This window comes from Stenotrophomonas sp. PS02297, assembly GCF_029959705.1.
Taxonomy (GTDB): Bacteria; Pseudomonadota; Gammaproteobacteria; order Xanthomonadales; family Xanthomonadaceae; genus Stenotrophomonas; species Stenotrophomonas nitritireducens.
Window position 1 is genome coordinate 1 of record NZ_JASCOS010000005.1, and the last position, 89651, is coordinate 89651.

Below are 89651 nucleotides of genomic sequence, written 5' to 3' on the forward strand. Positions count from 1 at the left end.
TGGCTGGCCTGCTCAACCGCACCGCGCTTGAACTCGGTGCTGAACTTCCTTCGCTTCGACATGAACACTCCTCATGGCCTTGATCGGCCTTCTCGTAAGTGTCCGTGAAAACGGGGGTGAACCCAAGACAGTGATCAGGTGCAAGCGTCGGTCTACTTCATTACGGGGAAGAAGTACCTGCGCAACAAATACAGAAGCGAATTCAGGCACATCCGAGGCGATCGTATGTGACGCTGCTTACGTCGGCTGCACATTCGGGTGATGTCCAGGCTCGAACCTTGGTCCATGGGTCTATAGCAGGATCGGAACGAAAATCATGCCGATGCGGAGAACGCGACTCGATCAAGGCAATTCCAAGGAAATCAACAGCGACATCTTCGAGGACGTCCTGGCTGATTTGGGAATGGCATTAGAAGCGTTCGGCGCCGCGCTGCAGTTGGCTGGCAAGCGACTCCAAGCGAATGAGTTTCCGTTGGTAGCCACTCCGCAGATGCCAGCTGCTGCGCCGAGCACGGCCGTCATTAGCGGTTTGCCCGCGGAAGGCTTCGTACGCATCTGGGACATCATTGGCCGAAAAGCCCAAAACGGGGTGGCAGCTACCCCAGGCATGATTCCCGTGAGCAGAGCCACCTGGTACTCAGGTGTTAGATCGGGGCGCTTCCCAAAGCCCATAAAACATGGAGGGGTGTCCGCACCGGTATAGCCGCTGTCGCCACACACCGTGTCCTCATCGCCATGCAGCAGCTTATGGGTCTGGGTGATGTCAGCCACTTTGGCCGCCGTGCATCGCACGTGGTGCACCAGGCCAGAGGCATCGTCCACGCCGATGTGCGCCTTCATCCCGAAATACCACTGGTTGCCCTTCCTGGTCTGATGCATGTCCGGGTCACGCTTGCCTTGGACGTTTTTGGTCGAGCTTGGCGCGGCGATGATCGTGGCATCGACGGTCGTCCCGCCGCGCAGACTCAATCCCGCCGGCCCAGTTTGCTGCCAACCACCGAACCCAAACCCATCCCACCGCAGTACCCTTCAACCCCGGGCTCCACCAGTAATGGGTGGTACGGCTACTGGGGGCAGGTCACTTCGATTTCACAAAGGCGCGTCACGCGTTTTCCTTGGGTACTGGTCGAACCCCAGGCGATGTGCGCGCCGGGTCGGTCAAGCGCGTTGCGGCCGCCGTGGGCGAGGGCGCCGCCGTGGTCTCCCAGATCCATCAATACCCGGCATCGCGCCAGCCCGTCCTGCCCCTCCCCCCCGAGGAAAGCCATGCGCCCGCGCTGCACGCATGAAGACCAGATTGTCGATGTCACGCCAAGCGCGCTGGGCTACGAGTAATGCTCGGCCATCCGATCATCGAAGGCTACGAGCCGCCCGAAGGCTGGGGCTAGTGCTATGTCGACGAAGTGGAAGTCGAACTGCCGGACCAGACCCCGCAGCTGATCCCGCGCTACTTCTCAGCTTCGTGCCGTCCTTGACCCGGCGGGTCATCGGTTGAGCAGGCCAACGCTTCCCACCGGAAAGTCTCGGCACGCACCGCTCATGCGTGGACCGATGCGGCGAGGCCAGGGCGTGCCGAAAGCGAGCCAACCTTCTGCAACCCGAGGCCATGAAGCGAGCGGCTTCATGGCCTCATCACGCTTGCATGTCAGTATCGTAATCCCCAATACCCTGTCGTATGGCGGCGTGCCGGACAACCGCATGCCATGCCTATCGACGCAGGAGATCCATGGTCGATCAACCCGTTCTTTACAGCGAAGCACTGGAAAACGTCGACGAAGACGAGGATCGTCTGATCGAGGAGATCGTCACGCAGATGGCCGAAGGTAACCGTGCTGCCTATGAGCGCCATCGGCATGCCATTCGCGATGCGCATGCAAAATCGCACGCGGTCCTCAAAGGGGAGTTGTCCGTCCATTCGGACCTCCCGCCAGCACTTGCGCAGGGGATATTCCGCAGGCCCGCGACCTACGGCGTGGTGGCGCGCCTGTCCTCGGCGCCCGGCGATATCCACTCCGATGCGATCCCGGCGCCGCGCGGGTTCGCAATCAAGCTGATCGGTGTGGACGGCGAACGTCTGTCACCGCAGATCGGAGGCCGCAATCAGGATTTCCTGATGGTGAACTTCCCCGTGCTCGCCTTTGGCACCATCCCCAAGTACAAGACACTGCTGGGCGTGCTGGAGAAGAACGCACACGCGCCGGACATCTTCCAGCGGATCGTCGCCGGGCTCGCACGCGGTACCAAGGAAGCAGTCGAAGCGCTGGGCGGGACGCCCGGTGCGACGCTCGAAGGCCTGGGGCGCGACAACCACAACCCGCTGGGAGAGTCCTACCACACGCAGGGCGCCCTGCGTTTCGGCGACTACGTGGCCAAGCTTTCGCTGGTGCCAGCGTCCAACGATGTGCGCGCACTGACCGGGGTGGCCGTGGAGGATGTCGGCTTCTCGACGATGCGGGATGTGATCGAGCAGCATTTCGCGCGTCATGGCGCCGAGTACACGCTGCGGGCGCAGTTGTGCACCGACGTAGCGAAGATGCCTGTGGAGGATGCAGCCGTGCGCTGGGACGAGGATGCCTCGCCGCACATGCCGCTTGCGACGCTGCGCTTTGCCCCGCAGGCGCCCTATACGCCCGCACGCCGGGTCTACGGCGACGACGTGTTGTCGTTCAATCCCTGGAATGGCGTGCAGGCCCATCGTCCGTTGGGCGGGATCATGCGCATCCGCCGCGCCGCGTATGAGCGTTCCAGCAGTTTCCGCCATGCGATGAACACCCAACCGCGGGTCGAGCCGGAGCATCTGGCCGATATCCCGGATTGAGCCTTCCCACGACAAGGACCCCCGATGACCACGTCGAATGATCCACGCCTCGCCGATGAGACCAAGCCGGAGGAGATCCGGCGCCGTGCTGGCGAACTGGCGCAGGACTTGCCAAAGCTTGCCAGGATCGCGCTCGAAGCCTTGATCAAGCAACACAACGATGCCTACAAGGGCAGCTCCCAAAGCGCCGGTCGCGCCGGTCGGCAGTCGGGAAATGTCTCCGAGTTGTCGGCCATCGCCACGCTCAAGCCCGGTGGCGCGGATCGGCTCAAGCGCATCTTCGGCCTGACCGGGGGCAATTTCGACGGCGCGCAACGCGTGTCCACGCTTCATGACATGCGGTTTGTGTTGTTCGATGACGACACGCGGATCCTGTTCGCCACGGCCTACGATGGTGACTGGGATACCTACATCAACGATTTCGCCACCAAGATTCCAGGCTTGATGGACCTGTTGTTCGCCAACGTGGAGGGCTGGCCTGGCATCGACAGTCCGCAGGTCAAGGATTTCATCGCCGATCACCAGATCGACGCGGCCGGTTGGTTTGTCGCCAATCCCCAGGTCACGGTAGTGGACGTGCGCCGTTACCAACGCATGGACAAGGCGTTGCAGGCCTTCTTGGATACGATGTCCGAAAATACGCAGATGGATGCGACCACGCGTGCAGCGCTGGAGACGCTGGAGCAGGCCATCTCCGTCCCGCAGGGGGTGGATTACTGACATGGGCCTGCTCGCTGACCTTGCTGCCCGTTTCCGTCGTGACCGGGTGACCCTGAACCTCGATGACATCCAGGCGCTCATCCTGCGATCGCGTCCTGAGCCTTACGTCGGGATTCATGCTTTGCTGCACGTGGAACAGGCGGGCGGTGGGCGCGATCTGCTGCGCCGGCTCGCCCCGCATGTCCCCACTGCTTCCGGCTGGACCGAGGAGCTTGATACCTGGATCGGCGTGGCCATCAGTCACGAAGGGCTCAAGGCGCTTGGATTGCCGCCGTCCTCGCTGGAGAGCTTCCCCCTGTCGTTCCGGCAGGGAATGGCAGCACGCGCCGAACAGCTGCGTGACTTCGGGGAAAACGCTCCAGAGACTTGGGAGGAAGTGTTCACACCGGGCAATTGCCATATCGCCCTGACCATCTATGCGCGCGATGAAGTACATCTGGATGTTGCGGTGGACAAAGCCATGGGCGAGCTAAATGCCTGCAGTGGCGTGACCTTGCTGGCAACGCACCGTTTCGGCGCCGACGCCGATGCCCAGAATCCATTCGGCTTCCGCGATTCGATTTCGCAGCCAACAGTGGCTGGCGCTGGCGTGGAACCACAGCCCGGGCAGCAGCGTGCGATCGCTGCGGGAGAGTTCATCCTTGGGGAAAACAGCGAAGCCGGTTCGCCGTTGCGCATGCCCCAGCCGGACGTATTGGGGCGCAACGGCTCGTTCGTGGTGATGCGCAAGTACGAAAGCCGGGTGGGTGCGTTCAACGATTTCATGCGCATACATGCAGGCGAGGACAAGCAGGCCCAGCATGCTCTTGCCGCGAAGATGTTCGGACGCTGGCGCTCCGGCGCGCCGCTACCGCTAGCGCCGGAACGAGACGATCCCGAGCTCGGCGCCGACCCGCAACGCAACAACGATTTCGACTACCAGCATGATGCCCTTGGTCGGATGTGCCCGCATTCGGCACATATGCGCCGCCTCAATCCGCGGGGGAGCCAGCTGACGATCCTCAGCGACGAGCACATTCATCGCATCATTCGGCGTTCGTCCACGTTTGGACCAAAGTGGAGCGATGACGTGACCGGCACCGACGATGCCAAGGCGGATCGCGGGATCTTCTTCATCTTCATCAGCGCCCGGGCCTACGACACGATCGAATTCCTGCAGCAGGAATGGATCAATCGCGGCAACTTCATCGACCTGGGTTCTGAACGCGACCCGATCGTCGGCCTGCACGAGGAGCCCGGCAGCTTCACGATTCCCCAGTCGCCAGTGCGTCGACGCGTGGCCGATGTGAGTACCTTCAATCGCCTGCGCGGCGGCGAGTACATGTTCATGCCGTCATTGAGCGCGCTGCGCTGGATCGGCGAGGGGAAGTTCGATTGAGCCGGCGCGGGCGCGCTGGGCGCTATGCGTGCTCGCGGGCCCTGCACTGAGAGGCCACCGTGCCCAGGCGGCACGGTGGCCTAAGCCTTGCGCCACGTCCACGCGAGCGGACAAGCCTGCACGTTCCAGGTGCTGGTTGATCGTACTGGCCACTTTTGCGCGAACTTCCTCCACCGCCCCGGTTTTGCGATCGTCCAGTTCACGGGTTTTCGCGCCCAGCCCGGTGGGCTCCATCCGCCGGGTAGTGGCGAGGATGTGCACGTGGTGGTTGCGCTCGTCGGCGTTCTTGTCCGGGGCGTGGATGGCGAACATGGCCGCAAAGCCGAACCGCTCCACCAGGTTGGCGGTGAGGTCGCGGGCCAGCTCGGCGCGTTGCGCGTCGGTCAGTTCGTGCGGCAGCGATACGAGGAACTCCCGTGCCACCACGCTGTTCTTGCGCGTCTCGGCGGCTTCGGCCGCGTTCCAGAGTTGGGCCGGGTCTTGGGCCCACTCGGGGGAACCGGCCGGGGCCAGAATGCCCGAGGCCACCACGCCTTGCTTGCGGGTGTAATCGTGACGCTCGCCGGTGCGCAGGTCGGCAAGGTCCAGGCCCGCGCGATACGCCGCGCCGGCCACGGCGCTGGCGCCTTGGCTACGACTGACGGTTTTGATTTCGCAACGGTAAATGGCCACGGGATCCCCAGATGAAAACAGCCCGCCAGTCCCCGTTTACGGGGGCGTCCGGCGGAAGGGGCAGCGAATGCCGAAGGCGTTCGCGGGGTGTCGGGGGCGAAGCCCCTGACCGCGGGCAAACTCCGAAGGAGTTTGCATAACCGCGCTCTTGTTGTTTTCTTCGGGCGCTTCGCACCCTCTGAAAACCCTTTGAGAACCGGGCTGCTCGCTGTGCTCGCTTGCCCCTGCAATCAGGGTCCCATGCACGCAAAAACTGTCAACTTTTTAGCCAAAAGCAAAAGCCGTGCTCGCTGCTCGCTCGCGCCAGGCATTGGGGCGGTGCCCCCTTGCCTTCGGCCTGTTTTCTGGTTGCATTGGTTATCAGGGCTATTTTTGAGCGTGTCGTGGTAGATGTTGAGAAGCAAAAACTAAAACTCTCCAAACTGCTGGAGGTGGCTGCAAAGGAGCAAGCCAAACTCTTGCTGGCGGAGAAGCAACAGAAAGCACGGGAGGCCCGTCAGGTCGCCCGGGAGAAAGCCAAGGAGCGTGCCAAGCTGTTCCGCTCGGCCGATGCACACCGAAAAATCGTGCTGGGCGGGCTGACGATTGCCGCCGAAGCCGATGGCTGGGACCCGGCCGAAATCGTCGGGGGCGCTGCTCGTGATTGGCGAGCGGATGGCCACGCACCCGAACGTGCGGGGCCAGCTCCGCGAAAAGGGTATTCAGCATCTGGAGGCGCGGGCGGCAGCCCGTGAAGGGGCGCGGTCATGAATCGCCCCAAGACCCCCGACCCGTTGTTGGCCCGACAGATGGAAGCCCTGCGCGCCCAGTTCCTGGCCAATGCGCTGGGCCTGCCGCTGCCGTATTTCTACGCCACGTCGGATTTTCTGGCAGAGGTGAGTTGCTGGTGTCTAAGCTGCCCGATGAGCGCCAGCAGGAAGCGATGGCCGCGTTGAAGGCCATCGCTGGAAAGGTTTAAGCCCGTTCCTTGGTTCGGTTGCTGGGCTTGCTGTCAGGCAGCTCAGTCAACAGGGGGCGCAAGGCGTCCAAGTTGAGCGCATAGGCCAGCACCGACAGGCCGGGAGACTTGCCGGCACCGTGCAGTTTCTCGGCGGCGGTGAATTCCCGGCTGTAAGTCGCATGGTGTTCGTCGTCCAGTTCGTGGCCGACGATTTGGGCCCTCATTTCCGAGGCGACGCCAGCGGTCTGCATCTCCTGGATGACGCTCTTGCGCAGGCTGTGGAAGCCGCGTTTGGCTTTCGGCCAATCGGCAGACAGCTTGCCCATGTAGTAGCCGAACGCTTTGGAAATCCAGTTACCGGGCCCGTTCTTGGCGTTGGTGGCGGCTTGCGGGAACAAGCGGGTATCGCCACGGTCCCGCAGCCGCTGCACGTAGTTGAGGAAGCCTAGCGCCAGCAGGTCGGCGTGGATGGGCACCACCCGTTTGGAGACATCGCTTTTAAGCCGCTGGTTCTCGCCTTCGTCGGTCACGTGGAGGACGGGCACGCCGTCGGCCTCTGCCACGTCCGTCAGCAGTAGTTGCCCGACTTCGCCGGCCCGGCCGCCGGTGTAAAGGCCCAGCAGGGCGGCCCAGCGTGTGCCGGGGGAAAGCCTGGCGACCTGCTCGGGCGCGTAGAGAGTGTGGATCTGGGGCAGGGTGAAGGCCTTGAAGCCCAGCTTTTTCCGCTGGCGCTTTTCCTTGGCCGTGTAACGCACGTGACCCTTGGCCGGGTTGTCCACGGTCGGGAAGTGGCCGGATTTGGTGGCCCAATCGAAGAAGCCGCCCGCACCGCCCAGGTAGGACTGTTTGTTGTAGATGGAGGGCGTGCTGTTGCCCTTGTCGCGCAAGTGTTGATAGAAGCGCGCCATGTCAGGCCGGCCGATGGTGTGCACCTGGTGGTTGCTGCCGATGTAGTCCACCAGCATGTTGATGGCCGTGCCCTTGATGGTCAGGGTCTTGGGGCTGGTGAACGCCTCAAGGCTTTTCAGCCATGCGTCGCGCGCCTTGCCCATGGAAATGGCTTCGGCCACAGTAGCGGCCGGAGCCGTTGGCGCAGGTGCAGCAGGTGCCGGAGAGGGGGCAGGGGGCTCGTAGCCGTCCAGCATGGCCATGAGCGGGTCCTTTTCATACATCGCTGCCAGTTCGGCATTGCGACCGCGTGGGGCCGTGGCTTGGCGGTAAAGCCGGACGTCGTCGTCGTTGTCCAGTTGCCAGCGCTCGACGATGGAGCCATCGGCGCGTTGCGTGCGTTCCAGCGTGAGTTCCGGCAGACGGCTTTTGCTCAAGCGTGCAATCAACGCGTCCACGTCGTCCTTGCTCATCCCTGTGTCCTGTATGGCGGTGAAAGCCGCAGCATAGCGGGCGGACAGCTCCAACGCGGCCAACCGTGCGGCCAGCAGGTCAGCGCCCAGCGAACGCTTGAGGAAAGCGCGTCCAACCCTTTCACGCAATGCAGAGGGAACGCGGATGCGGAAGAGGTAACGGCCTGACGCGGCCTGCGTAAGGTAGTGAGGAAGTGCCATCGGAGTTGTGCCCCGATTTGTGCCCTGCCCGCGATCTTTTAGCCAACAAAAAACCCCTGTAAAAACAGGGGCTTATGTAATGCTGGCGGAGAGAAGAACTGCTCGGGCGATGCCCAACGGGGCCCAGCCGATCTCAACCTTTGAAAATTCTAGCGCGCGGTTCAGCAACTTAGCTACAGCTGCGTACCAATCGACCCCAACGACACCTAAAGGAAGCAAACATCAAATGGCATACTCGATGGCATACCGGAAACAGGGGGGCCGAGGAAGGACATGGGATTGATCACGGATGCAAAGGCTCGCAGCCTGAGCCCTGGCGGTCAGGCTGTCCCGCACGGAGGCATAACTGGCCTGACGCTGCATCCGTCGCCCTCACAGAAGGGGCAGGGTAAGTGGGTGCTGCGCTACGTCAGTCCTGCCACGGGCAAGCGACGCAACGCCGGCTTGGGTGCCTACCCCGAAGTTGGGATTGCTCTGGTGGGTAAACTGGCGCGAGAAATGCGCGAGCAGATCGCGAGTGGGCAGGATCCGTTGGAGGTTAAGGCGGCTGACCACGCTAAGCCGAAGACACCGACCTTTCAGGAAGCAGCGGAGCTACTCCACGCGGAACTAAAGCCCGGGTGGAAGAATCCCAAGCACGCACAGCAGTGGCTTAATACGCTGACTGAGTACGCGTTTCCACGGATTGGCTCCCTTTCCATCGACCAGTTGCAACCGCGGCACGTTGCGGATGTCCTCCGCCCCATCTGGCTCGACAAGGCAGAGACGGCAAGTCGCGTGAAGCAACGGCTACACGCGGTAATGGCGTGGGGTTGGGCGCACGGATTTAACCAAGCCAACCCGGTCGATGTCGTAACACATCTGCTTCCGCTGCAGCCGGGAAAGTCTGTCCGGCAGGAGCATCAGCCAGCAATGCCCTGGGCGAAGCTTCCATCGTTCGTGAAAGCAGAACTTGCAGGAGCTGGCGAGTACGAAGTCACGCGAAATGCTTTGCTGTTCCTGATCCTGAATGCCAGTCGTTCCGGCGAGGTGCGCGGGATGACGTGGGCGGAAGTGAACCTTCGCGCGAAGCTGTGGACGATTCCTGCTGCTCGCATGAAGGCCAAACAGCCTCATCGAGTGCCATTGTCGGAACAGTCCGTCAAGCTGCTCAGGCGCCAGGAAGGCCATCACGACGAACTTGTCTTTCCCTCTGTGCAGGCTCGTTCGGTCATGTCGGACATGACGCTCACAGCCTTGTTGCGGAGAGCGAACGCACCGAGCGACACGCCTGGGCGTATTGCGACCGCCCACGGGTTCCGCTCGAGCTTCCGCGACTGGTGCAGCGAGCAAGGCTATGCCCGTGACCTGGCAGAGCGGGCGTTGGCGCATACGGTCAAGGACAAGGTCGAGGCCGCCTACCACCGCACAGATCTCTTGGAGCAACGTCGTCCGATGATGCAGGCCTGGGCCGACTTTGTTCACCCACCTGCAAAGAACCCCAAGAAGGATGCCTCGCCGCATGACGCCTGAATCGCCAGCCATTCGAGTTCGGCCCTTAGCCAGCATGCTTGACGGGAACGACCCTGTTGAGTTCGTTCACAGGCTCCTTGAGGCTGGATACGACAGGTTCTACGTCAAGGTCCCGAAGGGATTTCGGGTCAGCCTTCTCTCCATTGACCCCTTTCCTCCTGGGTACCAGCTTCTGTGGCCCCAGAAGTCAACCCAAGGTCCCGTGCGGGCTGATGGCAATCAGGCCCAGATACGGTATTTGCAGCTCGATACATCGCAGTTGCGTGACGTTCTCGAATATCCCCCCGTCGCATTGCACCAATTCAGTGCGGGAGGTCTGGAATCCGCGTTGACGCACGATGGCATTCCTTCAATCGATTTCAAGTATCGAAAGGGTTTGCTGGGTTTCCTCTTGCCCACCGAGCGGGCCATCGCCGACAAGGTGCCAACCGAGTTTGATGCCAGCTCGGGTGCTCCTGTGGTCGTGAAGACGTTGAATCGCATCAGAAGCCAGTATTCGTACATTCTTCACGGGGTCAGTTTCAAGGATGTTTTCGTTGAGGCGCCCGCACTTAGTGACGCCTTGGAAAGCACGCCGACTGCTAAGGATGTGCTTGTGCCAGCCTGTGGAGATGCGCCGGATGACCCCTATGGGCTGAAAGATTCGTCGCCATTGGTATACGAGATCCTCCGCAAAGCCTATCGAAATCGAGGGAGGGCGCGCAGTGAGATCGATGCGCCATCGCTTGCGGCAGAATTTCGAGAGTTGAATGCCGGCTACAAGAAGAATCCCAAGCCTTTCAACGACGGTCGGCATGAGTTCGCGGCGACGCTCGCCAACCCCGGCTACAACTATTCGTCCGAGGGCCTTGGGGAGATTGATCTTCCCGAAGAGGCCGTAGAGGTTCCGGCGGATACATTCCTCGATCAGGATTTCATCAATCACAAGCTCAGAAAACTCCTATATGCCGCCTGCCGTTGGAGTGGTGCTAAGGAACCAGGACTCGGCGGCGATCGGGAAAAATTGGTGGATCTCTTGGTTGGTCTTGGCTTCTTTGACCGGGAAGACAGTGATCAGGTGCAGTCGTTGGTTTACTTCATCACCGGTGAAAAGTACCGGCGCAACAAGCACAAGAGCGACTTTAGGCACATCCGCAGCGATCGAGGGTGACGCCAAGCCGGGGATGGGTAACGCGCACACCCGGTCATTTTCCATTTCGCCAAGACTTTGGGAGACGCGTGTGTGCCAGCAAGGGGATGAACAATCATGAGCACGCTGGCCGACCAGCTGAAGACATTGGGCTTACAGCCGACCGAGCGAGAGGTTGTGGACACTAGGAAGACCAATTCCAAGACCGGTGGTCGGCCGCTAGGATCTGGTAAGAAGCCACAATCTGATGAGGGAATGCTCTTCTTGAAGCTGCCACGCTTCGGAACTGTGGCCAGGCTCGACGAAGAACGGGGCTTCGGCTTCATCTCTGGTGGCGCGCGCGAGGACGTGTTCTTCCACTTCAGGGGATATCCGGGCCGGCTGCCTGACGGAAAAAAGCTTCCCCCTGTGGGATCGCAGGTGCTTTTCATTACGGGCAGCGACCCACGGCGTCCACACGAGCCCAAGAAGGGTGCAGTCTTGTGGGCGCCCGTCGAAATCTCTTCAGCTTCGCTAGGGAATGCGCCCACGGATCAGACATCTGTGGACGCTTTGCGGCGCAAGCGCCTAGGTGAGTTGCCGCGGGATGCGCTGTGGGGCCTGTTTGAAACAGCGTGGTACGCGAAGCCGTGGGGTGGAAATGCGCCGGCACCCACCGACCTGGAAGACGAGGTACTGGGACAGGTCGTCTGCGAACGTCTGGCCGAGATGTCGCCGGCTGATCTGGAAGCACATCAGGTCAGTAGCCGGCTGGCGAAGTCGCACTACCAGTTTGCTGCCTGCCTGTCGCCAGGCAGCCCGGCTTGCGCGTTCACGCGGATGCTGGAAGTGTTCGAGCCAGCACAGCTGGCCGTGCTGGGGACACCAGACCCCTCGTGGATTCAACGCCAGAGGCTTTCTCCGGACGCCCGCTCCCGCCTCCTTGAATGGCACCTGCTCAGCCGGGCCTTGTCGGAACCGCGTGGCAACTGGGAGTCCTGTTTCCCAGGAGCCGAGGCATCCGAGGTCGAGCTGGCAACGCGTTTCCTGGCCTACGACATCCCGCGGGATGCGTTCATCGATGCTTGGCTGGACAGGATCGTGCGTAACGGATTGCTGTCCGAAGTACAGGCTGAAGCGTGGGCGGACCGTAATCTCGATCTATCGGTTTCGCTGTTTCATCGACTTCCAGCCGCGCGCCAGGTTTCTCTGGTGTCAGGGTGGCGGAAGAATCCGGCAGGGCTGGACAAGCAACTCCAACAGGAACCATCACGTGCAAGGACGCTGCTTACCGCTGCGTCACTGGCGTTTGACCTGGAAACCGACGGTAAGCGCATCTGGGAAATCGGCTGCGCACGCAACGGACAGGCCAGCCTTCTTCACGATGAGCGTAGCGGGACCGACCTGGATGTGGCCATGGCCGACCTGGGGCAGCGAGTCCACGCTGCGCCATTGGTGGTAGGTCACAATGCCCTGGCATGGGACTGGCCGATTGTTGCCCGCCACATCGCGCCGACTTCGGTGCCATTGATCTGGGACACGTTGCTCATCGGGTACCTTCTGGAGCCGCAGGCGGCGTCGCACGCGCTCGGTGGGCGGCATCATGCGGACCGGGATGCACTTGACACTTTGCAGCTGTTCAAGCGACAGCTAGAGGGCCTGCCTGAAGATATTGCACGCAGTGTGTTGATCGGCGAGTTCACCGATTCTGCCCGACTGCTGGATGCGGTCATTGAGGCCCAGCGGGGCGTCCGCGATTTTGCCCGCGAGTTCCCGGGCTTCATGACCGCGGAGGGAACCTCGCCTGCAAAGCTGGTCGTCGTGCCCGAGAGCAGGCTCGGGGAGATCGACTGGGTTCCGGGCGCGTCGGTGGTCTCGGCGGACCCCAGCGAAGGGCTGGCGGCCGAGTGGCGGGAAGTTGACGTTGCCTTGCTTAAGAAGGCCCTGCCGGCAGACGCCGCGTCCGACCCGGCTGCTCGGGTCCTGGTGGCTGTTGGGGAGCTGGCTGCCGCGCAGGGCATCGCGCTGCGGCGGAACATGATTCCGGTCTGGCTGCTTGAACGTGACGCCCGCCTGCGGTCGGCGGTCGACATGGCGTGCGTAGTGCCGAAGGCCGGTTCGGGCTGGCGTATCGCGTCGTTGCCCGCCAGCGTTGACTGGTGGGCCAGCAGGGATCCATCGTCCTGCGTGGTGACCGGGCTCAGCGATGATGTTCTCGTGCTCGATCGACGGAAGGTTGCGCAAAGCGATGTTGCGCAGATGCTGGGTGAAATGCCCGCAGCGCCATTCATGCGTATCGGTGAAACCGGATCTGCGTTGCGATGGTTGCTCGTCGACCGTGCCGCACACGTGCTCGACTCTCGAGGAGGTCTGGCTGCATTCACGACGCTCCCCGTCAGCGATGCGGCGATCGTTCGTGCCGAGGGCGCGCCGGTTCCGTCATGCCGTCCGAAGGTCGCAACGCGGCGCCATCACGTGTTGCATCCGCGGGCCGAGGACCAGGGCAGCTACTGGGCCGAGGTGCTTCGTACGTTCAAAGAAGTGGCGACGTTTGGAGCGGGAACCGTTCCGATTCTCCTGATTGCGAGTACCCAAAGCGAGGCGCTGCGTGATCTATTGACAGTTGGGCTGGCGGAGATCGGGCTTGGCGAGGTGAAACCGGAACACCGCAGCCAACGTGAACACATGCTTCGCGCCTCGAGTGGTGGCCTCGCGCTGGTCGACGTGGTCGACCAGTGGCCCGTCTGGCAATCGCTTGCCCAGTCGGCAGGCGTGGTGCTGCAACCTGTGGTCGAGGCACTGCCGATCGAGGAGTGGCATGCCTGTGCGGAGACGCGCATTGCCGCGCAGGCAGGTTGTGATTCTGGGCAAAAGACCGAGAAGGCGGGCGGCGCCACCGTCGTTAGTGGCGCTGCTGTACTTGAGTCTGCGCCTGCCTTGTTGCGGGCCCGGTTGCATGGATGGATGGCCGATGTGGGGCTGTCAGCGTCGCAGCTCCCCACCATCCTTATTGATCCGCGCGTGGGCGACATGGCCAAGGGGCTGTCGAACTTGGCGGACTCGTTCCAGCTTGTGGAGACGCCATTCCTGGCTGAGCAGGCGCAACGGTTGGAGCTTGTGTTGTCGCCGTTCAAGCTGGTGCGAGAGGTGGCTCCTTCCGGCATCGAGGCTATGGAACGCTTCCTGGTGGCGAACTGGCAGCCTCGAAGCGGGGGCGGTGGGAATCGCGTCACCGGCTTCAAGCCGTCGCAGAAGATTGCGATGGAAGCCATCTGCGAACGCTCCGCTAATGTTCTCGTCTCGTTGCCGACGGGCGAGGGCAAGTCGGTGCTGTTTCAAGTTCCCGCGCTCTGCCGTGGCCTACGCAATAGACGGTTGACATTGGTCATCTCGCCGTTGAAGGCCTTGATGCGGGATCAGGTGGAGCGCCTGCGGGAGCAGGGTTTCTCCGAGTCAGTCGACTATCTGAGCGGTGATCGACCGCCCAGCGAGATCGCCGAAGTGATCCAGGGCGTACTCGATCATCGCATCGTGCTGCTGTATGTCGCGCCAGAGCGGACACGCAGCAGTGTTTTCCTCGATGTGCTTCACAAACGCATGCAAGCTGACAAAGGCTTGGAGCATGTAGTAGTGGATGAAACCCATTGCGTGAATCAGTGGGGATACGAGTTCAGGCCGGACTACTTTCATGCGCTGAATCTGTTGCTGCGCATGTGTCGTGCAATGGATTTGAGTGAGCCGACGCCTTTCCTGTTGCTGTCGGCAACGATCACCGCGTCCGACAGGGTCCGTTTGCAGGCCGTCATGTCCGGAGATTCCGGAGAGACGGGATCTCCACTGCCGCTCTTGGCAAGGCCGGACTCGTTCTCCAATCCATTGCGAACGCATATTGCCGTTGAGCCGCGTCGTGTGCGTGGCATGCTCAACGACCGGCGGAACTTTGACAAGGCACTGGCGGAGCGTCTGCCTCACATCGAAGAAGCCGTATCGGCGGCACGGCGCAACCGGGCGTCGACGGGTCAACGTAGTGCCGTCGTAGTTTTTGTATCCAGCCGATACCACGCGGAGGTCGTGGCGCAGCGGCTTGCCCGGGCCACCAGCGGTCAGGTCGACTACTACCATGCGGGCTTGGATGCAGGCTCGCGGGAAGAGATCTACACGCGCTTTCTTGACGGTGACCTTGATGTCCTCGTGGCGACGAAGGCCTTCGGCATGGGCATGGATATTCCGGATATCCATTGGGTCGTGCACCTTGCACCGCCGGGATACCTCGAGGACTACCTGCAGGAGGTTGGCCGGATCGGGCGCGGGGAGCGGGAGCGTAAGAATGCGCAGCTCGAAAAGCTTTCCGCCACGCTGCTATTCTCGGATCAGGACTTCGAGTCGATCCGGGGTTTGCGGGCGCGCAGCGCCCTATCCCTTCCAATCATCAGGGATCTCCACGAAAAGGTGTGCGAGCACGCATACCAGGTGGATGGCCAGCAGCTCGCGATCGTTCCTGCCGAGGGCTACGGCACGCCACAGAACCCCGTGGGGCAAAGTCCGGCCGCCAGACGCGCGGCCGCGACGCGAGTCAGAATGGGGCTGTACTGGCTCGAACGGGCCGAACGCGTCCGCCTGTGCGGTTCCGTCCCGGATCTGATTGAGGTGACTGCCTACCCGTCCTCGCTTGAGCGGATATCCCAGGAGGATGGTTTGGCTGCTGAAGTAGCCGGTTTGATTCTTAAAATTGGTTCGGTGGACACTTCGCTTGCAGGTGCATCCCTTGGAGGCGGCTCCGTTTTTGGCGCTTCTCCAACCCCGGCAGGACTTCTCGGCGGCACGATCGACGTGCTCGGACGGCTGTTTTCCAGCTTGTCCGACACGGTGGGCATGCTGTTCGATGGCTCGGCAAGAACTCCGGCGCGGTCGCTTCCAAGCCCACGTCCCGCACACGCCGGGTTGTCGAGCGGTGAGGCCGCCACGGCAAAGACGGTGATTCTCAATCTCTCCCAGATCAAGCTGCGCAGCAGTGCGATCAAGTCGATGGGAGATGTGCTGGCAGTCCTAGGCGACCTCGAAAAGCGTGGGGCTGTATCGCTGAATCGCGAGATTGACGTTGTTCCGCGCAAGCTTGCATCTGAGCCATCCACCAAGATCAGCGAGCTCTTCCAGTACGTCGATGGCGGAGTAGCCGAACTCATACGCCGGCTCGCGAAGAACGGACGAATCGAGTTCAATCCGTTTGAGATGGTCGAGGACGTAGAGGGGCCGCGGGTCGGCGATGACAAGCGCCGGATGTATGAAAGATTGTTCATTAACGGCTTCAGAAGCCTTGCGCGTGCATCCGGAGTCAAGCTTCGCCAGCTGGTTCGGGCCGACGATAAAGTCATCTGGGAGGCAGTGCTTCCGCGGTCGTCATGGTCCAAAGCAGATTCCAGACGGCAACGTTTCCTGCAGGGGGCGAAGTCCCTGTTCGCGGCCGTCGCAAACCAGAGATCGATCCCGATTTCGAAACTTGTGGATCAGCTACGTGCCGGAAGCCATGACGGCCGTTTCCGCGAATCCGACTTGAACAAAGTGGCCGCGCTCTTGTCGGCAATGAGCCTTGTCAGCATTTCGCCGGAGTTGGTTCCGCTGTCACATGTCGTAGCAGTATCCAATGTCGATGGCAGGCTTGAGGATCAGGCGGATATCTGGGACGAGCTCAGGCAGGTCAATGAACTTGCAGAGGCACGAAATCTGGCAATGGAGGTGTTCGCAAACGTGAACACGGATGCCCACCCGGTCTTCATCGAAGGGTATTTCGATGCCGCTGATGGCCCTGCGATCAAGCAGTTCCTTGATTCGCAACTGGGTGAAATAGTCAGCGAGGATCGGGACGGCCCCTCCACCTTGCTCTTGGAGATGCAGGAGAAGCTCCGCGCCACGAAAGCGGTTGAGTTCTTCGAGAGATTCAGGGGCTCGGAAGAATCAGCGCAATGGGAGGTGGCCAAGGCGCCGTTTGATCAGCACATCATGGTCAACGCGGGTCCCGGGGCTGGCAAGACCTTTGTCCTTGTAGGAAGAATCGCGCACCTGATCCGGGAGCAGAACATCGATCCCTCGCAAATCATCGTGCTTGCGTTCAATCGCGCAGTCGTCTTTGAGATCAGGCGACGGATTCGCGAGCTGTTCAAGTCGCTGGGCTATGCAGCCTACGCGGGGCGTCTGCGGGTCTCGACCTTCCACTCGCTGGCTATGCGGAGCCTGGCGCGGGAGGGGGTTGAGATTACTAGAGACAGTGTGCAAACCCTGCTTTCTGATTTTTCCAGTCGGCTGTCGAAAGATCCTTCGTTCGCCCAGAGGGTAGCCGGCGGCGCACGTTGTGTCCTTGTGGACGAATTCCAGGACGTGACGGATGACGTGTATCAGGTCATCAAGTATCTCCACTCCGGCAGCGGGTCTAGGGCAGGGGTCATGGTGATTGGTGACGACGACCAGGACATCCTGCGCTGGCAGCGGAAGAATGATGGTAGTGCTCACCAGTTCTCCGAGAAGTACTTTGATCAGTTTACGCACGATTTCGGGGGAGGAAGTTTCCAGGAGTTCCTGCTGGGCGTGAATTTCCGATCTGGCGAGAGCATTGTCGAACGCAGCCAGTTGATGATCTCAGGGTTCTTCGAGCGCACGAGCCGCTCCCGGCGTCTGAAGTCCTCCCGGTTGAGATCACGTGCGGGAGCCAGGGAAGGGGCGTGCCAGGCGATCGAGTGGAGCGGTCGAACGTGGGGCGAGGCGGTAGAAGGCACTGCAGCTTTGCTAAAGGACCTGACCGGCCGCGAAGGCGAGTCGACCGCCGTGCTCTGTCGTTCGAATGCTGAGGTCGCTGAAGCGCACAGACTGTTGAGCCAGGCGCTGCCGAAATTGAGGGTGCAGGGGGGCGCCAATCTGCGCGTAGCCCAGCTGAGGCACGTGGCGCTCTGGTTGGACCATCTTCGGGAGGCTGCTGCCAAAGGCGACGCCGCACTTTCAGAGGATTTGCGGCGAGAGATCTTCAACCGGACGGTGCAAGCTGGAGGTGTTCCGGAATACTCCAGGCCGGCTACGTCCGACGTCACGCTGGACGATCTGTGGGAGCTGTGCTGCCGCGAGCGTTCATTCCCCCATCTTTCCTCGCTCGTTCAGTTTGTCGATGAATTGAGAACCGATGAACTCGTGCGGTTGCTGGGGACGGTCGATGAAGCGTCAACGGCAGTAGTTTCGACACTGCATAAGGTGAAGGGGCTTGAGTTCGACAACGTAGTAATTCTGCCGTCGATGATTCAGTTCGGCGTTGCAGGGTGGGATCGACTGGGACCGGATCTCCAAGGCGATGCCGCGGAAGAGGCGCGGCTGCTGTATGTGGGAATGACCCGGGCCAAGAGGAATCTGACGTACTACCGCGGTGATCGCGAGCGGAGCTGGGGAAGGAAGGATCCTGTGCCGTATGACGGCCTGCGCACAGACGGCCATGTGTTGATCGGTTCAATGGAGGATGTCTCGCTCGGTTGGGCCATGCAACGCAACGCATTCAACCCAACTCCGGATGAGTGTCAGCGCTATATCGAGACTGAAGTCGCGATAGGTGATCCAATCGTGCTTGGCGGGTGGGGGGGCGGTGCGTTCAAGTCTTTCATGCATCGAGGGAGTTCAGGACAATTGACACAGGTCGGCTTTCTTGCGAAGCAACATGTAGTCGGCGGACCGAATGCTTCGCTGAAAGTCAGCGCGGTCCTGCGGTTCCGGCCGGACTCAATCGACGAGACGCTGGCAGACTGTGTTCGTGATCGTGGCTGGGGGTACGTTGTGCTTGTTTCGGGGCGCCTCCGCTGATGTTCGCTAGATTCCTAGCAGCGTAACCACGGCTCCTGCGTGCTCCCCGGGGCGTGTCAAGAGAAAGGGCCGGCAAGCCGGCCCTTCGTCTGGAAGCAAGATTTGAGGTCACTTTTTCAGCAACTCTCGATCAATGGCTGAGGTGTCCAGGCCGCTGCTCCTGGGCGCGCCACGGCCGCTGTGACCCTTCGGCATGATTCCCTTGCGCAGGTTGCGGATCCCCTTCTTGCTCGCGGTGTCGGCGTCCTCGTCGCCTGCCAGGGACTTCGGCGGGCTGGGTTTGAGCTGCGTGGTTTCCTTGCACAGGTACTCGATCGCCAGGCGCAAGCCGCGCAGCTTGTCAGTGTCCGTCGGATGGATCAGACCCAGGCAGTTGAAACGGTACTGGTCCGTCCGGGTGTAGCAGTTGAAATAGCTCGCCTTGGCCTTCTTGCCCGTCTCGCCGACATCCACCCCATCCTCGTACTCTCCATGGCCGCAGCGGCGGACCCAGTCCTCTCCGACCATGCGGGTCAGATTGGCCGCATCACGGTGCTTGTGCCCGTCCAGGACAATGAGGACGTGAAAGTGGATGCCACGATCGATCCCGTCCTCGCGCTTGCTGATGTAACCGAGGACGTCGGGAACGATTCGATTTTCGCGCAGAGCACGCAGGAACCTCGCGTAGTGGCCATCCGCTTCGCGAGTGTAGCCCCAGCCCTTGAACGCCGGGCGGAAGTAGAGATCAACCCGTAGGATCAGCAGCTGCGAACGACGCTGGAACTGGGCTGCCAGATACTCGCAGCAGCTGGTGATGTTCTTCTCTTCGTTGCGCTTGTAATTGTCGACTTCGTCCTTGTAGGCCTGGCTCCGACATGATGCGCGGATGGAAGCAGCCGCGTTCTCGAGAATCTCACGCGTTCGTGGATCACTCAGTACCGGATCGCCGTTACGGGTGTGAGCCCAGAGCTCAGGCGAACACTGGTCGACGACCTTCAGCATAACGGTCAGGGGAGGATTAAAGCGGTGGTGCTTGTAGTACTCCGCACTGTCTTGGTTGTAGCCCTTGCATACGTTGAAGATTGCCTTGCCGATCTGGGTTAGCTGATAGCGCGGCTGCCCCCTTCGATCGTGCACAACTTCAACCGGCTGGTCATCGCTCCGGGCGATGGCGTCGACGAGTTTCTCTGCTCGGAGCAGCCAGTAGATGAAGTCGTGTTCCTGCCCGACATAGGTCTGTCCGTAGCGTTGACTGGTCTTACGTACGAAGAGGTGGTGGTCCTGCTCTGCCGGGGGCATCAGCGGAGCCTTGGACTTGGGGACAATGGGAAGGTCGGGCATCTGCTCAAGGAGCAGGTCACAGTCGAAGGCGACTGCCTGGGTGTATGAGGTGGACTGATCGATCTCATTCATGTGAATGCTTCTCTGTATGTGCTGATTGATTTAACTAATTAATAGGATAGAAACCGGAATTCGAGCGGGATCGAGGGCCCCGCTTCTCCCAGCCTTGAAAATAAAAACCCCAAGCGCGTTGGGGTTTTTGTGTGATGACTTGCTACGTCGACTTAGTGAGCTGTTACATGCGGCGGGCACCCTCCATGCGGCTTTCCAGCCACTCGTCGATGACGTATTCGATCCAGCCCTTGGCGGAACTGCGCGAGCCGCCAGCGCCCAGCGGAACGGGGCGCGGGAACGTCTCGTCGTGCCAGCGGCTCGACGGGTTCAGGCGGTTATCGATGGTGCTCTCGGAGCACGAGAGCTTCTTCGCCAGGTCCTTCTTACGCAGAACTCGCTTGGAGCGCGTCAGTGGGGGCGCGATGCCCTTGGTATCGGTGTTCGAATGGGGCGTGTGGGTTGAACAGTTGTAGTGAAGGTTCATAACGCGATCTCGGTGCAGCGACAGGCCCTTTGCCTGCCTGCGGCCACGATGCGCGTTTTCTGGGGCGATGAATAAGGAGCGGAAAACTGAGATCGGGTGGAAAAAAGGTGGGGAAAATGGATCGCCGCGCGGGCATCTCTGACCGACGTTTGTTGCCGAGCGCGGGATCAGGGGGGCCAAACCTGGGGAGGAACCAACGTGACGACCCAATCCGACCCAAGTGATTGTGGTTCCGCGCTGACGGCGCCGGACAGTCGTAGCCGAGCCAACACTAGGTTCGGGTTCTCGACCTCGCCGGTCCTGGCCGGCCGGACGGCAGAACGGCTCAATGTCGGGGTCCTGTGGGCCGTGGCTTGTCCGCACAGCCTCGCTCTGCCCGGGTGGTTTCCACTGAAGCGGCTTCTCCGTAGGAGATACCTATGGCGGGGGCCCCCGGCGAGTTTAGGGAGTTTTCGGTCGGAGGATCGATGGCCATGCCGGTCAGCAGGAGTGCTATTACATCGGCGTTCGTGCATGCAGGCCATGCGGCCCCCCTCGGTTAGGGGGGGCGGATTTCAACCGGGCACGCCGGGTCAGCGAGAGAATTGCAGAAGAGTTACGCGGCGAAGGAGCGAGGCTTTCGGTTGCGCTTGGCCTTGGGCGCGTCTCGCATTGTCGCGATTCAAAATTCTCTCAAACCCTTAATACCCACTTGAAGCGGGAGATCCTCGCTTCACGTCTGAGCGCTACGTCCCAAGCGCTTACGGCAAGGTCAGAGCCATGCGCGATGACACCAAGGAGACGATTGTTCAGCTTGTAACGCTGGCCGCTGTAATTCTGGTGAGCCTGCTGACCAAGCGCGACATTCGCTTTCCCTGAGCCAGTGTCCTGGCAGCAGAAGGCCCGCCTTTACCGGCGGGCCTTCTGCTTTTGTGCCGTCAACCGAATGGAGTTCCCATGCATCTAGTTCAATCGATGGCCTACGCCGGCGAGAAGCCGTGGCATGGCCTAGGCAACAAGCTGGCACCCCGCCAGCCGATCGACGTTTGGAGGGAGCAGGCCGGGATGGACTGGGCGGTCGAAGAGTCCGAGGTGCGCTACATCACCGGCAGCAACAACGTTGGCCTCATCAATGCCTTCCCCGAGCAGAAGGTGCTTTACCGCTCGGACACCAAAGCGCCTTTGGCGGTTGTCAGTAAGCGTTTCAAGGTGGTGCAGCCGGGAGAGGTTCTGGAGTTCTACCGTGACCTGACAGTACACAGTGGCTTCGAGCTTGAGACTGCCGGCGTGCTCCGGGAAGGCCGCAAGTTCTGGGCACTGGCTAAGACCGGGCAAAGCACCGTTCTCAAGGGGCGCGACCGCGTGGACGGGTACCTGTTGCTGGCCACGGCGTGTGACGGAACGCTAGCTACCACCGCACAGTTCACATCGGTGCGCGTGGTCTGCAACAACACGTTGCGGATTGCGCTGGGTGGCGCCAGCGGTGCGATCAAGGTGCCGCATCGCAGCCATTTCGACGCGGACACGGTGAAACGGCAGCTGGGCATCACCGTCTCGGCCTGGGATGGTTTTGTCGCCCGGATGAAGGCGCTCGCCGAATGTCCGGTGGATCCAGACTCGGTGGAGGGCCTGTTGCGTCGCGTGCTGACCTACCCGGTTGCAGAGGGCAAGGCGACCGTGGTCAACGAGCAGGCATTGGCAAACGCCCGGGCCTTGTACGAAGGCGGTGGACGCGGGGCGATGCTGGCCTCCAGCCGAGGCACCGCCTGGGGGCTGCTTAACAGCGTCACGGAGTTCGTGGACCACCACCGCCGCGCGCGCAGCGACGACCACCGTCGAGACGCGGCGTGGTTCGGACAAGGTGCGCAAATCAAGCAGAAGGCTTGGGAAAGCGTCCTGGAACTGGTGTCCTAAGGTTTCCGTCCTTTACCAGCACGTCATAACGCCCGGCCATCTGGCCGGGCGTTTTCATTTGGGAGATTGCACATGAAGAAGCAGAACGCGCTGCGACTTGTCGATACGCGCACGCTGGACCGCGGGCAGTGGCTTGAGGTGCGCCGTGGTGGCATCGGCAGCTCCGATGCGGCCACGGCCGTTGGCCTGAACCCTTACAAGAGCCAGCTGGAGCTGTGGCTTGAGAAGACCGGGCGGCAGCCGGCCAGCGACCAACAGCCCGGCATGGACGATCCGCGATATTGGGGCACTTTGCTGGAGCCGTATGTGGCCGTGGCCTACCAGCAGAAGACGGGCCGCAGGGTTCGGAAGCTCAATGCCGTCCTCCAGCATCCGACCCTGCCTTTCATGCTCGCCAACATCGACCGCGAGGTCGTGGGCGATCCGGACGTCCAGATACTCGAGTGCAAGAGCGCGGGGGAATTCGGGTCGCGCTTGTGGAAGGACGGGGTGCCCGAGTACGTCCAGCTCCAGGTCCAGCACCAGTTGGCAGTTACAGGCAAGCACGCCGCGGACGTGGCAGTTCTGCTCTGCGGCCAGGACCTGCAGATCCACCGGATCGTCCGGGACGAGGACATCATCGCCCGGCTGGTCGTGCTGGAGGCCCGCTTCTGGGAGTGCGTCGAGACCGACACACCTCCGGCCGCGGACGGCAGCGAGTCGGCCGCCCGGGCCCTGCGCCACCTGTACCCCGGCAACGACACCAGTCTGGATTTCACGGGCGATGTGGCGCTTTGCCAGGTCTTCGACGAGCTGGCCGGGCTGCGCTCAGAGCTCGACGCCCAGCAGCAACGGGCCGAAACGCTCAAGCAGGCAATCCAGCAGGCCATGGGCGATGCATCCAAGGCGATCTTCGCCAATGGCTCGGTCACCTACCGGCGGGCCAAGGACGGCACGTCGTTCGACGCCAAGCGGCTGACCGCCGAGCGCCCCGACATCGCGGCCCAGTACTCGGTTGTGCGTCCCGGCGCGCGCCGGTTCGTTCTGGCCGTCCACACCGACACCCCCAACCAACCTTAGAGGGCGACATCATGTTGAAGGGACTTGTGATTACCCCGCCCGTGGTCGGGCGGATTTCCATCGGGCGCGTGGTCGAGCGCAACGGCAAGCGCCTGCCGGAGAAGGACGACCAGTTCACCCTGACCAGCCAGATCCAGAATCGGGACGGCTGGGTTCTGCACCCGCTGGACGAGGCGCTGCGCCAGCAGGCCGAGGGCAAGCTTAGGTCGATCCCGGTCCGGCTGCTTTTCAACGATCCGGGACTGAACCTTCGGGCGGACTACTCCTTGTTCGACCGCGACACCGGCCGACCGGTCTGTGTCGGCAACGGCGAAAGCTGCCGCAGGTCCACCCAGGAGGGCATCGCAACGCTCGCATGCCCCGGTCCGACCGCATGTGCGTTCGCGGCGGGCAGCTGCAAGGCGTACGCTCGCCTCAACGTTATGGTCGGGGACGCAGAGGACGATGCGTTGGGCAGCTTCGTGCTGCGCACCACGTCCTTCAACACCATCCGGACCCTGGCGGCGCGCATGCAGTACTACAGCGCCGTCTCTGGCGGTCTGCTGGCTTGCATGCCGCTGGAACTGAAGCTGCGGGGCAAGTCGACCACGATGAGCCACCGCGCGGCGATCTACTACGTCGACTTGGTGGTGCACTCGGGGATGACGCTGGAGCACGCCATCGCCGAGGCCCGGGAGGTGGACGCCACCCGGCGGGCAGCGGGGCTGGACCAGGCCGCCTTGGACGACGCCGCTCGGCGCGGATTCGCCAATGGTGCGTTCGAGGAGCTGGAGGAAGACGTGCCGGCGGTGGTGGAGGAGTTTTATCCGGAAGCCCTCCCGGAAACGGCCGCCAGCACAACGGAGCCATATGCAACGCGGCCCCCGCTAAGGGCGCGGCTGCAGGAGAAGGCCGCGCGTGCGGGGACCAGATGACCTGGCTCTCAAGGGAAGAAACCACCACTGGACCACTACCGGAAGGGCGCACTCGCGCCCTTCCGTAATTGGAGAGCAAGGAAATGACAGACGAACCCATGCCGGGGCTGTATGTGCGCAGCAACCGGCGCCGCTACGCGCCGGCCGACCCGGACGCGGTGCTGGCGGCGGCGAGGCGCATCGTGGATGCAAGGACCCAACGCGGGATGAGCTTCACCGATCATCAGGTCGCCGCACGGTTCTTCCAAGACAAGCTCGTCGGCGCCGAGCGGGAAATCTTCGCCGCTGTGTTGCTGGACACCCGCCACCGCCTGATCCACTACGCGGAGCTGTTTTACGGCTCCATCGACGGGGCCGAAGTCCATCCCCGGGAAGTGGTGAAGCAGGTGCTGCGGTTGAACGCGGCCGCGATCATCCTGGCGCACAACCATCCTTCGGGTGACGCGGAGCCCTCAGCCGCCGATCGGGCGATCACTGCGAGACTTAAGCAAGCGTTGGCGCTAGTGGACGTTCGGCTTCTCGACCATGTTGTGGTCGGCGGACGACAGACGGTGAGCATGGCCGAAAGGGGATGGTTATAGGCCTTTTCGCAGCCCAGGGGCGACGCCGTGGCGTCCCCCTGGGTTGCGGTCGGCACCATTCTTTTTTGTCCGCGGCTATATCGCAGCGTCTTGCCCGGCACGTCAAGGGATCGAGGACTTCCTCAGGCAATCGATTCCACCGACCCGTCCGGGCACGTGGCGTGATAAGCATCAAAAAGATGCGGTGTACATGCCTTCAAGAAGACCATATACTCCAAGATGAACAGCCCGGGACTGCCGTCGAATGTCAGAAGAACCGCTTCGTGATCTGACCCAGCCGCAACGCGACCGGCTCGCGTTCGTCGAGTTGCGGCTCCGGTTCATAGGGGAGATTCGCCGCCAGGATCTGATGACGCGGTTTGCCATCCAATCCGCTGCCGCATCCAGGGATCTCGCGCTTTACAAAGAGATGGCGCCCGGGAACCTCGATTACGACCCCAAGGGCAAGTCCTACGTTCTAGGACCAGCTTTTGACCCGGTGTTCGACTTCGCGCCGGAGCGAGTGCTCTCGTGGCTGGCCCAGGGATTCGGTGACGGTGAGCCTTTGCAGCGCAAGGCGTGGGTAGCTAGTGAAAGCCCCTCCAGGCTCGCGCTGCCCGATCTCGATGTCCTCGCCACCGTGACTCGCGCGATTTACCAGGAAAGCCCATTGAGTATCGAGTACCACTCGATCTCAAATGGCCGCACGGAGCGGGAGATCGTCCCATTCGCGCTGATCGACAACGGCCTGCGCTGGCACGTCCGCGCCTTCGACCGGAAATCCCAAGAGTTCCGGGATTTCGTCATCACTCGGATCAAGCGCCCGGTCCTTATGAAGGATGCAGATGTGCAGCCCCATGAGCGCAGTGATCAGGACATCCAATGGACCCGGATTGTTGAGCTGGAGATCGTGCCGCACCCGGACCAGCCCCGCCCTGAAATTACGGAGATGGATTACGGCATGGTTCGCGGGTCACTGCGAATGAAGCTGCGTGCTGCCACCGCAGGATACATCTTGCGTCAGTGGAGTGTGGACTGCTCTCCGGACCACAGTCTGCGCGGTTATGAATTCAGGCTCTGGTTGAAAGATCACCTGGCGCTGTACGGCGTCAAGAACGCTGTGTTGGCGCCGGGTTACCGCTCGCCCGACCAAAACAAGGGAGAGCAATAACGTGGCCTACGATCCAAAACGCGCGCTGGAACTTCTTCGCATCGGCTCCGGACGCGCCGATGCCACTTTCCGCGACGGCCAAGAAGATGCCATTCGTCATATCGTCGAAGGCAAAGGCCGCTTGCTGGTCGTGCAGAAGACCGGGTGGGGTAAGAGCTTTGTCTACTTCATCGCGACCAAGTTGCTGCGGGAAGCTGGAGCCGGCCCGGCGTTATTGATCTCGCCGCTGCTGGCGCTGATGCGAAACCAGATCGCAGCGGCAGAACGGATGGGGGTTCGCGCCGCCACCATCAACTCCGATAACCAGGATGAATGGAAATCGGTTGAAGCCAAGCTGCGTCGAAACGAAGTGGACATTCTGCTGATAGCGCCAGAAAAGCTGGGTAACGACTGGTTTAACACAGAGGTTCTAGCTGGTATCGCAGGGCAGATTTCGCTGATGGTTATCGATGAGGCTCATTGCATTTCCGATTGGGGTCACGACTTCCGTCCTCACTACCGACTGCTGGAACGTATCGCCAGAACGCTTCCAGCCAATCTGCGGCTGCTGGCCACAACGGCAACAGCAAACGATCGCGTTATGGAAGACCTTGTGGCCGTGCTCGGCCCCAACATGAAGGTGCTGCGCGGTGACCTGAATCGAAGTTCTCTGACGCTGCAGACGATGCGTTTGCCCAGTCAGGCTGTCCGTCTGGCATGGATCGCGCAGCAACTCAGTTCACTTCCAGGGCACGGCATCATTTACACACTCACTATCCGAGATGCCAATCAACTGGCGGATTGGCTCAAGGCCCAGGGCTTTGCTGTAGAGGCCTATACAGGTAAGACAGGTGATCGGCGTGAGGAGCTAGAGCAGGCTCTGCAGGAGAACAAGGTTAAGGCACTTGTAGCGACCACCGCATTGGGTATGGGCTACGACAAGCCTGATCTGGCATTCGTTATCCATTTTCAGATGCCAGGCTCAGTTGTCGCCTATTACCAGCAAGTAGGGCGCGCAGGAAGAGCGCTGGAATCTGCATATGGCGTGCTCTTGAGCGGAGATGAAGAAGAAGGAATTACCGACTGGTTTATCCGTAGCGCGTTCCCAACTCGCCAAGAGGTAGACGATGTCCTGGGGGCTCTTAATGAGGCACCGGAAGGACTTTCAATCCCTGACCTCATGACCTGCGTGAACATGAGCAAAGGTCGCATCGAGAAGACTATCACGGCACTGTCTCTCGAATCTCCAGCGCCGATCGCCAAGCAAGGTACGAAGTGGCAGCTTACTGCAGCCGAGCTAGGAGACGAATTCTGGGCGCGAGCAGACCGGCTCACCAAATTGAGGCGTGCCGAGCTCCAGCAAATGCAGGAATACGTCTCTCGGCCTTTCGGGCAGCACATGGGCTTTCTGATTGATGCGCTTGACGGCGATTCAAGCACCGTCAGCCCACCGTCGTTGCCGCCGCTGTCAGAAGAAGTAGATCAGTTGCTGGTTCGGGAAGCCGAGGAATTTCTTTGTCGCACAAGTCTGCCCATCGAGCCTCGCAAAAAATGGCCCGTGGGGGGAATGCCGCAGTACGGAATTCACACCGCATCCACCATTCCCTATCAAGCGCAGCCAGGCAAAGCCCTCTGCGTCTGGGGTGATGCCGGTTGGGGCGGCTTGGTTCGACAGGGTAAGTACCACGACGGCTACTTTTCCGATGACCTCGTTGCTGCGTGCGTGAAGATGATTCAAGAGTGGAATCCGCAGCCGAGCCCGACCTGGGTGACCTGCGTTCCTTCGCTTCGGCATCCCGCATTGGTGCCGAATTTCGCGCAACGCTTGGCTGCTGCGCTGGGTCTGCCGTTTCATATGGTCATCGCAAAAACAGACGCAAGGCCCGAACAGAAAACGATGGCAAACAGTACACAACAGGCGCGCAACATTGATGGTTCGCTCGCACTCAACGGCCAGCCCATTCCTCCCGGCCCGGTCCTCCTGGTGGATGACATGGTCGACTCGCGCTGGACCCTGACGGTGGCTGCATGGCTGCTGCGCAAAAGCGGTAGTGGTGCAGTTTGGCCGATGGCCCTTTCACAGACGGGGCACGACGAATGACGCCAGTCCTCTCACCCAATACACAGGCGATCCTGCTGCTGACGGCGCCGCTCATTGCCGGACGAGGCACTGCGTCATCGGATCTGCTCTCGCCAGGTGAATACAAACGTCTCGCGCGTCATTTGCGCGAGATCCAGCGTCAGCCTGCGGATCTCCTCTCACCGGACGCAGCTGAGATCTTGCGCGCGTGCCAGCCGATGATTGACGAGAGCCGCCTGCAGAAATTGCTGGGGCGCGGATTCCTGCTGAGCCAAGTGATCGAGCGCTGGCAAGCGCGCGCCATTTGGGTGGTCAGCCGCGCCGATGCCGAGTATCCGCGTCGTCTGAAGACCCGCCTGCGCGAAGATGCGCCGGCAGTGCTCTACGGCTGTGGCGACATGGCTTTGCTCGAAACCGGTGGGCTTGCCGTCGTCGGATCGCGGCATGTGGACGACGCCCTCATCGACTACACCATGGCAGTTGGCCGGCTCGCTGCTCGGGCAGGCAGAACGCTTGTCTCCGGTGGCGCCAAGGGCATCGATCAGGCCGCCATGCGAGGTGCGCTTGAGGGAGGTGGAAAAGTTTGTGGCGTTCTGGCGGACAGTCTGGAAAAGACCACCATGAACCGCGAGCACCGCAACCTGCTGCTCGATGGGCAACTGGTCCTGATTTCGCCCTACGACCCGAGTGCCGGGTTCAATGTCGGCAACGCCATGCAGCGGAACAAGCTGATCTATGCGCTGGCAGACACCTCACTGGTGGTCAGTTCCGACCTCAACAAAGGTGGCACTTGGGCGGGCGCTGTCGAGCAGCTCGACAAACTCAAATTCGTCCCGGTCTTCATTCGATCGACGGGCGAGGCTTCAGCCGGATTAGATGGTTTGCGAAAGAAAGGCGCACTTCCCTGGTCGAACCCGCAAGACGTGGATTCGTTCGAGGACGTGTTCAACGTGGCAATGCCCATGCCGACGGCATCCCCACAGGTTGGTTTTACGCTGTTTTCAAACGAAGAGCCAACATCGGCTGACGCCAAGCCAACGGCGCCCGTGCCACCCGACACCGCGCCAGCGCCCCAGGCCGCGAGTGAGCCATCGGCACCGGTCGACGTTGTTTCCGATGCGCAGCCACCCGCTGAGGCATTGGAAGAATCGCCGCCAGTCACGCCAGAGGCCGTGGCGCCTATAGACGAGGCCAAGGAATCTCCGCAGCCGGAATCGACCCCTGCCGAAGCGATCTTCGCTGCCGTGCGCGCTGCGATTCAGCAACTCTTGAGTGCGCCGATGAAGGACGCCGAAGTAGCAGCGGCGCTGGACGTTTCCAATGCACAGGCCAAGGCGTGGTTGCAGCGCCTGGTTGACGAAGGCGTACTAGAAAAACAGAAGAAACCTGCGGGCTACATCGTCAAGCAAAAGCGGCTATTCGAGTAACCGATGAAGACCAAACAAGAAGACAAGCCGCAGTGCGACGGCATTGATATAGAAGGGCCATTCGTTTGAGCGACCAACAAATCACCCTCAGCCAACTCGAAGGCCACCTCTGGGAATCCGCCAACATCCTACGCGGCCCGGTGGATGCGGCTGACTTCAAGACCTACATCTTTCCGCTGCTGTTCTTCAAGCGCATCTGCGACGTCTGGGACGAGGAGTACCAGGAGATCGTTGATGAGACCGGCGACGAGCAACTGGCCTGGTTCCCGGAATCGCACCGTTTCCAGATCCCGGAAGACTGCCACTGGAACGACGTTCGCACCAAGGCCAGCAATGTTGGGACGGCCCTTCAGCGCGCGATGCGCGAGATTGAGAAAGCCAACCCCGACACCCTGTACGGCGTGTTCGGCGATGCCCAGTGGTCGAACAAGGATCGGCTGTCTGATGCCTTGCTCAAGGACCTGATCGAGCACTTCTCCAAGCTGCCGTTTGGCAACAAGAACGTCAACTCGGATCTGCTTGGCGACGCCTACGAATACCTGATCAAGAAGTTCGCCGACGCCACCAACAAGAAGGCCGGGGAGTTCTATACCCCGCGCAGCGTCGTGCGGCTGATGATCGACATGCTCGATCCCAAGGAAGCCGAGACCATCTACGACCCCGCCTGCGGTACCGGCGGGATGCTGCTTGCTGCCGTGCAGCACGTCAAAGAAAAGCACGGTGACGTCAAGCGCCTCTGGGGCAAGCTGTACGGTCAAGAGAAGAACCTCACCACCTCGTCTATCGCGCGGATGAACCTGTTTCTCCACGGCATCGAAGACTTCCAGGTGGTACGCGGCGACACGCTGCGCAACCCAGCCTTCTTCGAGGGCGACCGACTGGCCACCTTCGACTGCGTGATCGCCAACCCCCCGTTCTCGCTGGAAAAGTGGGGCGAGGACCTGTGGCTGAACGATCCCTTCGGCCGCAATTTTGCCGGTCTGCCACCCTCATCCAGCGGTGACTTCGCGTGGGTGCAGCACATGATCAAATCGATGGCCGACGTCAGCGGTCGGATGGCCGTGGTGCTGCCCCAGGGCGCCCTGTTCCGCAAAGGTGTGGAAGGCAACATCCGCCAGAAGCTACTGGAAATGGATCTGGTCGAGGCGGTGATCGGCTTGGCGCCCAACCTTTTCTACGGCACCGGGCTCGCCGCGTGCATCCTGGTCTTGCGCAAGCGCAAGCCGGCCAAACACAAGAACAAGGTGCTGATCGCCGATGCGTCACGCCTGTTCCGCCGGGGCCGTGCGCAGAACTATCTGGAGCCTGAGCACGCCACCGAAATCCTCGGCTGGTATCGCGGCTTTGCCGATGTGCAGGACGCGGTCCGCGTGGTCAGCCTCGACGAGATCAAAGCCGAGGACTGGACGCTGAACATCTCGCGCTATGTCCTGCCGCCATTGCAAGAAGACATCCCACCGCTGCCCGATGCGATTGCGGCATTCAAGGACGCGCTCACCCGCTGCCGTGAAGCCGAAGAGCGGCTTGCGCAGGTCATGACTGAAGGGGGATGGCTGCAATGAGTCACCCAAGCAAACGCATCAGCCAACAAGAACTCGAAAGCTACCTGTGGGGCGCCGCCGTGCTGCTTCGCGGCCTCATCGACGCGGGTGACTACAAGCAGTTCATCTTCCCGCTGCTGTTTTACAAACGGGTCTCGGATGTCTGGGACGAGGAATACCAGGCGGCGCTGGCCAACTCAGGCGGTGACCTCTCTTACGCGCAGTTCGCGGAGAACCACCGCTTCCAGATTCCCGAGGGCGCGCACTGGAACGATATACGCCAGACCCCGAAGAACGTCGGTGCCGCCATCCAGAAGACCATGCGCGCCATCGAAACCGCCAACCCGGATCTGCTCGACGGCATCTTCGGCGATGCGCCATGGACCAACCGCGAGCGTCTGCCCGACGAAACGCTGAAAAACCTGATCGAGCACTTCTCGACGCAGACACTCTCGGTGGCCAACGTGCCGGAGGACGAGCTCGGCAACGCCTACGAGTACCTGATCAAGAAGTTCGCGGACGATTCCGGCCACACGGCAGCCGAGTTCTATACCAACCGCACCGTCGTCCACCTGATGACGCAGCTTCTGGCGCCGCAGGCGGGCGAGTCGATCTACGACCCCACATGCGGCACCGGCGGCATGTTGATCTCGGCGCTGGATGAAGTGAAGCGCTCGGGCGGCGAGTACCGCACGCTCAAGCTCTACGGGCAGGAGCGAAACCTTATCACCTCGTCCATCGCGCGCATGAACCTGTTCCTGCACGGCGTGGAGGACTTCGAGATCATCCGTGGCGACACCCTGGCCGACCCCAAGCACATCGAGGGCGACCGTCTGCGCCAGTTCGACGTGATCCTGGCCAACCCGCCGTACTCCATCAAGCAGTGGAATCGCGAGGCCTGGAGCAGCGACAAGTGGGGCCGCAACTCCCTGGGCACGCCGCCGCAGGGCCGCGCCGACTATGCGTTCCAGCAGCACATCCTGACCAGCCTTACCGCCAAGGGCCGCTGCGCCGTGCTGTGGCCGCATGGCGTGCTGTTCCGCAACGAGGAACAGGCCATGCGCGCCAAGATGGTTGAGCAGGACTGGGTCGAGGCTGTCATCGGCTTGGGCCCCAACCTGTTCTACAACTCCCCAATGGAGTCGTGCATCGTCATCTGCAACCGCAAGAAGGCGGCTGCTCGCAAGGGCAAGGTGATCTTCATCGACGCGGTGAACGAGGTCACCCGGGAACGGGCGCAGAGCTTTCTGAAGCCCGCGCATCAACAGCGCATCCTGACCGCCTATAAGACCTTTGCGGACGTGCCCGGTTTCGCCAAGGTCGCCACCCTGGGCGAAATCGGCGCCAATGCGGGCAACCTCTCTATCCCGCTGTATGTGAAGCGCATTGCCGCAGCCGTCGCTACCGACAGCAATGGCGACGCGGTATCGCTGCGCTCGGCATGGGACCAATGGCAAACGGATGGCCGCGCGTTCTGGCAACAGATGGACGCGCTGGTGGAAACGCTGGATGGGCTGATTACGGAGGACATCGAGCGTGTCTGATAACAAGAATTTGAAGCCAGGCTGGAAGGTCTGGCGCTTCGATCAGATGGCGACCAACGTCAATGCGCGCATCGACAACCCGTCCGAGTCGGGCATGGAGCACTACGTTGGTCTGGAACACCTGGATGCCGATTCGCTGAAGATCCGCCGCTGGGGTACGCCAGACGACGTGGAAGCCACCAAGCTGATGTTCAAGAAGGGCGACATCATTTTCGGTCGCCGTCGCGCCTACCAGCGCAAGCTCGGTGTTGCCGATTTTGATGGCATTTGCTCGGCGCATGCCATGGTCCTGCGAGCCAAACCTGAGGTCGTCCTTCCCGAGTTCCTGCCCTTCTTCATGCAGAGCGATCTCTTTATGAATCGGGCAGTCGAGATCTCGGTTGGCTCGCTGTCGCCCACAATCAACTGGAAAACGATGGCAGTCCAAGAGTTTGCTCTGCCGCCCCTGGATGAGCAGCAGCGCATATTGCAGGGACTCAGGTCGTCCAATGCGCTTGTAGAGTCCTATCAGAATCTGATTTCTGCATCTGAGCAGTTGTGGAAGTCAAGGACGACAGATTTGTTCGCCACGGACGCTGCAGGAGAATTTGTACCCCTGGGGGCGTTGGTTGACTACTCATCTGATGGCCCGTTTGGAAGCAAACTAAAGACTGAGCATTACTCTGACCAAGGGGCCCGCGTCATTCGGTTGAATAACATTGATCTTCTAGAGTTCAACGACACGGACTCCGCGTTTGTCCCAATGGACTACTTCGATGAGCTTCGTGGTTATGAAGTAAAAGGCGGGGACGTCATCATCGCAGGCCTTGGCGATGATCGCATCCCGATGGGGCGTGCTTGCATCGTCCCATTGAAAATGGGACCAGCAATAAACAAGGCGGATTGCTACTGTCTTCGGACCAATGAACGGATATCGGCAAAGTATCTCGTCCATTTTCTGAATAGCAGCGTGGGGCTAAGCCAAGCTCGCGCGATGGCGCAAGGCACCACGAGAAAGCGACTGAACCTTTCTAACATCAGGCGTTTTGGAATTCCGTTCAGATCGTTGGCTGAGCAGATTGAAGTTGCGGAGGAGCTTGATTCATACCTGGCATCCAAAAAGGAAGCAGTAGCTCGATTGCAGTTATCACTTGTTGTTCGCGATCAGATGCGTAAATCAGCGTTTGCGGAGACGGAGCATGTTTAACGAATCCAACACCGTCGAAGCCTACGTTCGCGATCTGCTCTCCGGCCCTATCAAAGCTGTCCCGGCCAACACCGCCCAGGAACCTCAAGCCAGCTACGGTCCCAGCCCCAAAGGCATCGGCTGGCGCTACGCCGCCCCGGCTGAGGTGCCGCGCCAGATTCAGGAAGTGCTGGTTGAACCCTGGCTGCGTGAGGCGCTGATCCGCCTGAACCCGGAGATTGCCGCTCAGCCCGATCGCGCCGACGAGGTGCTCTACAAGCTGCGTGCCATCGTGCTCTCGGTGCGCTCGGATGGCCTGATCCGCGCCAACGAGGAAATGACCGCCTGGATGCGCGGTGAGCGCTCGATGCCCTTCGGCCCCAACAACGAGCATGTGCCGGTGCGGCTGATCGACCTGGATGATCTGGCGCAGAACCAGTACATCGTCACCCAGCAGTTCATCTACCGCGCAGGCCCCACCGAGCGCCGCGCCGATCTGGTGTTGTTGGTCAACGGGCTGCCGCTGGTACTGATCGAGGCCAAGACGCCAGTCAAGAAGTGCATCAGCTGGGTCGATGGCGCGGTGCAGGTGCACGACGACTACGAGAAGTTCGTGCCTGAGCTCTTCGTCTGCAACGTGTTCTCGGTGGCGACCGAAGGCAAGGCTTACCACTACGGGTGCATCGGCCTGCCGGTCAAGGATTGGGGGCCGTGGCATCTGGATGGCAATGGGGAGGATGGTCAGCACCACCCGCTGAAGTCGCTCAAGCTGTCCGCTGAGAGCATGTTGCGCCCGCATGTGGTGCTGGACATCCTCGGCAGCTTCACCCTGTTCGCCACCAACAAGAAAAAGCAGCGCATCAAGATCATTTGCCGCTACCAGCAGTTTGAAGCGGCCAACAAGATCGTCGAGCGCGTGCTGGCGGGCTACCCCAGGAAAGGGCTGATCTGGCACTTCCAGGGTTCGGGCAAGTCACTGCTGATGGTGTTTGCCGCGCAGAAGCTGCGCATGCATGCCGGCCTGAAGAATCCCACCGTGCTGATCGTGGTGGATCGGATCGACCTGGATACTCAGATCACCGGCACCTTCACCGGGGCAGACATCCCCAACCTGGAGAAGGCCGACAGCCGCGAGAAGCTGCAGCAGTTGCTGGCGCAGGACGTGCGCAAGATCATCATCACGACGATCTTCAAGTTCGGCGAAGCCAGCGGTGCGCTGAACACGCGCAACAACATTATCGCGCTGGTGGACGAGGCCCACCGCACGCAAGAAGGCGACCTGGGCCGCAAGATGCGCGAGGCCCTGCCCAACGCGTTCTTGTTTGGCCTGACGGGCACGCCGATCAACCGGTCCGACCGAAACACCTTCTACGCCTTCGGTGCCGACGAAGACGAGAAGGGCTATATGAGCCGCTACGGCTTCGAGGAGTCGATCCGCGACGGCGCCACGCTGAAGCTGCACTTCGAGCCCCGCCTGATCGACCTGCACATCGACAAGGCCGCGCTGGACGCTGCCTACAAGGACTTGACTGGCGGCCTGTCGGACCTGGACAAGGACAACCTCGCCAAGACCGCCGCCAAGATGGCCGTGCTGGTCAAGACGCCCGAACGCATCCGCAAGGTGTGCGAGGACATCGTCGAGCACTTCCAGACCAAGGTGGAGCCGAACGGCTTCAAGGGCCAGATTGTCACGTTCGACCGAGAGTCCTGCCTTCTTTTCAAGTCCGAGCTGGACAAGCTACTGCCGCCCGAGGCCACGGACATCGTGATGTCGGTGCAGGCGTCCGACAAGAAGGACCACCCTCAGTACGCGAAGTACGACCGCACCCGTGACGAAGAGGAACGGCTGCTGGATCGTTTCCGCGACCCGGCCGACCCGCTGAAGCTGATCATCGTGACGGCCAAGCTGCTGACGGGCTTCGACGCGCCCATCCTGCAGGCGATGTACCTGGACAAGCCGTTGCGGGACCACACGCTGCTGCAGGCCATCTGCCGCGTGAACCGAACCTACTCGGAGCAGAAGACCCACGGTTTGATCGTGGACTACCTCGGCATCTTCGATGACGTTGCGGCGGCGCTGGAGTTCGACGACCAGACCGTCAAGCAGGTGGTCAGCAACATCCAGGAGTTGAAGGACAAGCTGCCTGAGGCGATGCAGAAATGCCTGGCCTTCTTCCAGGGCTGCGACCGCACGCTGCAAGGCTACGAAGGCCTGATCGCGGCGCAGCAGTGCCTGCCCAACAACGAGGTGCGAGACAACTTTGCTGCCGAGTACAGCGTGCTCAGCAAGATTTGGGAGGCGCTGTCACCGGACACCGTACTGGGCCCCTTCGAGAAGGACTACAAGTGGCTGTCTCAGGTGTACCAGTCGGTGCAGCCGTCCAGTGGCCACGGCAAGCTGATCTGGCATTCGCTGGGCGCAAAGACCATCGAGCTGATCCACCAGAACGTGCATGTCGACGCGGTGCGGGATGACCTCGACACCCTGGTGCTGGACGCCGATCTACTGGAGGCAGTGCTCTCGAACCCCGATCCCAAGAAGGCCAAGGAGATCGAGATCAAGCTCAAGCGCCGGCTGCGCGGGCATGGCGGCAACCCCAAGTTCAAGAAACTGTCGGAACGACTCGATGCGCTGAAGGACCGTTTCGAATCCGGACAGATCAACAGCGTCGAGTTTCTGAAGCAGTTGCTCGAGATCGCCAAGGAAACGCTGCAAGCCGAGAAGGAGGTCCCGCCCGAAGAGGACGAGGATCGCGGAAAGGCGGCGCTGACCGAGCTGTTCAACGAGGTGAAGACCGCCGAGACGCCCATCATGGTCGAACGCGTTGTGGCGGACATCGACGAGATCGTGCGCCTCGTCCGCTTCCCGGGCTGGCAAGGCACGCAGGCCGGCGAGCGTGAAGTCAAGAAGGCACTGCGCAAGGCCCTCTTCAAATACAAGCTGCATGCGGATGAGGAGCTGTTCGAGAAGGCCTACAGCTACATCCGGCAGTATTACTAAAGGGGGCGGGGGATGACCACTCAGACGATAGATAGTGCACCGCATGCAACCTGGTTTGTCGGCGCCAGCTACGGCGGTACCGATGATCAGATGCCGCGATTTCTTGCGGAAGGAATTTGGGAGAACGGCTACGACGACAAGCTCCTCGAAGTGGTGCGTTCCATGCGCCCGGGAGAGCGGATCGCCATCAAGTCGTCTTACACGCGAAAGCACGGTCTGCCTTTCGATAGCCGAGGCCGAGCGGTTTCGGTTATGGGCATCAAGGCGGTCGGCACGATCACTGAAAACCTGAACGACGGGAAGCGGGTGAAGGTGGACTGGGCCAAGGTCGAGCCAGTACGGGAGTGGTACTTCTACACTCACCGAGCAACGATCTGGCGTGTGCTGCCCGGCGAATGGATGAACGATGCGCTGATTGCATTTGCGTTTGACGGCAAGCCGCAGGATGTAGATCGCTTTCGCAACGAGCCCTTTTGGCGGGAGCGTTACGGCACGACTTCGCCAGAAAAGCAGCGCTTCGAGTGGACGGACTTCTACGAGGCAGTGGCCGAAAAGCTGCTGGCCCACGCAGACGATCGAACGCCGCTCATCGAGGGCATCCACGAGATCGCGTCCCGGGTGCCGGGGCTGACCTATCTCCAGGATAAGTTTCCTGATGGAACCAGTGGTCCGCTGCGGGACATTTGCCCATTCACCACGATGGGCACCTTTAACCGATCCATGACCGATGCTAACCGCAAGACCATCGCGGGCGAACTTGCCAAGTTGCTGGGTGTGACGGTGCCGGTCCCGCCTTCATTCGAAGGCATCCCCGTTCTCAACAACCAACGTTCCTGGTTTTTCGCCTATGCCGACAAGCGTGGTGCGGGCGACATCGACGCGCTATGGAAGGTATTCGTTGCCGCGAGCAAGATGGTCGATGGCGATCAGTTGGACACCCGAGATGCCTTCATCCGGGCTTATGACGAGGCAACCCAAGTGTGGGGTGTCGCATGGAACCTTTCGACAGGTCTCTACTGGGCGCATCCGTGGGAATTCCTGACGCTTGATAGCCAGTCGCGCCACTACATCAACAAGCGGCTCGGCCTGAATGTTCCCATCAGTGGTCAGCAAGGTCCCTGTGATGGACGCGAGTATTTGAAGCTGCTAGACGATTTGCGGTCGCGCTTCGGCGAAGACGGCTATCCGGTCCACAGTTTCCCAGACCTGTCGCTTGCGTCCTGGATGTACAAAGACCCGGTTGACGAGCCTGTGCCGGCTGGCGATATCGGTACCAATGCCGGAGCCGAACAGGAAACTGAAGGTGAAGTTCGCGAAGCCTTTCAGGTGGCAGCGCCAATCGTTCCCTACTCGGTGGAGGACATCCTCAAGGACGGCTGTTTCCTGGAGCGGGCCGAGATTGACCGCTTGCTCGATCGTCTGCGCACAAAAAAGAACTTCATCCTTCAGGGGCCTCCGGGCACGGGCAAGACCTGGCTAGCCAAACGGCTCGCGTTCGCGCTCATGGGGCAGAAAGACGACAGTAAGGTCCGCGCCGTGCAGTTCCACCCCAACCTGTCCTACGAGGACTTTGTTCGAGGGTGGCGCCCCACTGGCGAAGGTAAGTTGTCGCTGGCGGACGGTGTCTTCATGGAAGCTATCAAGGCCGCATCGAAGGACCCTTCGTCGAAGTTTGTCGTGGTGATCGAGGAGATCAACCGTGGAAACCCGGCGCAGATCTTCGGCGAGTTGCTGACGCTGCTTGAGGCCGGCAAGCGGACACCCAACGAAGCGCTGGAACTCTGCTATCCGGATGCGGACGGCAAACGACGTCCCGTCCATATTCCCGAGAATCTCTATGTGGTCGGCACCATGAATATCGCTGACCGATCACTTGCACTGGTCGATCTGGCATTGCGTCGCCGCTTTGCTTTCGTTGGGCTGGAGCCAAGACTGGGCCAGGTTTGGCGGGATTGGGTGGTCAAGGAGTGTGCTGTCGATCCGGGCTTGGTCGCGGATATCGAGCGCCGTATCGCCGAGCTGAACGACCAGATCGCGGCGGACGCGCGCCTTGGCAAGCAGTTCCGGATTGGTCACAGCTATGTGACGCCCGCACACCGACTGGAGGCGGGAGACACGAAGAAGTGGTTCCAGCAGATCGTGGAGACGGAGATCGGCCCGTTGCTGGATGAATACTGGTTCGACGCGCCCGACGAAGCACAAAAGGCGATTGCACGGCTGACGCAGGGCTGGTGATGACCGCCGTCGCAGAACAGGTGGAAAGTGCATCCATGAGAGCTGAGGGTTTCATTGGACGCATTCCGGTGCGCAACCTCTGGCTGCTGATGCTCTACGCCTCTGACCTGTTCCGCACTCGCGGCATCGGCAAGATCGGCTTGGAAGACAGCCCGGACGATCTACCGGATCTAGTCGCGGAGATCCTTGCCCACGCGGTTGAGGTGCGACAGCGTCGCCGCTTGAGTCTTGGCTATCGATCTCGTAACGCAGTCATCAATCGCGTGCGCGGTCGGATCGACGTCTTGACCACCGAACGCCATCAGTTGATGGATAGAGGCCTGGTGGCTTGCCGGTTCGACGAACTCACCATCGACACCCCACGCAATCGTTTCGTCCGAGCAGCCTTGGAGTCCATCTCCAGGATCGTTCAGAGGAAGGACGTTGCCCATCGGTGCCGCGCACTTGCGGGTGACATGAAGGCAATGGGTGTATCAGGGGACGCACCGACCCGCGCCCAAATGAGCACTGATCGTTTCGGCCGTAACGATGCGGACGACCGGTTCATGGTGGCAGCCGCAAAGCTGGCGTTCGACCTAGTGCTACCTACGGAGGCGTCGGGTGCGAATGTGCTCTCTCTGCCGGACCGAGAAGCACCGTGGGTACGCCGTTTGTTCGAGCGGGCGGTGGGCGGCTTCTACGAAGTCGTAGTGAGTCCGCAGGGCTGGCGGGTGCTATGCGGCGGGACGTTGGGCTGGCAGATCGAGCAGAAGACGGCGGGGATCGACAAGATCCTGCCGACGATGCGAACTGATGTCGTGCTCGACCACCCGTCAACCGGGCAGAGGATCGTCATCGATACCAAGTTCACCTCGATTGTGACGAGCGGTTGGTACCGTGAGGAAACCCTGCGCAGCGGATACGTGTACCAGATCTACGCCTATCTGCGCTCCCAGGCTGGGTGCGGCGATGCGCTTGCAGATCGCGCGAGTGGATTGTTGTTGCATCCCGCGATCGGCCAGATGGTCGACGAGACAGTGCTGATCCAGGGGCACGCCATTCGATTTGCCACTGTGGATTTGACGGCAACTCCTGCGGACATCAGGGCGCAGCTGCTGCGACTTTGCGTACCTGACCACACGATGAAGGCAGGCGCGTGAAAGGACATGGACAGAATCGAAATCGACACTTGGGCAAACATCAGCGCGGAAGGTTGGAGTTCCCTCCTTCTGGGTAACGGCGCCAGCATCGCCATCCACAAGGAGTTTGCATACCCAACGCTCCACAGCGTCGCTGATGCAGAAGGGTTGCTCGCAACCACCGCGCCAATATTCACCAAGCTCGGGACGACCGACTTCGAGCATGTTCTGCTTGCGTGCTGGTATGCCGAGCACGTCAACGTGGCACTGGGAACTCCGTCTGCCGACATCTCTGCGGCTTATGCGGAAGTGCGCACCGCACTGATCGAGGCGGTGCACAGCGTGCATCCTGTACATGCGGATATCGCCACCGACTTACAAAAGGTTGGTGCATTCGCGAGCGCGTTTCCGACTGTCGTCAGCCTGAACTACGACCTCACATTGTACTGGGCCATGCTGCTGTTCAATGCGGCAAGCGGCAGCTGGTTCAAAGACGCGTTCCATCATGGGGAATTCCAGACGGACTGGGGGTATCTGCGCAGGCCGCTTCCCCCGGCCGGTGGGGCCACGCTAGTGTTTTATCCTCACGGCAGTCTCGCCGTGGCGCGTGACTACATTGGTGATGAGACAAAGATTTCTGTTGGTGCAGGGGCCGCAGGTGACATGCTCGACACGATAACTCTCTGGTGGTCGTCCGGAAACTACGTGCCCGTGTTTGTTAGCGAGGGAACCAGCAAGCAGAAGGTCGCAGCGATTCGTCGGAGCCACTACCTGACGAACGTGTATGAAGAGGTTCTACCCAGCCTCGGAGAGAATCTGGTCGTGTATGGCTGGAGCTTTGACGAAAGGGATCAGCACGTGCTTGAGGCAATCGCGACAAGTCCACCCAAGCGAATGGCGGTCTCCGTGTTCACTGGTCAACCAGAACCGGATCAGCAGGCGTTCTGCCACCAGGTGCTCAAGGCCGCTGGCCGGTCCTTGCCAGAAACGGTTGTGACGTTTTTTGATTCGAAGAGCCCAGGTTGTTGGAACAATCCATGACGGTGCATGCCCTCCGAGATTGCGTTTGAACGGCGTCGCATCAGGGTCGATGTCTGAGGTCGCCTCGCACCGAGATGAAGTGTGAACTCGCGGATTTCCACGGGTCGCGCTAAGGGCCTGCTGTCGGCGAGCATTCGAGGACGAAGCCTCTTGAATAGAAAGATGCCCGGCGTTTGCCGGGCATTTTGTTCGCTCTGTCACGCTCACCGCCACGTAATGTTGCGCGATCGCGAGAACATCTTCATGCAGTTGATAAACGTTGTCTTGCCGCCGCACAACTCGATCAGGTCTCGCTGCTCCATGCGTAGAAGGGCGGCGCGCAGACGATTGCTGGGAATGCCAAGCAACAGGCCAATAGGCTCCGTGGGAACTTCCTTGTAGTCGGTTTCAAGGCGAAAGATCTTCAAGTGCTCGATTACGGCTGCCACGTCGGCCTCCTGTTGGGGCAGGGGAGGTGGCGGCACGAACACGAGTTCGTACTGGGTGGCATGCCAGGAGACAAGCGCCCAGGCACGTTGGAGGCAGGAGATCGAGACGTAGTGGGTCTGGCTTTCCCATACATGCAGCACCGCAGCCAGCCGGGCGGTCAGGTTGAGCATCTTCGAGACGAAGTCGGCGATATGCGCGAGCTGTCCGAACTTGAGATTGTGAGTGATGCGGCACAGCTCGTCCCAGTAGCCCAGCGCGTCAGGTGCGAAGGCCAGTTCGATGGGTGCAATGCCACCGGCCTCCTGGTTGTCCTGGTGCAGGTCGTAAAGCTCCTTGAGCGCCTCGTGGAGATTCGAAAGAGCCTCGTCATCGTCGCCCTCGGGTGCGTATCGATTGCCCATGGGCGACGGCTGGGCGACGCAGACGAGGAAACGCGCGAAGAAGCCGAGCCTGACGGCCTTGTGCTCGGTGTACTCATTGCGCTTGCACCGGGGGCGGAACGGCTCGATCGCGGCGGACTGCGCCAGCAAGCCGAACGTGCCACGTGGTTGGCTGGCATAGAGATGCCTCTTCTTCTCTCGACGAAACTCCAGCGGCTTGCCGTCGATCAGATCAACCAGATCCGACACGTGGCGCATCAAGCTGGAGCTCAGCAGCTTGTCACCTTCGTCGGTAAGGAAATCGACGGCTTCGTGCTCGCCATCCAGCTGGTGAAGCAGGCTTTCCAGGTCGAGGTTGCTCGCGAGGCGCGGACGGTGTTTGGGGGCCGCTGCGGCCGTACGGTGCAGCTCGGCCAGCGTCGCAAGAAGTTCCTGCGCGGGCTCCTGCTTGCGCAGGCAGCGCGCGATCTCGGCCTTCAGGAGCTTGATATGGAACTGTTGCTCGGCCGACGCGGCGCTCGCTTCGGTCCGCGCGACCTCATACCGAGCGAAGCTGTCTCGAGCGTGGTCCTTGAGCGGCTGGATCATGCACTCGTGTACCGGGCTCTTACTTCCACCAACATCGGCGATGCACAGCGTGTTGACGCTGATGGGAATGGGCGTCCAGTTTGGGGGCGACATTACGTAGAGAGGCGCAACCGCGGAGGACAGGACCGAAAGCAGGTGCGTCCGGACCAAGGCGGGGCAGGCTTCCGTGGCCCTGGCGCAAACTGCCCTCGCGGCAGCTGCGGCCAGCGGCGGGAGCATGCCGAAGTTGTGGTCGGATGCCTGGAAGGTCGTGAGCGGCGTAAGCATGTTCACACTGCGGCCCTCTCAAGACGGCCGTTGAGCGCGGCTGCGAGCGCATGGAGGGAAACCTCGCTCGCCGACGGGTCCTCTTCGCCACTGGCGGGCGCGTCCGATTCAGACTTGCCCAGTCGGCCGCGCAGCTCCTTGAGCTTTGCGGGGTAGAACTTCTCTCGCAGACCCAAGGCATTGATCAGGTCAATCAACTCCTTGTCGCTGATGCCGTCCGCCTTGGCGGTCAGGATCATCGGCTTGATAAGCGTAAGGAGCCGTTCGGCATCTTTCTTGTCTTTGAGTGCCTGGTACGCTGCGGTGAACTGCGCGGCCATTTCGTTAACGGTGCCGGGTGGCATGTGCTTGTCCTCGATCGGGAGAGCCGGGATGGCTGTCCTCAGCGGACATGCTGGGCAGGTACGAGGAAATTGAATAAGGAGCGGATTTCGGCAAGTGATCCAGAAACCTCTCCGGAAATTCCTGTCGAGCGGGGGGGGCTGGCCCTTGTCAGCAAGAGGTCAGTAAGGCGGCCGCGGCAAAGTCCGGTAGGCCAATTGCATCAAGCTGGAGTCAGGCACGTTTCGCATGAGAGCAATGGGTAGTGCAGCCCTCACGGGTTTCCGCTGCTTCGCGATGCGCAGCGCGGCGCAAAGGGGCCCAACCACAGCCAACTTGCTGTGGCATACTGGACGGCATACTGGAGTGATCGGAAAAGAAAAAAGCCCCTAAAAATCAGGGGCTTAGTTCGAATATCTGGCGGAGAGAGGGGGATTCGAACCCCCGAAGCGCGGTTTAGACGCTTACACACTTTCCAGGCGTGCTCCTTCAACCACTCGGACACCTCTCCGGGACCTGCCGCCACCCGAAGGCGCTGCAGGGGCGCAGATTCTATAGGGCGGAAGCGCAGGCCACAAGCGGTAACCGCAACGATGCGGTCGATGGGGCGGGGCGTGGCACAATGGCGGCTCAGATGAAGACGGTTACCTGATGTCCTATCTCGTCCTTGCCCGCAAGTGGCGCCCGAAGCGTTTTGCCGAGCTGGTGGGCCAGGAACACGTGGTCCGCGCGCTGAGCAACGCTCTGGACAGCGGCCGCGTCCACCATGCCTTCCTGTTCACCGGCACCCGCGGCGTGGGCAAGACCACCATCGCCCGCATCTTCGCCAAGTCGCTGAACTGCGAGCACGGCACCAGCGCCGACCCGTGCGGCCAGTGCGCGGCCTGCCTGGATATCGACAGCGGCCGCTACATCGACCTGCTGGAGATCGACGCGGCGTCCAACACCGGCGTGGACGACGTGCGCGAGGTGATCGAGAACGCGCAGTACATGCCTTCGCGCGGCAAGTACAAGGTCTACCTGATCGACGAAGTGCACATGCTGTCCAAGGCGGCGTTCAACGCGCTGCTGAAGACGCTGGAGGAGCCGCCGGAACACGTGAAGTTCCTGCTGGCCACCACCGACCCGCAGAAGCTGCCGGTCACCGTGCTGTCGCGCTGCCTGCAGTTCAACCTCAAGCGGCTGGACGAGGAGCAGATCCGCGGGCAGATGACGCGCATCCTCGGCGCCGAGCAGATCGAGTTCGAGGACGGTGCGATCACGCAGCTGGCGCGCGGCGCCGACGGTTCGCTGCGCGACGGCCTGTCGCTGCTGGACCAGGCCATCGCCTATGCCGGCGGCGCGCTGAGCGACGACGTGGTGCGGGCGATGCTCGGCACCGTCGACCGTACCCAGGTGGCGGCGATGCTCGATGCGCTGGCGGCCGGCGACGGCGCGCGCCTGTTGCAGGTCGTCGCCACCCTGGCCGATTTCTCGCCGGACTGGAGCGGCGTGCTCGACGCGCTGGCCGAAGCCCTGCACCGCATCCAGGTGCAGCAGCTGGTGCCGGGCGCCACGACGCCAGGCGATGGCATCGATGCGGCGGCGTTCGCCTCGCGGCTGCGCCCGGAAGTGGTGCAGCTCTGGTACCAGATGGCGCTCGGCGGCCGTCGCGACCTGCACCTGGCGCCAAGCCCGCGCGCCGGGTTCGAGATGACCGTGCTGCGCATGCTGGCGTTCCGCCCGGCTGGTGCAGTGCCGGCGGTGCCGGAGGGCGACGGGCCGAATGCAGGGGCGTCGTCGTCGGTGGGCGGTTCCATGCCTGCAGCGTCGGCTGCCGCCGCTACGCCGGCAACGCCGGCGCAGGCCGCGCCCACGCTCGAATCCGCTCATGGTGACGTGGCTCCAGAGCGGAAGGAAACTGCCCCCTTGGCGGTGCGCGAACCGCACGTCGAGCCCGCGCCAGTGGTTGCCCCGGCTCCGCCAGCGAAACCCGTCCAGACGCGCAGCGACGACGACCTGCCGCCGTGGATGGTGGAGGACGCCGAGGCCGCACGCGATCCATCGCCTGTGGCAAGCCATGCGATGCCTGAACCAATGCCCGAACCGGTACGGCAGGCGCCACCGCCGCGCCCGGCCGGTATCGCCATCGAGCCGGCGAAGCCGGTTGCGCCTTCGCCCGAAGGTGGCGCGGTGCGCGCGCTGGAAAGCGCCGAGCAGTGGCTGGACCTGGTCGCCGCCAGCGGCCTGTCCGGGCCGTCGCGCGAACTGGCCGCCAATGCCGCCTTCGTCGGCTACCGCAACGGCGTGCTGCGGCTGGCGCTGCTGCCGGGTTTCGAATACCTGCAGTCCGAGCGTTCGCTGGGCGCGCTGGCGCAGACCCTGGCGCAGACCCTGGGCAGCGCGCCGAAGATCGTGATCGAGACCGGCAACGCCGAGGCCGAAACGCTGCACGAGCGCGCCGACCGCCGGCGCGGCGAACGACAGAACGCGGCCGAGGCCGTTTTCATGGCCGACCCCCAGGTGCAGCACCTGCTCGCGCAGGGCGCCCGGGTCGTGCCCGATTCCATCCGTCCCTTTGAAGAGTAGGAAGCCATGCGCGGCAACATCGCCCAACTGATGCAACAGGCTCAGAAGATGCAGGAAAACCTGCAGAAGGCCCAGGAAGAACTGGCCAAGCTGGAAGTCACCGGCAGCGCTGGCGGCGGCATGGTCAGCGTGACCCTCACCGGTACCAAGGAGTGCCGCAAGGTGCGCATCGACCCGTCGGTGCTGTCCGACCAGGAAATGGTCGAGGATCTGATCGCCGCGGCGTTCAACGATGCCTCCAACAAGATCGACAGCGAATCGCAGAGCCGCATGGGTTCGGCCACGGCCGGCATGAAGCTGCCGCCGGGCATGAAGCTGCCGTTCTGATGACGGCGGGCCGGCCTTGCCCGGCCGCCTGTTCCATCCACGCCGCGAAGCCCATGGGCTTCGCGCGTTGGTTTCGACGATGAGCACGACGCGATGAGCCTGCCGCTGCTGGAACAACTGATCGAAGCCTTCCGGGTGTTGCCCGGCGTCGGCCAGAAGACCGCCCAGCGCATGGCTTACCACGTGCTCGAACGCGCGCGCGATGGCGGCCTGCGCCTGTCCGCCGTGCTGGCCGAGGCGATCGAACGGATTGGCCACTGTGCGCAGTGCCGCGATTTCAGCGAGACAGCGGTCTGCCCGCTGTGCGCCAGCGCCAGCCGCGAACGGCAGACGCTGTGCGTGGTGGAATCGCCGGCCGACCGCCTGGCCATCGAGCACGCCACCAGTTATCGCGGCCTGTATTACGTGCTGCAGGGGCGGTTGTCGCCGCTGGACGGCATCGGTCCGCGCGAACTGGGCCTCGACCAACTGGAAGCGCGGCTGGCGCAGGGCGAGGTCACCGAGCTGATCATCGCCACCAACTCCACCGTCGAAGGCGAGGCCACCGCGCATTATCTGGCGCAGCTGGCGCGCCGCCACAAGGTGCGTCCGAGCCGGCTGGCGCAGGGACTGCCGCTGGGCGGCGAGCTGGAGTACGTGGATCGCGGCACGCTCTCGCACGCCTTCGGCAGCCGCAGCGAAATCCACGATTGAGGCAGTGCCGGTCGTTGGCCGGCAGCTGCATGGATGGCCGCGGATGCGGGGTTGCCCGTCAGCAGCTGCTACTGCCCGGCAGGAGCGCACTCCAGTGCGCGATCAAGCTCTGACGACAAGGCTTCATCGCGGGGGGCATGCGTTGGCCGGTACCGATGGCCACTGCGTTAAGCTCCCGCCAGTCCCGATTTCCAAGGCAGGCCATGAGCAACGACACGATATTCGGCAAGATCATCCGCCGCGAGATTCCAGCCACCATCGTCTATGAAGACGAGGACGTGCTGGGCTTCAGGGACATCGCGCCGCAGGCGCCGGTGCATGTGCTCTTCATCCCGAAGAACGAGGTCATCCCGACCCTGGACGACCTGCAGCCGGCGCAGGCGCACCTGATCGGCAAACTGGCGCTGGCCGCGGCCGGATACGCGCGCCGCGAAGGTTTCGCGCAGGACGGCTACCGCATCGTGATGAACTGCCGCGAGGACGCCGGGCAGACGGTATTCCACATCCACATGCACCTGCTGGCCGGCGCGCCGCTGGGGCATTTCGGCGCGGCTTGAGCGGCCATTGCTGCCGGTGCGCGGGCTCTGTTTCCGCCTGGCGGGAGGACTGACGATGCGGCGAACTGTCCGCCGATATCTCTGCCTGGCGCTGCCGATGGCCGTATCGGCCGCCGCGATGGCACAGGCGCCACTGCAGCCGGCCGTGGCGACGGCGGCCTTCCAGCGCATGCAGGCGCTGTGCACGGCCGATGCGGGAAAGGCCTGGGGTGCGGAGCTGTGCGGCCCCACCCTGCTGGCGGATCCGGCGACGCGGCGGTTCATGGCGAACATGGACGGGCTCGAGACTTCCCTCGAGCGGGACGGGGCGATCTTCCGTGGACGCCTGCCCGATACGGTTCCGGTCGCCAACACCGCGGTGAAATGGAACGGGCGCACCTGGACCATGCTGATGCTGCCCCTGCCGCAAGGGGAGCCGGCGCTTTCGATCCTGCTCATGCATGAAGCCTGGCACCGCATCCAAGGGCAGATCGGCCTGGCGGCGGTCCATGCCGACCAGGAGCAACTGGAGACGGAACAGGGACGGTTGTCGCTGCGCCTTGAGCTGCGCGCGCTGGCGGCCGCCGTCGCCGCCACGGATCCGCAAGACCGGCTGCGCGCGACACGGGATGCACTGACCTTCCGCGCCTGGCGGCAGGCACGGTTCCCGGAGGCGCGGCAGGCCGAGGACGCGATGGAGCGGCACGAGGGCATCGCCGAGTACACCGGCCGGCTCCTGTCGCAGGACACCGCGATGGCCGCGCAGCTGGCCGATCACCTGCGCAAAGGCGACGGCGTCGCCGCCTATGCCCGTTCCTTCGCCTATTACACAGGCCCCGCCTATGGGGTACTGCTGGACAGCGCGTCGCCGGGCTGGCGGACAGCTTGGAACCGGCGCGATGGTTTGCCGGCGATGCTCGCATCGGCCCTTGGCCTGATGGTCTCTCCCGACGATGCGGCCTTCGCGCAGAGCGGGGCGCGTTACGGCATGGACGGGATACGGGCCGAAGAAACCGCCCGGGCCGTCAGGCAGGCCACGGTCGTGGCGGCATTGCGCGCCCGCCTGGTCGATGGACCGGTGCTCGTGGCGCCGGTGAAGGGCGCCAGTTTCAGCTTCGACCCCAACAGGGTGACGCCGCTGCCGCCGGAGGGCGCGGCCTATGCAACCATCCGCGCGGCAACGGCCTGGGGAGTGCTGGAGGTCGAGAAGGATGGCCTGCTTTCGACGGACTGGTCGCGCCTGTCCGTGCAGTACGCGGGCGCGCAGGCGGCTGCCGGTGGCCTGAAGGGGGATGGCTGGTCGTTGGCCTTGAAGCCGGGCTGGGTGCTGGTGCCAGGCGCGCGGGCTGGCGACTGGACGATCCGCGCGCAGGACTGATCCCCGCTTGGAGCTGCCGGCGGGTCCGTCTTTCCCCGGACGGCCATCGCCGATCGAAAAAAGACGCCGCCCGAAGGCGGCGTCTGTCTGTTCGTCACACGTGCGGGATCACGCCCGGCCGGTCACCACCAGCCGCCGCGCCAACCCCAGCCCCAGCCGGGACCCCAGCCCGGGCCCCACGGGCCATACGGGTAGGCCGGCACCACTTCGACCTCGCGCTGCACCGGCCACAGGTACACCACGTCGGCGGCGATCTTAGGCAGCGGGTAGTCGTAGTCGCCGATCTTGGTGGTCTGGTAGCCATCGATGCGGCCGATGAAGGTCACGTCGCGGCCCGGCTCGAATACCGCCGGATCGTAGAAGCCGGCGCGGCAGGCGAGGAAGCGGCCATCGCTGGCGTCGGCGGACGTGGCGCTCGGGCGGCCGTTGCCGTTGAGCGGGCGGGCGATCATCTGGAAGCAGGTTTCGCCCTGGCCGGGAAGCGTCTCGATGATGCGGCCGCCCCAGCGTACCGGCGTGCCGGTCTGCTTCTGCGCGACGGTATCGCGCGGGGACACCGTACTGAACTGTCCCTGCAGCGGCTTGGGAGCGGTGGCACAGGCGGCCAGGGCCAGGCTGGCGGCGAGAGTGAGGAGGATGCGGGTCTTCATGTTCGTGCTCCGGTTGGTACTCCGGGTTGAGGGCGGTGCCTGTGCAGGTCACGCAATAATGAAGCGAGGTCCGACGAGGCGCCAGCGTAACGCGTCTCGCTGAAACGCTGGCTGAGCAGTACCAGTCCGCTGCCGGGACGCGCCGCTTCCACGCGCGCGGCCCAGCTGCCCGCCGGTTCGTGCGGATGGCGGCCCAGGCCGAGACGGGCATAGCGGCGATCGAGCCGGTGCCAGGCGCGCAGGAGCGGATCGCGTTCGCGCTCGCCGCGTGCCAGCAGCCAGGCCATGGCGGCGACGGCGATGAGCGCGAACGTGGCGAGCAGCCCGATCAGTTGCGCCGGCTCCAGGCGCTCGATGCCGAAGGGGCGCAGCAACTGCTGCTGACGCCGCGCATCGAAGGACAGGACCATGCCGTTCCAGTTGCGGCGCAGCCAGTCGCCGGCCTGTGCGAGCTGCAGCCAGCGCGCCCCGATGTCCAGCCCGGCGCCGCCGGCACCGCTCCGCGCCAGGCGGTCTTCGAGTGTGTCGCGGATGCGTTCGGGTGCTACCGCCGCGGTCGGGTCGACGCGGGTCCAGCCGCGCTGCGGCAACCAGACCTCGGCCCAGGCGTGTGCGTCCATCCTGCGCACCAGCCAGTAGCCGCCGTAGCGGTTGCGGGTGCCGCCGGCATAGCCGGTGACTACGCGGGCGGGGATGCCGGCGCCGCGCATCAGCACCACGAAGGCCGAGCTGAAGTGTTCGCAGAAGCCGGCCTTCCAGTCGAACAGGAACTCGTCGGCGCCGTGCCGGCCGGGCAGCGGTGTGCTCAGGGTGTAGCTGAAGTCGCGGCCGATCCATTGCAGCGCGCGGCGGACGATGGCCGCGTCGTCGGTGCCGGCATCCCGGCGCCATTGCCGTGCCAGCGCCAGCGTGCGTGGATTGAACCCGGCGGGCAGCTGCAGGGCCTGTTCGCGCAGGGCGGGCGGCAGGTCAGGCTGGAAGCGCGCCGGCGGCGCGGAGCGCAGGTGCCAGCGGGTCAGTGCGGTCAACGGGCGGGCGCTCACCAGGGTGTAGTCGGCGTCCAGGCCGGTTTCGTCCGGTGCAGCCAGCGGCAGGTCCAGCGCCACCAGTTCGCGCCGTTCGGTGGGTTCGTACTCGATCTGGTAGTCCCACTGCGGGGGCGCCGTGGCGACAGGCGGCGGCGCCGCGCGGCGCTGGCTTTCCAGTCGTGTCCAGGTGCGTCCGTCGAAGCGGGTCAGTACCGGTCCGCGCCAGTAACGCTGCTCGGGCGCGGGGGCCGCGCCGGCGAACTGCACGCGCAGCGCGGGACTGTCGTCGGCCATCAGGTCCAGCCACTGCCCCGGCGCCATCGTGTCCGACAGGCCGGGTTGTCCTGCCGCCCGTTGCGGGATGCCCCACAACGGTGTCGGCAGCCGCGGCAGCAGCCAGAAGGCGGACAGCGCCAGCGGCAATGCGACCGCCAGCAGCCGGCCGACCATCCGCAACTGGAAGGCGGCCGGCTGTGGCGCCGTACCGGTCTCGGCATCGGCCAGGCGCTGCAGGCCGAGCAGGGCGCAGACCACCGCCGCCAGCGCCAGCAGCAGGGTGCCGGGCCCCTGGTCGAGCAGGAAGGCGGCGAACGGGGCGAACAGGGCGAAGCCGAGCAGGCTGCGCGCGTCGCGCAGGGTGCGCAGTTCGCTGGATTTGATCGCCAGCATCGCCGCCAGCAGCGCGCAGCCGGTGTCGCGGCCCGGCGAAGCGCCCATCTGCCAGTAGATCGCCACCAGCATGGTGGCCACCAGCAACAGGCGCAGCGGCAGGGGAACCCGGCGTCGCCAGGACAGCGCAGCCACCAACAGCGCCATCGCGGCGAACACGCCGGCCAGCGTGGCGGGCAACTGCAGCAGCAGTGGCAGCAGGGCCAGCGCGGTGGTCAGCAGCGCCCAGCCGCGTGCGGCCGGATTCAGCGGCGGAAGATCGGTCGCGCCGTTCATGGCGCGCCTCCCCGTGCGCCGCTTTTCCGGCGGTGTTGCCGTGAAAAACGGCTGTCCTGTCGTTTCTTCATGCGTCGGGCATCAACGCCAGCGCACGCAGGCACTGGTGGCGGTGGGCATCGCCGGTGGCCGGTCCCAGGGGCGGTTGGCCCGGCAGCAGCAGGCGATAGCGGCGGCCCTCGCGTTCGGCATCGTCCACCCAGCGCGCCAACCGTGCGATGCGGCGCTCATGCGGCAGCGGGCCGAGGGCATGCCAGTCCAGCAGCAGCTCGGAGCCGATGGGACGTTCGTATTCGCGCACCAGCAGGGTGTCGCGGCGGGCCGAGTGCTTCCAGGCGATGGTGCGTCGGGCGTCGCCCTGCCGGTAGGGGCGCAGCTGCTGCAGTTCGTCGCCGAGCCGGTGCTGGCGGGTACGGGGCGAGGCGCTGCCGGTGTCGGGCAGCGGTGGAGCGGGATGTTCCGGAGCGGGATAGACCAGCACCGGCGCCGCCGGCCAGACCCAGCTCCAGGCGCGCACCAGCCCCAGCGGCTGGGTGGTGGACAGGCGGATCCGCTGCAGGTCGAGCCAGCCGCGGTGGACGGTGGGCAGCCACAGGTCGATTTCCGTGCGCTCGGTCTCGGCGAGGTCGGCGCAGGCCGTGGCCGGACCGCGGGCCACCTGCAGCCCGCGACGCGGTCGGCGGTCATTGCGGGCCAGCGCCAGGCGCAGCCGCAGCGGCATGCCGGCCGCCACCGGCTCGGCCGATGCGGCCTCCACGTGCAGCCCGGCCAACTGCAGATGCGCCTGCAGCGCGCTGGCCAGCGCGGTGGCCGCGAGCAGCAGGGCCAGCAGCAGTGCCGGGTTGTTGTTGTAGTTCAGCGCGCCCAGCAGCATCACCGCCAGCAGCGCGGCGAGGAACAGGCCGAAGCCGGTGGGCAGGACGTAGATGCGATGGCGATCGAGCGTGACCGGCAGTGATTCGGGCCGGCGCGGCCGCGCGAGTCGTTGCAGGGCCTGCAGGCGGGCATGCAGCCAGGCGGGCACGTCAGTCGACCTGGACGCCATGCAGGAGAGTCGCGGCCAGTGCCGCGCCCGAGGACGACTCCGCTTCGGCGACGAGCCGATGCCCGGCCACGGCGATGAACAACGCCTGCACGTCTTCCGGCAGCACGTGTTCCCTGCCGGCCAGCAGCGCATGCGCCCTGGCCGCGCGCAGCAGGGCGATGCCGGCGCGCGGCGACAGGCCGACGCGGATGCCGGGCTGCTGGCGGCTGCGCGCCAGCAGGCGCTGCACGTAGTCGACCAGCGCATCGCTGGCATGGACCTGTTCGACGGCCATGCGCAGGTCGCGGATGTCCTGTTCGGCCAGGCTGGGCAGCGTCTGTGCGATCAGGTCGCGGCGGCTGGCGCCGGCCAGCAGCGCGCGTTCGGCGCCGGCATCGGGATAGCCGAGGGTGAGCCGCAGCAGGAAGCGGTCCAGCTGCGAGTCCGGCAACGGGAAGGTGCCGGACATGTCCACCGGGTTCTGCGTGGCGATCACGAAGAACGGATCGGGCAGCGCATGGGTGGTGCCATCCAGCGTCACCTGCTGTTCTGCCATGGCTTCCAGCAGCGCGCTCTGCGTGCGCGGCGGCGCGCGGTTGATCTCGTCGGCCAGCAGCACGTTGCTGAACACCGGCCCCGGATGGAAACGGAAACCACGGCTTTCCGCCTCGTAGATGGAGATGCCCAGCACGTCGGCGGGCAGCAGGTCGGAGGTGAACTGCACGCGCTGGAACTGCAGCCCCAGCGTGGAGGCCATGGCATGGGCGAGGGTGGTCTTGCCCAGCCCGGGCAGGTCCTCGATCAGCAGGTGGCCGCCGGCCAGCAGCGCGACGAACGCCAGCCTTACCTCCGCGGTCTTGCCCAGCAGCAGGGCGTTGACCTGGTCCTGCGCCTGCTGCAAAGCCTTGAAGGCGACATCGGTTAGCATTCTTCGTGACGGCATCGGAGCCATGGTCGTCTCGGATCAGGGGTCTAAGGGAGTGTAAGCGGCAATGCAGGTGGGTCAGCGTGCGCGCAATGCGTTCGTCGTGCTTTGGGTGGTGATCACGGCGCTGAAGGCGGTCGTGGCCGCGCGCCTGCCGTTGTTCGTCGACGAGGCGTTCTACTGGCAGGAGGGCCGGCATCTGGCAGCCGCCTATTCGGACCTGCCGGCGCTGACCGCGTGGATGACGCGTTTCGGCGAGGAGCTGGCCGGCCATCACGCCTTCGGCGTACGCCTGCCGTTCCTGGTGATGGGAGCGCTCCTGCCGTGGATGGTCGTGCGCATATCCGCGCGCTGGTTCGGAGCGCGGTTCGGCTGGCAGGCCGGCTCGCTCACGCTGTTGATGCCGCTCTCGGCGACGCTGGGGATCCTGGCGGTGCCCGACGTGCCCATGGCGTTCGCCGCCGTGCTCTGCCTCGATGCCGGCGCCCGCCTGCTGCGTAATGTCGATGCGGGCAGCGCGTTGATGCTGGCCTCCGGGCTGGTGCTGGGGGCGCTGAGCCACTACCGCTTCATCGGCGTGATCGGGGTCGGTTTCATCGCGCTGATGCTGTTGCCGGAAGGTCGGCGCACGCTGCGCGATGCACGGATATGGGTGGCGCTGACGGTCGGCATCGTCGCCTGGTTGCCGCTGCTGGCCTGGAACCTGGACAACCAGGACGCGGGCCTGAAGTTCCAGCTGGTCGAGCGCCATCCCTGGGCGTTCCAGAGCAGCGGGCTGTGGTTCCTGGCCATCCAGCCGCTGCTGGTGACGCCGTTGCTGTGCATCGCCATGTGGCAGGCATGTGTGGCCGGCATCCGCCCGGTGCCGGCGGGCCCGCACCCGGTGCAATGGCGCTATTTCGCGCTGGTGGGCGGTGTCTCCACGCTCGCCATCTTCCTGCTCGGGTTCTTCACCGACGTGGAGCGCATCAGTTTCCATTGGCCGCTGCCGGGCTACTTCGCCCTGCTGGTAGCGGTGCCGCTCATCCTTGGCCGCTGGCCACGCCTCTGGCGGCGGCTCGCCTGGGTGCTGGCGCTGGCCGGCGTGGTCTGCGCGTTCGGCTATTACCTGGTCGCCGCTTCGCCGGCGCTGCGCGAGCAGCTGGCCGGCAACAAGTTCTACCCGCGCAATTTCGCCGGCTGGCAGCCCCTGGCCGATGCGGTGCGCGAGGAACTGGCCGGCATGCCGGAAGGCACCCGGGTGGTGGCCGGCAGCTTCAAGGTTGGCGCCGAGCTGGGATTCCTGCGCGACGATGCGTCCATCCATGTACTGCCGCATCCGCTCAACGACAAGCACGGACGTACCGCGCAGCTGGCATTGTGGAAGCTGATCGGAGAAGACCCGCATCCAGGCCAGCGGCTGCTGGTGCTGGCGCCGGGCGACCAGCGCTATCGCGACCTGCTGGCGCGCTACCACCAGGTGTGCGCGCTGGTGGGGCCGCTGCCGCCACCGCGCGTCGTGTCCACCGACCATGGCTACCAGCGTTTCCTGCTGTTCCGGCTGCCGGCCGGAAAGCAGCAGGGAGCCTGCGTCACCCCGGCGATGGCCTGGGTCAATATGCCGGAACCGGACGCTGTGGTGAGGGGTGTTGTCGACGTGCAGGGCTGGGCGTTCAAGGATGGCGTGGGGCTGGCCGGCGTCGATGTGCTGGTGGATGGCAAGGTCGTGGCCGTGGCCGACTACGGAGCGGACTACGATGTCACCGGCTACTGGAAGGTATCCACCGATCCGTATCATCCGAAGGTCGGCTTCAATGCGCATCTCGATGGCGCTGCGCTGGCGCCCGGCAGACACTGGCTTGGGCTGCGGCTGCGTGGGCGCGATGGCAGCGTCGAGGAATGGCAGGAGCAACCGTTCGAGGTTCCGGCGCGCTGACGCATCGGCGGCGTTGCCCGGCTTGGGTTCGAAGGCAGGTGTCGAGACTTGGGGGATGACATGGAGGCATTGAGCGGAACGCAGGTGACGCGCCGGCAGGCGCGCCTCTGGAGCATTGTTGGGGCACTGCTGCTGGTGGCGGCCACGCTGGCGCTGCACATCGGGTTGCCGCTGTGGGACCACATCGATCTGGTGCCGATTTATCGCGCCTGGCTGGAAGGGGACGTGTCTTCATCCGGGTTCTGGCGGGTGCATGACGGCAGCCATCTGCATACGTCGGCCTATGTGGTCTTGCTGCTGACCACCTGGTTGTCGCATGGGCGGCCCTGGCTGGATTGCCTGGTCAGTGCGCTGTTGATGGTGGGTGTGGCAATGCTGCTGTTGCGCTTGGCGAGCCGTGTGCTGCCGCGCGGATTGGCGCGCGGATGGTGGTTCGTGGTGGGACTGCTGGCGTTCTATCCGGGACATCTGATCAACCTGCAATGGGGGTGGCAGGTTGCCGTCTTCATCAGCCTGGCAGGCCTGGTGGTGCCGGTGGTCCTTTTGACGGCGAGCAGCCTGCGCTGGAGCGGATGGGTGGCGAGCCTGGTGGCCGCAGTGCTCGGCGTCATGTCGTTTGGCACGACGTTGGCGGTATTCCCGGTGGCGGTAGCCTTGCTGCTGTCGCGATCGGACTGGAGCTGGTTGCGGCGGGCAATCGGCGTGTCGTTCTGGTTATTGGCGCTGGCCGGGCTGGTGGCGTGGATGCGTTGGGATCATGCTGGCCAGGCCATTGCGCGGCCGCACCTTGGCGATGCCTTGCTGTATGCGGGCAATTACCTGGGCAGCGGCCTGCTGCATTTCGCGCAGCCATTGGCATTGCCGTGGCTGGGAGTGGCGCTGCTAGTGGCGGCAGTCGTGGCGTGGCGTGCGCCACGGCAGCGTTTGCTGCCTTGTCTGGCACTGATGGCCTGCGCCATGGGTGCGGCGCTGTTGACGGCCTGGGGGCGTGCGGCTCCTTTCGGAGTGGAGCATGGCTTCATGACCCGCTACGTGAGTTACTCGATCCTGTTCTGGTTCGGCTGGTTCATGCTGCTGCTGCCGGCGATGGTCGAACGGCCTGCTTGGCGCCGATGGTTGCGGCCATTGCTGTTGTTGGCTGCGGTGATTGCCACGTTCAACGCCATGCACATGACCAAGAAGGCGATTGGCGTGTCACGCAACGCCAATGCCTATGCCCGGCAGATCGTGAGCCAGTATCCGGACTACGATCCGCAGTTGCTGGAACGCGCCTACGGGCCGGGAAGGGACCAGACAGCTCCAGAATTGCTGGGTATCTGGCGGCAATACGGTTTCGCGCCATTCGAGCGGACGCCGGAATGAATGCCCTGCACCCCGGCGTTCATGGCATGCGATATCCCGCCTGGCGCAGTAGGTTCGACAGCGCGATCAGGGGCAGGCCGACCAGTGCGCTGGGATCTTCGCTGTGGATCGCTTCGAACAGCGCGATGCCCAGCCCCTCGCACTTGAAGCTGCCGGCGCAGTCCAGCGGCAGTTCCGCCTCGACGTAGCGCTCGATCTCGTCCGCGTGCAGCGTGCGGAAGTGGACCCGGGTCAGGTCGGCGGCCTGCAGGTGCCGTTCGCCGTTGCTCAGGCAGATGGCGGTATGGAACAGCACCTCGCGGCCCGACATCGCGGCCAGCTGCGCGCAGGCGGCTGCGCGGGTGCCGGGCTTGCCGAGCGGCGCACCCCCCAGCTCGGCGACCTGGTCCGAGCCGATGACCCATGCGCCCGGGTGGCGCGCGGCCACGACCGCGGCTTTCGCCTGCGCCAGCCGCGCGGCCAGCACGGAGGGCGGTTCGCCGGGAAGCCGGGTTTCGTCCGCCTCCGGGGCCGCGCAGCTGAACGGTATCCGCAGGCGGGACAGCAGTTCGGCCCGATAGCGGGAAGTGGAGGCGAGAATCAGGGCTGACATGCGAGAATACCGGCGTGGAAGCCGTATCGAGTCTGCGTTCCCGGCGCCTTCGTGGCAATGGCCGGCGGAGTGGATTTGACAGCGGGTTGGCCTGTCCTTAACATTCTGCAGCTTATGTCCGCGAACGTGCCCGAATTGCTGGATGCTTGGCGGATGGTCGCAGCGCGCAGGCGCTTCGAAGGCCGTGTGCCGTTGTCCGCACTGGCACGCCTGCAGGGGCTGGTCGCCGATGCCGAAGGAGAGTGCAGCTATGCGCTGGAGTTCGGTCGCGACGAGGTTCTGCGGGTCGCCTATGTCGAACTGACCATCGATGCCGCGCTGCCGCTGGTCTGCCAGCGCAGCATGCAGCGTTTCCTGTTGCCGGTGAACATGGTGCAGCGGCTGGGCCTGGTCCGCGACGAAGACGAGGAACAGGCGCTTCCGCCGGATTACGAAGCGCTGCTGGTGCCGGAAGACGGCAGCCTGCGGCCGCTGGATCTGGTGGAGGACGAGCTGGTGATGGCGGTGCCGGTAGTGCCGGTGGCGCCGGGGAGCGAGGCGGTCGAACGCGACTTCTCCGCGACCAGCGAGGAACTGGGCAAGGCCAATCCGTTCGCGGCATTGGCGGCGCTGAAGAAACAATAGCAGCCGGTTGTCGTCGGCGGCTGCGGCGAAAGCAAAACCAGTGCCGGATGTCAGCATCCCGCGCACTGCAACGACGAAACGAACGAACCGAGTTTGGAGCAATCCCATGGCTGTGCAGAAATCCCGTGTTACCCCGTCCCGCCGCGGCCAGCGCCGTTCGCATGACTCGCTGAGCGCCAAGCAGCTGTCCACCGACCCGACCACCGGCGAAGTGCACCTGCGTCACCACATCACCGCCGACGGCTTCTACCGCGGCAAGAAGGTGATCGCGACCAAGACCTCGGTCGTCGAAGAAGATTGATTCGCGGCGACGGCCGCCGCCATGCGGCGGCCGTCGCACCGATTCTTCCGGGTCTGCCGCAGAGCCGGCCCGCGCAACAGGAACCAGCATGAGCAAGCGGATCTACTCGAGGATCGCGGGCACCGGTAGCTATTTGCCCGAGAAGGTGTTGACCAATGAGGATCTGACCAAGATCGTCGACACCAGTGACGAGTGGATCCAGTCGCGTACGGGCATCCGCGAGCGGCACGTCGCCGCCGATGGCGAGACGACCGGCGACCTTGGCTACAACGCCGCGCTGCGCGCGCTGGAAGCGGCCGGCATCGAGCCGTCGCAGCTGGACATGATCGTCGTGGGGACCACCACGCCGGACCTGATCTTCCCGTCCACCGCCTGCCTGATCCAGGCGCGCCTCGGCGCGGCCGGCGCGGCGGCGTTCGACGTCAATGCGGCATGCTCGGGCTTCCTGTTCGCCTTGAGCGTGGCCGACAAATTCATCCGCAGCGGCGACGCCAGGCACGTACTGGTGATCGGTGCGGAAACCCTGACCCGCATCGTCGACTGGAACGACCGCACCACCTGCGTGCTGTTCGGCGATGGCGCCGGCGCCGTCGTGCTCAAGGCCGACGAGGACACCGGCATCCTCAGCACCCATCTGCATGCCGACGGCACCAAGAAGGAACTGCTGTGGCACCCGGTCGGCGTATCCACCGGCCTGGACAAGCCCGGCAAGCTGACCATGAAGGGCAACGACGTGTTCAAGTACGCCGTCAAGGCGCTGGACTCGGTCGTGGACGAAACCCTGCAGGCCAATGGCCTGGACAAGTCCGACCTGGACTGGCTGATCCCGCACCAGGCCAACCTGCGCATCATCGAAGCCACGGCCAAGCGCCTGGATATGTCGATGGAGCAGGTGGTGGTGACCGTGGACAGGCATGGCAATACCTCGGCGGGCTCGGTGCCGCTGGCGCTGGATCACGCGATCCGCTCCGGCAAGGTCGAGCGTGGCCAGCTGCTGCTTCTGGAAGCCTTCGGCGGCGGCTTCACCTGGGGTTCGGCGCTGCTGCGCTATTGATATACCGGATTGGCCGGGGGCATGAGGTTCCCGGCGCGGCCCGATGGCCGCTGTTTCCGGGAGGTATCGTCATGGCTGAACCCATTCTCATCGAAGGGCAGCGCGCATGGCTCAAACATTATGGTGAAAGCAGCCGGGCACTGGCCCTCGGGCTGCTGAATTTCGTCGCGCGCCGTTTCCAGCTCGATGCTTTGCGGCCGCCGCCGCACCGTGGCGGCGCGCATGCGCGCGCGATCGAGGCGCGGCGCTTGGTCGAACTCAAGGCGCAGGGCGTCAATGTTCCCGACGTGATCGGGCAGGGCAGGGCCGCGCTCGTGCTCGAGCATACCGGCGCTTCGTTCAATACCTGCCTGCGCGAGGCCGATGCGGCCGGGCGCGATCGCCTCGTGGCGGCCGCCATCGAGGCCATTGCCGAAGCGCACCGGAGCGGCGCGTATTTCGGCCAGCCGTTGCCGCGCAACATGACCTGGGACGGGCGGCGTGTGGGTTTCATCGACTTCGAGGAAGACCCCCTGGAGGTCATGGACCTGGACCAGGCGCAGGCGCGCGACTGGCTGATGTTCGGCTACGGCGTGGCCCGCTATTACGAGAAGCGCCCGCAGGTGCTCAGGGCGATGCTGGCCGATGCGATGGAAGCGGCGGACCGGCCGGTGGTCGAGCACGCGCATGAGGTTACCGGTCGCCTGCAGCGGCTGGCGGGCCTGCTGCAGCGCGCAGGCAAGTCGGGGCGCGCGCTGGCCCGTGCCATCCTGGTCGTGCACGCGGCCACCGCCTTCGGCTTCCTCGCCCTGGTGGTGTTGTCGCTGGACTGGCTTGCCGACGGCGAACTGGACCTGCTGGCGCTGCTTGCCTGAGCCGGTTGGCAACAGCCTGCATACGCGCCAGTACAGACGGGCGGGGGCATTCACGCTTATGATGCGCCGCTTCGATTCATGCAGCAGATGACCGCGTGACTGACTCCCGACTCGCTTTCGTATTTCCCGGCCAGGGTTCCCAGTCGCTGGGCATGCTGGCCGAACTGGCCGAACTGCACCCGCAGGTCCGCGATACCTTCGCCGAAGCCTCGGAAGGAGCGGGCGTGGACCTGTGGGCGTTGTCGCAGGGCGGCCCGGAAGAGCAGCTCAACCGTACCGAATACACCCAGCCGGCCCTGCTGGCCGCGGGCATCGCGGTGTGGCGGCTGTGGAATGCGCAGGGCGGCGCCAGGCCGGCCCTTGTGGCCGGGCACAGCCTGGGTGAGTACACCGCGCTGGTCGCGGCCGGCGCGCTGTCGCTGCGCGACGGCGCGCACCTGGTGCGCCTGCGCGGCCAGCTGATGCAGGAAGCCGCGCCGACCGGCGTCGGCGCCATGGCCGCGGTGCTCGGCGCCGAGGACGCGCTGGTGCAGGAAGTCTGCGTGCAGGCCAGCGGCAGCCAGGTGGTGGTGCCGGCCAACTTCAATTCCCCGGGCCAGATCGTGATCGGCGGCGACGCCGGGGCGGTGGACCGTGCGCTGGCGCTGCTGGCCGAAAAAGGCGTGCGCAAGGCGGTCAAGCTGGCCGTGAGCGTGCCCTCGCATACCCCGCTGATGCGCGAGGCCGCCAACCGTCTGGCCGAGGCCATGGCCGGGCTGGACTGGCGCATGCCGGCGCTGCCGGTGGTGCAGAACGTCGATGCGCAGGCGCATGCGAGCATCGATGCCATCCGCGATGCGCTGGTGCGGCAGCTGTACCTGCCGGTGCAGTGGACCGGATGCGTGCAGGCCCTGGCCGCGCGCGGCGCGAGCCGCGTGGCCGAATGCGGCCCGGGCAAGGTGCTGACCGGCCTGGTCAAGCGCATCGACAAGAGCATCGATGGCCGCTCGCTCGCCACCCCGGCCGATTTTGCCGGCGCGCTGGAAGAGTGGGCCGCCTGACCCCTACGATACGGCCGCCGGCGTCCGCGCCCGGCCCCGACCTGCAGCCGCAGCCTGCGGCGCATCAAGAGGAAACCGCATGAGCAAGCCATTGCAGGGTGAAATCGCGCTCGTCACCGGCGCCAGCCGTGGCATCGGCGCGGCCATCGCCGACGAACTGGCCGCGCAGGGCGCGACCGTCATCGGCACCGCCACCACCGAGTCCGGCGCGGCCGCCATCGGCACGCGCCTGGCCGCGCAGGGCGGCCACGGCCGTGCGTTGAACGTGACCGAGCCGGGTGCGGTGGACGCGCTGATCGACGCGGTGAGCAAGGAATTCGGCGCCATCAGCATCCTGGTGAACAACGCCGGCATCACCCGCGACAACCTGCTGATGCGCATGAAGGACGAGGACTGGCAGGCCATCCTCGACACCAACCTGACCAGCGTCTACCGCACCTCCAAGGCGGTGATGCGCGGCATGATGAAGGCGCGCAAGGGCCGCATCGTCAACATCGCCTCGGTGATCGGCGTGACCGGCAACGCCGGCCAGGCCAACTACGCCGCCGCCAAGGCCGGCATCATCGCCTTCTCCAAGTCGCTGGCCAAGGAAATCGGCAGCCGCGGGGTGACCGTCAATGTGGTCGCGCCGGGCTTCATCGATACCGACATGACCAAGGACCTGCCCGAGGACGCCAAGACCGCGATGCTCGGCCAGATCGCGCTGGGCCGCCTCGGCGAGCCGGCGGACATCGCCCGCGCGGTGGCGTTCCTGGCCGGCCCGTCGGCCAGCTACATCACCGGCGAAACCCTCCACGTGAACGGCGGCATGTACATGCCGTAAGCGTGCGGCGCAGGGACTGCGCCCAAGTGGTTGATCGCCGTGGCTTTTTGCCAGAATGCAAGGCTCCGGCGCTTTCCACTACACTATCCCACGGCCATCGCTTCCGATGGCGCCTTTTGAACCACTACTCCATCTGGAGCGATATCCAATGAGCACCATCGAAGAACGCGTCAAGAAAATCGTCGTCGAACAGCTTGGCGTCAAGGAAGAAGAAGTCACCAACAGCGCATCGTTCGTCGATGACCTGGGCGCTGACTCGCTGGACACCGTTGAACTGGTGATGGCGCTGGAAGAAGAGTTCGAGTGCGAGATCCCGGACGAAGAAGCCGAGAAGATCAGCACCGTGCAGGCCGCGATCGATTACATCAAGGCCCACGTCAAGGCCTGATGACCGGCGGCTGATGCGTGGCGGCGGCATGGCCGCACGCCGCGCACGGCAAGCCCATGGGGCCGCGACAGCGGCCCCATCCCATTTGGATGCCGGCCGCGACAATGGCCCCATCCCATTCGGGTGTTCCATCCATCAGGGGGCGGCCGCGCAGCGGCCCGGCCCCTGAAATCTGAAATCGGGCCGCAGGCGGCCACGTGCATCCAAGCGTCCCCCGCGCCATACCCGCATCGAGCACCGGGTCAGGAGAAACCGCAATGAAGCGTCGCGTCGTCGTTACCGGCCTGGGCATGGTCTCGCCCCTGGGCAATGATCTGGCCAGTAGCTGGCAGGGCATCACCGAAGGCCGTTCCGGCATCGGTCCGCTGACCCATATCGCCGACGCCTACCTGGAGCGCTTCACCACCAAGATCGCAGGTGAGGTCAGGGAGTTCGACATCACCGCCGACAACGAACAGTTCGGCAAATACCGGGTCAGCGGCAAGGATGCCAAGAAGATGGACCCGTTCATCCATTACGGGTTGGGCGCGGCGTTCATGGCCCTGCACGACTCGGGCCTGGAGATCACCGAGGCCAACGCCGAGCGCGTCGGCGCCATTGTCGGCGCCGGCATCGGCGGCCTGCTGGGCATCGAGGAACAGACCATCGAGTTCCACGAGGGCAGGAAGATCTCGCCCTTCTACGTGCCCAAGACCATCATCAACATGCTGCCGGGTCAGCTGAGCATCATCGCCGGCCTGAAGGGGCCGTCGTTCTCGGCGGTCTCGGCCTGCGCCACCTCCAACCATTCCATCGGCACCGCCATGCGCATGATCCAGTACGGCGACGCGGACGTGATGGTGGTCGGCGGCGCCGAGCGTGGTTCCTCGCCGACCGCCGTGGGCGGCTTCTGCGCGATGAAGGCCATGTCCACCCGCAACGACGACCCGACCCGCGCCTCGCGGCCGTGGGACAAGGACCGCGACGGCTTCGTGCTGGGCGACGGCGCCGGCATCCTGATCCTCGAGGAATACGAGCACGCCAAGGCGCGCGGCGCGAAGATCTACTGCGAGCTGGCCGGTTTCGGCGCCAGTTCCGACGCCTACCACATGACCGCGCCGAGCGAGAACGGCGAAGGCGCCGCGCGCTGCATGGTCGCGGCGATGAAGGACGCCGGGGTCACTCCGGAACAGGTCGGTTACCTCAACGCGCACGGCACCTCGACGCCGCTGGGCGACCTGGGCGAGACCATGGCGATGAAGACCGCATTCGGCGACCACGCCTACCGGATGATGGTCAGCTCCACCAAGTCGATGACCGGCCACCTGCTCGGCGCCGCCGGCGGCGTGGAAGCCATCTTCTCGGTGCTGGCGCTGCGCGACAACGTGATCCCGCCGACCATCAACCTGGACGAGCCGGGCGAAGGCTGCGACCTGGACTACGTGCCCAATGTCGCGCGCCAGGCCAAGGTCGACGTGGTGATGTCCAACGGCTTCGGCTTCGGCGGCACCAACGGCACGCTGGTGTTCAAGCGCGTCTGATGTTTTTCCTCGAACCCTTCTCCCTTCGGGAGGAGAGGGGTGGCCTGCGAACGCGCCTGCGCTGCATGCAGGGGCCGCGACGCGAAGCAGGGGCCGGGGTGTAGGGGCGGGCCGGGTCATGGCCGTCCAGGCCGCACCGGCTCCGTCCGCCACTCATGCGCCCCTGCGCGGGAGCTTTTCCCGGGAGGGGAAGGGCGGCATTTCCTGACGACTCCTGGCTGATGATGCTCACCGAATCCCTGCACGCCGATACCGACCTGCTGGCGTTGCATCGACTCGCGCCGCAGCGCTACCCGATGCTGCTCGAATCCACCGCGGCCGGCCGGCAGGGGCGTTGGGACCTGCTGCTGGTCGCCGATGGCGGCCAACTGCGGCTGGAGGCCGATGGCCAGGTGCGGCGCGAGGACGGTACGCCGGTCGAAGGCGGCTTTCTCGATGCCCTGGATAGCGACTGGCAGGCGCTGCGCCGGGCGCGCGACCCAGCCGATGCAGGTGTGCCGTTCCGCGGGGGCTGGGCGCTGCTGTTCGATTACGAACTGGCCGGGCAGATCGAGCCGGTGCTGCGCCTGCCGCAACGCGCCGATGGCCTGCCCTCGGCGCTGGCCCTGCGTTGCCCGGCGGCATTGCTGCGCGACCGCGAGAGCGGGCGATGCTGGGCGGTGGCCGAAGACGGGCATGGCGCGCTGCTCGGGCGACTGCGGCAGGATCTACTGGAGTCGCGGCATCTGCCGGCGCTGCCGGCATGGCAGCCGCCTGTGGCGATGGAAGAGGATCCCGACGGGCAGTTCATCGACGGTGTCCGCCGGGTGATCGACTACCTGCATGCTGGCGACGTGTTCCAGGTCAACCTGTCGCGCTGCTGGCAGGCCCGCTTCGAGCGGCCGCTGGCGCCGGCGGCGCTGTACGCGCGGCTGCGCCAGGCCAATCCGGCACCGTTCGCCGGTCTGTTCGACGCGGCAGGGCGCGCGGTGGTCAGTTCCTCGCCGGAACGGCTGGTATCGGTGGAAGGCAATGTGGTGCAGACCCGGCCGATCGCCGGCACGCGCCCGCGCTTCGAGGGCGACGACGATGCCGCACGCATCCGCGAGCTCGTGGGCCACCCCAAGGAGCGCGCCGAGCACGTGATGCTGATCGACCTGGAGCGCAACGACCTGGGCCGCATCGCAATGCCGGGCAGCGTCGAGGTGGACGAGCTGATGACGGTCGAAAGCTACGCCCACGTGCACCACATCGTCAGCAACGTGCGTGCATTGCTGCGGCCGGAGGTGACGCCGGGACAGGTGATCGCGGCCACGTTCCCCGGCGGCACCATCACCGGCTGCCCCAAGGTGCGCTGCATGGAGATCATCGCCGAGCTCGAGAGGACCGCGCGCGGTGCCTACACCGGCGCCTTCGGCTGGCTCAACCGCGACGGCGACATGGACCTGAACATCCTGATCCGCACCGCCGAAGTGCGGGGCGACATGATGCGCTTCCGCACCGGCGCCGGCATCGTTGTCGATTCCGATGCGTCCAGTGAACTGGACGAGACCCGCGCCAAGGCGCGTGGCCTGCTGCGCGCGCTGTAGCCGATGCGGGCATTGGTTTGTTGCCGCCGTCCCGGGCGGCAACCCTTCGGGCCATCGGCAGGCGATGTCAGGAATCGCTCCGGGCGATTCCTTTGGCGGGCGTGAGGCGGCGCGCGGTATCCTGCGCGGCAGGATAGGACTTCGAGGTAATCCATGGCGCTGGGCAAACGCGGCTGTCTTCTGGCGGTATTGATGCTGCTGATGACACTGGCCGGAATCGTGGCTGGCGTGGGCGGCTGGTTCTACTACCGGCAGGTGCAGTTCGCCGATGTCCGGCTCACGCCGAGCGAGCAGAGCGTGGTGGTCGCCAGCGGCGATGGTTTCAACGCGGTGCTGGGCAAGCTGCGCCACGCAGGCATCGCTGAAGGCAGGAACTACCAGTGGCAGCTGCTGGCGCGCCAGCTCGATGCCGCCGGCAAGCTCAAGGCCGGCGAATACGCGCTGGACGCCGGCCTCACCCCGCGCGAACTGCTGCTGCGCATGCGCCAGGGCAAGGTGCTGCAGCACCGCGTGACCTTCGTCGAAGGCTGGAACATCCGCCAGCTGCGCGCCGCATTGCAGCGCGCCGAACCGCTGCGGCACGAAACCGATGGGCTGGACGACGCCGAGCTGATGCGCCGCCTCGGTTTCCCCGACCAGCATCCGGAAGGTCGTTTCCTGCCGGAGACCTATGTCTACCAGCGCGGCGACAGCGACCTGGACGTGCTCAGGCGCGCCCATGCGGCGATGGAAAAGGAACTGGCTGCGGCCTGGGCCGCGCGCAGCGACGACCTGCCCCTGGCCTCGCCCTACGAGCTGCTGGTGCTGGCCTCGATCATCGAGAAGGAAACCGGACTGGCCGCCGAGCGTCCGCGGATCGCCGGCGTGTTCGCGCGCCGGTTGAAGATGGGCATGCGCCTGCAGACCGACCCGACCGTGATCTACGGCATCGGCAGCGCCTACGACGGCAACATCCGCAAGATCCACCTGACCACCGACACGCCGTACAACACCTACACGCGCGCCGGCCTGCCGCCCACGCCCATCGCCATGCCCGGCAAGGAGGCGCTGCAGGCCGCCGCGCAGCCGGCGCCGGGCGATGCGCTGTACTTCGTCGCGGTGGGCGACGGCAGCGGCGCCCATGTTTTCTCGGCGACCTATGCCGAGCACAACGCCGCCGTCGCGCGCTACCTGCGCCAGCTGCGCGAAAACCGCACGGCGGAGGAGCGGCAGTGAGCGGGGGTTTCGCGCCCTGGCAGCAGCGCGCCTATGAACAGACGGTGGCGGCGCTGGATGCCGGCCGCCTCGGCCACGGCCTGCTGCTGTGCGGGCCGGCCGGCATGGGCAAGCGCGAAGTGGCGATGGCGCTGGCCAGCCACGTGCTGGGAGCCGGCGTGGACGCGGCCGGCCGCGCGCGCAACGCGCAGCTGATCGCCGCCGGCACCCATCCCGACCTGCAGGTGGTCTCCTTCATTCCCAACAAGACCGGCGACAAGCTGCGCACCGAGATCGTGATCGAACAGGTACGCGAGATCTCGCAGAAGCTCGCGCTGACGCCGCAGTACGGTGTGGCCCAGGTGGTGATCGTCGATCCGGCCGACGCCATCAACCGCGCCGCCTGCAATGCGCTGCTCAAGACGCTGGAAGAGCCGGCGCCGGGGCGCTACCTGTGGCTGGTCAGCGCCGATCCGGCGCGCCTGCCGCAGACCATCCGCAGCCGTTGCCAGCGGCTGGAATTCCGCCTGCCGCCGCGCGAGGAGGCGCTGGCCTGGCTGCAGCGCCAGGGGCATGGCGAAAGCGCGGCGCACGAAGCGCTCGATGCCGCGCGCGGCCATCCCGGCCTGGCCGACCGCTGGCTGCAGGGCGAGGGCATGGCGCTGCGCCGGCAGGTGGCCGATGAACTGGACAAGCTGGCCGCCGGACGCATCGGCGCGGTGGAACTGGCGCAGCGCTGGAGCGGCGACGAACACGCCGACCTGCGCCTGCGCCATGCCGCCGACCTGGCCCTGCGCAGGGCCACGGACGGCTTGACCGATCCGGAGCGATTGAACAAGCTGGCCGTCTGGTTCGATGCCGCCAACCGCACGCGCGACCTGCTGCGCACCACGGTGCGCGCCGATCTGGCCGTGGTTGAGCTGCTGCTGGGCTGGACTGCGGCCAACCAGGTGTCATCCAGAGGGAATATCCGATGAGTGCGACGAACGCCCGCCAGGGCATCCTTTCCCTGGCGGTCAAGGACAAGGCCGCGCTGTACAGCGCCTACATGCCGTTCGTGAAAAACGGCGGCGTGTTCGTGCCCACGCCCAAGCGCTATTTCCCGGGCGACGAGGTGTTCCTGTTGTTGACCCTGCCCGATTCCAGCGAGCGCCTGCCGGTGGCCGGCAAGGTCGTCTGGGTCACGCCGCTGGGCGCGCAGGGCAATCGACAGGCCGGTATCGGCGTGCAGTTGGCCGACGGCGCCGACGGCGAGGCGATCCGCAGCCGGATAGAGACGCTGCTGGCCGGCACCACCGGTTCGGACAAGCCGACCCACACCATGTAAGCCCGGCGGGCGCGCCGGAAGGTCCGGAAAGCGCGCGCATGGAGGCTGCCATCGGCACGGCCGTGGCGGCCTGCGGAAGGGGGCGCAGAAAATTGCATCAATCCGTTGACGTCGCCGCGATTCCTCCTATAATGAGCGGCCCGCAACACGGGCGGTTAGCTCAGCGGTAGAGCATTGCCTTCACACGGCAAGGGTCGCAGGTTCGAACCCTGCACCGCCCACCAGATGCAGCAACGCAGAAAGACCGGCCCAGGCCGGTCTTTCGCGTTTCCGGGCCGGGTGTTTCCCGGGGCCGCAACCGCAGCAGGCGGTGCGTCCTGCGCCGGCGGTTCTGCCCGTGACCCCCGTCCGATGCCGCGCCGAGCGCCGAGCGCCGGGCAGAGGCTCGGCTTTCATGAAGGAGCCTGTCGTCCCGGTATGCCGCGCCGGGCAGGGGCGCCTGACGCCGGGCCATCCGTGGCGCCCGTCGCCCGCGTCGCCCGCATCAGTTCGATGTGTATGGGCCGAATACCGCCTTGACCTGCATCCGCTCGTCGCCATCTTCGAGTACGAACACGCGGTAGCTGTCGCCGCCGGCCGCCGCGCGGATCACCACGTGGCCCTGCGTGCTGCGGGCTTCCTTGTCGATGCCGTAGGTGGTCCGGGCCGTGGCCTCGGAAACATTGGTGACGAAGATGTCGCGTTCATCCGGCCACAGTTCCTTCGACGTGAGCCGGTTCCAGGTGTTCACCGCGGGGTGGCCCTCGGCGCGCGAAGTCACCACGATCACGCGCGGCTGCAGGGGCGCGAGGAATGGAGCGCTGTTGGCGTCCCAGCTGCCATGATGGTTGGCCTTCATCGCATCGATCCTGCCGGCGGCCTCGGCTACCGGCTTTTCCACCTGCTTCCAGCTGCTGGCGGCGCCGGGAATGGCCACGCGTTCGTCGCTCAGGTCGCCGCCGCTGAAGTAGTCGAATTTTCCATAGCGGACGACGAAGGCGTTGCTGAGGATGTTCTCGATCGGCTGCTCGCGCTCCGGGAGTGTTTCCAGGGGAGGGAACAGGTCGCGCGTGCCGTTGCCCTTGCCGCTCCAGACCCGGCCGTTGCTGTAGAGATTCCGGATCTCGAAGGTCGGGTATCTGCCTGCTTCGTGCAGCAGTGCGATCTGGTCGTTGCGGCCCGGGGCGAAGCGCTCGACCTTCAGGCCGCGGTGCGCGATCTGCCAGTCGAGGAACCTGCGGTAGTTGTCGACGGTGGCGCCGCGGATCGGCGCGGGGAAGTCGTAGGTCGGCCAGCCGCGGTCCAGGATCGTGGCGATCGGCACGAATTCCGGGATCAGGGTGATGCCGCTGAGCTGGTAGGCGCCGCCGGGCGCGAGGGGCGAATCCTTGACGATCGCGCCCATGTGATCGCCGTGGAAATGCGATATCAGCGCGTAGTCGATCTTCCCGCGGCCTTTGGGCAGTACGCGCTGGACATAGCGCGCGACCCATTCCCCCGGTGGCCGCGATGCGTCGGGCCGGGTCGGCAGCGAGAACGGCGCTGCTTCCACCGTCTTGCCGCTCGCGTCTTCCAGCAGGGTCGTGCCGTCGGGGAAGATGAAGAACAGGGCGTCGCCGCGCCCGGTGTTCACGTGGTGGATGTCCAGTTCACCTTCGCGCCAGGCGGGCAATGGCTGGCCGACTTCCGGTGGATGCGCGCTGGTACCGCCGGCAAGCGCGAGGAGTGCGATGGAGAGGGTCTGGGTAATCATCTGCTGTCGATGTCGTGTAGGTGGCGGGTTGTCGATGGCGCCGGGGTCTACCCGTAGAAAATCCCCGGGGGAGAGGCCGCCCGGTGCGGCGCCGGAAGGAAGCCTGGGTTCGTTCCAGGAGGGCGCCGTCATGCCCGGTGCAGCTTCGGCGCGTGCGGCTCGACGATGAAGCTGGCGCGGGTGGAAAGCCGGCCGCCCTTGCGCTGCACCTGGTCCATCACCTTGATGTCCGTGCGCCATTCCGTGGCCGTGATGTCGTAGGTGTGGTAACCGCGCAGGTTGTCGATCAGCTTCAGGAAGGGATTGTCGGCCTGGCTGAAACGCCGGACGCTGGGGGAGTCCACGGCGCCATCGCCGTTGGATGAGATCGAGGTGGCCAGGAACTCGGTCGCTACTGCCGGGCCATCGCGTTCGTCGTCGCGCAGCGGCACTTCGGCAACGGCGTTCATGTGCGCATCGCCCGTGGCGATCACCACGTTGGTGAGTTTCCTGTCGCTGATGCCCTGGACCAGGCGGCGGCGCGAATCCGGGAATCCATCCCATTTGTCCTCATAGGGGCCGTGCAGGCCTCCCTCCGGCTCGCGTCCCTGCAGCGGCATCACCCATACCTGCTGCGCGATCAGGTTCCAGCGTTTGCCGGCGTCCAGCCCGGAGTGCAGCCAGGCTTCCTGTGCCGGGCCGAGAATGCTGGAGTCCTTGCCCTGCTCGAACCTGCATTTGGCCAGCGCCTTCGGGTTGGGGCAGATCTGGTTGCTGCGGTAGCTGCGCGTATCCAGCACGTGCATGCGCAGCAGGTTGCCGTAGTCCAGACGCCGGAAATACGCGGTGCCGCCGTCGGCGCGCGGAAACTGCGTGCGCCGCACCGGCGAATTCTCGTACCAGGCCTGCATGGCATGGAACCTGCGCAATGCGAACAGTTCCGGTGGCGTGCGGTCCTGGTCCCATATGCCGTTCCAGTCGTTGTCCACCTCGTGGTCGTCGAAGGAGGCGATGAAGGCGACGGACGCGTGCGCGGCCTGCAGGTCCGCGTCGCTCTTGTACTGCGCATAGCGGCGCCGGTAGTCGTCGAGCGTATAGAGCTCGTCGCCATGGTGCAGGCGCTCGACCACGTCGCCGGATGCATCGCGTATCTGGTAGCCGGATTTCCGCGCCGCCGCCTCACTGCCCTCGTAGATGTAGTCGCCGTAGTGGAACAGGACGTCGAGTCCGGGTTCCTCGCTTATATGCCGGTATGCATCGAACCAGCCATGGAAGTAGGCCTGGCAGCCGGCCACGGCGATGCGCAGGCGCCCGGGCGTGTCGCCGGCGCGCGGCGCGGTGCGTACCGTGCCGATGGCGCTGGCTTCGCCGCCCTCGACGAAGAAGCGGTACCAGTAAGGACGCGACGGCTTCAGCCCGGAGACTTCCACGTGCACGCTGTGGCCGAGTTCGGGCCGTGCCAGATGCTCGCCGCTCTGCACGATCTTGCCGAACCGCTCGTCCTCGGCGACCTGCCATTTCACCGGTACCGCGAGCATCGGCATGCCGCCATGCTCGTGCAGCGGCTTGGGCGCCAGCCGGGTCCAGATCACGAAGCCATCCGGCCACGGATCGCCGGAGGCCACGCCGAGGGTGAACGGATAGCCGTCGAGCTTCGGCGCGGCCCGGGCGTTGCGTACCGGCGCCAGGCCGGCGAACAGGGCCAGCGAGCTGGCGCCGAGCAGGAACCTGCGGCGGCTCAGTTCGGGAAACGTGCGCATGGTTTTCCTCGATATGCAGGGAGTGGAGATGGCGCGCGCCGTCGCCGACGCGCGCCGTGACGACGCATCGCGGTCCGGCTCAGAAGCGGGCGCGGATGCCGATCGATGCCTTCTGGCCGCTGTAGATGTCGATCTGGCTGTGGTGGCCGCTGCTGCCCGGCCATATCTCGTCGTTGGAGTACCAGGTGCCGCGGTGCCGGCCGAGGAGGTTGTTCACCGAGAAATAGGCTTCCAGGCCCATGACATTTCCCTTCGTCTTCCTGATGAAGGTGTAGCTGCCGGACATGTTGACCTCGACGTAGGGGATGAAGGGCTGGGACTGGGTGATGGTCCCGCCCGGCGTGGCGATGCTGCCGGTCTGGCCGCGGTCCTTCTCGTTGGAATAGACGCTGTTGAGGTTCAGCCGCATGCGCCCGTACTTCCAGCCGAGGCCGAGCTGGGCGACCTGCGAAGCCACGCGCGCCAGCGGTTCGGACGGATTGGCGCGCATGTAGGCGCCGCGCACCGTCAGCCCGCGCAGGACGCCCGGCAGGTAGTCCATGGCATGGTTGAACTCGAGCTGCCAGGCATCGACGCTGATCGCCTCGTCGGACTTGTTGGCGGACGTGCTGAAGATGGCGTGGGCGTATTCGTCGCCGGTATAGCCGAACTCGGCGGCGGAAAGGTTGCGGGCGACGATGCCGTTCCTGATCCGGTTGTGGTAGTAGTTCAATGCGATCAGGCCGACCGGCTCCCAGTACTTCACAGCGCGCAGCGCGAAATTGTCCGAGTACTCCGGTTTCAGGTTGACGTTCGGCGCCGTCACCACCGTCCCGGCCTCGGTTTCGGCCACCGACCACACGCCGGCGATCATGCCTACGTCCGGCCGCTGGATGGCCCGGTTGTAGCCGGCGATCAGGTCGATCCCGCCGTCGAAGGAATACTTCAACGATGCGCTGGGGAAGAAGTCGTCGTACCGGCTCCTGCGCTTGATCCTGTCGTTGGTCAGGTACTGGTATTTCAGGCCGTCGATGGAGGTGGCGCGGCCGGTGGAGGCGTCGACGGCGTAGCCGGCCGCCACGACTTCGCCGGGACGCAGCGGGTCGAACTCGTAGCCGGTGTTGCGGGTCTGCTCCCAGCGCACGCCGAACTGGCCCTTCATGCGCTCGGTGAAGTCGGCCGTTCCCATGAAATAGGCGGACCCGACCTGCTCATCGAGCCTGCGCGAATTCGCGACGTAGGCGTCGTACCAGTTCGCCGCGGTCAGGGCGTTGGTCCACTGCTCCGGGTTGGCCTTCATCATGTCGTACAGCTTGGTCAGGCTGGGCATGTACAGCCTGCCGCCATTCAATGTGGTGACGGTCATGCCGCCGCGGCCGAAGGTGAATTCGTTGTCGCTGCGGATGTGCTCGAGCAGTTCGGCATTGCTGAGCGGGCCGGTATACGTCCACTTCTCCGCGGCAGAGGTGTTCTCGTACGCGTAGCGGGTGGTGGACAGCTTCGCGCCGGCTTTCCACGTCACCGGCACGTTGCCGATGTCCTGGTAGAAACTGAAATCCAGGCTGCCGCCGGTATTGCGCGCTTCGGCGGTCTTGCCGCTCCTGGTGGTGACCGTCGCCGGGCCGCTGAAGGTGTAGCTGGAGGGCAGGCTCCAGTCCGGTCCGCTGGTCTGGACGATGGTCCAGTCCTGGTCGTACTGGCTGCTGCGCGAGGCGCTGAAGTTGCCGGTCGAGGTGACCGGATTGAACGTCTGCACCTGGCCCTTCCGGGTCGAGTCGTACTGGCTGTCCGAGTTCGAGTAGAACAGGTTGCCGGCGAGCCGGAACCGTTCCGTGCTCCATTCGAAGCTCGGTATCAGGTTCCTGCTGTGGCCGAATTTGTAGTTGTAGGTGCTTGCCGTGCTCAGGGTGGTGGAGGTGGCCGTCGATCGGGTGACGAAATCCAGCGACGGGTCGCCCTGCACGCCGCGCGAACGCGCGTTGGTGGTGAAGGTGGGGGCCGGCTGGGCCGCTTCGATGTCGCCGCGGCTGGCCGAAGCCATCAGCGAGAGGATCAGCTGGTCGGTGGCCTTGAAGTCCAGTCCCAGCGAGGCGGCCCTGCGGTTGTACTCGCGTTCGTAGTTGGTGCCGACTATCGAGGTGACCGCATAGGGCTCGGGACTGGCCGCGGTGGGAATGTAGTTGCGGTTGGCGGTCGTCTGCACGTGTTCGATCAGGCTGGTGCTGTCGCTGACTCCCATCGCCACGCCGAGCCGTCCATCGAGGAACACGTCGGCATAGTTGGCTTTGAAGCCGGGAAGGAACTTCCTGCCATAGCCGCCTTCCATGGGGCCGCTGGGGTATTTGTCCCACAGCGCCGAATGGGTGGCGCCGGCGATATCGACGGTGATGCGGCGGCCCTTGGCGTCGAAGGCTTTGCGGGTGCGGATGTCGATGGTGCCGGCCGGCGCATTGGCGTCCATGTCGGCGCCGCTGGTGGTGTACACCGTGATCGAATCGACGCCGGTCAGGGCCGACTGCTCGAAGCTGAAGGTGCGCGAGGCGGAGGCGCCATCGTTGGCATCGACGCCGGCCAGCTTCACGCCGTTGATGGTCACGCCGGTGTACTGCTGCGGCAGGCCGTGGAGCGAAATGTTCCGGGGCACGTCGTCCGCGGTGACGTCGAAGTCCACGCCGGGCATGTTCTTGAGGAATTCGCCCGGATTGCCGTCGATGATCTCGCCGTAGCTGTCGGCCGAGAGCGTGTTGGTGATGTTCATCGACGCGCGCTGCTCCATGATCGCGCGGGCGTCGCCTTCGCGCGCGCCGACCACCTGCAGGGTGTCCAGGGTCGTGTCGGCATCGCCGGCGCTGCGGTCGGCGAGGGTGCTGTAGAGCTCGATGTCCACCCGCTCGCGGCCATCCGTGGCCAGCTGCACGGTTCTTTCCACTTCGCCGAAGCCGGCGTAGCTGACCATGATCCTGACTTCGCCGGCCGGTACGTCGGCCAGCGCGAACTCGCCGCGTTCGCCGGAGTACACGGTGCGGGCGCCGGCGGCGGTGGTGATGCGCACGGCCGCGTTGCGCAGGAATCCGCCCGTTGCCGGGTCGAACACGCTGCCGTTGATGTAGCCCGTTCCTGGAGCCGGCGCAGTGGCCGCTGCCTCCTTCCTGCGCAGGGTGATGACGCTGCCGTCATCGGAACGGATCTCGAGCCCGGTGCCCTGCAGCAACCTGCGCAGGGCGTCGCGCGTATCCATCTGGCCGCTGACGGCCGCGGTGTTGAAGTCCTGCAGCGAACCGGCCGGCGCGATGATCTGCACGCCGGCCTGGCTGGCGAATTCCGGGATCGCATGCACCGCCGGCTGCGCCGGCACGTTGAAGCTGCGCTGTTGTGCCATCGCCGGCGATGCGGAAACCAGTGCCAATACCACGGCGCTGGCCAGGAGGAGCTTCTTCGGTTGGATCATGTCGCTGCTCTTTGTGTGGGGGTGCCCGGTGGGGTCCCTCCATAGAGCTGCGGCGCCGGGCGCTTCCTCCATCTGTCACGAAAAATTCATGCGGCGACCGGAGCCGATGCGATGGCGGCGGCGCGGATCAGCGTTCGCGGCTGACGATCACCACGCCTTCCTGTTGCCGTACCCGGGCACCGAACACCGCGGCCACGGCGCGCGCGAAGCCGACGGGATTGTTGGCGGCGAACAGTCCGGTGATGGGTTCGCCGGCCAGTTCGGGATCGGCGATGACGAGCCGGGTGTCGCTGTAGCGCGAAAAGCTGCGCACCGCATCTCCCAGCGGTTCGCCGCGGAATGCGATCTTGCCGTCGCGCCATGCCAGTTCCTGCTGCAGGTCGGTGGCGGACAACGGCGTGGATCCGGCCTTTCCGTGTCCGGCCGGCATGGACAGGCGCGTGTTGGCGCCGACGGCGGCGAACGATCCGTCGGTGCCGACGGCATCCAGCCGGCCGTTCTGCACCACCAGCTGCGCGGGTTGGCCCTCGAGCCTGCGCACGGCGAACGTCGCCGCGTTCGCATCGAAGCGGTGGCCGTCTATTTCCACCCGCATCGGCATGGCGTTGGCGGCCGCCTCGAAGAACACCTCGCCACGCACGACCTTCACCCGCAGTTGGCCATGCTCTTCATGGATCCTGACAAGGCTCTGGGTATTGAGCGTGAGGGTCGAGCCGTCGGACAGCGGCACGCGGCGCATCTCGCCCTTGGCCGTAGCGTAGGCGGTGGGCACCGGGATGCTGACGAACACCAGCACGGCCAGCAGCAGCGAGGCCGCGGCGGCGCTGGACCAGCGCAGCAGCGCCCGGCGACGGTTACCGCCCTGCCTGGTGCGCGCCAGGGCCGGCGGGGCGGCATTGCCTGGTCCGGCCGCGGGCCCGTGCAGCCGGGCGGTGTCGCCCAAGGCTCCGGCCCGCAGCCAGAGCGCCTTGGCGCGAAGCAGCGCGCCGCGACGGCGGGCGTCGCCCGCCAGCCAGCGCCGGAGCCGTTCCTGGTCGCCGGCGGACAGCGGCGACCGGTCCATCCGCGCGACCCATGAGGCGGCGGCCTGCTCGATTTCACGACTGCTTTCGCGTCCGTCCATTGGTCGACCTCGTTTCCTTGTGCAGCGTGCCGGTGATGGGGGTGGGAGGACTGGTGTTGCCGGTGATCCATTCGCCCAGCCAGCGGATGCCGCGGGAAATGTGCTTCTCCACGGTGCTTTCGGAGAGCCGCATCCGCCTTGCGATCTCGCGCTGCGGCAGGTCGTGCACACGGCGCAGGACGAACGCCTCGCGGGTCTGCTCGGGCATGGCGGCTATCGCACCGGCCAGCTGCCGCAGTTCGTCGCGGTCGATGGCGCTCTCCTCGGGCGTGGCGGCGGCATCGGCGAACTCGACATGGCCGAAATCCTCGATCGCCTGGATCGACACTATCCGGGCGCGGCGCAGGTTGCGTATCACCAGCGATTGAGCGACCTGGAACAGATAGGCGCGCGGATTGAGGATGTCGTCCAGGCGCGCACGCTCGGCCAGGAGCGCGTAGCTCTCCTGGACGATGTCGTCCACATCGAAACCGGCGCTGTGCCGCCGCCCCAGCCATGCGCGCAGCGCAGGCTCGTGCGGCAGGATGTGGCGCAGGAACCAGCGCGTCCTTTCCGTGTCGTCGAGAAGGGCGTCCAATGCCCCCGTCTCTTCAATTGAACACGACAAGCGATCTTCCCCGGAGCGGCCGGCCCGGCACGCAGGGGCGGGATCATGCCGTCGCATGGGTTGCAGCCCGGTTACAGCCCGTCCCGGGATCCGCTGTGGTCCGGTCCGGACTCAAGGTGGCGCGGCATCGGCGGCATGCGGCGGAAGTCCGCGGCCATGCCCGGCGTGGATGCCGTCGATGGTGGTGCGGATGGGTGCGCGGGGTGTTCGGGCGTGCCTGGCGGCCGGTCGCGCCGCGCCGGAACGGTGGCCGTTTGTTTCACTCGGCTTTCCGCGCCCTGCACGCTATCGTTGCGCCGCCGGAAGGTGGAGCAGGATGGAGCGGGCGCGATGGTGGCAGGCGACAGTACGGAAGAGCAGGGAGAGGGCGCGGTGGTTGCTTGGGCCCGCCGACCGGGCGGATGCGGAGGCAGGCTTGGCAATAAATGAGGAAGGGCGGCTGCGGCGCATCCTGCGCGGGATGGGCGGCCTTGCGCTGACGCTGGTCTGCCTGGCCGTGGGTGCATGGGGTTGCCTGGCGCTGTGGTTCCAGTTCCCGGGCAGTGCCGTCGCCCGGGTGGTGGCGATCCTGGTCTGGTGCATCCCCTGGGTCTGGGCGCTGCGTGCCAGCTTCGCGCGGAGGCGGCGCTGGCATTCGCTCGCGGTGTTCGCCGCGGGCTTCGTGCTGCTGCTCGGCTGGTGGGCGACGATCCAGCCGCGGCAGGACCGGCAGTGGGCCGACGACGTCGCGCAGCCGCTGCATGCCCGCATCGAGGGCGACCGCCTGCTGCTGGACAACGTGCGCGATTTCCACTGGCGCACGCAGGACGACTACGACATCCGCTGGGAGCGGCGCGAGTACGACCTGTCGCAGGTGCGTTCGGTCGACCTGATCCTTTCCTACTGGATGGGGCCGGCGATCGCGCACACGCTGGTTTCCTTCGGTTTCGCCGATGGCCGGCAGCTGGTGTTCTCGCTGGAGATCCGCAAGGAGCGCGGCGAATCGTTCTCCGCGCTGGGCGGCTTCTTCCGCAGGTTCGAGGCGGTGCTGGTGGCCGCCGACGAGCGCGACATCGTGCAGGTGCGCACCAGCGTGCGCGGCGAGGATGTCTATCTGTACAGGCTGCATGGCCTGGACCAGGACGAGATGCGCGAGCTGCTGCGTTACTACGTCGGGCAGGCGCAGGCGCTGGAACGCGCGCCGGCGTTCTACAACACGCTGACCAGCAACTGCACCACCATCGTCTACGAGCTGATGCACCGGATCGTGCCGACGTTGCCGCTGGACTACCGGCTGCTGCTTTCCGGCTACCTGGCCGAGTACGCCGCCGACGTGGGCGGGCTGACGCCCGGCGTCGCATACGCGCGGCTGCACGAGCGCGGGCGCATCACCCTGCGCGCGCGCGAGGCGGGCGACACGCCCGATTTTTCCCGGAGGATCCGCGAGGGCATCCCCGGCATTCCCGAGGGAGAGGTTCCATGACGCAGGGACTGCAGGCGCGCGCGCGCCGCTGGCTGGTTCCGCTGCTCGCCGCGGCGCTGCTGCTGTCCAGCGGCTGCGCGATGGTGAAGGTCAAGCAGGTCACGCCTGCCGACTACGCGATGCTCAAGCGCGACGACATCCTCAACAGCGGCCGCCTGAGCGCGCTGTCGCAGGAGTCGCTGAGCGTCATCGGCCTGACCTCCGCGCAGTGCGCCAAGGACCTGCCCGCCTGCCGGCAGACGGTGGCCACCATCGAGGGACTGCAGGCCGAACAGCGGCTGTCCACCCTGGCGGAGCTGTGGATGCAGCAGGCGCTGGCGCTGACACCCAGGGCCAAGGTGGGTGAAGCCACGCTGCTGCCGGACGCCGCGCTGGATGCCTGGCTGGAAACCGCGCGCTATTCCTATGCCTACCTGTTCTTCAGTGGCCGCACGCCGGCCGAGCGCGCGCTGGAAGACCGGCTCACCCAGGTGCGCGACTACTACAACTACGCCGCCGAGCAGACCGCGTCGGTCGTGTTCCAGCACACCCGCGCCCGCGCGCTGGAGGGCGCCGACTACCTCAGTCCGGTACAGGTGGGCCGCTGGACCATCCGCTCAGATTTCGAGCGGCTGCCGTTGAACGGCATCCCGCGGCAGCTGGTGTCGGCCACGGCGGTGAGCTTCGCCGGCCTGCGCAGTACCTATCGCCGCGACGGTTTCGGCGCCGAACTGGTGGTGGTGATGGAGGCGCCTTCGCTGGCGCTTCCGGTGGAGGGCGAGGGCCGGGACGCGTCGCCGGTGTTCAGCGAGATGCCGGCGATCAACGCCACCGCGCTGCTGCGCTTCGGCGGAAGCACCCTGGAGGAGGTGCTGGCCACGCGCGACATCCGCCTGGAGGCCTGGTCGCCCGACGCCACCACCAGCATCCAGCTGGAAGGCCAGCAGGTGCCGTTGGCGGCCAATTTCACCGCGGCCTACGGCATGTGGATGGCGCAGTCCGGTTTCGCCACCGAATCGCTGCGCACCCTGTTCGGTCGCGGCGAGGGCATCCGCGAGCCGCATATCTACCTGATGCAGCCGTACGATCCGGACCGTCGCATCATTTTCATGCTGCATGGCCTGGCCAGCAGCCCGGAAGCCTGGGTGAACCTTGCCAACGAGATCATGGGCGATCCGGAAATGCGCCGGCATTACCAGATCTGGTCGGTCTACTACCCGACCAACGCGCCCATCGCGCTGAACCGCTACACCATCAGCAACGCCTTCAACCAGACGCTGGACCACTTCGACCCGAAGCGCCGCGCCGCGGCGACGCACGACATGGTGTTCATCGGCCACAGCATGGGCGGGGTGATCGCGCGGCTGATGCTCAGCGAGTCGGGCGACACGCTGTGGAACGGCGCGGTGGAGCGCTTCAACCTGCGGGGCGAGCGGTTGCGCCGGGTCGAGGCGCGGCTGGGGCCGCTGGCGCGCTTTTCGCCGCAGCCCGATGTCGGGCGCGCGGTCTTCATCGCCTCGCCGCACCGCGGCACCGACATCGCCGGCGACAGGCTCGGGCGCCTGATCGGCAAGCTGGTGCGCCTGCCGCTGACCATCCTGGGCAAGTTCGAGGAAGTGTTCCTGGCCATGCAGGATGCCGGCGAGCCCGGCGGCAAACCCAAGGCGCCACGCATCGGCACCAGCATCGACAACCTCAAGGCGACCGATCCGTTCATCCGCGCGTCGTCGGCGCTGCCGATGGCGCCGCAGGTGAAGTACCACTCGATCATCGCCAAGCGGAAAGCGGACATGCCGCTGGCCGACTCCGACGATGGGCTGGTGCCGTACTGGAGCGCGCACCTGGACGGCGTGCTGTCGGAGAAGGTGATCGTCTCCGGGCACAGCGTGCAGGAAACGCCGGAGGCCGTGCTCGAAGTGCGCCGCATCCTGCGCCAGGACCTGCGCGAACACGGGGACGATGCGGGCCGCTGAGCCAGAGCGGCCGCCGGTGGGCGGCGGCCGTCAGGGGGAGCCGGGGGGCAGCCGTTGCGCGTGATGCGATGCGGTATCGCGGCGGCTGGCCGGGTCGGCGTCAGCCGGCGCCCGCAAGCTCGCGGCCACGCTGCGCGGCCGCGGCCACGGCGTTGCCTACCAGTTCGTGGAAGCCGCCGTCGGCCAGGGTTTCGAGTGCGGCCTGGGTCGTGCCGTTGGGCGAGGTGACGGCCTGGCGCAGGGCGCCCGCGCTTTGCCCACCCTCGGCGAGCATGCGCGCCGCGCCCAGGATCGTCTGCACCACCATCTGCCGCGCGGCCTCGTCCGGCAGACCCTGCGCGCGGGCGGCGTCCTCCATCGCCTCGGCGAGCGCGAAGACATAGGCCGGGCCGCTGCCGGAAACCGCGGTGACCGCGTCCATCAGGGCCTCTTCGTCGATCCAGCGGGTCTGCCCGGCGCCGGCGAGGATGGCCTGTGCGGCCTGCCGGTCGGCACTGCCGACCTCGGCGTCGGCGTAAAGGCCGGTCATGCCCGCACCGAGCAGGGCGGGGGTATTGGGCATGGCACGGACCAGGACGGCGCCGGTCCCCACCCAGTCGCGCAGGGCGGCGAGGGTGATGCCGGCGGCGATGGACACGATCAGGGTGCCGGCGGCGAGCCGCGGCGCCAGTTCGGCGCAGACGGCCGCCATCACCTGCGGCTTGACCGCCAGCACCACGACCTGCCCGTCCAGTGCCGCCGAAGCGATGGCGCTGGCCGTGCGCACGCCGTGCTCCTGCTGCAGGGTCTGGCGCAGGGCGACCTGGGGTTCCACGACCTCGATGGAGCTCGTGGGCACGCCTGCCCGGGTCAAGCCGGCGATCAGGCTGCGGGCCATGTTGCCCCCGCCGACGAAGGTGATGCCGGAGGGAAGGGAGGACGTCTCTTGATTGCCGCTCATGCAAGCCTCGGTAGCGATGGGATGGCCGGTTTACCGGGTGTCCGGCGGAGAACTGCCGCCCGGCCCGCGGACAGTGTAGCCAACCCGGCTGGAGAGGGTGGCCGGCAGGCCGGGCGGCCGGGGCGAGGGGGCGCCTGGGCCGGCGGCGATCGGTCCGCCCCCGGCCGCCCGTACCGGCCGCGGAAGCGGCCGTGACGCGCTGCCTGCAATCGGCGGAGGCGGATCGACCTCTTACGCCGGAGGGCTATACTGCGTGCCAGGGGAAACACCTTCCAGCCATCCGCAACCTCGGGGAAACACAGCGTATGGACATCGCTGAACTTCTGGCGTTCTCGGTCAAGAACAAGGCCTCGGACCTGCACCTGTCCGCCGGCCTGCCGCCGATGATCCGCGTCGACGGCGACGTACGCCGCATCAACATCCCGGCACTGGACCACAAGCAGGTCCATGCACTGGTGTACGACATCATGTCGGACAAGCAGCGCCGCGATTACGAGGAATTCCTCGAGGTCGACTTCTCCTTCGAGATTCCCTCGCTGGCGCGCTTCCGCGTCAACGCGTTCAACCAGAACCGCGGCGCCGGCGCGGTGTTCCGTACCATTCCCTCGGAAGTGCTGACCCTGGAAGACCTCGGTTGCCCGCCGGTGTTCCGCCAGCTGATCGAGCAGCCGCAGGGCCTGATCCTGGTCACCGGCCCGACCGGCTCGGGCAAGTCGACCACGCTGGCGGCGATGGTGGACCACGTCAACAAGAACGAATACGCCCACATCCTCACCGTCGAGGACCCGATCGAATTCGTGCACACCCCGCAGAAGTGCCTGATCAACCAGCGCGAGGTGCACCGCGACACGCACGGTTTCAACGAGGCCCTGCGCTCGGCGCTGCGCGAGGATCCGGACTACATCCTGGTCGGCGAACTCCGCGATCTGGAAACCATCCGCCTGGCACTGACCGCCGCGGAAACCGGCCACCTGGTGTTCGGCACCCTGCACACCAGTTCCGCGGCCAAGACCATCGACCGCATCATCGACGTGTTCCCGGCCGGCGAGAAGCCGATGGTGCGCTCGATGCTGTCCGAGTCGCTGCGCGCGGTGATCTCGCAGGCGCTGCTGAAGAAGGTCGGCGGCGGCCGCATCGCCTCGCACGAGATCATGGTGGCCACCCCGGCGATCCGCAACCTGATCCGCGAGGACAAGGTCGCGCAGATGTATTCGGCCATCCAGACCGGCCAGCAGGTGGGCATGCAGACGCTCGACCAGAACCTGCAGGACCTGGTCAAGCGCAGCCTGATCACCCGCAACCAGGCCCGCGAATACGCCAAGGACCGGCGCCTGTTCGAATAAGGCGGGGTGGCGGCGCGGGAGGCCGCGTCGCCGTCGCGCCGGGGAAGGCGTACAGTCGTTACCGGCAGCGCCGTCATCCAGGGGGGGGCGGCGCCGGCATGCAGATCACGGTTCCACAGGAGCCCATCATGAGCACCATCGATTTCACCTCGTTCCTCAAGCTGATGGCGCACCAGAAGGCGTCGGACCTGTTCATCACCGCCGGCATGCCGCCGTCGATGAAGGTGCACGGCAGGATCAGCCCGATCACGCAGACGCCGCTGACCCCGCAGCAGAGCCGCGACATGGTGCTCAACGTGATGACGCCGGCGCAGCGCGAGGAGTTCGAGAAGACCCACGAGTGCAACTTCGCCATCGGCCTGTCCGGCGTGGGCCGCTTCCGCGTCAGCTGCTTCTACCAGCGCAACCAGGTCGGCATGGTGCTGCGCCGGATCGAGACGCGCATCCCGACGGTGGACGAATTGAACCTGCCGCCGGTGATCAAGACGCTGGCCATGACCAAGCGCGGCATCATCCTGTTCGTCGGCGCCACCGGCACCGGCAAGTCGACCTCGCTGGCGGCGATGATCGGCTACCGCAACCAGAACTCGACCGGGCACATCATCACCATCGAGGACCCGATCGAATTCGTGCACAAGCACGAGGGCTGCATCATCACCCAGCGTGAGGTCGGCATCGACACCGACAGCTGGGAAGCGGCGTTGAAGAACACCCTGCGCCAGGCGCCGGACGTGATCATGATCGGCGAGATCCGCACCCGCGAAGGCATGGACCATGCCATCGCCTTCGCCGAGACCGGCCACCTGGTGCTGGCCACGCTGCACGCCAACAACGCCAACCAGGCGATGGACCGCATCATCAATTTCTTCCCGGAGGACCGCCGCAGCCAGCTGCTGATGGACCTCTCGCTCAACCTCAAGGGCGTGGTCGCGCAGCAGCTGGTGCCGACGCCGGACGGCAAGGGCCGCCGCGTGGCGATGGAAATCCTGCTGGGCACGCCGCTGGTGCAGGACTACATCCGCGACGGCGAGATCCACAAGCTCAAGGAAGTGATGAAGGACTCGGTGCAGCTGGGCATGAAGACCTTCGACCAGAGCCTGTTCGAGCTGTACCAGGCCGGCGAGATCAGCTACGACGACGCGCTGCGCTACGCCGATTCGCAGAACGAGGTGCGCCTGCGCATCAAGCTCTCGCAGGGCGGCGACGCCAAGACCCTTTCGCAGGGGCTGGACGGCGTGGAGATCGCGGGTACGCGCTGAGCCGCAGCCTGCTCGCATCGTGAAGCCCGGCCTCATGGCCGGGCTTCGTTTTTGTGCCGGGCGCTACCTTCAGCCGCGCAGCCAGGGAGGCGAGGTCGCGCGGATGTCGGCCATCACCGGACAATCGTCGCGGTGCGCGCCGGGCAGGTAACCCAGGCTCATCAGGAATTCGCCGGTGATCTCGCCGCCGGTGAAGCGGAAGGTCTTTTTGAACAGCTTCACCCAGTCGGCCTTGGGCCGCGGGTGGTGCGCATCCAGCCATTGCGCGAAACCGCCGTGCGAATCGCGCAGGCCGCGGATCACGTTGGCGTTGTGGATGGCGGCCAGCACCTTGAGCCGGTTGCGGATGATGCCGGCGTCGTCCAGCAGGCGGGCGATGTCGGCCTCGCCGTAGGCCGCCACGGTATCCACGTCGAAGCCATGATAGGCGCGGCGGAAACCCTCGCGCTTGCGCAGGATGGTTTCCCAGCTCAGGCCGGCCTGGTTGATCTCCAGCAGCAGGCGCTCGAACAGCTCCTGTTCCGCGCGCTGCGGGAACCCGTATTCGTGGGCGTGGTAGTGGGCATGGACCGGATGGCCGGGCGCGATGTCGCAGTAGGCGCTCATGGGCGGCGATGGACCGTGGGCGGGCCAGTATAGGGCGCGGGCCGGCGCCGCACTTGCCCGCGGGCAGCGCCTCGCGCATCGTGCCGTTGCCCCCCAGCAGAACCGGATTCCAGATGCCGCGGCCCTTCGTCGTTCGTTTGCTCCAAGTTCCGCCTGCGGCCATGCGATGGCTGCGCGATGTCCCCATCGACGATCCGGTGGACCGCCGCAATGCGCCGGTGATCCAGGTGATCGCCCTGCTGCTGGCGGCACTGCCGCCGCTGATGTGGCTGCTGCGCGCCGTGGTGCCGGGCGTGCCCTGGCGGCCCGGCGAGGTCGTTTCGATGCTGGTGGGGCTGTCGGTCAGCGCCCTGGCAGCGCTGAGTTTCCGGCTGGTGCGCGGCGGGCATTTCGTCGCCGCGTCGCGCCTGTTGCTGCTCGGTTTCGCCGTGTCGGCGCTGCTGGCCCATGCCGCCACCGGTTTCGCCGCGCAGCGCTTCGAGCAGCCGTTGCTGGGGGTGTGGATGGCGATCGCCGCGCTCACGCTGGGGCGGGGCGCGCTGTGGCTGATGTATGCGGGCCTGCTTGTGGCGTTCGGCGCCGGGATCGCCGTGGATATCGGCGTGCATGGCGAGATGGCCGCGCGCCTGACCGACCTGGCGGTCAGCGCGGCGATCTTCCTGATGCTGTCGATCGTGCTGGACCGCAGCTCCACCGCGCTGCGCGACAGCCTGCGCGAAGCCATGGCGCGCGGCCAGGCGCTGCAAGCCGCCAATGCGCGGCTGCAGGCGGAGATGGCCGAGCGCGAACGCGTCCATGCGCAGCTGGTCCAGGCGCAGAAGACCGAGGCCATGGGACGCCTGGCCAGCGGCGTGGCGCACGATTTCGGCAACCTGGTGGGCATCATCCGCGGCCACGCGCACCGCGGCCTGGGCGCGGACGACGAGACACGCATGCGCGACGCGCTGGCCGGGGTGGAATCGGCCGCGACCCGCGCGGCCGTGCTTACCCGCCGCCTGCTGGCGTTCTCGCGCGCGGACGAGGAGACGCGCGAGTGGTTCGGTCCGGCGAATGCGATCGCCGGCCTGGAACCGCTGCTGCGCCAGCTGCTGTCGCCGGCGGTAACGATCCGCATTTCCCTGGCCGCGCCCTTGCCGGACATCCATTTCGACCGCATCCGTTTCGAACTGATGGTGCTCAACATCGCCGCCAATGCCGACCACGCGATGCCCGCGGGCGGTACGTTCAGCGTGAGCGCGCGCCAGGACGCGCAGGGCTGCCTGCTGCTGGCCTTCGGCGACGAGGGCGCCGGCATGGAGGCGGCGGTGCTGGCGCGCATCTTCGAGCCGTTCTTCACCACCCGGCCACGCGGGCAGGGCACGGGGCTGGGACTGTCGGTGGTCAAGGAACTAGTGGAAGCCGGGGGCGGCAGCGTCCATGCCGAGAGCGAGCCGGGCCGGGGCAGCGTGTTCTTCCTGCGCATTCCCGGACGGGTGCCGGCGGGGCGGCATGTCGTCGCGGCGTGAGCGCGGCAGGGCGGGGCTGCGTGGGTGACGGTAGAATGCCGCCATGCCCACGCACTTCGACAACCTGGCCAATCACCTGCTGGTCGCCTTGCCCTCGCTGACCGATTCGGCATTCGCGCGCAGCGTCGCGCTGGTCTGCCAGCACGACGACAACGGCGCGATGGGCGTGGTGGTCAACCAGCCATCGGAATACACGCTGGGCGAAGTGCTCTCGCAGATGGAGATCGACACCGGCGACGAGCGCCTGCGCACGGTGCCGGTGCTCAACGGCGGTCCGGTGCATACCGGCCGCGGCTTCGTCATCCACGACGATGCCCGCGACTGGGATTCCAGCCTGGTGGTGGGAGAGGGCCTGTACCTGACCACCTCGCGCGACATCCTCGAGGCGATGGCCCGTGGCGACGGCCCGCGCAATGCGCTGGTTACCCTGGGCTGCGCCGGTTGGGGCGCGGGGCAGCTGGAACAGGAACTGGCCGAGGACAGCTGGCTGACCGTGCCGGCCGACCCGGAGGTGCTGTTCGATGCGCCGCTGGACGAGCGCTGGCAGCTGGCCGCCTCGCGCATCGGCGTGGATCTGTTCCGCATGGCCGGATACAGCGGCCATGCCTGATCCGGCAGCGCTTTCGCCCGACAGCACCGTGCTCGGTTTCGACGTCGGTTCGCGCCGGATCGGCGTGGCCATCGGCAGCGCCTTCAGTGTCGGCGCCCGCGCCCTGGCGGTGATCGACGTGCGTGCCGACGGTCCCGACTGGGCCGCACTGGATCGCCTGCACAAGGAATGGCGGCCGCAGGGCCTGATCGTGGGCGATCCGCTCACCCTCGAAGGCGACGACCAGCCCAACCGCAAGCGTGCCCACGCCTTCGCCCGTCAGTTGCAGCAGCGCTACCGCTTGCCGGTGCTGCTGGTGGACGAGCGCTCCAGTTCGGTGGAAGCGGCGCGCCGTTTCGCCACCGAGCGCGCCGAAGGCCGCAAGCGCCGCCGCGATGCAGCCAATCTCGACGCGGTGGCCGCCGCGGTCATCATCGAACGCTGGCTGTCCTCCCCGGGCGACGCCACTCCTGTTTCCTGACCCCCAAGACCTGCCATGACCGCTTCCCAACTCGATGCCGACGGACGCCTGCGCCACCTGCTGACCCTGGAGGGCCTGCCGCGCGAACACCTGCTGCAGCTGCTGGACCGCGCCGGGCAGATCCGCGATGCGGCGGTGGGAAGGGTCGGCAACAAGCGCGGCGTGCTGGCCGGCACCGCGGTGTGCACGCTGTTCTTCGAACCTTCCACGCGTACCCGCAGTTCGTTCCAGCTGGCCGCGCAGCGGCTGGGCGCGGATGTGCTGAACTTCGACGCCTCCACCTCGTCCACGCGCAAGGGCGAGACCGCCTGCGACACGCTGCGCAACCTGGAAGCGATGGGCGTGCGCGGCTTCGTGGTGCGCCATCCCGATGATGGCGCCGTGGCCGGGCTGGCCGCTGCAGCGGGCGAGGGCACCGCGCTGGTCAATGCAGGCGATGGCCGCAGTTCGCATCCCACACAGGGCCTGCTGGACATGCTGACCCTGCGCCAGGCCAAGGGCCCGGATTTCTCGAAGCTGAAAGTGCTGATCGTCGGCGACGTGAAGCACTCGCGGGTGGCGCGCACTGACCTGCACGCGCTGCGCACGCTGGGCGTGAGCGAGATCCGCGTCTGCGGACCGCAGTCGCTGCTGCCGGACGACGACACGCTTCGCGGCTGCGTTGTCGGGCAGGACTTCGACGCCATGCTCGAAGGCGCCGACGCGCTGATGATGCTGCGCCTGCAGCGCGAGCGCATGGAAGAAGGGCTGGTGCCGTCGCTGGAGCAGTACCACGACGAATACGGGCTGACCGCCACGCGCCTGCGCCGTGCCGCCGCCGACGCGGCGGTCCTGCATCCGGGGCCGATCAACCGCGGCGTCGAAGTCACCGACGAAGTGGCCGACGGCCCGCAGTCGTGGGTCCTGCGCCAGGTCGCCAATGGCGTGGCGGTGCGCATGGCGGTGCTGGAGACGCTGCTGGGCTGACCTGCTCCCGGTAGGGCTGGCCAGCAGCCGGCACTACCGCCTCGGCGTCGGTATCAGCGCTTCTGCGCGAACAGCCAGCGCCACATCGCCGGGTCGGCGTAAGTGGCGTCCCAGGCGTTGTGGTTGCCGTGCGGGTACTCGGTATAGCGCGCGTCGCGGGCGCCCACCGCCTGGAAGGCGGCATGCAGCCTGCGGTCGTCGTCCGGCCGCACCACGTCGTCGCGTGCGCCATGGAAGATCCAGAGCGGCACGTTCTCCAGGCGTCGGGCGATCGCCATGTAGGGATCGGCCTCCTGCGCGACGGCCTCGACGAGCAGGCCCGGGCGCTCGTTGCGCGGGGCGCGCACCGCGCCGCAGACCGGCACGACCGCGGCGAAGCGCGCTGGTTCGGCCAGGGCGATGTTCCAGCTGCCGTAACCGCCCATCGACATGCCGGTCAGGTACTGGCGCTTCGGATCGCCCCCGAATTCGCGGATCGCCGCATCGAGCGCCGCGATCGCCAGGCGATTGTTGCGCCCGCTCCATTCTTCGCCGTCGGCGACCTGCGGCAGCACGGCCAGGGCGGGGAAATCCGCCGCGTGGGCGCGCAGGTAGGGCCCCAGCCCAGCCTCGGTCTGGCGGATGCCGTCGTTTCCGCGTTCGCCGGAACCATGCAGGAACAGCACCACCGGCAAGGCGCCGGGCCCGCGCGCGGCCGCGGCCGGGACGAATACCTGATAGGGCATGCGCATGCCGTCGAGCTCGACGGTGCGGGCGACGAAACGGCCATGGCCGGTGTCGGGGATCGAGGCGCAGCCAGCGATGACGGCCATCAGAAAGAGCAGGGCAAGGCGATGCAGACGGGGAAAGGCCATGGAACGCTCCGCGCCAGGGGTCCGGTCATCGTACTCCGCGGTCCGGCGCCCATACCCGTGCGGTCGCGCATCAGGGGCTGGGCGCGCTGGCGAGGATCGCCAACTGCTCGACGGCCTCGGGATTGCCGGCCGCGGCGGCGGCGCGGACCTGCGCCAGATCGGGATGGAGCACCACCAGCAGCGGGAACTCGCACTGCGGGCAGGCGTATTCGCTCTGCTCGTCGTGCAGTTCCATTTCCATCTGCCGGGAGTTGCCCTGCCATCCGCAGGCGGGGCAGGTGTGGTGGTGTTCGCGCCATCCTGGCTGGTAGTAGTCGGTGAGGGTGGTGGTCATGGCGAAGTGTCCGGCGTGTCGGTCGCATGATATCCGGCGGGCGTGGCCGTCCATCGGGACCGGCGCAGCCGCATGCATGGGTTCGGCTAGAATCGCCGCGCCCGCACGGGCATCCATCCACACAGGAAGTGAACGCATGAAGAAGGGAATCAGGGCCGCCTGCGCTGGCGCCGCCGTACTGGCGGCGATGGCCTGGATGCAGGATGCGCAGGCGCAGCGCGCGCCGTGGTGGGAGCGGCAGAAGGCGGCACAGGCCGCCGCGCAGGCTGCAGAGGGCGATGAAGTCAATGCGCAGGCCGACGCCATGCCACCGCCCGTACGGCAGCCGGTGTCGCAGGCGCCGGCGATCAGGCGCGAGAAGATCGAGGGGCCGGGCTACACGTGGATCGAGGCCGGCGTGGCCCGGCTGGACGTGGACCTGTACGACGTCGGCGAGCACGGCAATGGCGGTTATGCGCGCGGCTCGGTGGCGGTGACCGACAATCTCTACGTCTTCGGCGGATACGACCGGGTGTCCAAGCAGTGGAACATGCAGGGCGAGCGCCTGGAAATCGCCATCGACCAGGCCGAAATCGGTCTTGGCGCGAGCCTTTCCCTGTCCGCGCGCACCGATTTCATCAGCGAGCTGTCGCTGCTGCGGTTGGGAGCGAAGCTGGACTACCGTGACCGGGAATACCCGGAAGATGATTTCAGCGGCCGCGATCACCTGTACGCCGGCAAGCTGATGCTGGGCATCCGCGCCCGGCCGGTGCCGAACCTGGAGCTGTGGGCCAAGGCCGGTTACCTGCGGGTGGACGACAACCTGCTGGTCGATCATTCGATGGTCGGCAACGTCGGCCTGCAGTACCGCTTCACCCCGGAATGGGGCCTGGTGGGCGAAGCGGAGTTCTACGAGGACGTGCGCTTCTACCGCCTGGGCGTGCGCGCCAGCTTCTGACCGGGAAACCGGGCAAGCCGCGCCGGAACCGCAGACGCGGGTTCCGGC

70 protein-coding genes, 2 tRNA genes and 2 pseudogenes are annotated in these 89651 nt (G+C 65.1%); 52 read left to right on the forward strand and 22 right to left on the reverse strand.

All coding sequences use genetic code 11. The annotated features are described in order from the left end of the window. Positions 1-687: 687 nt before the first annotated feature. Positions 688-972 (reverse strand): annotated as a pseudogene (locus QMX80_RS02090) (transposase); the annotation flags it as partial. A gap of 294 nt (positions 973-1266) precedes the next feature. On the opposite strand from QMX80_RS02090, the pseudogene QMX80_RS02095 reads away from it, so the two are divergent. The 4 genes and pseudogenes from QMX80_RS02095 (at position 1267) to QMX80_RS02110 (ending at position 4916) form a co-directional block, all read left to right on the forward strand. Beyond that, a pseudogene (locus QMX80_RS02095) lies at positions 1267-1475 on the forward strand (hypothetical protein). Between the two features lie 251 nt (positions 1476-1726). Next, the gene (locus tag QMX80_RS02100; protein WP_070470375.1) at positions 1727-2818 is read left to right on the forward strand and encodes a catalase family protein; all 1092 of its coding nucleotides are present in this window, start codon (positions 1727-1729) and stop codon (positions 2816-2818) included. Positions 2819-2842: 24 nt separating this feature from the next. Continuing rightward, on the forward strand, positions 2843-3538 hold the full coding sequence (locus QMX80_RS02105) for a hypothetical protein (RefSeq protein ID WP_049452914.1): 696 nt from the start codon (positions 2843-2845) through the stop codon (positions 3536-3538). Between the two features lies 1 nt (position 3539). Further along, positions 3540-4916 (forward strand): Dyp-type peroxidase, encoded by a 1377-nt coding sequence (locus QMX80_RS02110; RefSeq protein ID WP_253133490.1) that lies wholly within the window; start codon positions 3540-3542, stop codon positions 4914-4916. Here QMX80_RS02110 and mobQ read toward each other — a convergent pair. After that, the gene (mobQ, locus tag QMX80_RS02115) at positions 4872-5588 is read right to left on the reverse strand and encodes a MobQ family relaxase (RefSeq protein WP_083298673.1); all 717 of its coding nucleotides are present in this window, start codon (positions 5586-5588) and stop codon (positions 4872-4874) included. The genes QMX80_RS02110 and mobQ overlap by 45 nt on opposite strands. Before the next feature lie 326 nt (positions 5589-5914). On the opposite strand from mobQ, the gene QMX80_RS02120 reads away from it, so the two are divergent. Continuing rightward, complete coding sequence (locus QMX80_RS02120; RefSeq protein WP_282274977.1) at positions 5915-6322, forward strand: hypothetical protein; 408 nt, start codon at positions 5915-5917, stop codon at positions 6320-6322. Between the two features lie 12 nt (positions 6323-6334). Next, positions 6335-6523, forward strand: coding sequence for a hypothetical protein (locus tag QMX80_RS02125; RefSeq protein WP_005408295.1), 189 nt, complete (start codon positions 6335-6337; stop codon positions 6521-6523). 19 nt (positions 6524-6542) lie between these two features. Here QMX80_RS02125 and QMX80_RS02130 read toward each other — a convergent pair whose 3' ends face one another. Continuing rightward, positions 6543-8090, reverse strand: coding sequence for a site-specific integrase (locus tag QMX80_RS02130; RefSeq protein WP_070470379.1), 1548 nt, complete (start codon positions 8088-8090; stop codon positions 6543-6545). A gap of 273 nt (positions 8091-8363) precedes the next feature. On the opposite strand from QMX80_RS02130, the gene QMX80_RS02135 reads away from it, so the two are divergent. The 3 genes from QMX80_RS02135 (at position 8364) to QMX80_RS02145 (ending at position 18540) form a co-directional block, all read left to right on the forward strand. Then, positions 8364-9602: a tyrosine-type recombinase/integrase gene (locus QMX80_RS02135; RefSeq protein ID WP_253133494.1), complete on the forward strand. Its 1239-nt coding sequence runs from the start codon at positions 8364-8366 to the stop codon at positions 9600-9602. 259 nt (positions 9603-9861) lie between these two features. Beyond that, on the forward strand, positions 9862-10752 hold the full coding sequence (locus QMX80_RS02140; protein WP_282274979.1) for a hypothetical protein: 891 nt from the start codon (positions 9862-9864) through the stop codon (positions 10750-10752). A 96-nt stretch (positions 10753-10848) separates the two neighbouring features. Next, on the forward strand, positions 10849-18540 hold the full coding sequence (locus QMX80_RS02145) for a UvrD-helicase domain-containing protein (protein ID WP_253133498.1): 7692 nt from the start codon (positions 10849-10851) through the stop codon (positions 18538-18540). A 108-nt stretch (positions 18541-18648) separates the two neighbouring features. Here the strand turns inward: QMX80_RS02145 and QMX80_RS02150 are convergent, their stop codons facing one another. Next, a complete protein-coding gene (locus QMX80_RS02150) occupies positions 18649-19932 on the reverse strand; it encodes an inovirus-type Gp2 protein (RefSeq protein WP_253133500.1) in 1284 nt (427 codons plus the stop codon). 163 nt (positions 19933-20095) lie between these two features. Further along, a complete protein-coding gene (locus QMX80_RS02155) occupies positions 20096-20398 on the reverse strand; it encodes an AlpA family phage regulatory protein (protein WP_253133501.1) in 303 nt (100 codons plus the stop codon). Positions 20399-21334: 936 nt separating this feature from the next. Between QMX80_RS02155 and QMX80_RS02160 the strand changes: the two genes are divergently transcribed. The 14 genes from QMX80_RS02160 to QMX80_RS02225 all read left to right on the forward strand — a co-directional run bounded on the left by QMX80_RS02160 (position 21335) and on the right by QMX80_RS02225 (position 41126). Next, on the forward strand, positions 21335-22291 hold the full coding sequence (locus tag QMX80_RS02160) for a DUF932 domain-containing protein (RefSeq protein WP_253133502.1): 957 nt from the start codon (positions 21335-21337) through the stop codon (positions 22289-22291). A gap of 72 nt (positions 22292-22363) precedes the next feature. Continuing rightward, positions 22364-23350 carry a lambda-exonuclease family protein gene (locus QMX80_RS02165; RefSeq protein WP_253133504.1) on the forward strand — a complete coding sequence of 329 codons (987 nt, stop codon included), beginning with the start codon at positions 22364-22366 and terminating at the stop codon, positions 23348-23350. A gap of 11 nt (positions 23351-23361) precedes the next feature. After that, on the forward strand, positions 23362-24264 hold the full coding sequence (locus QMX80_RS02170; RefSeq protein WP_253133506.1) for a hydrolase or metal-binding protein: 903 nt from the start codon (positions 23362-23364) through the stop codon (positions 24262-24264). A gap of 83 nt (positions 24265-24347) precedes the next feature. Then, positions 24348-24845 carry a DNA repair protein RadC gene (gene radC, locus QMX80_RS02175; RefSeq protein ID WP_253133508.1) on the forward strand — a complete coding sequence of 166 codons (498 nt, stop codon included), beginning with the start codon at positions 24348-24350 and terminating at the stop codon, positions 24843-24845. Positions 24846-25089: 244 nt separating this feature from the next. After that, entirely contained in the window at positions 25090-25995 is a 906-nt protein-coding gene (locus tag QMX80_RS02180) for a WYL domain-containing protein (RefSeq protein ID WP_253133510.1), read from the forward strand. A 1-nt stretch (position 25996) separates the two neighbouring features. Beyond that, the gene (locus tag QMX80_RS02185) at positions 25997-28075 is read left to right on the forward strand and encodes a RecQ family ATP-dependent DNA helicase (protein WP_253133512.1); all 2079 of its coding nucleotides are present in this window, start codon (positions 25997-25999) and stop codon (positions 28073-28075) included. Beyond that, on the forward strand, positions 28072-29481 hold the full coding sequence (locus tag QMX80_RS02190) for a DNA-processing protein DprA (protein WP_253133514.1): 1410 nt from the start codon (positions 28072-28074) through the stop codon (positions 29479-29481). The genes QMX80_RS02185 and QMX80_RS02190 overlap by 4 nt, the downstream gene beginning before the upstream one ends. A 65-nt stretch (positions 29482-29546) precedes the next feature. Continuing rightward, the gene (locus QMX80_RS02195) at positions 29547-31043 is read left to right on the forward strand and encodes a class I SAM-dependent DNA methyltransferase (RefSeq protein ID WP_253133516.1); all 1497 of its coding nucleotides are present in this window, start codon (positions 29547-29549) and stop codon (positions 31041-31043) included. Next, positions 31040-32566, forward strand: a complete 1527-nt coding sequence (locus QMX80_RS02200; RefSeq protein WP_253133518.1) for a class I SAM-dependent DNA methyltransferase — start codon at positions 31040-31042, stop codon at positions 32564-32566. The genes QMX80_RS02195 and QMX80_RS02200 overlap by 4 nt, the downstream gene beginning before the upstream one ends. After that, a complete protein-coding gene (locus QMX80_RS02205; protein ID WP_253133520.1) occupies positions 32559-33752 on the forward strand; it encodes a restriction endonuclease subunit S in 1194 nt (397 codons plus the stop codon). Before QMX80_RS02200 ends, QMX80_RS02205 begins: the two co-directional genes overlap by 8 nt. Next, the gene (locus QMX80_RS02210) at positions 33745-36732 is read left to right on the forward strand and encodes a type I restriction endonuclease subunit R (protein ID WP_282274987.1); all 2988 of its coding nucleotides are present in this window, start codon (positions 33745-33747) and stop codon (positions 36730-36732) included. Before QMX80_RS02205 ends, QMX80_RS02210 begins: the two co-directional genes overlap by 8 nt. Before the next feature lie 12 nt (positions 36733-36744). Beyond that, positions 36745-38967, forward strand: coding sequence for an AAA family ATPase (locus tag QMX80_RS02215; RefSeq protein WP_253133524.1), 2223 nt, complete (start codon positions 36745-36747; stop codon positions 38965-38967). Then, on the forward strand, positions 38967-40106 hold the full coding sequence (mcrC, locus tag QMX80_RS02220) for a 5-methylcytosine-specific restriction endonuclease system specificity protein McrC (RefSeq protein WP_253133526.1): 1140 nt from the start codon (positions 38967-38969) through the stop codon (positions 40104-40106). The genes QMX80_RS02215 and mcrC overlap by 1 nt, the downstream gene beginning before the upstream one ends. A gap of 6 nt (positions 40107-40112) precedes the next feature. Continuing rightward, positions 40113-41126 (forward strand): DUF4917 family protein, encoded by a 1014-nt coding sequence (locus tag QMX80_RS02225; protein WP_253133528.1) that lies wholly within the window; start codon positions 40113-40115, stop codon positions 41124-41126. A 203-nt stretch (positions 41127-41329) separates the two neighbouring features. On the opposite strand, the gene QMX80_RS02230 is transcribed toward QMX80_RS02225, so the two are convergent. From QMX80_RS02230 to QMX80_RS02240, 3 genes are all read right to left on the reverse strand, one after another. Then, entirely contained in the window at positions 41330-42790 is a 1461-nt protein-coding gene (locus QMX80_RS02230) for a YfjI family protein (RefSeq protein WP_253133529.1), read from the reverse strand. A 2-nt stretch (positions 42791-42792) separates the two neighbouring features. Further along, positions 42793-43134, reverse strand: coding sequence for a hypothetical protein (locus tag QMX80_RS02235; RefSeq protein ID WP_253133531.1), 342 nt, complete (start codon positions 43132-43134; stop codon positions 42793-42795). 395 nt (positions 43135-43529) lie between these two features. After that, positions 43530-43622, reverse strand: a tRNA-Ser gene (locus QMX80_RS02240). A gap of 140 nt (positions 43623-43762) precedes the next feature. Between QMX80_RS02240 and dnaX the strand changes: the two genes are divergently transcribed. From dnaX to QMX80_RS02265, 5 genes are all read left to right on the forward strand, one after another. Next, positions 43763-45679 carry a DNA polymerase III subunit gamma/tau gene (gene dnaX, locus QMX80_RS02245; protein WP_282274995.1) on the forward strand — a complete coding sequence of 639 codons (1917 nt, stop codon included), beginning with the start codon at positions 43763-43765 and terminating at the stop codon, positions 45677-45679. A gap of 6 nt (positions 45680-45685) precedes the next feature. Then, positions 45686-46006, forward strand: a complete 321-nt coding sequence (locus QMX80_RS02250; protein WP_055767728.1) for a YbaB/EbfC family nucleoid-associated protein — start codon at positions 45686-45688, stop codon at positions 46004-46006. 93 nt (positions 46007-46099) lie between these two features. Continuing rightward, the gene (gene recR, locus QMX80_RS02255; RefSeq protein ID WP_055767730.1) at positions 46100-46699 is read left to right on the forward strand and encodes a recombination mediator RecR; all 600 of its coding nucleotides are present in this window, start codon (positions 46100-46102) and stop codon (positions 46697-46699) included. Positions 46700-46902: 203 nt separating this feature from the next. Beyond that, positions 46903-47256 (forward strand): histidine triad nucleotide-binding protein, encoded by a 354-nt coding sequence (locus QMX80_RS02260; protein WP_282275000.1) that lies wholly within the window; start codon positions 46903-46905, stop codon positions 47254-47256. 7 nt (positions 47257-47263) lie between these two features. Beyond that, complete coding sequence (locus QMX80_RS02265) at positions 47264-48613, forward strand: hypothetical protein (protein WP_282275002.1); 1350 nt, start codon at positions 47264-47266, stop codon at positions 48611-48613. A gap of 122 nt (positions 48614-48735) precedes the next feature. Here the strand turns inward: QMX80_RS02265 and QMX80_RS02270 are convergent, their stop codons facing one another. The 4 genes from QMX80_RS02270 to QMX80_RS02285 all read right to left on the reverse strand — a co-directional run bounded on the left by QMX80_RS02270 (position 48736) and on the right by QMX80_RS02285 (position 53188). Further along, entirely contained in the window at positions 48736-49263 is a 528-nt protein-coding gene (locus QMX80_RS02270) for a Slp family lipoprotein (RefSeq protein ID WP_055767738.1), read from the reverse strand. Then, the gene (locus QMX80_RS02275) at positions 49260-51236 is read right to left on the reverse strand and encodes a DUF3488 and transglutaminase-like domain-containing protein (protein ID WP_282275004.1); all 1977 of its coding nucleotides are present in this window, start codon (positions 51234-51236) and stop codon (positions 49260-49262) included. The genes QMX80_RS02270 and QMX80_RS02275 overlap by 4 nt, the downstream gene beginning before the upstream one ends. 67 nt (positions 51237-51303) lie before the next feature. Then, a complete protein-coding gene (locus QMX80_RS02280; protein WP_282275005.1) occupies positions 51304-52281 on the reverse strand; it encodes a DUF58 domain-containing protein in 978 nt (325 codons plus the stop codon). Further along, positions 52262-53188, reverse strand: coding sequence for an AAA family ATPase (locus QMX80_RS02285; protein WP_282275006.1), 927 nt, complete (start codon positions 53186-53188; stop codon positions 52262-52264). The genes QMX80_RS02280 and QMX80_RS02285 overlap by 20 nt, the downstream gene beginning before the upstream one ends. 64 nt (positions 53189-53252) lie before the next feature. Between QMX80_RS02285 and QMX80_RS02290 the strand changes: the two genes are divergently transcribed. Both QMX80_RS02290 and QMX80_RS02295 read left to right on the forward strand, forming a co-directional pair. After that, the gene (locus QMX80_RS02290) at positions 53253-55100 is read left to right on the forward strand and encodes a glycosyltransferase family 39 protein (protein WP_282275008.1); all 1848 of its coding nucleotides are present in this window, start codon (positions 53253-53255) and stop codon (positions 55098-55100) included. Positions 55101-55148: 48 nt separating this feature from the next. After that, positions 55149-56462, forward strand: a complete 1314-nt coding sequence (locus QMX80_RS02295) for a hypothetical protein (protein WP_282275009.1) — start codon at positions 55149-55151, stop codon at positions 56460-56462. Between the two features lie 19 nt (positions 56463-56481). On the opposite strand, the gene QMX80_RS02300 is transcribed toward QMX80_RS02295, so the two are convergent. Further along, complete coding sequence (locus QMX80_RS02300; protein WP_282275010.1) at positions 56482-57054, reverse strand: Maf family nucleotide pyrophosphatase; 573 nt, start codon at positions 57052-57054, stop codon at positions 56482-56484. Positions 57055-57168: 114 nt separating this feature from the next. Between QMX80_RS02300 and QMX80_RS02305 the strand changes: the two genes are divergently transcribed. The 13 genes from QMX80_RS02305 to QMX80_RS02365 all read left to right on the forward strand — a co-directional run bounded on the left by QMX80_RS02305 (position 57169) and on the right by QMX80_RS02365 (position 67971). Then, on the forward strand, positions 57169-57678 hold the full coding sequence (locus QMX80_RS02305; protein ID WP_055767760.1) for a YceD family protein: 510 nt from the start codon (positions 57169-57171) through the stop codon (positions 57676-57678). 106 nt (positions 57679-57784) lie between these two features. Further along, a complete protein-coding gene (gene rpmF, locus QMX80_RS02310) occupies positions 57785-57979 on the forward strand; it encodes a 50S ribosomal protein L32 (RefSeq protein WP_055767762.1) in 195 nt (64 codons plus the stop codon). A gap of 88 nt (positions 57980-58067) precedes the next feature. Continuing rightward, the gene (locus QMX80_RS02315; RefSeq protein WP_055767764.1) at positions 58068-59033 is read left to right on the forward strand and encodes a beta-ketoacyl-ACP synthase III; all 966 of its coding nucleotides are present in this window, start codon (positions 58068-58070) and stop codon (positions 59031-59033) included. Positions 59034-59104: 71 nt separating this feature from the next. Beyond that, positions 59105-59887, forward strand: coding sequence for a serine/threonine protein phosphatase (locus QMX80_RS02320; RefSeq protein ID WP_282275015.1), 783 nt, complete (start codon positions 59105-59107; stop codon positions 59885-59887). 95 nt (positions 59888-59982) lie between these two features. Then, a complete protein-coding gene (fabD, locus tag QMX80_RS02325) occupies positions 59983-60927 on the forward strand; it encodes an ACP S-malonyltransferase (RefSeq protein WP_282275016.1) in 945 nt (314 codons plus the stop codon). A gap of 79 nt (positions 60928-61006) precedes the next feature. Further along, on the forward strand, positions 61007-61750 hold the full coding sequence (gene fabG / locus QMX80_RS02330) for a 3-oxoacyl-ACP reductase FabG (protein ID WP_055767774.1): 744 nt from the start codon (positions 61007-61009) through the stop codon (positions 61748-61750). Positions 61751-61898: 148 nt separating this feature from the next. Further along, positions 61899-62138: an acyl carrier protein gene (gene acpP / locus QMX80_RS02335; RefSeq protein ID WP_005415509.1), complete on the forward strand. Its 240-nt coding sequence runs from the start codon at positions 61899-61901 to the stop codon at positions 62136-62138. 257 nt (positions 62139-62395) lie between these two features. Further along, positions 62396-63658, forward strand: coding sequence for a beta-ketoacyl-ACP synthase II (gene fabF / locus QMX80_RS02340; protein ID WP_273080486.1), 1263 nt, complete (start codon positions 62396-62398; stop codon positions 63656-63658). Between the two features lie 221 nt (positions 63659-63879). Continuing rightward, a complete protein-coding gene (locus tag QMX80_RS02345) occupies positions 63880-65226 on the forward strand; it encodes an aminodeoxychorismate synthase component I (protein WP_282275020.1) in 1347 nt (448 codons plus the stop codon). 153 nt (positions 65227-65379) lie between these two features. Continuing rightward, positions 65380-66441, forward strand: coding sequence for an endolytic transglycosylase MltG (gene mltG / locus QMX80_RS02350; RefSeq protein ID WP_282275021.1), 1062 nt, complete (start codon positions 65380-65382; stop codon positions 66439-66441). Continuing rightward, on the forward strand, positions 66438-67397 hold the full coding sequence (locus tag QMX80_RS02355) for a DNA polymerase III subunit delta' (RefSeq protein ID WP_282275022.1): 960 nt from the start codon (positions 66438-66440) through the stop codon (positions 67395-67397). The genes mltG and QMX80_RS02355 overlap by 4 nt, the downstream gene beginning before the upstream one ends. Continuing rightward, positions 67394-67747 carry a PilZ domain-containing protein gene (locus QMX80_RS02360; protein WP_055767786.1) on the forward strand — a complete coding sequence of 118 codons (354 nt, stop codon included), beginning with the start codon at positions 67394-67396 and terminating at the stop codon, positions 67745-67747. The genes QMX80_RS02355 and QMX80_RS02360 overlap by 4 nt, the downstream gene beginning before the upstream one ends. Before the next feature lie 149 nt (positions 67748-67896). Then, positions 67897-67971: transfer RNA gene (locus QMX80_RS02365), tRNA-Val, on the forward strand. Positions 67972-68231: 260 nt separating this feature from the next. On the opposite strand, the gene QMX80_RS02370 is transcribed toward QMX80_RS02365, so the two are convergent. From QMX80_RS02370 to QMX80_RS02390, 5 genes are all read right to left on the reverse strand, one after another. Continuing rightward, entirely contained in the window at positions 68232-69479 is a 1248-nt protein-coding gene (locus QMX80_RS02370) for a hypothetical protein (protein WP_282275026.1), read from the reverse strand. 128 nt (positions 69480-69607) lie between these two features. Then, complete coding sequence (locus QMX80_RS02375) at positions 69608-71218, reverse strand: alkaline phosphatase D family protein (RefSeq protein WP_282275028.1); 1611 nt, start codon at positions 71216-71218, stop codon at positions 69608-69610. 79 nt (positions 71219-71297) lie between these two features. Further along, the gene (locus QMX80_RS02380) at positions 71298-74645 is read right to left on the reverse strand and encodes a TonB-dependent receptor (RefSeq protein ID WP_282275029.1); all 3348 of its coding nucleotides are present in this window, start codon (positions 74643-74645) and stop codon (positions 71298-71300) included. A gap of 127 nt (positions 74646-74772) precedes the next feature. Then, positions 74773-75768, reverse strand: a complete 996-nt coding sequence (locus tag QMX80_RS02385; RefSeq protein ID WP_282275031.1) for a FecR domain-containing protein — start codon at positions 75766-75768, stop codon at positions 74773-74775. After that, the gene (locus tag QMX80_RS02390) at positions 75743-76345 is read right to left on the reverse strand and encodes an RNA polymerase sigma factor (RefSeq protein WP_055767802.1); all 603 of its coding nucleotides are present in this window, start codon (positions 76343-76345) and stop codon (positions 75743-75745) included. Before QMX80_RS02390 ends, QMX80_RS02385 begins: the two co-directional genes overlap by 26 nt. A gap of 469 nt (positions 76346-76814) precedes the next feature. On the opposite strand from QMX80_RS02390, the gene QMX80_RS02395 reads away from it, so the two are divergent. Beyond that, the gene (locus QMX80_RS02395) at positions 76815-77837 is read left to right on the forward strand and encodes a DUF4105 domain-containing protein (RefSeq protein ID WP_282275044.1); all 1023 of its coding nucleotides are present in this window, start codon (positions 76815-76817) and stop codon (positions 77835-77837) included. Next, the gene (locus tag QMX80_RS02400; RefSeq protein WP_282275033.1) at positions 77834-79789 is read left to right on the forward strand and encodes an alpha/beta fold hydrolase; all 1956 of its coding nucleotides are present in this window, start codon (positions 77834-77836) and stop codon (positions 79787-79789) included. The genes QMX80_RS02395 and QMX80_RS02400 overlap by 4 nt, the downstream gene beginning before the upstream one ends. Before the next feature lie 100 nt (positions 79790-79889). On the opposite strand, the gene proC is transcribed toward QMX80_RS02400, so the two are convergent. Continuing rightward, a complete protein-coding gene (gene proC, locus QMX80_RS02405) occupies positions 79890-80729 on the reverse strand; it encodes a pyrroline-5-carboxylate reductase (protein ID WP_055767810.1) in 840 nt (279 codons plus the stop codon). 305 nt (positions 80730-81034) lie between these two features. Between proC and QMX80_RS02410 the strand changes: the two genes are divergently transcribed. Together QMX80_RS02410 and QMX80_RS02415 are read left to right on the forward strand one after the other, a co-directional pair. Then, the gene (locus QMX80_RS02410; protein ID WP_055767813.1) at positions 81035-82072 is read left to right on the forward strand and encodes a type IV pilus twitching motility protein PilT; all 1038 of its coding nucleotides are present in this window, start codon (positions 81035-81037) and stop codon (positions 82070-82072) included. A 128-nt stretch (positions 82073-82200) separates the two neighbouring features. Beyond that, positions 82201-83331: a PilT/PilU family type 4a pilus ATPase gene (locus QMX80_RS02415; RefSeq protein WP_055768502.1), complete on the forward strand. Its 1131-nt coding sequence runs from the start codon at positions 82201-82203 to the stop codon at positions 83329-83331. A 69-nt stretch (positions 83332-83400) separates the two neighbouring features. Here the strand turns inward: QMX80_RS02415 and QMX80_RS02420 are convergent, their stop codons facing one another. Next, positions 83401-83937: a DNA-3-methyladenine glycosylase I gene (locus QMX80_RS02420; RefSeq protein WP_282275036.1), complete on the reverse strand. Its 537-nt coding sequence runs from the start codon at positions 83935-83937 to the stop codon at positions 83401-83403. Between the two features lie 161 nt (positions 83938-84098). On the opposite strand from QMX80_RS02420, the gene QMX80_RS02425 reads away from it, so the two are divergent. Genes QMX80_RS02425 through QMX80_RS02440 form a run of 4 tightly spaced genes read left to right on the forward strand, consistent with a single transcriptional unit; the run spans position 84099 to position 87478 of the window. After that, positions 84099-85442, forward strand: coding sequence for an ATP-binding protein (locus QMX80_RS02425; RefSeq protein ID WP_282275037.1), 1344 nt, complete (start codon positions 84099-84101; stop codon positions 85440-85442). A 43-nt stretch (positions 85443-85485) separates the two neighbouring features. Next, the gene (locus QMX80_RS02430) at positions 85486-86052 is read left to right on the forward strand and encodes a YqgE/AlgH family protein (RefSeq protein WP_055767824.1); all 567 of its coding nucleotides are present in this window, start codon (positions 85486-85488) and stop codon (positions 86050-86052) included. After that, on the forward strand, positions 86045-86512 hold the full coding sequence (gene ruvX / locus QMX80_RS02435) for a Holliday junction resolvase RuvX (protein WP_055767827.1): 468 nt from the start codon (positions 86045-86047) through the stop codon (positions 86510-86512). The genes QMX80_RS02430 and ruvX overlap by 8 nt, the downstream gene beginning before the upstream one ends. A gap of 15 nt (positions 86513-86527) precedes the next feature. Next, on the forward strand, positions 86528-87478 hold the full coding sequence (locus QMX80_RS02440; protein ID WP_055767831.1) for an aspartate carbamoyltransferase catalytic subunit: 951 nt from the start codon (positions 86528-86530) through the stop codon (positions 87476-87478). A gap of 53 nt (positions 87479-87531) precedes the next feature. Here QMX80_RS02440 and QMX80_RS02445 read toward each other — a convergent pair whose 3' ends face one another. Then, complete coding sequence (locus QMX80_RS02445) at positions 87532-88332, reverse strand: prolyl oligopeptidase family serine peptidase (protein WP_282275040.1); 801 nt, start codon at positions 88330-88332, stop codon at positions 87532-87534. A gap of 70 nt (positions 88333-88402) precedes the next feature. Further along, on the reverse strand, positions 88403-88666 hold the full coding sequence (locus QMX80_RS02450) for a hypothetical protein (RefSeq protein ID WP_282275041.1): 264 nt from the start codon (positions 88664-88666) through the stop codon (positions 88403-88405). Positions 88667-88802: 136 nt separating this feature from the next. Between QMX80_RS02450 and QMX80_RS02455 the strand changes: the two genes are divergently transcribed. Next, positions 88803-89603, forward strand: a complete 801-nt coding sequence (locus QMX80_RS02455; RefSeq protein WP_282275042.1) for a hypothetical protein — start codon at positions 88803-88805, stop codon at positions 89601-89603. The last annotated feature ends 48 nt before the right edge of the window (positions 89604-89651 follow it).

Excerpts from the sequence above, each read along its gene's own strand:
- QMX80_RS02100 (WP_070470375.1), top strand. The coding sequence starts at position 1,727 with ATGGTCGATCAACCCGTTCTTTACAGCGAAGCACTGGAAAACGTCGAC.
- QMX80_RS02105 (WP_049452914.1), top strand. The coding sequence starts at position 2,843 with ATGACCACGTCGAATGATCCACGCCTCGCCGATGAGACCAAGCCGGAG.
- QMX80_RS02110 (WP_253133490.1), top strand. The coding sequence starts at position 3,540 with ATGGGCCTGCTCGCTGACCTTGCTGCCCGTTTCCGTCGTGACCGGGTG.
- QMX80_RS02125 (WP_005408295.1), top strand. The coding sequence starts at position 6,335 with ATGAATCGCCCCAAGACCCCCGACCCGTTGTTGGCCCGACAGATGGAA.
- QMX80_RS02130 (WP_070470379.1), bottom strand. The coding sequence starts at position 8,090 with ATGGCACTTCCTCACTACCTTACGCAGGCCGCGTCAGGCCGTTACCTC.
- QMX80_RS02135 (WP_253133494.1), top strand. The coding sequence starts at position 8,364 with ATGGGATTGATCACGGATGCAAAGGCTCGCAGCCTGAGCCCTGGCGGT.
- QMX80_RS02145 (WP_253133498.1), top strand. The coding sequence starts at position 10,849 with ATGAGCACGCTGGCCGACCAGCTGAAGACATTGGGCTTACAGCCGACC.
- QMX80_RS02150 (WP_253133500.1), bottom strand. The coding sequence starts at position 19,932 with ATGAATGAGATCGATCAGTCCACCTCATACACCCAGGCAGTCGCCTTC.
- QMX80_RS02155 (WP_253133501.1), bottom strand. The coding sequence starts at position 20,398 with ATGAACCTTCACTACAACTGTTCAACCCACACGCCCCATTCGAACACC.
- QMX80_RS02160 (WP_253133502.1), top strand. The coding sequence starts at position 21,335 with ATGCATCTAGTTCAATCGATGGCCTACGCCGGCGAGAAGCCGTGGCAT.
- QMX80_RS02165 (WP_253133504.1), top strand. The coding sequence starts at position 22,364 with ATGAAGAAGCAGAACGCGCTGCGACTTGTCGATACGCGCACGCTGGAC.
- QMX80_RS02170 (WP_253133506.1), top strand. The coding sequence starts at position 23,362 with ATGTTGAAGGGACTTGTGATTACCCCGCCCGTGGTCGGGCGGATTTCC.
- radC (WP_253133508.1), top strand. The coding sequence starts at position 24,348 with ATGACAGACGAACCCATGCCGGGGCTGTATGTGCGCAGCAACCGGCGC.
- QMX80_RS02180 (WP_253133510.1), top strand. The coding sequence starts at position 25,090 with ATGTCAGAAGAACCGCTTCGTGATCTGACCCAGCCGCAACGCGACCGG.
- QMX80_RS02190 (WP_253133514.1), top strand. The coding sequence starts at position 28,072 with ATGACGCCAGTCCTCTCACCCAATACACAGGCGATCCTGCTGCTGACG.
- QMX80_RS02200 (WP_253133518.1), top strand. The coding sequence starts at position 31,040 with ATGAGTCACCCAAGCAAACGCATCAGCCAACAAGAACTCGAAAGCTAC.
- QMX80_RS02210 (WP_282274987.1), top strand. The coding sequence starts at position 33,745 with ATGTTTAACGAATCCAACACCGTCGAAGCCTACGTTCGCGATCTGCTC.
- QMX80_RS02215 (WP_253133524.1), top strand. The coding sequence starts at position 36,745 with ATGACCACTCAGACGATAGATAGTGCACCGCATGCAACCTGGTTTGTC.
- mcrC (WP_253133526.1), top strand. The coding sequence starts at position 38,967 with ATGACCGCCGTCGCAGAACAGGTGGAAAGTGCATCCATGAGAGCTGAG.
- QMX80_RS02225 (WP_253133528.1), top strand. The coding sequence starts at position 40,113 with ATGGACAGAATCGAAATCGACACTTGGGCAAACATCAGCGCGGAAGGT.
- QMX80_RS02230 (WP_253133529.1), bottom strand. The coding sequence starts at position 42,790 with ATGCTTACGCCGCTCACGACCTTCCAGGCATCCGACCACAACTTCGGC.
- QMX80_RS02235 (WP_253133531.1), bottom strand. The coding sequence starts at position 43,134 with ATGCCACCCGGCACCGTTAACGAAATGGCCGCGCAGTTCACCGCAGCG.
- dnaX (WP_282274995.1), top strand. The coding sequence starts at position 43,763 with ATGTCCTATCTCGTCCTTGCCCGCAAGTGGCGCCCGAAGCGTTTTGCC.
- QMX80_RS02250 (WP_055767728.1), top strand. The coding sequence starts at position 45,686 with ATGCGCGGCAACATCGCCCAACTGATGCAACAGGCTCAGAAGATGCAG.
- recR (WP_055767730.1), top strand. The coding sequence starts at position 46,100 with ATGAGCCTGCCGCTGCTGGAACAACTGATCGAAGCCTTCCGGGTGTTG.
- QMX80_RS02260 (WP_282275000.1), top strand. The coding sequence starts at position 46,903 with ATGAGCAACGACACGATATTCGGCAAGATCATCCGCCGCGAGATTCCA.
- QMX80_RS02270 (WP_055767738.1), bottom strand. The coding sequence starts at position 49,263 with ATGAAGACCCGCATCCTCCTCACTCTCGCCGCCAGCCTGGCCCTGGCC.
- QMX80_RS02275 (WP_282275004.1), bottom strand. The coding sequence starts at position 51,236 with ATGAACGGCGCGACCGATCTTCCGCCGCTGAATCCGGCCGCACGCGGC.
- QMX80_RS02280 (WP_282275005.1), bottom strand. The coding sequence starts at position 52,281 with ATGGCGTCCAGGTCGACTGACGTGCCCGCCTGGCTGCATGCCCGCCTG.
- QMX80_RS02285 (WP_282275006.1), bottom strand. The coding sequence starts at position 53,188 with ATGCTAACCGATGTCGCCTTCAAGGCTTTGCAGCAGGCGCAGGACCAG.
- QMX80_RS02290 (WP_282275008.1), top strand. The coding sequence starts at position 53,253 with ATGCAGGTGGGTCAGCGTGCGCGCAATGCGTTCGTCGTGCTTTGGGTG.
- QMX80_RS02300 (WP_282275010.1), bottom strand. The coding sequence starts at position 57,054 with ATGTCAGCCCTGATTCTCGCCTCCACTTCCCGCTATCGGGCCGAACTG.
- QMX80_RS02305 (WP_055767760.1), top strand. The coding sequence starts at position 57,169 with ATGTCCGCGAACGTGCCCGAATTGCTGGATGCTTGGCGGATGGTCGCA.
- rpmF (WP_055767762.1), top strand. The coding sequence starts at position 57,785 with ATGGCTGTGCAGAAATCCCGTGTTACCCCGTCCCGCCGCGGCCAGCGC.
- QMX80_RS02315 (WP_055767764.1), top strand. The coding sequence starts at position 58,068 with ATGAGCAAGCGGATCTACTCGAGGATCGCGGGCACCGGTAGCTATTTG.
- QMX80_RS02320 (WP_282275015.1), top strand. The coding sequence starts at position 59,105 with ATGGCTGAACCCATTCTCATCGAAGGGCAGCGCGCATGGCTCAAACAT.
- fabG (WP_055767774.1), top strand. The coding sequence starts at position 61,007 with ATGAGCAAGCCATTGCAGGGTGAAATCGCGCTCGTCACCGGCGCCAGC.
- acpP (WP_005415509.1), top strand. The coding sequence starts at position 61,899 with ATGAGCACCATCGAAGAACGCGTCAAGAAAATCGTCGTCGAACAGCTT.
- fabF (WP_273080486.1), top strand. The coding sequence starts at position 62,396 with ATGAAGCGTCGCGTCGTCGTTACCGGCCTGGGCATGGTCTCGCCCCTG.
- QMX80_RS02345 (WP_282275020.1), top strand. The coding sequence starts at position 63,880 with ATGATGCTCACCGAATCCCTGCACGCCGATACCGACCTGCTGGCGTTG.
- mltG (WP_282275021.1), top strand. The coding sequence starts at position 65,380 with ATGGCGCTGGGCAAACGCGGCTGTCTTCTGGCGGTATTGATGCTGCTG.
- QMX80_RS02360 (WP_055767786.1), top strand. The coding sequence starts at position 67,394 with ATGAGTGCGACGAACGCCCGCCAGGGCATCCTTTCCCTGGCGGTCAAG.
- QMX80_RS02370 (WP_282275026.1), bottom strand. The coding sequence starts at position 69,479 with ATGATTACCCAGACCCTCTCCATCGCACTCCTCGCGCTTGCCGGCGGT.
- QMX80_RS02375 (WP_282275028.1), bottom strand. The coding sequence starts at position 71,218 with ATGCGCACGTTTCCCGAACTGAGCCGCCGCAGGTTCCTGCTCGGCGCC.
- QMX80_RS02380 (WP_282275029.1), bottom strand. The coding sequence starts at position 74,645 with ATGATCCAACCGAAGAAGCTCCTCCTGGCCAGCGCCGTGGTATTGGCA.
- QMX80_RS02385 (WP_282275031.1), bottom strand. The coding sequence starts at position 75,768 with ATGGACGGACGCGAAAGCAGTCGTGAAATCGAGCAGGCCGCCGCCTCA.
- QMX80_RS02400 (WP_282275033.1), top strand. The coding sequence starts at position 77,834 with ATGACGCAGGGACTGCAGGCGCGCGCGCGCCGCTGGCTGGTTCCGCTG.
- proC (WP_055767810.1), bottom strand. The coding sequence starts at position 80,729 with ATGAGCGGCAATCAAGAGACGTCCTCCCTTCCCTCCGGCATCACCTTC.
- QMX80_RS02410 (WP_055767813.1), top strand. The coding sequence starts at position 81,035 with ATGGACATCGCTGAACTTCTGGCGTTCTCGGTCAAGAACAAGGCCTCG.
- QMX80_RS02415 (WP_055768502.1), top strand. The coding sequence starts at position 82,201 with ATGAGCACCATCGATTTCACCTCGTTCCTCAAGCTGATGGCGCACCAG.
- QMX80_RS02420 (WP_282275036.1), bottom strand. The coding sequence starts at position 83,937 with ATGAGCGCCTACTGCGACATCGCGCCCGGCCATCCGGTCCATGCCCAC.
- QMX80_RS02425 (WP_282275037.1), top strand. The coding sequence starts at position 84,099 with ATGCGATGGCTGCGCGATGTCCCCATCGACGATCCGGTGGACCGCCGC.
- QMX80_RS02430 (WP_055767824.1), top strand. The coding sequence starts at position 85,486 with ATGCCCACGCACTTCGACAACCTGGCCAATCACCTGCTGGTCGCCTTG.
- ruvX (WP_055767827.1), top strand. The coding sequence starts at position 86,045 with ATGCCTGATCCGGCAGCGCTTTCGCCCGACAGCACCGTGCTCGGTTTC.
- QMX80_RS02440 (WP_055767831.1), top strand. The coding sequence starts at position 86,528 with ATGACCGCTTCCCAACTCGATGCCGACGGACGCCTGCGCCACCTGCTG.
- QMX80_RS02445 (WP_282275040.1), bottom strand. The coding sequence starts at position 88,332 with ATGGCCTTTCCCCGTCTGCATCGCCTTGCCCTGCTCTTTCTGATGGCC.
- QMX80_RS02450 (WP_282275041.1), bottom strand. The coding sequence starts at position 88,666 with ATGACCACCACCCTCACCGACTACTACCAGCCAGGATGGCGCGAACAC.
- QMX80_RS02455 (WP_282275042.1), top strand. The coding sequence starts at position 88,803 with ATGAAGAAGGGAATCAGGGCCGCCTGCGCTGGCGCCGCCGTACTGGCG.